Origin of the sequence: Haloactinospora alba (genome assembly GCF_006717075.1) — a bacterium.
GTDB lineage: Bacteria > Actinomycetota > Actinomycetes > Streptosporangiales > Streptosporangiaceae > Haloactinospora > Haloactinospora alba.
On sequence record NZ_VFQC01000001.1, the window covers coordinates 1575858 to 1689604 of the forward strand.

The following is a 113747-nucleotide window of genomic DNA, read 5'->3' on the forward strand; positions in this document are numbered from 1 at the left end:
TGCCCGCTGTCTGGGCGGCCCTGCTGAGGCGGCGGTACAGCCCGGCCTCCAAGGAACGCGGTCGCATCCCCGCGCGTGACTCCTCGAGCGCGGACGGGTCGGGGCACAGCCAGGGCTTGCCCACCGACTCGGCGAGGCCGTCGGCGAACGTGGCCACCTCCGGTGGCAGCGTCTCGGTGCGTGACATGGATACGTCAGTGGCCGCCAGATGGATGTCCGAGGCCCAGCGCAACAGCGCACGTAACCGCGCGGCCGTGGCCGTGTCCCGGTATCCCCGGGTCTGGGCCAACTGGACGATCCGCCACGCCTCGGCGACGGCGATCGACGCGTCGTGCTGGACGTGGTCCACCTCCGGGGTGCCGATGGCCCGCAACAGGTTCGCCAGGGACCGGAACGCCCCGGCCACCGCCCGGTTCTCCGGATGGCGACTGCGTATCGGTGCCAGCGCCATGGAGACCACCCACCCGATGGCGGCCCCGAGCGCGGCGAGACCGGCGTGCAGCGGTACCCCGGAAAGCCCACCCGGCGCGATGGTGGATATCGCGCACACCAGAACGAAGAAGAGCGGTCCCGGTTTGTCCACCCGCAGCGCCTGGCACAACCAGGTGGCGACACCGGCCACGGCACCGATGGCGGCAGCCGCCGTCCACGGGGTGAGCGAGGCGAGGGAACCGACCCCTACGCTGGCGACGAATCCCAGCCCGACCAGGGCGAGCGCGACAGCACGGTAACTGTAGGGGGTGAACTTCTCGTAGAGGACCGTCATGGACCCGAGCGCGGCGAGCGTTCCCACCTGCGGGCCGGCCAGGGCAGCGGCCAGGCCGAACGAGGTGCCCATGGCGACCGCGGCGTGAACAGCGGTGCTCCACGCCCACCCACCGCTCGCCAGACCGAAGAGAGCGGTCAGGTCAACGCGCGGACGTGGGCGGTCGGCGACCGTCGGGCGGGCACGCGCGGGAGGATCCCACTCGGGCTCCTCCCGCGCGGTACCGTCGTCCGGAGCACTGGATACCGACCCCTCATGTCGCATGTTTCCAATGTTAGGTGGGCTTGCCACCAGGGTCGGCAGTACTCTCGACCATGGCCCGGAGCCGTTTGAGCTCGCCGAGCGCCTCGTCCAGCTGGTTCTCGGCCCGCTCGGCCCGCCGGACAGCGTTGTCGCGGGCGTCGTCGGCGGCGGAGGTCCGCTCGGCCATGGACTCCCGGAGCTCGGCAAGGGAACGTTCGCTGCTCTCGCGTTGCTGTTCCAGCTCCGCGCGGTGCCGGACGCGCTCCTCCTCCGCCTGGCGGCGCAGGTGGTCCAGCTCCGCACGCGTCCGGTCGCGTTCCTCGCCGAGCTCGGCGAGCCGGGCCTGTGCTCCCTCGGCGGCGCTCTCGGCGTGCTGGGCCCGCTCGACGGCCTCCTGCCGAGCCGACACAGCCGTGTCCAGCTGTTCCCGGAGACGCTGCTGTTCGGTGGCTGCGTGTTCCCGGACCTGCTCGAGCTCACGCTGGGACCGGCGCCGTTCCTCGTCGAGCTGTGCAGCGGCACGCTGCTCAGCGGCGTCGATCCGCCGGGCGGCGTCGGCCAGACCGGCCTCGCACTCGGCGCGGGCGGCGTCCCGTTCCCGCGCGTAGCGGTCCAGCTGCTGCTGTGCGCGCGACAGGTCGGCCAGGGCCGCATCCCGACTGTTGGTGGCCTCGTCAGCCATGCGTTCGGCCGCTCCGGCGGCGGCGCGTGCCGCCGCGGTCCCCTCCTCAGCCGTTCTCCGTGCCCGTTCGGCCTCGCGGCGTCGGTCCTCGGCGTCCAGACGCGCGGTGTCCGCCTCGGCGACGCGCCGGTTCGCCTCCAACCGGGCCGCCTCCACCTGGGACTCCGCGCTGGCCGGATCCGTCATGGTGGTGAAGGCGTCCGTCGCGGCGTTCAGCGTCGCGGTGAGCTGCTCCGCCTGAACAGCGAACCGTGTCAGCAGGTCGTCGGCGCGCATCCGTGCCCTGCTGACGGGCGCAGTGTCAACCCCGGAAGTGGAGGACGGCCCCGGTACGGTCCCGGTCCCGTCGTGGTCGGGATCTCCCTGGTCCTGCTGCTGGTGGGGGTGGTGCTCCTCGCCCTGCTGCTCGAGCTTCTGCCGTTCCCGCCAGGCGCGCCAGCGTGTGTGCTCTGGCAGGTCGCAGTACTGGGGCGGCCTGCCGGGGGAGGAGCGGCGCGGGACGGGGCGGGTGCACCCGGGGAAGTTGCAGGTGTTGGCCCCGTTCCCGTCCACTGTGGAGTCGGGAGGAGCGGCCAAGGGTTCGTGACCGGTGGACCCGTGAGCACCGTCGGTGCCGGGTCCGGGTTCCGTGTGCTGTGTCGTGTTCGCGTCTGTGTCGGCCACGCGGATGAGGGTAACGCCTCCTGGCCGTTGACCGGGCGGAGCGGGAAGGCGGGCGTTTCGGCCCGGCCACCACCCCGCTCCGGCCCGGGTGGTGCCGGTGGGCGACGTTTCCGGAACCGGACCGAAACAGTGTGATCGCGCCCCGGGTCGGCGACAGGTGCCATCCGCCGGAGCGGGTCGGTTCCGCACGCCGCGGCGCGCGGAACCAACGAACCGGTGCGGAAGATCAGTACCGGTTGCCCTCGGGAGCGGGAAGCGCGTCCAGCTCGGCCAGGTCCTCCCGGTCCAGCTCGAGGTCCGCGGCCGCGGCGTTGGCCGCCAGGTACCGCGGTGTCTTGGTTCCGGGGATCGGCACCAGGTTGCTGCCCTGGGCCAGTACCCAGGCCAGGGACACCTGGGCGGGCGTGACGCCGTGACGGTCGGCCACCTTGGCTATCCCCTCCGCGATCGTCTGGTTGGCGTCGATCGCCTCGGCGTGGAAGCGCGACCTGCCGTGTCGCCAGTCCCCCTCGGGAAGGTCGTCCACCGAGCGGAAGCGTCCGGTGAGGAAACCGCGGCCGAGGGGCGAGTAGGGGAGGAAGGTGATCCCGTTCGCCGCGCAGTACGGCAGCACCTCGTCCAGGGGCTCCCTGCTCCACAGGGACAGCTCCGTCTGCACGCTGGTTACCGGGTGCACCGCGCTCGCCCGTTCGATCTCGGCCACGCTGGCTTCGGACAGTCCGATCGCCCGCGCCTTGCCCGCCCGTACCGCCTCGGCCATGGCCCCGACGCTCTCCTCGATGGGAACCTCCGGGTCCACCCGGTGGAGCTGGTAGAGGTCGACATGGTCGGTTCGCAGCCGGCGCAGACTGGCGTCGATATTCTCCCGGATGTGCTCGGGGCGTCCGTTGCGGCCCATGTTGCCCTGGTCGTCCAGGACCAACCCGACCTTGGTTGCCAGTACCGCCCGCTCCCGGCGGTCGGCCAGGGCACGGCCCACCAGCTCCTCGTTGGTGTGGGGGCCGTAGACGTCGGCGGTGTCGACCAGGGTCATCCCGGCGTCCAGGGCCTGGTGGATGACCGACACCGACGTGTCGTCGTCCCTGCCGTGCGGGTCGTAGCCGAAACTCATGCCCATGCAGCCCAGGCCGATGACGCCGATCTCGGGCCCGTTGGGGCCCAGGGTGGTGGTGCGCATACGTGTCCTCAATGATCTCTGGGGCGGAAAACCGGGCGGCTCGCGACCGCCGGTGGACACTGTGCGCCTTGGAGCGCGCTCCAAGGCAAGCCCGAGCAACGGCCCGTGCCAGCTCCGGTGTCGGTGGGGGCCCGGCGCGCCTAGATTTGGGGGTATGAGCACCACGCCCCCCACCGGACTCACGATCTCCCAGGCTGCGGAACACACGGGGTTGTCCGCGGACACGCTCCGGTACTACGAGCGCATCGGCCTCCTCGACCCGGTACCGCGCTCCACGGCGGGATACCGCGTCTACGGTCGGGAGGAACTGGAACAGATACGGTTCGTGCTGCTGGTTCGGGGCACCGGTATGCCCATCCAGAGCATGTTGGAGTACGCGCGCCTGCGGCGTTCGGGCGAACACACCGCCGCCCGGCGCCGGGACATGCTGTCCGAGCACCGGCGGCGGTTGTACGCCCAGGTGAGCGAGTTGGAGGAGACCCTCCGCTACCTGGACTGCAAGATCGAGACCTACGACGGACTGATCGAGGAGGCCCAGTGCGGCGGGGAGGCGCCCGAGTCGCCGGGATCGACGCCCGCTGCCTGACCGAGCGCCCGGTGCCGTGCGGTCAGTCGTGGGGGCCGAGTGCGCCGATCCTGGAGACCATCGTGGTCACGAACGGCTGGAACCCCTCCTGCTCGTAGAAGCGGATGTCCTCCGAGCTGGTGGCCAGGGCGGACAGCTCGATGTCGCGGATACCGCGCGAACCCACCTGCCGGCGCACCTCCTCCAGTAGTCCGGAGCCCACACCAGTGCCGGTGTGCTCCGGTGCCACCGCCAGGGTCTGCACGACGGCCACCCGGGAGTCCCGGTCCCAGGATCCCTGTTGGGCGTCCCGGACCGTCACCATCGCGTACCCCACGTCCGTGCCGTCCCGTTCGGCCAGGACCGCCAGCGTGTCAGGGTCGGCAAGCCAGCGGAGGTACTGCGCGCGGCGGCGTCGCCAGGACTCCTCGGTGTCCACCGAGGTGATGACATCCTCCAGGTGTGGCGCGGTGGCAGTGTGCCGCTCGTGTATGGCTGTCCAGAGCTCGCCGAGTTCGTCGATCTCGTGCGAACCGAGGTAACGGAAGCGCAGAACTCCCGGAAATCCGGTCTGTGGCTTGGTCACCAACGAATTTCCCATGTTTTTCTCACCCGTTCCAGCCAGCTTCAGCGCGGTTGCGGTTTCCCGTCACTCCCCACCGGGACCCAGGAATGCGCTGTGCTTCTGAGGCTACGTGTCCTGCTCCGGCAGGTGTGCGGCGACACGAAGAAAAGGAAAACTTCCCATGACAGAAGAAAAAAATTTTAAATATTTTGCTTGAGTGTGGTGGGTGCTGCGTGGAGCCCACCGGCCCGCTACCCCGCGGACGCGGCTGTCATCGGACCGGGGCGAGCGGGAACACGACCGCGCCGGAGCGGGGAGCCTGAGCGCCTCCGCTTCCGGGCGGTACCGCGACGCGCCCCGCCCGGAACACACTGCGGGCGTATGCCACCGGAGACCGGTACCCCGGGGATGCCGTGGCCACGTCTCCCGGTTCCCCGGCCGCCGGGCTCGCCGCGGCTCGGGAACGTCGCCGTTCACTGACCGGGGGTGTGGTGCTCGGGGGAAGGGACGGTCGGGCAGCCCCCTGATCCCCGTCCGGCCCCACGACGCGTACCGTCACTGGGTCCGAACGGATCGGGGCAAGATGTCTCTGCGGCGAGAACGGAAACCGTGCACTAGATCACGTTCCGCCGTCGGATTCACCGGCTCATACCGTCATCCACGACGTTGCGTCTCGTTTACATTGGACCCATGATCGATGTCCGGCGGCTGCAACTCTTACAGGCGCTCGATCAGCACCACACTGTGGCAGGTACGGCGGAGGCGTTGAACGTCACCCCCTCCGCCGTCTCCCAGCAGCTCACGGCGCTGTCCAAGGAAACCGGCGTGACCCTGGTGGAGCGCCAGGGGAGGCGATTCCACCTCACCGGTCCGGGACGCGTCCTCCTCGAGCACGCGAACGTCATCTTCGCGGAAATGGAACGGGCCCAGGCAGACCTGACCGAGTCCGCCGAGGGCACCGTGGGCTACGCGCGTATAGGGGCGTTCTCCACCGCGATATCCGACCTCGTGGCTCCCGCCGTCGCGGCGCTGCAGAAGACGGACCCGGGATGGCACTTCTCGGTCGTACAGGCCGAACCGGAAGTGAGCACGGAGATGCTCCGCAGCGGAGCCATCGATGTGGCGATCACGATGTCCTCGGCCCACCTGCCCCCGCACGGCACCGCCGAGTTCCGTGTGGACGCCATCATGGTCGAACCCTTCGACGCGGTACTGCCGTACCAGCATCCGTTGGCCGCCTCGACCGACCTGGAGCTCGCCACGGATCTGGCCGACACCGACTGGATCATGTCGGCGCCACGCACGGCCTGGTACGACTGCGTCACGGCGGCGTGTCACCGGGCCGGGTTCCAACCCCGGGTGAGCCACACTGTCGACGACTTCAGCGCCGTCTTCGCGCTGGTCCAGGCAGGACTGGGGATAGCGCTGATGCCGCGGCTCGCCTGGACCGGGCTTTCCGCTCCCCACCTCGTGGTGCGTGCGGTGCGCAACACAGCACAGCGGCACATCGTGGCACTCAGCCGGGCGGGCGCCACCCCCGAACCGCTGCTCACCGCTGTCCGGGAGGCGGCGGCCAAAGTTCCCGTCCCCTCGATCGGCCCTCTCATACCCTCGAACCAGGAGACGAGCTGACCGCGGTGTCGTCGTTGTCCAGAACCCCGCGGGCGGCGGAACGCAGATAATCCGCCACCAGACGTATGGGGCGCCACGCCCAGCTCCCCGTGCGGCTCACCAGGGAAACCCGGCGCATACCGCCCAGCGCTCCCAACGGTGCGTGGGTGACCCCGCGTCGCGTCACGGCCGCCAGCTTGGGCATCACCCCCACACCCCATCCGGCAGCGACCACCCGCTCCACCACCTCCAGGTTGTCGATGCGGTGCCTGATCCGGGGAGTGAACCCTGCCGCCGCGCACATGCGCTGGACCAGCTCATCCTCGTCGCTTCCGCGCGAGTTGGCTATCCACCACTCTCCGGAGAAGGCCCGCAGCCGTTGCGGCGTCATGGCCCTGCTGCTCGCCCGCGCGCTCGACGGGTGCGAGAGCAGCAGCGGTTCCGTACCGATCTGCTGCAGCGCCAACGTCGCGGGGAAATGCCGCGGCACCAGGCTGTACTCGTACACCAGTCCCATGTCGGCGCTGCCGCTCTGCAACAGTTCCAGCGCGTCGTCCGGTTCGTGCTCGATAAGCCGCACCTCGATCCCCGGGTGGTTGTCGCGCAGCCCCGCCAGAGCGGGAAGGACGATCGGCGATGCGACGCTCGTGAACGTCACCAGGTCGACCCGGCCCACGGCCTCTCCCGTGCCGGCCATCTCGGTCCGTGCCGTCTCCACCCGGGCGAGGATGTCGGCCGCGTGTTCGGCCAGACGGTGCCCGGCGGGTGTCAGCCGTACCCGGCGCCCGTCCGGGACGAGAAGCGCCACCCCGGCCTCACGTTCCAACACGGCGAAATGCTTGGAGACCGCCGAGGTCCCCATGCCGGTGGTTTCCGCCACCGCACCCATCGTGCCGAGCCGCTCCAACTCCACCAGCAGCCGCAGGCGCGTCAAATCCATGGAACAAAACTACACGGTTAATCCACCAATGCTCCGTGGACAGAAACGAAACGGATGGATCCAATGGTCGGGTGCCTACATTCCTCCCTTCGTCGCTGTTCGCTGCCGGTAACCGCATCCCGGCCCCCGTTCTGCTGCTGTTGGGCATGTTCTCCCTGCAGACCGGTGGGGCACTGGCCGTCACTCTCTTCGGACAGGTCGGAGCCCTCGGGGTCACATGGCTACGACTGTCATGGGCGGCTCTGATACTGCTGCTGCTCAGCGGGCCCTCCCTGTGGCGGGCCGTCCGGGAAGCCACCCCGCGCGAACGCGCGTCCGTGGTGATGCTGGGCACAGTCAGCGCGGGGATGATGGCCCTCTACTCCGAAGCGACGGCGCGCATAGACCTGGGAACAGCCACCGCGCTGGAGTTCCTCGGGCCGCTCGTCGTGGCCGTGCTGGCACTGCGGCGGCGTGCCGAGCTTGTCTGGCTCCTCGCGGCCGCAACGGGCGTCCTGCTCCTCACCCGTCCCTGGAACGGGGAGACCGACCCGGTCGGGATCCTACTGGGGCTCACCGGTGCCACATGTGTCGGTCTCTACATCGTGCTCACCCAGCGTGTCGGCGGTAGTTTCAGCGCGGTACACGGACTGGCGCTGGCGATGACCGTCGCCGCGGGCGTCACCGCCCCCCTGGGGGCACCATCGGTCCTGGCCGCACCGAGCTGGCACATCCTGGCCGCCACACTGGGCATCGCGATACTGTTCCCGGTCGTTCCGTTCCTCCTGGAAATGGTGGTGCTCCAACGGATGAACCGCACCGCCTACAGCACCTTCGTCAGTCTGGAACCCGCTGTCAGCCTGGTGATGGGAATGCTGATCATCGCGCAGACACCGCTGCCGATGGAACTGGTCGGGATGGCGGCAGTGGTGGTCGCCGGGATCGGCGCGGCCCGGGGAACCGCACGCGCCCACCCCTACCCCCGCAGGACTTCGGGGCAACGGGAGCGACGCTCCGCCGATCATGTGGAAAACGCGATATCGGTACCTCGAAAACGGGGTAGTACTACCTGCGACAGTTCCGATCCGCGGTAGCGGAACCCGTTTCCCGGATGCGGGGGAGCGGGAAGTGGACAGTGACCGGCACGGTCGGCATCCCTACAAACCAGCTCCTCCGGTTCTCCTGCGCCCCTGCCGGGACGCGGCAGGAGAGGAACCCCGGCATCTCTGGAAAGCCCGAGGTCCTCGGATGAACGATCCCACACGTGCGCCCCACCAACCGCGCCAGAGTGAACATCCTGGCGGTTCCGCCTCGCTGGCACCCTTCGAACCGACGATCGGCGTGGAGGAGGAGTTCTTCCTCGTCGACGCCGGAACCCGCCGTGCCAGCGCCCGAGCCCAGGACATCCTGGAGTCGGGGAGGGGAGACCCCGGAAACGGGGGGAAACTGTGTGCCGAGATCACCCGTTTCCAGGTGGAAGCGGTCAGCCCCGTCTGCCGTACCGGCGCTGAGCTCTACGACTGCCTGGCCCACAGCAGACGGAAGCTGGCCGGTGCCGCTGACGACCGTGGGCTGGCCGTTACCGCCACCGGAACCGCTGTGCTGGGAGAGGTAGGAGCACCCCCCATCACCGACGGAACCCGGTACCGCGCCATCGCCGAGCAGTTCGGCGCCCTGCGTGACGCGCACGCCGTGTGCGGATGCCACATTCACGTGGGGATCACTGACCGGGAAACAGCACTGGGGGTGGTGAACCAGCTGCGGGGGTGGCTGCCGTGCCTGCTGGCACTGAACGCCAACTCCCCGTTCATCGGAGGCCGGGACACGGGCCACGCGAGCTGGCGCACGGTTACGTGGGCACGGCTTCCGTCGGCGGGACCGCCGCCATGGCTGAGTTCGATGGCGGAGTACGAACAGGCTGTCAGCGAGATGCTGGCCTCGGGAGCGATACTGGACCGGGGCATGGTCTACTGGGACGTGCGGCTCTCCGCGCACGTGCCCACGGTAGAGATGCGGATCGGGGACGCGGCGGCCACAGCTGAGGAGGCGGTACTGACCGCGCTGCTGGTACGTGGTCTCGCCGCCGTGGCGTTGGACCGGATCGCGATGGGGGAACCGCCCCCGATCCCGGGGGACCGGATGCTGCGGCTGGCGATCTGGCGCGCGGCCTACGACGGGCTGGAGGGCTACACCCTGGACCCCGTGTCCGGCGAGCTCGCCACCGCCCGGAACATGGTGTGGCGACTGCTCGACGTCGCCGCGCACGGCCTGTCCGCCCCGGACCAGGACCTTGCGCAACGGCTCCTCGCCCGGGTACTGGCAGCGGGATCGGGCGCCTACCGCCAACGAGCGGCCTACGCCCGGCGAGGACGGATATCGGACGTCGTGGACGCCATAGCACGGCAGACCCGGTACGGACTGGTCGCCGTCGAGGAGCACGGGTGAGGAGTGCCCGGGTCCGCCGTCGGAACCCGTCAGCCGAAGCCGGTGGCACGGATGGTGACGTTCAGCCGGCCAGAGGCCAACCCGCAGTCGGGATCGGCGCTCCCGGGACGTGTGCGTGGCACCCCGTGGTAGGCCATACGGGAGGGGCCGCCGAATACGAACAGGTCGCCGCTGCGTAGCTCGACGTCGGTGTAGGGGCGCCCGCGCGTTTCGGTGTTGCCGAACCGGAACACGCACGTGTCACCGACACTGAGCGAGACGACCGGAGCGTCGGCGCGTTCCTCCCGGTCCTGGTGCATTCCCATTCTCGCCTCAGCGTCGTAGAAGTTCACCAGTGCCACGTCGTAGCCGGGGCTCTCCGGTTCCGGCGCGTGCCCGTAGGCAGCTGCCACCCCCGCTCGGGCGAGTTCCCCTAGTTCGGGTGGGAACGGTGGTACCGGTGTCCCGTCCGGAAGCGTGCGCGAATAGCTGTAGGGTTCCCAGAACCAGCCGAGCGAGGCCATGGCGACGCTCATCCGCCCGCCTGTCGGTGTCCGGTGTTTGCGCATACCGGCGGGGGAGCGCACCCATTCGCGGCAACGGCCGACGAGCTCACGTTGCCGGGGGAGCCCCAGCCATCCGGGGACGTGGACCGCCCCCGGCGAGACAACGACGGGTTCGGGGACGGGGTCGAACAGTGGTTCGTTCATGGAGCTGCCGAACTGGGACACGGGTCGCGGGCACCACGATGCATGCTCTGCGTTCCACTATGCCAGCAGGCCCGTCCGGACGGGGAGCAACGAGCGTCCCGGGCCTTTCACTGACCGCGGCAATCCCGTTCGTCACACGTCTCCGTGATGAGGGGCCCGCGTCGCGTGGACGTAACGCACCTCGGCGACATCACCGGGGACACGGCCCGGCGGGAGAAGTCTGCGCGTCCCGTCGGGAGTGAAACCGTGCCGCTCATAGAACCGGCGGGCGCGCCCGTTGCCCTCCAACACCCACAGCACCACCTCCGGTACGCCCGGACGGCCGGTGAGGGTACCCAGCGCCGTGGTGAGCAGCGCCGCGCCGACGCCGTGTCCCCACTGGTCGGGATGGACATAACAGGCGTACACCTCCTGTACCGCGGTGGACAGGTCGCTGTCGCGCACGGGGCCGGCGGAAACCCATCCGATCACTCTTCCACCGGACTCGGCGAGGTAGTCGAAGCCGCCGGGGCCGGGATCCGCGAGTTGCCGTCGTCGGCGTGGCGGGTCGGGCGTCATGCCGTCCAGGACGGCATCGGGGACGACGCCCCGGTAGGCGTGACGCCAACCCGCCGTGCGGACAGTGTCCACTGCCAGCGCGTCCTCGGGGGAAGCCGCCCGGATCCGGAACCAGGGCGACGGATCCGGCCCGGTGTCGTTCACGGTCCCTCCTCACGTCGGAGCAGGTGTCACTCGGTGGCGATCCCGGCCTCGTGGGCCAGGATGGCCGCTTGGACCCGGTTGGCCAGGTCGAGTCGTGCGAGTATCGCACTGACATGACTCTTCACTGTCTCCTCGGAGACGTACAGTTTCCGCGCGATCTCGGCGTTGGACCTTCCGTCACCGACCAGTGCCAGTACGTCCCGTTCCCGAGCACTGAGCACAGCGAGCCGGTCCTCGTCCGGAGAGACCCTCCGGTTCCGCACGTGCGTTATGACCCGCCGCGTGATCTCGGGGGAGAGGAAAGCCCCGCCGGCCGCGATGGCGTGCACACCCGACACCAGTTCGTGGGGGGCAGCGGTCTTCAGCAGGAAGCCGTTCGCGCCCTCGTCGAGAGCGCGGGTGACGTACTCGTCCCTGCCGAACGTGGTCAGCATCGCCACTGCGGTTGCCGGTGACGCTCCCGTGATTCCGGGGATGGCGGTGAGCCCGTCGGTGTCGGGCATCCGGATGTCGACAAGCGCCACGTCCGGCTGGTACTCGCGGGCCCTGTCGACCGCCTCCCGGCCGGAGTCGGCCTCGGCCGCCACCTCGATGGCGGGGTCGGACGACAGGATGCTGCCGATGCCCGCACGTATCAGCCTCTCGTCGTCGGCCAGCAGTACCCGGATCACTGATCCTCCTCCCCTACCGATCCCAGGCGGACGGTCTCCTTGGTGGTGAGCTGACCCTGAGTGAAGCACAACCGGTAGGCCTCCGTGCCCGTTCCCGGAAACGCGGCCCGCGTGCGGTAGTACTGGCAGGCGGCATCCGGCGGCTCACCCTGACGCGGAGGATCGAGCATCTGCGTGTCGGGGAGAGTGTCCTCCACCCTCCGTTGGTCCTCCCCGATACGGAGACGGTGGAACGTGTCGGGTTCCAGCACCGAGTCGGCGGACACATAACCGTAGTATCCCAGCCACAGCGCTGTCAGAACCGCCACAGCTCCGGCGGGGACAGCGACGCTGGTGGCCAGCGCCCGGTGGACACGGCGTCGGTGTGTGACGAACTGCCGTCGTACCCCCGATCCCGGAACGGTCGAGCGTGGACCGTCTGTGGCCCGCGGCAGCCGTGCCACCACCTCGAACCCGCCGTCGGAGCGTGGCCCCGACCGGACGGTTCCGCCCACGGACCGTAGGTATTCCCCGAGACCGGCAAGACCGCTCCCTCCCGTTGGCCCTCCGGTGTCTTGCGCGCCCTCGGGAGGAGGGTCGTTACTGACCCGGAGCGTGACACCGTCCCGCGCCTCCCGCTCGGCGTGGAGCGCGACCGCGGCTCCGGAGGCGTGCTTGTCCGCGTTCGTCAACGCCTCCCTCGCCACTCGGTAGAGCGCGTGTTGCGCGTACTCCGGAAGACCCTCGAGACAGCCGGCTCCCAGCATCCGGACACTCATTCCGGCCTCGCGGGCGCTCGCGACCAGCCCGGTGACCGACTGCCGATGTGCTCCGCCGGGCAGCGTCCCGTCCGTGTCCCGAAGGATCCCCATGATCTCCTGCAGCCGCTCCATGGCACGGACGGCGTCCTCCCGTAGCTCGCCCGCTTCCCCGCGTAGTTCTTCCTCCCCGGCAGCAGGGGAGACCTGCATCGAACCGGCACGCACGGCGATGAGGCTGAGCTCGTGCCCCAGAGTGTCGTGCGTCTCCTCGGCGAGCCGGGCGCGCTCCCGTAACCGCTCCCGCTCTGCGACCACCTCCTGCTCCCGTTCCAGTAGCTCGGCGCGCTCCCACCCAACAGAGGCGGCAGCCGCGCGTTCCCGCAGGTAACGGCCGAGCAGCCACGGAAGAACCACGAAACAGACCCCGACGGTGCCCTTGGCGAGAGCGAGCGTTACCCCACCCGCGCCGTACAGGGTGGTGAACGGTTGCAACAGCGCGGCGACGGCGGGCAGCCACGCAGCGGTCCGCGTGTTGAGCCTGCCGAGGGCGTAGGCCAGTGTCCCGAGGACGGGGGTCCATCCCGAGAACACCGACACCTGTCCGGTACCGGAAACGGACCACCACGTGTCGAGTGCCGCGGCCAACACGAATGCGGTGAGGAGTAGGCCCCGGACCGTGGTACGCACCGGACCGTCCCGGAGGTTCGTCGCCCCCTCGGCCCGGTCGTTCCGCTGTCCGTCCCGCTGTCACTCCACTCCATGACGCAGACGCTACAGAGCCCTCCGGGGGAAGAGGTATCACCCGAAATTGACTTCCGCTCCCTGGCCTTAAAGGCCGGGGATTCCTACGGCGGCCACCTGGCCGCTGCGGCGGATTCCTGCTTCGCCGCGCTGTGCCCGAGCGTGCTCGGGTCTTACCTGCGCTCCACAGGCTGATGCGGCCAGTCCGGCCGCCCGGGATATTCACCGCCGCAGTGGCAGATCCTGGTTTACCACCACCTACGAAGGGCCAACCGTGGGCGGGGCGGAACGGAGCGCGGACCGGTTTGGCCTTTCGCGTCCTTTGCCGGTGGGGTTCCTGGTCTCCCGACGGGATGTTCTCTGTGTTCGGTTCCCGTCCCCGTCCCCGTCCCGCGGCAAGTGTCTCGGGGAACGGAAGAGTTCCGCCGGTGTTACCGGCAGCCAGGTTCCTTCTTCCCTGGTCGTCACGCCGGGGATCGCGACGTTCCGGGTCCCGTCGTTCACCTCGGTTTCCGGGGATGGTCCTGGCGTTCCGGGAGTCAGGAGGACGCGGTGCTCCGCGGGAGTGCGGCCGCCGGGATAGTCCGCGCCTCCCATGCGTCCGGCTGCGTTGCCCGGTTGTGGGGGCGCGTGTGTGGGGCGAATCCGTTCGTTTCCCGCTCTGGGAGTAGGGGGAGGAACACTCCCCGCTTCGGAACCCTCCCGGTATCGCGGTTGGTCTGTGGGGAGTTTCGCCGGGGCGAATGGCGTGTCCTGCGCGTGTCTCCTGACCGGTGGGAAGGTTGGGCGAGATGATCCTACCGTCGCCGCGACAAATGAATCTACGCTGTAAAGGCAAAGGTTCTGGGGAAAATCATGCCACAGTACCGTAAACGGGACTGGCTTCCTGGGCGCCGTACACCACCGGAGATCGCGCCGCACGACGGGGAGGAGATCGTTCCCGAACGGTCCATGGACCCACGTGCCGGTTCGGAGGTAACGGGCGAGGAAGCCAGTGGACAGGTCATCGACATGGCGATCTATACCGGTGGCCGTCGCAGCGCGACACCCACCGACCTCTCCGGTGTGAGTGCTCGCGTTCCGGAGGAACCCGGTGCGTTCGTCTGGGTGAGCCTGCTGCGTCCCACGGAATCCCAGATGTCCACCGTGTCGACCGAGTTCGAGCTCCACGAGCTGGCGGTGGAGGACACGATCGTCGCCCACCAGCGTCCGAAAATCGAGCGTTATAACCAGACCCTGTTCGTCGTACTCAAACCAGCTCGCTACCGCGACGACACAGCGCGGGTCCAGTTCGGCGAGATCCACATTTTCCTCGGGCGGCGTTTCGTTTTGACGGTCCGGCACAGCGATGTTCCCCAACCACCCGCCGTGCGCCAGCGTCTGGAAAGCAAGCCCGACCTGTTGGCGACGGGCCCCGAGTCCGTGCTGTACGCACTCCTGGACACGGTGGTGGACGGTTACGCCCCGGTCGTCGCGGGTCTGCAGAACGATGTGGACGATGCCGAGAACCGGGTCTTCGAAGGCGCTCCCGAAGCATCACGGCGCATCTACGAACTCTCGCGCGAGGTGATCGAGTTCCAACGCGCCACCCGGTCCCTGCTGACGATACTCGACCACCTGACCACTGGTAGCGACACCTCCGGTGCGGCAGGGGAGCTGCGACGTCACCTGCGCGATGTGGCCGACCACGCCACCACTGTCGCCGAACGCGCCGACGGCTTCCGGCAGATGCTGGAAGGGATTCTCACCGTCAACGCCACTCTCGTGTCCCAGGCGCAGAACGAGGAGATGCGCAGGCTGAGCGAGGCCGGGTACCAGCAGAACGAACAGGTCAAGAAGATTTCCTCCTGGGCGGCCATTCTGTTCGCTCCCACCCTGGTGGGAACGATTTATGGGATGAATTTCTCCCACATGCCGGAGCTGCGGTGGCCCCTGGGATACCCGTTTTCGCTGGTGCTGATGGCGGGAGTGTGTATCGCCCTCTATCTCGTTTTCAAACGGAGTAACTGGCTATGAACATCACCCCCGAACACTCCACAGGTGATGCCATCCGTTTGTTCGTACGGTTATGATTCCAGCGTCATGCGTAACGGGTGGGAGTGGTATGCACAGTGAAGAGGCCGGCCGTACGGAGCTGCTGCGGTTGCTGATCGGGCCGTGGCTGGGGAAAGCGCTGGCGGCCGCCGTTAGGATCGGCCTTCCGGACCGCCTCGGCGAGGAGCCGGTGGAGCACGCCGACCTTGCCGCCGAGCTCTCGGTACGGCCCGACCCACTGTGGCGCCTGTTGCGTCTGCTCGCCGCGCTTGGCGTCGTACGTACACGCTGGGACGGAACCACGATCACCGGGATGGGGAAGCTGTTGCGCGCCGACCACCCGTCCTCGCTCCGCGATCTCGTGCTGTTCTATGACGACCCACTCGTCACCGAGGCGTGGGCGGTTCTCGAGGAGAGTGTGCGCACCGGGGACACCGCCTTCCGGATCGCACACGGCGACAGCGTCTACGAGCACCTGGCCCGTTGTCCGCAGCGCCAGGACACGTTCGACGCGGCCATGGCCGCGTCGAACGTGGCGACGGACGGGATCGCGGATGCCTACGATTTCTCCTCGGTCCGGTGCCTCGTTGACGTGGGCGGTGGTGACGGGACGCTGCTGGCGGCGGTTCTCTCGGCCCATCCACACCTGCACGGTGTGCTGTACGAACGTCCCGACACCGCACGTGTGGCAGAGGAGAAGCTGGCGGACCACGTGGCAGCTCAGCGGTGCACTGTCACCTCAGGGGATTTCCTGGAGGAGGTGCCCGCGGGCGGGGATGTCTACCTGCTGTGCCGTGTCCTGCACAACTGGGGGGATACGTCCTGTCGGCAGCTGCTCTCCCGGTGCCGGGAGGCGATGGGCGAGAGGAGCCGACTGCTGATCGTGGAGCGGGTTATTCCGGAAAGCGGCGATTCCAGCTTGGCACTGGCGTTCGACATGCACATGATGGTGATGACCGGTGGCCGGGAACGTACCGAGGGCGAGTACGAGACGGTTCTGCGCGCCGCGGGACTGCGCGCGGTGGAGATGCGCCAGTTGCCTCTGGCGATGCGGATGGTGGTCGCAACCCCTCTGTAGTCGAACGAGGACCGGTGCGGCGGGAGCGGTTCCGGTAACCACAGATTCCAGGAGCAATTTCACGAAAAGTCCCACACGCATGAGCCTGAGCCGCTAGTATCCGACGCGCAGAGGTGATCGTGAAGTTACGTGAGGTTGGGAAACGCTCCGTGCGCAAGAAGTAACGGGTTCCCCCGCCTGCAGGTGAGGGCTTTCATCCCCCGGGGTGGAGACCTGCCGTTACCAGCACCAGCCACCACAGAGGGAGGTGCCCCGGTGGCTCCGTTCCGCGTAGGACAGCAGACCTACTCCGGCGTGCTTCCCCAACGCCGGGTACTGGGATCCGTGCCCGCGGCGCCCCACCGCACCCGGTGGGGACCCCTCTCCGGAAACAGGGACGGGACGGGGCGTGAACGATGAAACCCGTTCCGTCACGTTCGGGCTGTCACCAGGAGGGTCTCCTGGTGGGACAGGCGTTGCAGGACCACCGGTCCAGTCCGGGGCCAGCCCCGTCCCGGACCGGTGGTCTCGTCCCGTACCGCGGTCGGCGACACCGGCTTTCCTGCGCCGCCTTCCCGGCCGGCGACACGGTTGGGGCGGGGAACGAAGCGGGGCGCCGTCGTGGACTCCTCTGCGGCGCGGCCGCGGGAACGGGCGGCCCTTCCCGTGGGCCGGGCTGCGCGACCCGGCCGAGCGGGCACCACGAGCGCCCGGGTCCCCTCTGGCCCCGGGCGCTGTGTCCGTCGCGGCGGAGCAAGGCCCGTGCCGTGCGTTTCCCAGCGCGCAGCCCGTGGCGAGCAGTGCGGTCACGGCGTTGGTGGTGCCCCGAGCGCCGTCTGCGGACCAACGGTAGGCGCGAAGTCCTCACCACCAGCGGGACGGGAGCCCCCAGCACTACTGGCGGGTGGCAGCTCGGGAAGACGGCAGGCATTTCCTGAACGGTCGTATTGGAGGGGCGGCACCGCGTGTCCGGAGGAGAATGGGAACGTTTCCCGTGTACGGGAGCCGTCGTGGTTCCCGTACACGGGGAGATCGACATCGCCACTGCTACCGCGATGCGGGACAGGATTCTCCACGCCGCTGGACGGTCCGGGTGTGCGTGTGTGCTCGTGGACCTGTCCGGTGTCACCTTCCTGGACGCTAGCGGTGTACGGGAACTGATGGTGGTGTACCGCAGCCTGACCCGTGAGGGGCGGCATATGGTGCTGGCCGAACCGTCGTCCACAGCGCAGCGGATTCTGGACGCGCTGAGGTTGCAGGAGGTGCTCGAGATCTACCCGATGGTGGATATGGCCCTCGCGCACCCGCGTCAGGGATGTCCGGACTCGGGTCGGGTCTGACCCGTTCGTGGGCTTTCGCTCCGGATTCGGGCGAACAGAGCGGTGCAGTTGACCTCAAGTAAGGTTGATGTTCTAGCTTCGGCGTATGAACACCGTGACAAGCACCCCTTCCGAAGGGGACCAGACAGCCATCCGTGAACTGGTGTCACAGGCCCAGGAGTGGCAGAACACCCCGGAACACCTGCTTTCCCTGCATACTCCCGATGTCGTGATCGTGAACCTGGCCGGACGGCGGGTACTCGGCCGTGAGGCCTACGGCGAGGCGATGTCAGCCGCCCTGGCCTCTCCGCTCCGCGAGGTTCGGACCCGGGTGGAGGTCGTTGACATCCGCCTCCTGACACGGGACACCGCCGTGGTCAGCTGCGTCAAGACGGTCCATGACGGTCGCAGTGGTACGGACGGCTCGGAGGCGCTGCCAGGGGCGGGAGCGCTCACCTACACGGTGGTGCGAACCGGGGGAGCATGGCGCATCGCCCTCGCCCAGACGACACCGATCGGCTCGCCTGCGGCTCACAGCTGACCCGTCCCCGTCCGAACGCCGCCCGTGAGCCGCCGACCACAGTCCTGCTGCGTTCGCATGTCCCGGAAGGAGCCGGGCCGCGTGGCCCTCCCCGGTCCGGCCGCTCCTGGCTCGGGGCCGCCGGGAGAGCAGGGAAAGGCCTGGCGCGGTTGGGCAGGGACACGTCACGCCGGTGACCGACGGGAGGCGCGTCCACTGCTCGTCGTTACCTTCCGGAGGGCGATATGACCCGCGTCCTGGTGGCTGCGTTCGTCACCCGGACGTGTCGGGGGGAGCGGAACTCCAGCCCTGCTGTTCCTTCAGCTGTTTCTTCATCAGCTTGCCGGCGGCGTTGCGCGGGAGCTCCTCCGCTGTGGAGCGGATGTGCTCGGGAAGTTTGAACGGGGCGATCCGGGAACGCAGGTGGGAGAGCAGCTCCTCGGGGGGCACGTGCTGCCCCTCCCAGAACCGCACCACCGCGCCCACTTCCTCCCCGAATACCTCGTGGGGAACGCCGAGCACGGCCACGTCCGCCACGGCCGGGTGCTCGTGGACGGCGGCCTCCACCTCCGCGCAGTAGATGTTCTCCCCGCCGCGGATAATGACGTCCTTAGCCCGATCTACAATGTAAAGGAAGCCTTCCTGGTCAAGATAACCAAGATCCCCAGTGCGCAACCAGGCCCCGCTGAACGCCTCAGCGGTGGCATCCGGACGCCGCCAGTAGCCCAGCATCACTCCGGGGCCGCGGATGAGGATCTCGCCCACCTCACCGGCGGGTAGCTCCGCACCACCGGGATCCACCACCACGATGTCCACGGTCGCCACCGGTGCTCCCGCGCTCTCCGGGCGCAGCACGTAGTCACTGGCGCCGTTGACCGTCGCTGTCGCCGAACACTCGGTCAGCCCGTAGCCCTGCCCCAGCAGGACGTCCGTCAGGTGGTTCCGGGCGCGGGAGACAAGGTCGGGAGCGGCCGGGGCCCCACCACTGGCGAGTGTGAGCAGGCTGGAGAGGTCGTGGTCGTCCAACCGGGGGGACGCCAGCATCTGTGAGATCATCGCCGGTACGGCGGTGATCGCGGTCACCCGTTCCCGTTCGATCAACCGAAGCGCCTCGTCCGTGTCCCACTTGTACATCAGGACCAGGGTCCCGCCGTTGGCCAGCGTGGGGAGCATGACGGTCTGCGCTCCCGTCGTGTGGAACAGCGGAAGAACACACAGGATCACCTGGGTGGGAAGCGCCGCCATGTACTCCAACAGGTCGGGAAGGTCGAGCCCCAGGCGCATCAGCGACCGGGCCCGACCGTACTGTCCGGAGACGATGTTGGAGATCATGTTCCGGTGTGAGCTCAGTGCCCCCTTGGGCACTCCGGTGGTTCCCGACGTGTAGAAGATGGCGGCTGGGTCGTCCGGTGCGAGCTCGGCGGGGGGAAGCCCTACGTCCCCGGTGACCTCCCCGACGACCTCTTCCCAGGACCGTGCTCCCCGGGGGAGCTGTGCCCCACTGCGCACGGCGATCGCGGGGACGCCGAGTTCCGGAAGGTCCGCGGACAGGCTCCGCAACCGTTCCTCGTCTGCCACGAGCAGCGCCGCTTCGCTGTCGGTCAGCCCGAAGCGTAGCTCCTCCGCGCTCCACCAGGAGTTGAGTGGAACCACGATCGCTCCGATGGAGACGGCCGCGAAGAAGGTCACCACCCACTCCGGGTAGTTGCGCATGGCGATAGCGACACGGTCGCCCTTGCTCACTCCGTACTGGTCGGTGAGGCGGTGCGCCAGGGTAGCTGCGGTCCGGAAGTAGGCGCTGTGGGAGAGGTGTTCGTCGCCGTACACCAGTGCCGGGGTCCCGCCGTGCTGCGCGCTGCTTTCCAGAACGGCGCGTAGGTCCGGCGGCGCGTGCTTCCAGACGCGCGTGGAAACACCGTTGACGTCGACCGTCTCCATCTCGAACGGGCTTCCGCCGGCCACGAGCTGGGCGGTGACCGTGGCCATCGAACGTACGGGGTGTTGGACCTGTGCCTGAGTCAATATCCCCTCCGAATCGTCGTGGGACTCCGGTTCACGCGAAAACCGAGGGGGCGGCCGCGGCCGCCCCCTCGTCACTCGAACCGGACGATCGAACGTCCGCCCCGCCCCTCGCGCATGCGGCGGAAGGCTTCGGGAACCTCGTCCAGGCCGATCTCGTCGGTCACCATCGTAGCCAGGTCGAGCTCGCCGTCGCGTACCCGCTGCCCCAGTACCGGAATGTCCCGGTCAGGGTCACACGCGCCGTACATGCAGCCCCGTAGCGTGCGCGCGGAGTGGAAGATCTCCAGAGCACTGAGCCCGACGGTGTCCTCCTTGGCACCCGCACCGACGACCGTCGTCGTCCCTCCCCGCCGCGTCGCGCTCCAGGCGGTGCGGATGGCGGTGCTCGAACCGACCACCTCGAACGCGTGGTCGACCCCACGGCCGCCGGTGAGTCCACGAAGCTCCCGGGGCGTGTTGTCGCCCGCGGCGACGAAGTGGCTGGCACCCAGCTTGCGGACGAGCTCCTCCTTGGCGGGAGACACGTCCACGGCGATGATCGGGTCGGCTCCCGCCAGGCGTAGGGCCTGGAGAGTCGCCAGACCGACCCCGCCCAGTCCGATGACGGCCGCGGACTCACCAGCGCGGACCCGTGCGGAGTTGGTGACAGCCCCCCACCCGGTGAGGGCGGCGCACCCGAGAAGGGCGTCCGTGCTGGGGGTGACCCCCTCCGGTAGCGGGATCACAGCGTGCGACGGAACGACGGTGGCCTCGGCGAAAGCCCCGGTTCCCAGGCCAGGGAACACGGGGGTGCCGTCCTCCAGGTTCGCGTAGGCGCGGGAGGCGGGGTCCAGCCCCTGCTCGCACAGGTAGGGCTCGTCGTTGGTGCAGAACCAACACTCCCGGCACGGCGGGGACCAGTTGAGGACGACGTGCTGGCCGGGCGCGATGTCGGTGCGGGTGACGTCCGGCCCCACGGACTCCACCCTGCCGGCTCCCTCATGGCCGAGAACGGCGGGCAGGGCCTGGGGAAGGGTGCCGTTGGCCAGGGAGAGGTCGGAGTGGCACACACCCGCGGCGGAGAGACGGACCCGAACCTGTCCCGGACCGGGCTCTGGAAGGAAGACGTCGCTGATGCGCAGCGGATCTGTGGTTCCGGTACAGACGGCGGCCCTGACGGTGGTGCTCATCTACAGCTCTCCCGGACATGGCGTGTGTGGGTGTGAAACTGGCGAGGAGCGTATAAGACCGACCAGTTGGTTGGCCAGAGTTCGCGTCAGCCTTCTTCCTCCGCCCGGAACCGCGCTCGGACGTTTTCCCGTGTCTCCGGGATCAGCACCACGGCGACGAGCGAAACACAACCGAGCAGGAACATGTACGCCGCGACGGACATGCTGGTTCCCGTGGAGGCCTGCAACGCCGCCGAAGCGAACGGAACGATCCCACCTCCCAGGACGGCGCCGAGAGCGTAGGCGAACGAGGCTCCGCTGTAGCGCACGCGTGCGGGGAACAGCTCCGCGTACAGGGCGGACTGCGGACCGTAGGTCATTCCCAACCCGGCGGCCAGCATCAGGACAGCCAGCAGCATGAGCGGGACCGACGCGGTGTCCAGCAGCAGGAAGAACGGGAAGGACCAGGCGAGGAGCCAAACCGAGCCGACAAGGTAGACGGGGCGCCGTCCCACCGTGTCGGACCAGTGGGCTGCCCACAGGGTGGTGACGATCCAGAACAGGGCGCCGGCCACGATCACGAGCAACATCGTGTTCCGGGCGACCCCGAGGGTGGAGGTCGCGTAGCCGAGGATGAACGCGATGAGTATGTACCCGATCCCGTTGTTGGCGATGAACACGCCCACAGCGATGAGGAGCTGCTTACGGTGCGTTCGCAACAGCTGGACGAGTGGCCGCCGGACCCGTTCCTGCTGCTCGCGGACACGGTCGAACTCGGGGCTTTCCTCCACCCGCAGCCGGATGAACAGGCCCACCGCGATCAGTACCGCGCTCACCAGGAAGGGAACACGCCACCCCCAGGCGTCGAACTGTGCCTCGCTCGTGAACGCTGAGACCGCGGAGAACACTCCGTTGGCCGCGACCAGGCCCGCGGGGGCGCCCAGCTGGGGGAAGGCGCCGAGGAAGCCCCGCCGATGCCGCGGCGCGTGCTCCACTGCCATCAGCGCCGCGCCGCCCCACTCGCCGCCGGCGCTCGCTCCCTGGAGCAACCGCAGTGTCACCAACAGCACCGGCGCGGCCACTCCGATCTGGCTGTAGGTCGGCAGCATCCCCACGCCGACGGTGGCCACCCCCATCGCGACGAGAGCCAGCACCAGCATGGTCCGGCGTCCCACACGGTCACCGAAGTGCCCCATGACGATCCCACCCAACGGGCGGGCGACGAAGCTCACGCCGATGCTGGTGACGGCGGCGAGGTTCGCGGCCGTGGGGGAGAGGTCCGTGAAGAACTGCGTCCCGAAGACGAGCTGGGCAGCGGTCGCGTATATGAAGAAGTCGTACCACTCGATCGTGGTGCCGACGAAACTGGCTGACGCTACCCGTCGCAGCTGCGACGCGCTTCCCGTGCGTGACCCGGCGTGCCCTACCATCATCGTCCTTTTTCTGAGGGGGAGTGGGACGCGTGTGGAACGCGGGAAGTCTAAGTGTGGCGAGGGACACGCACAATGCCCGTGCGTCCCGGTGCAGGTACGCGGTGTTGCGCCTTTTCCGGGCGCGCGGGCGCCCGCGCGTGCTCCCGATAGGGTCGGGACGCGTGGTCAGCAAACAGAAACGGTTGCCCCGTCAGGTACGGGAACAGCAGATGATCGATGCCGCGATTCCCGTGTTCTCCCGTAGCGGGTACCACACCGCGAGTGTGGAGGAGATCGCGGAAGCGGCGGGGATATCCAAACCGATGGTCTACATTTACCTCGGGTCCAAGGAGGGGCTGTTCACCGCCTGTATCCACCGAGAGGCCGACCGGTTGGTGGAGACCCTGCGTTCGGCGATCTGTTCCGATGATCCCCCGGAGATGGGGCTCTGGAGAGGGCTGAACGCCTTTTTCCGTTTCGTGGCCGACAACCAGGCGAGCTGGGCCGTGCTCTACCAGCAGGCACGCAGCCAGGGGGAGCCCTTCTCCACCGAGGTCAGCCAGGCGCGTTGCCGCGTCATGGACGAAATCACCGCCCTGGTCGTCAACGGCACGAAACTCCCGGACGGCGAACGCGTCATCTCCACCAAGGACGCCGAGATCCTCGCGCGCATAGCGGCAGGCGCCGCCGACGCCCTCACGGACTGGTTGCTGGAGCACCCGGAGGAGTCCCCGGACACCCTGACCGACCGCGTGATGAACCTTGCTCTGGTGGGGGTGGAGCGCTACAACTCGGGCGGCCTCAACGAGGAGTGAGCGCGGCGGACTCGGGCCGTCCGTGCCGCGGTTCCGATGCGGAGTGCACAAACACGAGCCGTCTCGTCGTGCCTTCCGCCCAGTTACGGGTACCCACCCTCGGCTATAACCTGACCGCGGACCGGATTCCGCCCCCCGAACGGCGGGCAGCCACCCCCGAACCACCAGAAAGGAGGCGGGCGCACACTCCGCTCTGCGGTGCGGGAGACGCTGCGCCCACCACAGCGATGACCACACCGATCGGCCCCACCGACTCCAGCAAGCTCCCCCGGTTCGCCGGTCCAGCGACCTTCGCCCGCCTCCCCAGAACCGACCAGGTCGACCACACCGACATCGCCGTCGTCGGCGTCCCGTTCGACACGGGGGTGTCCTACCGTCCCGGAGCGCGGTTCGGCCCTTCGGGTATCCGCGAGTCCAGCCGGCTCCTGCGCCCCTACAACCCGGGACTCGGCCTGGCGCCTTTCGACCAGCTCCAGGTGGCCGACGGGGGCGACATCGCCGTGAACCCCTACTCGATCGGTGAGGCGGTCGAGACCATCGACGCGGCGGTAACCGACTACGCGCGAACCGGGACCCGCCTGGTGACGCTCGGCGGCGACCACACGATCGCCCTACCGATGTTGCGTTCCCTCCACCGCCAGTACGGCCCGATCGCGATGCTGCACTTCGACGCGCACCTGGACACGTGGGACACGTATTTCGGTGAGCCCTACACCCACGGAACGCCCTTCCGTCGTGCCGCGGAGGAGGGGCTGCTGGACACCGAGGCCCTGGCGCACGTCGGCACCCGCGGGCCGCTGTACGGCAAGAGGGACCTCGAGGACGACCGCAGGTTCGGCTTCGGCATCGTCACCTCGGCCGACGTGATGCGTAAGGGGGTGGACGAGGTGACGGACGCGCTGCGCCAGCGGATCGGGTCGCGTCCGCTGTACGTCTCGGTCGACATCGACGTGCTCGATCCCGCCCACGCTCCGGGTACCGGTACACCCGAGGCCGGTGGTATGACCAGTCGGGAGTTGCTGGAGATCCTGCGCGGGCTGGCCTCGTGCCACCTTGTCGGGGCCGACGTCGTCGAGGTCGCCCCCGCCTACGACCATGCGCAGATCACCGCCACGGCAGCCGCCCATGTCGCCTATGACCTGGTCGGCGTGCTCGCCATGGGCAAAGCCTGATCGGCGGCGGCGCCCAGCGCCGCCCCGCCGTCAGCGGCGCGCCCAGAAGCTGGCGGCGAGGGATCCGGAGAGGTTGTGCCACACCGAGAACAACGCACCGGGCAGCGCGGCGAGCGGAGCGAAGTGCGCTGTGGCCAGCGTCGCCGCCAGACCGGAGTTCTGCATGCCGACCTCGACACTCACCGCGCGCCGCGCCGACTCGGGGAGCCTGCTGAACCGAGCGGAAGCGTATCCCAGCACCAAACCGAAACCGTTGTGCAGCACCACCGCCAGCGCCAGCAGGAGGCCAGTGTCCAGGACCGCGCCGGCGTTACTGCCGACAACGGCCGCCACCACGACGACGATGCCGCCAACCGACACGAGCGGGAGCGCTTCCAGGACCGCGTGGATGCGCCGCCCCGCAACCGCACGTACGACCAGTCCGGCCAGGACCGGCGCGAGAACCACCTGCACGATGGAGAGGAACAGGCCACCGGCGTCGACGGGCAGCGTGGATCCGGCCAGCAACAGCACCAGTGCGGGGGTGAGCAGCGGGGCGAGAAGCGTCGACACTGAGGTCATGGCCACGGAGAGGGCCACGTCGCCCCGGGAGAGGTAGACGACCACATTCGACGCTGTCCCACCGGGCGAGGATCCGACAAGCACCATCCCCACCAGAAGCATCGGTGGAAGCTGCAGCGCGACACCGATACCGTAGCCCACCAGTGGCATCACCAGGAACTGCGCGACGATGCCCACGAGCACCGCCTGCGGTCGCCTGGCCACTACCGCGAAATCCGAGGCCCGCAGGGACAGCCCCATCCCGAACATGATCATGCCGAGCAGCGGGGAGATCCACGGGGCGAGGCGGGCTGTCTGGTCCGGCGCCACGAGCCCGACCACCGCACCGAGCACGACCAGCACGGCGAACCACCGGCCCGCGAACGCCGCGAGCGAGGCGACAAACCCCATTCCTTCGCCTTTCGACGCTTCCTCCTGGCCGCCCCAGCATGGCAGGACCCGGGAAACGACCACGCCGCGCCCCTGGGAGGCCCCGGTGCCGGTCCCGACCGTTTCCCGGGGGCGCACGGCATGGCCGCGGTTCCGGTTGACCCGGATTTTGCCGTGTCCGGCGTTACTCCGGAGCGGTTCGGAGCAAGCGGTTACCCGTGATAGTCGTTATAGACGGTGGTCTCTTCCCGGAGCACGGCTGGTGGAACGTACACTTGGCTGAACATCACCCACGGAACCCGCGTCCAGGAACACGCCTTCCCAGCGCACCGGCTGCCGTCCGGGTTGCTACGCGCACGGACCGTTTCCCTCGAGGCCCAAAACGCGCTTGGCGGTCCCACGAAACCGCACCGAAACACCCACAACCCGAATCCGCGGAGGTGGAACGTGTCTGCCGAACCCCGAGAATCCCACCACCCGTCCTCAACGCAGGGCTCACGTATCGACCCCTATATCGATTCCTACGCCGCGCGAACCCAGGGGATGGTGGCATCGGAGGTCCGGGCCCTCTTCGCGGTGGCCTCCCGTCCCGAGGTGGTGTCGCTGGCGGGGGGGATGCCGAACGTCGACGCCCTTCCCCTGGAGAACATCGGGGAACTGGTGCGCCAGGTTGCCACGGAGCAGGGGTCGGAGGCACTGCAGTACGGCTCCGCGCAGGGGAACGAGGCGCTGCGTGAGCAGATCTGCGATGTCATGAGTCTCGAGGGGATCACCGCGAGCCCGGACGACGTTATGGTCACCGTGGGTTCGCAGCAGGCGCTGGACCTCATAACCCGCGTCTTCGTCGACCCTGGCGATGTCGTCCTGTGCGAGGCCCCCACCTACCTCACCGCCGTCAACACCTTCGCCGCCTTCCAGGCCGATGTCCACCATGTGGCCATGGACGAAGAAGGGGTCGTTCCGGAGGCGCTCGAGGAGTCGTTGGCGAACCTCACCGCCGCGGGGCGTCGGGTCAAGTTCTTCTACACCATCCCCAACTTCCAGAACCCCGCCGGCGTCACGCTCAGCGCGCAACGCCGTGACCGGGTGGTGGAGATATGCCAGCGCTATGGGCTGCTCGTGCTGGAGGACAACCCCTACGGCCTGCTGCGTTACGAGGGAGAGCTCACCACGGCGCTGCGCGCTCAGGCACCCGAGAGCGTCATCTACCTGGGGTCGTTCTCCAAAACCCTGTCGCCCGGTTTCCGGATCGGGTGGGTACTGGCGCCGTCGGCAGTGCGCGCCAAACTCGTCCTGGCGGCGGAGTCCGCGATGCTCAGCCACTCCACCTTCAACCAGATGGTGGTGGCCCGCTACCTGACCAACCATCCCTGGCGGGAGCAGATCAAGGACTTCGTCGAGATGTACCGCGACCGGCGAGACACGATGATCTCGGCTCTCGACACGCTCATGCCGGAAGGCACCACCTGGACCCGTCCGCAGGGCGGGTTCTTCGTCTGGCTCACCCTGCCCGAAGGGCTGGACTCCAAAGCGATGCTGCCGCGTGCCGTCAACGAGCGGGTGGCCTACGTCCCGGGTACGGGGTTCTTCGCCAACGACGACGGGCACCGCAACATGCGGCTGTCCTTCTGCTACCCCACTCCGGACCGGATCCGGGAGGGCGTCCGCCGCCTGTCCGGGGTTATCCAGAGCGAGATCTCACTGCGTGATACTTTCGGCAGCACTTCCGCGCCGACCACCGGTGACCAGGCGGGCCCCACCCCCGAACTTCCCTAGCCGTAGGCGATCCCGTGGCGCAACCAGAGCAGAAAGAGGACGAAAACGTGGCCGATCTCGACCGGGTTCTCGTGCTGGCGGGGGGCATGTCTCCCGAACACGAGGTCAGTGTCCGCTCCGGGCGGCGCGTCGCCGAGTCACTGCGGCGCCTCGACGTGGAGGCCCAGGTCGCCGACGCGGACGCGCAACTACTGGCGACGCTCGCCACGGACCCGCCCCAGGCGGTCTTTCCCGTACTGCACGGGGCTTCCGGGGAGGACGGGGCGATACGCGAGATCCTGGAACTCAACAACATCCCGTACGTGGGAGCCCCACCCCAGGCGTGCCGTGTCGCGTTCGCCAAACCCACCGCGAAGTCCCTGGTAGCCGAACACGGGATCGCCACGCCGCGAGGGGTGACTCTGCCGAAGTCGGCGTTCCACGACCTGGGAGCGCCGGCGTTGCTGGACCGCATCGTCGGCGCGCTCGGAACGCCGCTGTTCGTCAAGCCCGACCAGGGAGGTTCGGCGTTCGGAGCGACCCCGGTCGACTCGGTCGAGAGCCTGTCAGCGGCCCTGGTGAGTTGCTTCGCCTACAGCGACTCCGCACTGATCGAGGAACGTGTCCAGGGAACCGAGATCGCTGTCGGGGTCGTGGACCTCGGTGAGGGGCCCTCCGCCCTGCCGCCGGTGGAGATCGTGCCCGACGGCGGGGTCTACGACTACGCGGCCCGGTACACCCCGGGTCGCACCGAGTTCTTCAGCCCGGCACGCATCTCCACCGAAGCGTTCCAGGCGGCGACCCGTACGGCACTGACCGCCCACCGCGCCTTGGGGCTGCGTGACATCTCCCGCACCGACCTCATTGTCGACTCCGCGGGCAGTGTGCGTTTCCTGGAGGTGAACGTCGCACCGGGGATGACCGAGACCTCGACGTTCCCGCAAGCGGTGGCTGCCGCCGAGCTGGACTTCGCGGTTGTCTGTCGGGAACTGGCCCATCGGGCGAGCCAGCGTCTTCGCGGTTGACCGGTCCGCGCCGCTGCTACCGCGAGGGTTCGATCCGGGTGAGTTCGGTGATGCGGGAGGCGGCCTGCGGGTAGCTCGCCCGCAGCTGTGACCGCTCGCCGAGTTCGAACCGTTCCCAGGTGAACGGCGGGGCCGACATCGCGCCGGCAAGGCTCCACTCTCCGTCGGAGGAGGAGCCCTGCCACACGCCGGGCGGCACGATGACCTGCGGTTGCTGCCCGTTCTCCACGTCCGGCCCCAGGATCGGCTGGTGCGCGTTCCCGTCGGGTGCCAGCAGCAGCATCCGCAACGGGGCCCCGCTGTAGTAGTGGTAGATCTCGGTGGTTCGTAGCCGGTGCAGCGCGGAGAACTCCGGCGCCAGCAGCATGAAGTAGATGCACGAGGAGTGCTCGTCGATATGGGTGCGGCGGAACAGCCCGCCCTCGTCCGGTAGCGGCTCCAGACCGAGATGCCGGGCGAGGCGCTGTCCCGATGCACGGTCCCGTCCAGCGGCTGTGACGGGTGTGTGGGCAGTGTCAGGGGAGTGAGCCATCGGTTTGCTGGGCGTGGAGCCCCGGACCGTCACTCCGGGGAGGGAACGCCCTCCTCCTTCCTGGTGTGGGCACAGCCGTCCGCGCGTTGCGACAGTCGAACGAGGCGGCGGTTGCTGCCCCGGACCGCGCTCCGGTGGGGAGCCGGACCGCATACCGGCCCCGGCGCTGACCCGCCTTCCCGGTGGCCACCGCGACGCCGGTGCGCCCGCCCCCGAGGAGCGGTGCCGACGTCCGCTCCCTCCACCTCGCAGCTGGTCCCGGTGCGGCCTTTCGGGCGGATGACGAACGAGGTTACCCGGAGGCTTCCGACGCGCCGCCGCGGACGAACAGCTCCCGATGCAGGGGAGGGACTCTGCCGAGCGGTCAGAGCCGGATCTTACGGGTGCGTTCACCGTCCGTCAACGATGCTCTTTCTCCCAACGGGAAGGAATTGACGCACTGTGTAGGGCTGTCTAGCCTGCTGTCCGGTTAAGGATCCAGTTGCCGGCCAGCAAGGGCGTGCCATGCGTACGATCGACTGGGTGGACGGCGGTATCGAACTCGTCGACCAGACCCGTCTACCGCACGAGTTCCTGCGGCTGCGCGTCACCGACCCGGACGCACTGGTCGACGCCGTCCAACGCCTGGCTGTCCGGGGAGCGCCGGCACTGGGAGTGGCGGGCGCGCTGGGTGTGGCCCTGCTGGCTACCTCCACCGACTCGTCGGAGGAGGTGCGCAGCGGTGCCAGGCGGTTGCGGGACGCTCGGCCGACCGCCGTGAACCTGTCCTGGGGAGTGGACCGGGCACTGCGTCAACTGGACCGGGGAGCACAGGCGGTTCTCACCGAGGCGCTGGCGGTGCGTGACGAGGACATCGCCGCTTCGGTGGCCATGGGCGAGAACGGCGCCGCGACGTTGCGCGAGCTTCTGCCCGGTCGGTCGATACGCGCGATGACCGTGTGTAACGCTGGTGGTCTGGCAGCCGTGGAGCGGGGCACCGCCCTGAGTGTGGTGCAGACGCTGCACGAGCAGGGGCGGCTGGGCCACACCCTGGTCACCGAAACCCGGCCGCTGTTGCAGGGAGCTCGGCTGACAGCGTGGGAACTGCGGCGCATGGGGGCCGAACACAGCGTGATCGTCGATTCGGCGGGCCCGTTCCTGCTGAACCGGGACTACGCCGACGCTGTCCTCGTGGGTGCTGACCGGATCGCGGCAAACGGCGACACCGCGAACAAGGTGGGGTCGTTCTCCCTCGCACTGGCAGCCCGGCAGGCCGGAGTCCCGTTCCTCGTCGTGGCACCGGAATCCAGCATAGATCCGGAAACCCCGGGAGGGGACGACATCGCCGTCGAGGAACGCGACGCTTCCGAGGTGGTCGCGTTCGACGGGATCGCTACCGCTCCCGAGGGGACGGGCGCGCTCAATCCGGCCTTCGACGTGACGCCGGCCGAACTGATCACCGCGATCGTCACCGAGAACCGGGTCGTCCGCCCGGGCCGCGGCACCCCTCCCGTTGGTACGGTTCCGGAGCGGCCGCAGGACCGGTGAGGCCTCGCCCGCCGCAGTGTGCCGTGCCGGGCGGCTCTGCCGACGCCTTCGTGACAGAGGCAGAGTGGCCGTGTCGCCCCTGGGCCGGCCACTGCTGCCTGGAACCCCATGCCGGATCCCTGGGGAGAGGCAGCCCCGGCAACGCTTCTACGCTGCCGGGTGTCCGGTTCGTACTCCTCCCGTGTCTTTTGGGGACGCAGATTGGAGAGCCCCCGTGACCGAGCATCCGCAGGACTCCACCCTTCCCTCGCTGTCCGGTCGGGTCGCCGTGGTGACCGGTGCCGGCGGTGGGCTGGGCGGTGGGATAGCACGTCGCCTGGCTGCCGCAGGTGCCGCTGTGCTGCTGCACTACCGAACCAGTGGCGAGAACGCCCGGCTCGTGGCGTCCGACATCGAACGTGCCGGTGGCAGGGCAGCAACGGCCCAGGCGGACCTGCTCGATCCTGAGTCCTGCGCTGCCGTGGCGCGCAGAGCCGTGGACACCTTCGGGCACCTGGACATCCTGGTGAACAACGCCGGAACACAGCCGGTCCAGTCGCTGGCCGAGATGACGTCCGACGACTGGCGTTCGGTCGTCGACACCAACACCACCGCCACGTTCACGGCGACGCAGGCCGCGGCTGAGGCCATGCGGGACCACGGCGGTTCCATCGTCCACATCGCCTCGATCGAGGGAGAACAGCCCCAGTGGGCGCACGCGCACTACTGTTCCGCGAAGGCCGCGGTCCGCATGCATGCCCGGGCGGCAGCGCTGGAGTTGGGCAGCCGGGGGATCCGGGTCAACTCCGTATCACCGGGCCTGATCCACCGGGACGGAATAGACGAGGAGTGGCCGCAGGGAGTCGCCCGGTGGGAGCAGGCCGCCCCCCTGGGCAGGCTCGGAAGGCCGGAGGACGTTGGCGACGCCTGCGTGTTCCTCGCCTCCGACATGGCCAGGTGGGTCACGGGGCAGGACATAACTGTGGACGGCGGTGTGTCCGTCCGGCCGACCTGGTGAGGAGACCCGGGCGGTGGTCCGACACCCTTCGCGGCGCGGCATTGACGCTGTGTCCCGTCGTGCCAGCAGAATAGCGGCATGACATTCACCGAGGCTGAAATCGACTACCTCAACAGTCAGCGCCTGGGCCGGCTCTCCACCGTCGCCCCGGACGGGTACCCGAACAACCGGCCGGTTCTGGTGCACCACAACCCCCAGACGGGCACCATAGACGTGACGGGGTTCGACCTGTCGCAGAGCGGTAAGTGGCGCAACGTCGGTGCCGACCCGCACGTGTCGTTCGTGGTGGACGACCTCGCGTCGGTCAAACCATGGAGGCCGCGCGGAGTGGAGGTGCGGGGGGATGCTGAGCGACTGACGGGCGAGGGGGTGTCGCCCTTCGGGGACGAGGTCATACGTATCCATCCTCGCCGGATCCTCAGCTGGGGGCTGGACCCGGACAGTCCCCGCGCCATGGAGCGGCGCGACGTTTCCGCCGTCGGATGACCCGCGCTCCGAGCCTCCTGCGCCGCGCGTGCCGGCGTGTTCGCCCACGGACCTGTCCGGCGGGAAGGGGCGGCCGAACACGCGTACACCGGCCCGGGAGGGGGACTTCCCGGGCCGGTGCTGTAGAGGGAGAGCGGGACCCGGGTGACGGGCGTTCGGGAGGCCGGACGCCCGTCACCCGGGCTAGACCCCGAGGATTTTCTCTATTCCGGCAAGACCGAAATCGATAGCGAATACGCCGGTGAGGATCCACATCAACCACCCGACGTCGCGGTACTGGCCGCTGGCGGTCTTGATGAGCGTGTAGGAGATGATGCCGGCGCCGATCCCCGTGGCGATGTTGAACGTGAACGGCATCAGCGCGATGGTCAGGAAAGCGGGGATCGCGATGGAGATGTCATCCCACTCGATCTCCTTGACCCCTGTCATCATCATCGCGCCGACCAGAACCAGCGCGCACGATGCGGCGTGACCGGGGACCATGCCGAATATCGGGGAAAAGAGGATCGCGAGCAGGAACAGCCCACCCGTGACAAGGCTGGCCATTCCGGTGCGGGCGCCCTCCGTGACACCCGCTGTCGACTCGACGAAGACGAGGGTGGCCGAGGAGCTGGTAACGCCACCAGCGATGGCGCCGGCACCGTCCATGCCAAGGATCTGGTTCGTGCGCGGCATGTTGCCCGACGCGTCCGTGAGGTCGGCTTTCTTCCCGATGGCGAGGATGGTGCCCAGCGCGTCGAAGAACCCCGCCAGAATCATGGTGAACAGGATGATCCCGGCGCTGGCTACGCCGGCCGAGGCCCACGCGCCGAACAGGTCCACCTGTCCCAGCAGGCTGAAGTCCGGGGCCGTGAACACCGCGCCGGGGAGTTCGGGAACGCTGTTCCCCCACGAGGCGGCTGGAACGTCGAAGGCGTAGTTCACGGCGATGGCTACGACCGTGGCGGTGACGATCCCGTAGAAGATAGCCCCCGGGACCTTGCGCGCCAGCAGAATGGCCGAGGTGAGCAGTCCGATGATGAACACGGTCACGGGCCAGCCGCTCAGGTGACCGTCGGCCCCGAGCTGCAGCAGGGAGTCCTCGCTGGAGGTGACGAACCCGGCGTTGTCCAGGCCGATGAGGGAGACGAACAGCCCGATCCCGACACCGATGGCCAGCTTCAGGTTGTGTGGCAGCGCGTTCATGATCGCTGTCCGGATACCCGTCACCACCATCAGGATGATGATGACTCCTTGCCAGATCACCAGGCCCATCGCTTCGGGCCAGGTCATCTGGGGTACGGCCTGGTAGGCGACAACGGCCATGACACCGAGGGCCGCGGCCAGAGCGATGGGCGCGCGGCCGACGATGCCCATGAATATGGTGACGATGCCCGCCGACAGGGCGGTCATGGTGGTGAGCTGGGCGACGCTGGGACTGTCACCGTTGATGTCGGTGGCCCCGCCCAGGATGAGCGGGTTCAGCACGATGATGTAGGCCATCGCCATGAACGTGGTGAGACCGCCGCGGATCTCTCGTCCGTAGGTCGAACCGCGGTCGGTGACGAAGAAGAACCGGTCGAGCCAGGATCGACCGGCAGGCTGGGCAGCTGACTGCTGGCCCGGGTCGTCGAGTCGAGTCATGTGTCCCCTCCTGGAGGGATGCGCGGTCCAGGCGCCTGCCGCCTGGACACCGCTGGTATGGGGATGGTTACAGTGCGTTCGTTTTCATGTGCGGGTGTTCACGGGTGTGGGTGCTGTCGGTAGCGCGCGTCCGTTCCCTCTTCACGCGTCGGGACGCTGGATGACATTACCGACAAAACGGGCTTGTGACGAAAATAGCTGGGTTATGCCTGCCCGCCTCGGCGCCGAGGGCGCCGGCGGCCCGAGACGGGCAGGCCGTACTGCTGCCGGCTCATGCGGCAGCAGAGCCTCACATGTCGATTCCGACGATGTCCTCCGGACGGACCGGTGCGTGTGTGAGCTCCTTACCGGTGGCGTCCCGTACGGCCGCCACGACCGCCGGAGTGGACGACAGGGTCCCCGGTTCCCCGGCACCCCGGAGCCCGTAGGGCGAGTGCGGGTCCGGATGCTCCAACACGTCGATCCGCATCGGAGGTGTGTCCAGGATCGTCGGGATCAGGTAGTCGGTGAATGACGGGTTGCGGATGACACTGTCCGAGACCTGGATCTGTTCCATCAGAGCCAGCCCCAGACCCTGGGTCGCCCCGCCCTGGATCTGGCCCGCCAGCTGCTGCGGATGCAGCACCTTGCCGACATCCTGCACGGCGTCCAAGGCCACCACCTTCACCAGGCCGAGCTCGACGTCCACGTCCACCACGGCGCGGTGCACGCACATGCCGAACTGGGTGTGCGAGTCCCCCTGCCCGTGGGTGGGGTCCAGCATCTGGGTGGGACGGTGGTGGAACTCCCGCGTCTCGTCGATGACCGTCGCCCCGTCCCCCAACAGGTCCGCCAGGGAAACGAGGACACCGTGGGTCTGGGAGACCACCTTGCCACCGTTGAGACTCAGCAGCGCGTCGGGGTGCTCCGCCGTGACGAACCCCTGCTCGCGCACCAGCTCGAAAACGCGCTCGCGCACCGCTTCGCAGGCCATCTTGACCGCACCGCCGGTCATGTAGGACTGCCGGGAGGCCGACGAGGAGCCCGCCGAACCGACCTGGGTGTCGGAAGGATGGATCGTGACCCGTTCCACCCCCAGCTCACTGCGGGCGATCTGCCCCTTGACCGTGACCAGGCCCTGACCCACCTCTGCCGCGGCGGTATGCACCATGACCACCGGTTCGCCCCCGATGGCCTCCATGCGTACCCGTGCTGTGGAGTAGTCGTCGAACCCTTCCGAATAGCACAGGTTCTTCAGACCCACCCCGTAGCCGACGCCGCGCACCACGCCCTCACCGTGGCTGGTGTTGGCGACCCCGCCCGGAAGGGTGCGCAGGTCCTGGGGATCGGGGAGTTCCTCCCGCGCGGTGGGAAGCGGCATCTCCTTGGCCTGGCGCAGCATGTCCGCCATGGGAAGCGGCATGTCGACCTCCTGGCCGGTGATGATCCTCGACCCCTGGGACATGGCGTTCTTGACGCGCAGGTCCACCGGGTGCATCCCCAGTTCGGCGGCGAGCTTGTCCATCTGGGACTCGTATCCGAAACACGCCTGGACAGCGCCGAAACCACGCATCGCGCCACACGGCGGGTTGGTGGTGTAGGCACCGTAGGCGTCCAGGGTGACGTTGGGGACCTCGTAGGGGCCCACACCCAGTGAGGACGCGACACCGACCACCGCCGGGGTGGCCGAGGCGTAGGCACCACCGTCGAGGATGATCTCCAACGCGGCGTACAGCAGTGTGCCGTCCGCACTGGCTCCGTGCTCGAAGCGCATCTTGGCGGGGTGGCGGTGCACGTGGCCGAAGAACGACTCCTCACGGTCGTACACGATCTTCACCGGTTTCCCGGTGCGCAGCGCCAGCATGCACGCGTGGATCTGCATGGAGAGGTCCTCGCGCGCGCCGAACGCGCCCCCCACGCCAGCCAGCGTCAACCGCACCTTGTCCTCGGGAATACCGAGAGCCGGGGCGATCTGGCTCTGGTCCACGTGCAGCCACTGGGTCGCTATGTAGAGGTCGACGCCACCGTCCTCCGCGGGGACCGCCATACCCGACTCCGGGCCGAGGAACGCCTGGTCCTGCATGCCGACCTCGTACTCGGTGGTGACCACAGCGTCGGCCTGGGAACGCAGCTCCTCGACCGAGGCGCCCTCGGTGAAAGCACCGGTTCGCACCGGCTGGTACCGGACCAGGTTCGGGAGCTGGTGCTGATTGTGCTCCTCGTGCACGGGAAGGTCGCCGTCCTCGTGCACCCGCGGGCAGTCCCCGTCGAATATGGCCCGCCGCGAGTCACTGACCGGCTCCAGAACCTCGTACTCGACCGAGATCCGCTCCATGGCACGACGCGCGGTCTCCGGGTGGTCGGCGGCGACGACCGCTACCGCCTCCCCCTGGTAGCGGACCTTGTCGAACGCCAGAACCGGCTGGTCCTGGTACTCCAGGCCGTAACGCTTGGCGCCGGGAACGTCCTCGTGCGTGAGAACCGCGTACACACCGGGCAGCGCCAGCGCCTCGCTCGTGTCGATGCTGGTGATCCTGGCGTGCGGATGCGGACTGCGCAGGGTCTTCCCCCACAGCATGTCCTCCATCCACATATCGGAAGAGTAGGCGAACTCACCAGTGACCTTCTGCGTACCGTCAGGACGGGTCGGGCTCTGGCCGACCCCGTCCCGCGTGACACTGGAGAGACCGGTTGGGGTGCGGGTGGTTGCACCGGGCATCAGCGGCTCACCTCCTGAAGAAGTTTGTTACGGGCGGCGCGGCCGGCACGGGCGGCCTCGCCGGAGGAAACGGTGCGGAGCTGGCCGTGCTCCACCACGGTCTCGCCACCAACGAACAGGTGTTCCACCCGGGGAGGAGGGCCGAACGTCAGCGCCACCAGCGGATCGTCGATCGCGTCGTGTCCGAAGCCGTCGACGCGCCACAGGGCGATGTCGGCCAACTTGCCAGCTTCGAGCGAGCCGAGCTCCTCCTGACGGCCAAGAACGCGAGCCCCCCCGAGTGTGGCCATGTGCAGGGCTTGGCGGGCGCTGAGAGCCTGTGGGCCGGAACGGGCGCGAGCCATCATGATCGCCTGGTGCATCTCGCCGGAGAGCGGGGTCAGCTCACTGGACGCGGGCCCGTCCACCCCCAGTCCGACGGGAGCTCCCGCTTCCAGCAGTTCCGGTACCCGGCAGATACCGGCACCGAGACGCGCGTTCGACGTCGGGCAGTGCGCTATCCCCGTCCCCGTGGCAGCGATCCGAGCGATCGCGGCGTCCGAGAGGTGCACCCCGTGCCCGAACCACACGTCCTCACCGAGCCAGCCCAGTTCCTCCGCGTATTCGACCGGGCTCTGTCCGAACTCCTTCTGGCACTTCTCCTCCTCGTCCGTGGTCTCGGCGAGGTGAGTGTGCAGCCGGACCCCCTTGTCCCGGGCCAGTTCCGCCGCCCCTGCCATGAGTTCACGGCTCACCGAGAACGGGGAACAGGGGGCGGCTGCCACCCGGACGGCGGAGTCGAACGAAGGGTCGTGGTAGGTGTCGATGGCAGCAGCGGTACCGGAGAGGGCCTCCTCGGTCCCCTCCACCACACCGTCCGGTGGGAGCCCCCCCGAGGACTGGCCGCGGTCCATCGACCCCCGGGCCAGATCCAGCCGGACGCCGGTCCTCCGGGCCGCCTCGACCTCGGCCGCTGCGATGTCGCCGCGTCCCCTCGGATAGATGTAGTGGTGGTCGGACACCGTGCTGCACCCGGACAGCGCCAACCAGCTCGTCCCCGCCGTGGTGGTACCGGAGACGACGTCCGCGTCCAGCCGGTTCCAGATCTCGTACGATCCCACCAACCACTCGAAGAGGGTGGCGTCGGCGAACAGCCCCTGGCTTGCCCACTGGTACAGGTGGTGGTGCGTGTTCACGAGGCCTGGCGTGGCGACACAACCACTCCCGTCCACCCGCCGCGCACCGGGGATGTCGGGGGCGGGCCCCGATCCGACCCGCGCGATCCGCCCGTCGGTGATGACGACGTGTCCCCGGGAGTGCTCAGCGCCGCTGACGGTGGCGATGTAGGCGTCCTCGATGATGGCCGTGCTCACGCGGCGCCTCCGCCTGACTTCTCGGCCTCGCGTTCGGCGGCGAGCCGGACGGCGTCGATGATCTTCTCGTATCCGGTGCAGCGGCACAGGTTTCCGGCCAGTGCCTCCCGGATCTCCGTATCAGCGGGAGCCTCCTGACCGGTACGTACGGTGCGGGACAGCAGGTCGTCCGTCTGCACCAGGAGCCCGGGAGTGCAGAACCCGCACTGTACGGCACCCGCCTCCACGAACGCCTCCTGGACGGAGCCGAGCTGTTTGTCGGTTCCTTCGCCGGACTCCTCCACCAGGCCTTCCACGGTCTGCACCGTCCTGCCCTCGCACTGGCCGGCAGCGATCATGCAGGAACAGGCGGTACTCCCGTCCAGATAAACCGTGCAGGAACCGCACTCTCCCTGTTCGCAGGCGTTCTTGCTGCCGGGAAGGCCCAGCCGTTCCCGCAGCACGTACAGCAGGCTCTCCCCGGCCCACACATTGTCGGCAGTAACTTCCTCGCCGTTGACCTCGAATGTCACACGCACTGCGGTTCTCCTTTCCGGTACTCGCTGACGGACCATCCCAACGCCCGGCGTGCGATCACCGACAGGGCGTGCTTGCGGTAGTCGGCGGTGCCACGGACGTCGTCGATGGGACGGGCGGCTGAGGCGACGAGCTCACCGAAACGGCGAATGGCCTCCTCGGACAGTGCTCCGCTGTCCCAATCGAACTCGGCGGCCAGGAACTGCTCCGCCTCGGTGGCGCGCAGCGGTGTGGGGCCGGCCGAGCCGATCCCGGTCCCGACCTCGCGGGTGGCGGTGTTGAACGCGAGCGAGAAAGCGGTGACGGCGATGACCATCGCGTTACGCGGCCCGATCTTGCAGAACTGCTGTGGGCCGGACGGCTGCGGAAGCAGAACCGCCGCTATCAACTCGTCCTGCTGACGGGCCGTACGGCGCGGTCCCAGATAGAACTCCCGTGCGGGAACATGCCGAGTCCCGCGTACGGAGGCCAGCTCGATCGTCGCGTCGGTCGCGAGCAACGGCGGGTGGGAGTCACCAGCGGGGGAGGCCCCGCCCAGGTTGCCACCGACCGAACCACGGTTGCGGATTTGCGGAGAGGCGACCGAACGGGAAGCCTGCGCCAACGCGGGGGCGTGACGGCCGAGCTTCTCGATGATGGTGGTGTAGCTGACCCCAGCCCCCAAACGCAGCTGCGAGCCGTCCGGCTCCCACTCGAACAGCTCCGTTACCCGGGTGAGGTCCAACAGCGCGGGCGGGCGGTGCTGGTCGAAGTTCAGCTCCACCATGACATCGGTGCCGCCGGTGATCGGCACCGCGTCCGGGTGCGCGCTCTTGGCGGCGAGCGCCTCCTCCCATGTGGAAGGGCTCAGGAATTCCATTCTTGTCCTCGTTGGTCGCCTACGGAAAACTCCGTTGAAAGGTGTTAATTCAACGTTTGGCGTCCTGTGAAGTACACCACCGAACGTCTCTGCTGCTCTAGGCCGCGATGACATGAACTGACCTGGTACGCGGCACCACACCTTCGTGTTTTCCTACAACCCACCTGTGGACTAGCGTAGCCGCCATGCCAGCGCCTCCGGGGGGCCAGCTCTGCCGGTAATCGTGAGGAGAAGACATGCAGATCAGTGAACTGGTGGCAGTACCGCGTTTGCATCTGCGTTTCCTGTGCGGGGCAGAGCACGCTCACCGTAGTGTCAGCTGGGCCTACACCACCGACCTGCTGGAGCCCAAGCGTTACCTCAGCGGCGGTGAGCTGGTGCTGACCGGCATGATGTGGCGTCGTTGCCCCGAGGACTCGGCGACGTTCACCGACTCCCTCGTCGAGGCCGGGGCGGTTTGTCTGGCGGTCGGAACGGCACTGGGCGACGTCCCGCCCGACCTGATCGAAGCGTGCCGTCAACGTGACCTGCCCCTGATCGAGGTTCCCAGCCAGACCTCCTTCGGTGCTGTGACGGAGGAGGTGCTGCGGCTGCTCTCCCGCTACCGTTTCACCACCATCGCCGAGACCCGGGACCGGCACCGCCGCCTCATGGCCGAGGTCGCCGCGGGGGGAGACTTTCCCGACGTCTTCGCCGGCATCGGAGAGGACGCCGGGCTTGACGCCTGGGTCGTTTCCAGCGCCGGCCGTCTCGTCGCCTCGGCGGGACCGGAACTGCCCGGACAAACCCGACGGTTGCTGGCCGCCCGGATGCTGGGATGGTCGAGTTTCCCCCGTACTACCCAGCTTCCGAGCGCGGAGAACCTTCCCTCGGAGGTGACGGGTATGCCGGTCCAGACCCGCGACTCCCATCCGCTCGCCGGTTGGTTCCTCGTATGCGCCGGGGACCACGCCTCGTGGAGCGATGACACCCACGAAGCGGTGGCGGAGCTGGCCTCGGTTGCTGTGCTGGCACGGAGCCGGACCGAGGAGCGCGCGGTGAGCGACGCGCGGCACGTGGAAGAGCTCCCGCGGCTGCTGTCCGCCCAGCGTTTCGACGAGGTCGCCGCGCTGCTGCACGTCTCCGAGCGGGAGGAGAGCGTTGCCGGCTCCGCCCACGGACACGTTGCGGTGAGCGCCACGTTGCTGCCCGAACCCCGTCTCCCGGATCTGGCCCGCCGGGTTCTGGGAGAGCTGGCCGCCGCACGCCCGGATGCCGTGGTGACGGGGGCGAACGACGCGTTGGCCATCGTCACCGTGCCCACCGCCAACGACGTCGGCGCGCAGGCGGCCGAGGAGCTGCGGCAGGAACTCACCCAGGGAGCGCGGGTCCTGGAGTCCGGACTCATGGACTACCAGCTCGCCCTCGGTATCAGCTCGACCGCCCGGGGCGTGGTCGACCTCCAGGGAGCGGCGGTGGAGGCACGCCACGCGCGCCGGCTGGCTGAGCTACGCGGTGGGCGTTCCTGTGTCATAGCCGGTGCCGAGATCGACTCGCACGAGCTTCTTCTGGCCTCTGTGCCCCACGAGGTGCAGTCCTCCTACCGTGAACGTCTTCTCGGGCCGCTGCTCGCCTACGACCGTGACCACCGTTCCGACCTGGTGGCCACGCTGGAACAGTTCCTTCGCCACTCCGGCTCCTGGCAGCGTTGTGCCTCGGCCATGCACGTCCACGTCAACACGCTCCGTTACCGGATCGGGCGTGTCGAGCAGCTCACGGGAAGGGACCTCAGCAGCCTGGAGAACCGTGTGGATCTGTTCCTCGCGCTGAAGCTCCGCGGCTGAACCCCCGGGCTGTTCTCCCCGGCCCCCAGTGCGCGGCTGCGCTCGGAGGTGTCCGGTACGGCACCTTTTCCGGAGGGCAGGAACGCGGTGCGTCCCCGCTGGCGCACAACCGGCTGCGGTTGGTGTGCGGAGTCACGCCTTCTGTGCGACTTCTTTAATCTACATCGTAAAGGACGTGGGTGTAAGGGAATTCGGATCCCATCCCCGGCAACACCAGAAGAACGGGATCCGGCAGTGACGACTCACTGTTTCGTGGCGTGCTCCGGCCGCAGGTAAAGAACGATCCGCTGCTCACCCGGCGCGGCCCACGGATAGGTGTCCTCGTCGATGTACTTCTTCGCGAGTTTGTCGATGAAAGCGTTGTCGGGGTCGTCCTCGACGTGTTCCACCCGGCCGCGCAGCTCGAGGTAACGGTACGGCTGGTCCGGGTCCTGCATGGACATGGCAATGCGGGAGTCGCGCTGGATGTTGCGGTACTTCTGCCGGGTGGTGGTCTGGCTGAACTTCAGATACTCGCCGTCCCAGTCGACCCAGACGGGGTTCGCCTGGGGCTCGCCCCTGGGGCCGATCGTGGCGACGTGGGCGAAAGCGCGTTTGCCGAGGATGTCTGAGCGGTCTTCCGGAATTATCGACACGGTTCTCCTCACAACGTCGAATTCTGACAACCGTCGTTCCCGCCCCGTACGGGCCGGGGAACCGGCTTTTCATCGCGTTTAACCCGAGCGGGACCCGAAAGCTGCAGCCGGAACCCCATCCCGCAGCGGCCACACGAAAGGAGCACACCGGAGCCGTGCCCAACCGCGTCGGTGTGGTTGCGGGCACCGTTGCGCAGCATCCGGGGCTCCTCCGACACGTTGCCTCCTGGCCGGTGACCGTAAGGACCCCGCCCGGTTCCCTGTCGTGTATCTACCGGGGACGGGAGGCGGCCGCACGGAAACGCGCCGAGGGACCCGGTTTCCCGGAACCTTTCCACGTTGCGTGGTCCACTGGAGGGACGTTTCACAGCACGGTCGGCGGGTAGCCGTGTCCCGGCAGCGCAGCGGTCAACTCGGGCGTTGCTCCGGTTGGCTCTCCCGTGGGGACACAACGGTCCCGCCCGCGCTGCGAGACCCCAACGGCGGCGTTGCGGACCCGCAGGCATCCCCGGGGTTGTGGAGAGAGGAGACCTGACCATGACGCACGGTTTCGGCGAGCAGGGCGGTTCCGATCCTCGCTCGTTCGAGGAGTTCCTGGCGCGGTTCTTCGGCTCCAGCGGGCACCGTCGCCCGCCCCAACGCGTCGACCTCGCCCGGTTGATGGACAGCGCGGCCCGTGAGGTGGTGGCCGAAGCGATCAATCGCGCTTCGGAGTCCGACCGCACCGACCTGGACGCGTTCCACCTGCTGTGGGCGCTGATGCGTTACGAACCCGCGCGCGAACTGGTCACCCGCACTGGTGCCGAACCGGACAAACTGGCGGAAGCGGCCTCGGCGGAGGCGCAGCGCGCTCCCGCCGCGAGCGGTGTCGACACCCCGGTGCTCACCCCGGCAGCCAAGCGCACCCTGCTGGACGCCCACCAGATAGCCCGGGCTCTGGGGCAAACCTACATAACTCCCGAACACCTCCTGTTCGCTCTCGCCGTCAACAGTGAGTCACCGTCGGGCAGGATGCTGGGCGAGTCGGGAGTGACCCCCGACTCGCTGCGGGCGGCGGCGGGATCCACCCAGAGCGGGAGCGAGACCACCACGGAGAAGAGTTCCACCCCCACTCTTGACGAGTACGGTACTGACATAACCGCTCTGGCCGCCGGCGGCCGCCTGGATCCCGTCGTGGGCCGGGACGAGGAGGTCGAGCAGACGGTCGAGGTGCTCGCCCGGCGGAGGAAGAACAACCCCGTGCTCATCGGTGACCCCGGAGTCGGGAAAACGGCGATCGTCGAGGGGATAGCGCAACGTATCGCCGACGATGACGTGCCCGAGACGCTGAGCGGGCGCCGGCTGGTGCAACTCGACATATCCGGGGTGGTGGCGGGGACGCGCTACCGGGGCGACTTCGAGGAACGGTTGAAAAGCCTCATCGACGAGATCCGCGGCCACGCCGAACAGCTGCTGATCTTCATCGACGAGATGCACACGGTGGTCGGAGCGGGGAGCGCTGAGGGCGCCGTCAGCGCCGCGAACATGTTCAAACCGGCACTGGCCCGGGGCGAACTGCACATCATCGGCGCGACGACCGTGGACGAGTACCGCAAGAACGTCGAAAAGGACGCGGCGTTGGAACGCCGTTTCCAACCGGTACTGATCTCCGAACCCACGGTCGAGGACACTGTGGAGATCCTGCGCGGACTCAGCGACCGTTACGAGGCCCACCACCAGGTCCGGTTCAGCGACGAGAGCCTGGTCGCGGCCGCGGAACTCGCCGACCGTTACATCTCCGAGCGGTTCCTACCGGACAAGGCGATCGATCTGGTCGACCAGGCGGGAGCCCGTGTCCGGCTCCGTACGAAAACCCCCAGCATCGACGTGCGCCAGTTGGAGCAACGGTTGCGGGAGCTGGAGACCCGCAAGGAACAAGCGGTGCAGAACGAGGACTACGAGCAGGCCTCAACAGTACGGGACGAGATCAACCAGACCCGGGACTCCATCACCCAGGCGCGGTCCCAGGGATCCGCCCAGGTTCCCGAGGTCAGTGTGGAGGACGTGGCCCACGTGGTCTCGCGTATCACCTCGATCCCCGTCTCCCAGCTCACCCAGGAGGAACGGACCCGGCTCGTGGGGTTGGAGGACCGGCTGCACGAGCGTGTTATCGGTCAGGACGAAGCAGTGCGGGCAGTCGCCGAAGCGATCCGCCGTTCCCGGTCCGGACTCGCCTCGCCCGACCGCCCCATCGGCAGTTTCCTGTTCCTCGGGCCAACCGGGGTGGGAAAGACCGAGTTGGCGCGTGCGCTCGCCGAGACACTGTTCGGCTCCCAGGAGCGAATGGTGCGGTTCGACATGAGCGAGTTCCAGGAACGCCACACCACCGGCCGGCTCGTCGGCGCACCCCCCGGCTACGTCGGGTACGAGGAGGCGGGACAGCTCACTGAGGCAGTGCGGCGGCAACCGTACGCGGTCCTGTTGCTCGACGAGATCGAGAAGGCGCACCCGGACGTTTTCAACCTGTTGCTGCAGCTCCTCGACGACGGACGCCTCACCGACGGGCAGGGCCGCACGGTGGACTTCCGCAACGTGGTGGTCATCATGACCAGCAACCTGGGGTCGGAACTCATCACCAGCGGCCCCATCGGTTTCAGCACCCGCGAGGAGGGGGACGGAGCCACCCGGGACCGGGCCATGAGCCGGTTGCGCGAGGAGTTCCGCCCCGAGTTTCTCAACCGCGTGGACGAGATCGTCGTGTTCTCCAAGCTCGGTGAGGCGGAGCTCGGCCAGATCACCCGTCTGTTGTTGGACGACACCGAGAGGCGCCTCCACGCGCAGGGCATAACGGTGAGTTTCACCGACGGCGCGGTGCGGTGGCTGGCCGAGACCGGTCACCAGCCCGAGTTCGGTGCACGGCCGCTCGCCCGGACGATCGAACGGCACGTGGCCACCCCGTTGTCCTCGAAGCTGCTGAACGGGGAGATCGAAGCGGGGGACCACATCGTGACCCAGGCCGGGGAACACGGCCTCACGTTCTCCGTCGAACACCGCACGACGGAAGAGCAGTCCGAGTGAACGGTCCCGGCGCTCCACCCGCTGCGTTGCTCGTCTCCCGGGCGGAGGAGCGAGGCAGCGGGTTGTTTCCCGTCCGGCCGCTGTCCGGGGAACCCCGGTCCGGCCCGTGCGTGGTCGCGGGGCGGAGGGCGCGTCAGCCGTGACGCGCCTGGCCCTCCGGACCCGCCAGGTACTCCCGGAACCATGTGATGGCCTCCCCCGCGACCTGCTCCAACGCGCCGGGTTCCTCGAACAGGTGGGTGGCATCCGGGACCAGGTGCACGTCGTTTGTGACGTGCAGTTCCTTCTGCGCCTGGAAACTGACCCGGACGATGGGCTCGTCGGCGCTTCCGGCGATCATGAGAACCGGGGCTCTGACCCCCGCAAGCCCGTCGGGAGCCAGGTCGACCCGTCCTCCCCGGCAGACGACAGCGTGGACCCGGTCAGGGCGCCGTACCGCTGTTCCGAGCGCGGCCGCGGCTCCCGTGCTGGCACCGAACAACCCCACGGGCAGTCCGGCGGTCTCCTCCGCCGAACCGAGCCAGTCCACCACATCGCTGAGCCGTCGGGTCAACAGCGCGGTGTCGAAGCGCAGCTCGCGGGTGCGCTCGTCGGTCTGTTCCTCCTCCGGAGTCAGCAGGTCGAGGAGTAACGTCGCGAAGCCCTGGTTGGCCAGAGCCTCGGAAACGGCTCTGTTCCGCGGACTGAGCCGTGAACTGCCACTGCCGTGAGCGAACAGGATGATGCCCCTGCGCTCCGCTGGGACCGTCATGTCGCCGGCGAGTGCGGCGTCCGAGGTCTCCACAGCCACGTGTCGGGTGTCCATGGTCCTTCCTCCTGTCTGGCGTGCTCCCACCGCACCGAAGCGCGTGCGGACCGTACGTGATGGGCGGGAGCGAAGGGCTCTCCGCTGCTCCGGCGCGCTGCGGGAGATGGCTGGCCCCTCACCCGGCGTCCTGCTGCCTCCGCGACGCCCCCGGCAGCGGGCTGTCGCAGTCAGGGCAGCGGGTGTTGCCGCCCGGATGGACAGCACGGCCGGGGGCGTATCCGTTGGACCGGGATCCGTAGGGTGTCGCCCACCGGAACACCATGGCAGCCCCGGCAGTGGCAGCCATGGTGTACTTCCCTCACACTGTGGCCGGGTGTTTCCGGCGGATGCTGCGTACCGCTTCTCCTCACCCGGGCACTGCTACCAGGGGTTGTGGCTGTGAAACGCAGGGCTTGGTCCCTGTGGGAGCCGGGCGCGCCGCGCGGCAGGGTTAGGGCGTGTACTTCGCGGGGTAGCGGAGCGTGTCCCACCTCCTGTACGCCGGTGTCACCCTAGGGAGAACATGATGGTGCTGTCCCGTCGTGAGCACGAGCTGCTTCGCCAGATCGAGGAGCGTCTCCGCACCGACGATCCTGCGCTCGCAGCCCGGATCGACCGTTGTATAGCGGTCATGCCGTGCGTGACCGTGGAGCGTGCCCCGAACTCCCGTCCCGGTTCGCGGAGTCCCGTCGTATGGACGGCGGTAGCGGCGGTGGGGGCACTGCTGCTGCTCGTGGTGCTGTTCGTTCCCACGTCGGAAGGCTCCACGGCCGGAGAAACGCCACCCGAGGGGCGGAAACCCGCGATAGATCCGAACGGTGACCCCGGATATCCGGAACGCGGGAATGCGGGAATTCCGTGACCGCGGGCCCGGTGAACGAGCGCAGTGTCCGGGCGGAGGGCCGTCCTGGACCGGTGCAGCCGGGAGCGCTCCTGCTGACCGGGTGGAGCCGGGAGGCGGGGTCCAACGGCTGGAGGCCTCCCGCGAGGTCCGCGCTCGCTGTGCCGGGTTCCCCGCGCAGGTAGCGGCTGCGTCATGCTGTCATACGCCCTACTCTTGACTTATATGAGTACCCACGCCGAGCGGTACGCTGAGTTCCGCCGCCGCCAAGCCGAGTCCAGTGAGACTATCGAGAATTTCCAGGAGCTTTACGGATTCGAGTTCGACTCGTTCCAGAAACGGTCTTGCAAGGCCCTGGAGAATGGGCACGGTGTTCTGGTGGCTGCGCCTACCGGTTCGGGAAAGACCGTGGTCGGGGAGTTCGCGGTCCATCTTGCGCTGCGATACGGTGCCAAATGTTTCTACACCACACCGATCAAGGCACTTTCCAACCAGAAGTACAATGACCTGGTTCGCCGCTACGGAGCTGAGCGGGTCGGGCTGCTGACCGGTGACAACAGTGTCAACGGAGAGGCGCCGATCGTGGTCATGACCACAGAGGTCCTGCGCAACATGCTGTATGCCGGCTCGCATACTCTGAGCGGTTTGGCTTATGTGGTCATGGACGAGGTGCATTATCTCGCCGACCGGTACCGCGGGGCGGTGTGGGAAGAAGTCATAATCCACCTTCCCGAGTCGGTGCTCACCGTTGCGCTTTCGGCGACAGTGAGCAACGCCGAGGAATTCGGAGAGTGGCTGCAACAGGTGCGCGGTGACACCACGGTGATCGTGGACGAGACGCGCCCGGTTCCGTTGTGGCAGCATGTCATGGCCGGAAAGCGTATCCATGACCTTTTCGTCCCGGTGGAGGACTCCTCTGCGGAGGGATCGAGCAGTAAACGCACCCGCAAACGCGACCGCCGGAACGGAAACGAATCCGGAAAGAACGTAGAGGTTGTGGTCGGTGGCCAGAAGATGCGGGTCAATCCTCGGCTCATCAAACTGACCCAGGAGGACGAGCGCATAACGCAGCTCGAACACCGCCGTCGCCACCCACAGGCGCGTACGCGTGGAGGCCCCCGCCCCAGGACGAAGTTCCCACCGCCCAGCCGGACACAGATCATCGACGAGCTGGACCGTGAAGGACTTCTCCCCGCCATTATTTTCATTTTCAGTCGGGCCGGGTGCGACGACGCCGTTCGTCAGTGCATGTACACCGGGATGACCCTGACGACGGAGGAGGAGGCGGCGGAGATCCGCGAGTACGCGGAGCGCCAGTGCGCCGATATTCCGCCATCCGACCTGGCCGTTCTGGGATACCATGAGTGGTTGCACGCATTGGAGCGGGGGATCTCCGCCCACCACGCCGGAATGCTCCCGACTTTCAAGGAGATCGTCGAGTCCCTGTTCCAACGCGGGCTCATCCGGGCTGTGTTCGCGACGGAGACCCTGGCACTGGGAATCAACATGCCGGCGCGTACCGTCGTCATCGAGAAGTTGGACAAGTGGAACGGCGAGACCCACGCCACGCTCACTCCGGGGGAGTACACGCAACTGACCGGTCGGGCCGGGCGTCGCGGTATCGATGTCGAGGGCCACGCTGTTGTCATATGGCAGCCGGGGACGGATCCGGAAAGCGTCGCCGGCCTGGCGAGTACACGCACGTACCCGCTGAACTCCAGTTTCCAGCCTTCGTACAACATGGCGGTCAACCTGGTCGGGCAAGTGGGCCGGGAACGCAGTAGGAACATGCTGGAGTCCTCCTTCGCCCAGTTCCAGGCGGACCGCGCCGTGGTGGGGCTGACCCGGCAGCTGCACAAGCAGGAGGAAGCGCTCGAGGGGTACGCCCGAGCCGCGGAGTGCCATCTCGGCGATTTCATGGAATACGCCTCGTTGCGTCGCGAGCTCAGCGACCGGGAGTCCCAGGCCTCCAAGGGACGCAGCGCGCAGCGCCGGGACGAGGCGATGCGTAGCCTGGAACGTCTGAAACCGGGAGACGTTATCCGGGTCCCCTCCGGGCGGCACACGGGGTTCGCCGTGGTCATCGATCCCGGGACGCGGGGCAACGTGCCGGCTCCGTTGGTTCTGACGTACAACCGCCAGGTGAAACGGGTGAAGGCGGCCGACTTTCCGGTACCTGTCGAACCGGCCGGCCGGATCCGCATTCCCAAGAACTTTTCCTCGCGCTCCGCACAGTCCCGCCGTGACCTTGCCGCCACGCTGCGGAACAAGGTCGAGGAGGGAAGCGTGGAGCAGCCCCAACGCCCCGCCAAAGAGAAGGAAGGGGAGGATCCGGAGATCACACGGATCCGCCGTGCCCTGCGTGAACACCCGTGCCACCGTTGTCCGGACCGGGAGGATCACGCGCGTTGGGCTGAGCGGTACTTCCGTCTGAAAAAGGACACCGACGGACTGCAACGCCGGGTCGAGGGGCGTTCGCATGTCATCGCGCGCACCTTCGACCGGGTGTGTGGCGTCCTGCAGGACCTGGACTACCTCGACGGGGACACCGTCACCGAGGAAGGCAAACGTCTCGCCAAGGTCTACTCGGAGCTGGACCTGCTCGTCGCCGAGTGCCTGCGCCGCGGGTTGTGGGAGGAACTCGCCCCCGTCGACCTGGCAGCGTGCGTGTCGTCCCTGGTATACGAGTCACGGCGTTCCGACGACGCCTTCCCCCGGGTTCCGGAGGGCGACTCGGCGGAGACGCTGTTGGAGATGGAACGCCTCTGGGGCGAGCTGCACGAGATCGAACGCAACCACAAGGTCTCTTTCCTCCGTGAACCCGACCAGGGGTTCGTCTGGAGCACCTACCGTTGGGCCCGCGGTGACCGGTTGGACAGGATCCTCATGGAGGCCGACATGTCCGCGGGGGACTTCGTGCGTGCCACGAAACAACTGATCGACATGCTCGGCCAGATAGCCGATGCGGCTCCCGAGGACGGGAACCTGCGGCGGAACGCCCGCCGTGCCAGGGACGCGGTCCAGCGTGGGGTGGTGGCTTACTCGTCCGTGTGAACAGGGCCGGCGCTTCCCGGGGCCAGCCCCTGCTTCCCCCGGCCCGGTCCGCGCCCACCGGATCCCGGCCAGGTACGGCCGTGCCTCGGGCCTGGCCCCCGTGCCAGGTCCGGTGGGCACCCTTTCGGCCGGGGTCGAACGTGTTGTTGTTCACATAGTGGGATACAGTCCTCCTAACCAGATAGTTGGACGACCTACTAACCGTGCGGTGGTCGGTCGGGGTCGTACTGGAACGGAGGGAGCGGTATGCACGTCGAACGGACTCTGCCCACGAGCGAGGCCCGTGACCTTCTGGACCTGGTCGGAGAACTCTCCAGGAAGGAACTCGCTCCCCGGGTCGCGGCGGACGAGGCGGCAGGCGTGTTCCCGCGAGACGTGTTCTCCCTCCTCGGCGGCTCGGGGCTGCTTGGACTCCCCTATCCCAGCGCCTACGGAGGCGGAGGGCAGCCCTACGAGGTCTATCTGCAGGTGGTCGAGGAGCTTTCCCGGACATGGCTCGCCGTGGGGCTGGGAGTCAGCGTGCACACGCTCTCCTGCTTCCCACTGGCCGAGTTCGGGGAGGAAACGCACCGCGCCCGCCTGTTGCCGGGGATGCTCGGCGGGGGGACGCTCGGGGCGTACTGCCTGTCCGAGGCGCACTCGGGATCCGACGCCGCCGCCCTGTCCACGCGGGCCGAGGAGCGCGAGGACGGATACCACCTACACGGCGCCAAATCGTGGATCACCCACGGGGGAGTCGCCGACTTCTACACCGTGTTCGCCCGTACCGGCGATCCGGACTCCGCGGCGCGTGGGATCAGCTGCTTTCACGTACCAGGCGGTACCGCCGGCGTGCACGCGGACTCCCCGGAGAACAAGATGGGGATGAGCTCCTCACCGACCGCCGCCCTGCGGTTCGACGACGCCAGGGCGGAGACTGTGGTCGGTGAGGTGGGGGAGGGGTTCACGATCGCCCTGGCGGCCCTGGACTCCGGGCGACTCGGTATCGCCGCGTGCGCGGTGGGGGTGGCGCAGGCCGCTCTCGACTCCGCACTGGAGTACTCCCGGAGCCGGACACAGTTCGGTCACCCCATCGGGGACTTCCAGGGTATGGAGTTCATGCTCGCTGATATGGCGACGCAGGTGGAGGCTGCGCGGGAGCTCTACCTCGCTGCCGCGCGGCGCAAGGACCGCGGCAGCGCGTTCGGTAAGCAGGCGGCGATGGCGAAACTGCTCGCCACCGATACGGCCATGCGCGTCACCACCGACGCGGTGCAGGTACTGGGTGGGGCGGGTTACACCCGCGAGTTCCGCGTTGAGCGGCTGATGCGGGAAGCCAAGGTACTGCAGATCGTGGAAGGCACGAACCAGATCCAGCGGTTGGTCATCGGCCGTCACCTGGCCAACGCGGGCACGGGTCAGTGACACCGGAAGGAAAGAGCACCCGCCGTCCGCTCGCCGCTGGGAGCCTCCCAGCGGCGAGCGGACGGCGGGGCCGGCGCCGGAGGGGACGGATCCCAACGCCGGGCGAGGGGGATCCGTGGGCAGTGCCAGCTGGCCACCAGCCTCATCCGGAGGAACCAGCTGGCTTCGCGGGTCATCTGATGCTGAGCCCGCTCTCCTTGTCGAAGTAGTGCAGCTCGGCTGCCTCCACCGCGAGTTTGACGGGATGCCCCGGACGCACGGAGCTGCGGGGGCTCACCCGTGCGGTGAACACCGACTTGTCGCCGGCGAGGGGAAGGGCGGAGCTTTCTCCCTCACTTTCGTCACCGGCGGCGTCGGCGGCGAGGGCAGCAGCTGCCTCGTGCTGTACCGGGGGAGCGTCGATGCTGAAGATGACGTTGATCTCGGTTCCGAGCTCCTCGGTGACGTCGGCGGTGACCTCCATCGTGGCACTGGTGTTCGTCGAGAAGGCAGCGTCGTTGAAGTCGGACGGGCGGATGCCCAGGATGATCTGCTTGCCTATGTAGTCCCGCAAGCCAGGGCGGGCGGAGAACGTCTCGACAGGGACCGAAAGCCTGTGTTCGGCGAACTTCAACACCGCGGTGTCACCGTCCCGCTCGAGATCGGCGGTAACGAAGTTCATCGCTGGCGAACCGATGAACCCGGCGACGAACAGGTTGACGGGGTGGTCGAAGAGGTTCTTGGGTGTGTCGACCTGTTGCAGGCGCCCATCCCGGAGGACGGCGACCCGGTCTCCCAACGTCATCGCCTCCACCTGGTCGTGGGTGACGTAAACCGTGGTGACGCCGAGACGCTCGTGCAACTGGTTGAGCGAGGCCCGCATCTGTACACGCAGCTTGGCATCCAGGTTGGACAGTGGCTCGTCCATCAGGAACGCCTGCGGTTCCCGTACGATGGCGCGTCCCATGGCGACCCGCTGGCGTTGGCCTCCGGAGAGGGCCGCGGGCTTTCGCTTGAGGTAGCTCTCGATGCCGAGCATGGCAGCGGCTTCCTGGACCCGTCGCTGGATCTCCTGCTTGGGAACCTTGCGCAGTTTCAGACCGAACGCAAGGTTCTGCTCGACCGTCATGTGCGGATACAACGCATAGTTCTGGAAGACCATGGCGATGTCACGGTCCTTGGGAGGCCGGTCGTTGACGACCTGATCCCCGATGAAGAGCTCGCCTCCACTGATCTCCTCCAGGCCGGCGATCATCCGCAGAGCTGTGGACTTGCCACACCCCGACGGGCCGACGAGGACCATGAACTCGTTGTCCGCGATCTCAAGGTCGAGGTTGTCGACTGCTTGGACCCCACCCGGGTAGACCTTGTCGACGCCGTCGAGAACGATCTTTGCCATAGCAGCTCCTGGTCTGGACCCGTACCTGCGCCCTCCGGGACAGGCAGCTCCGGGGATGTCGATGATCTTGATCGGTATTGATTGATGTTTCGGAAAATCACACACCATGTGAGCGAAAATGTCGATACCTTGCGCAGTTTCGATCACATTGCGCTCGTGCTTGCAGTGCTCCGGAACCCCCGCAGGAGGGCGGCGCGGAGGCCGCGTTTCCGGAGCCGGAGAAACGCGGAAAGTTCGTGCCGTGTTCGTTCAGCCCTGTCACCAGCGCAGATCCAGGAACTTGGCCCATGGGGGCTCGAGTGGACTGGCATGCGTTCGACCGGTGCGTTAGTCTGGCGTTGGTTATCCAGCTCCGCTCGTTCCCTTGCGATCACGTGGCTCGGTCGAGCATTGGAAACCGCTTCGACACGTGCCGTAGGGGTTGCAGCGGATCGCGGGATCTCTGGGTAACCTACTGACCAGTCCAACACTGGACGGACCGGTCGAGCGGTTCGGTTCTTGTCTTACTGCACGTCGCGCCACGCACCAGGTGCGGTCGGAGGTTCGAGAAGGACCGGGTTTCGCGGCCGGGCGGGGGGTTGGACCCGGAAAAGGCCCGAACATCCAGTAGACAACGGTCTCCGCGCTCGCAGCCGACGAGACGGATCCGGTCCGAAGGGTGCTTCGGGCCTTTTCCGCGTCCCCCCAGTATCGGGGGAAGCGAGTCAGACGTGGTCGCTGGCGACACGCAACGTGAGACGGCTGCTGCCGTCCTGCCAGACAGAGGGACCCACCTCCCACGCCGGGAACACCTCCGACTCGTCAGCCGTGTGCTGGCTGCCGCAGGGGCCGGAGCCGCCCAGCTGCTCGCGCTTCCTCCCTACGGACTGTGGTGGTTGGGACCCCTCAGCGCCACACTGCTCGTACTCGCGGTATCCGGTACCCGACTCCGCCGTGCCGCCTGGCTCGGGGCCGTCAGCGGTGCCTCGCTCATGGTGTGGCTGGTCAACTGGCAGAGCGTGTTCGGCGTCGACGTGTGGCTCGCGCTCGCCGCCGCTGAAACGCTGTACTTCCTGCCGTTGGCGACCGGAATCGCATGGGTCGTCCCACTGCGCGGCTGGCCGGTGTGGACCGCGGCGCTGTGGGTGCTACAGGAAGCGGTGCGAGCCCGCTTCCCCTTCGGTGGCTTCCCGTGGGGAAAACTCGCCTTCGCCCAACCCGACACACCTTTCACCGGGTACGCCGCGGTGGGCTCCTCAGCGCTGGTCACGTTCGGCGTGGCACTGTGCGGAGCGCTCCTGGCAGCGGCCGTCCCGCGTGCGGTGCGCCTGCTCGGTGGAACGCTCCGGAGGGCGAACGAGCGGAGCGGAGGACGTGTCATCCCGGTCGTCGGCCTGTTGGCGACGGCTGTCGCGATCCCCGCCCTGGGGCCCGTGCTTCCGTCCGTCGCGCCTCCCGAAACGGATCACACAGCGACCGTGGGAATGGTGCAGGGGGATGTCCCGGCCCCGGGGCAGGAGAACATCCTGGGCGAACGCATGCAGGTGCTGGACAACCACATGCAGGGGGTCCACAGGATCGCCCGGCAGGTACGGTCCGGGGAGGTGGAGCAGCCGGACATGGTGATCCTTCCGGAGAACGCCAGCGACCTCGACGCTTATGACAACCCGACCGCAGCGTCCCGGATAGCGGATGCCGCCCGTGACGTCGGCGCGCCCCTCCTCGTCGGAATCACCAAGTACGAGGACGGTGGTGCCCAGCGCGAGGTCCGTAGTGTTGTCTGGAAACCGGACACGGGCGCCGGAGACTACTACACGAAGCGTTACCTGGTCCCGTTCGGTGAGTACATTCCGTTCAGGGGGGTAATGACCCGTTACGTGTCCCGGCTGGAGCAGGTAACCAGCGACGCGGTCCCCGGAGAGGAGCCGGGAAAGCTGAGCCTGAACGGAACCACGGTGGCAGCGTCCATCTGCTTCGACGTCGTCTTCGACCGACCGGTACGGGAGTCCGTGGCCGCCGGGGGTCAGATCCTCGTGGTTCCCACCAACAACGCCAACTACAACTTCACCGGACAACCCGACCAGCAGCTCGCGATCACCCAGTTGCGCGCGGTTGAGCACGGTCGCCCCGCGGTGGTTGCCTCCACCAGCGGGGTCAGCGCCGTGGTCGCCCCCGACGGGACGGTTGTGTACCGTTCGCCCGAAGCCGAGCCGGACACGCACGTCACCGACCTTCCGGCCATGGCCGGGGAAACGTTGGCCACCAGACTCGGTGCCCTTCCGGAAGCCGCACTGAGCGCACTCGGCGTGGGCGCACTCGTCGCCGCCGCCGTGAGTACCATCAGGAGGAAGCACCAGGTGACGGGCGAGGTTTCGCGGCAGGAGTAGCAGAACGGCGCCGGCTACGGTCCTTCCCGCCCAGCCGGGGCACCTGCCACAGCCACACACCAACAGGGAAGCAGTGCTCTCCCGTCCGGACCGTCCGGGCGCACGGCCGGTACCGGCGAAGGTGTTCCCACCCACAGGAACGAATAGCCGATCCGAGGCGTTTCCGGGTGTAGGAGGAACTCACGGTAGGCGTGTCGTTGGAGGACAGGAAATCCCGAGGATGGTTCCCATGCCGTTGCTAATCGTCATCGCGCTCATGGCGCTCCCGTTCGTCGAAGTGTGGCTGATGGTCGTCGTCGGCCAACAGATCGGCGCGGCCTGGACCGTCCTCGCGTTGTTCGGACTGAGCGCGACGGGTGCTGTTGTACTGCGCAGCGCTGGGATACGGGCGCACCGTGCGGTGGAGGAGGCGATGCGCACGGGAAAGTCCCTCCAGAACGGCCCGTTGGAGATGCTGATGGTCATGGTGGGCGGGATACTCCTCCTCGTCCCCGGCTTCCTCACGGGACTCCTCGGAGCCGTCGTGGCGCTTCCCGTAACGCGGCCCGCACTGCGGTGGGCGTTCACGGCCTGGGCAGAGCGCCGTATGGCCCGGATGCGGGCCACGATGAACGCGGAGTCAGCGGTGCCGGGACGGCAGGAGGCCACCGGTCCGGGCCACACCAACGGCGCTCCCGGAAGCGGACGCGTCGTACGCGGACGAGTGGTCTCCGAGGACGAGTCCAGCGCTACGGGTGACGACTCCTGACGCTGCTGATGTGTCGACCGTTCCCCGTCACCGTTCGGGACGTGTGTGCCTTCCGAACCGTCATGTTCGCTGCGTGGCCCGTCCCGCTGGCTGACGGTCCCGCGGAGCCACGGGGGCGAGGGGCGGTCCACCGCCGGCACTGGTTCGCCGGGCGTGCTTCGACGGGGTGAGCACCAGCGGAACGGGAGGGTGTGCTCCTGTCCCTCCGCGCGGGATAATCCGTGGTGTGAATAGCGAATTCCGATGGAACTACCTCATGGACATGGACGGGGTGCTGGTAAGCGAAGAGTCCCTCGTCCCCGGCGCGGACGCCTTCATCTCCGAGATGAGGGAAAACGGCATCAGCTTCATGGTGCTGACGAACAACTCCATCTACACCCCTCGTGACCTCCGGTCCCGGCTGCATCGCACGGGGCTGGACATCCCCGAGTCGGCGATCTGGACCTCCGCGCTGGCCACCGCCCGCTTCCTGCAGCAGCAGCGCCCCGGCGGATCGGCGTACGTGGTGGGGGAGTCAGGGCTGACCACGGCGTTGCACAACATCGGGTATGTGCTGACTGACCGGGATCCTGATTACGTCGTTCTGGGGGAGACCCGCACCTACAGCTTCGAGGCGATCACACGTGCCATCCGACTGGTGGAAGGAGGAGCCCGGTTCATCGCGACGAACCCCGACGAGAAGGGCCCCAGCCGTGAGGGGTCCCTCCCCGCCACTGGGGCGGTGGCAGCACTGATCGAACGGGCGACGGGGCGGGCTCCGTACTACATCGGCAAGCCGAACCCGTTGATGATGCGTTCCGCCCTGCGGGCGTTGGGTGCCCATTCCGAGAACACGTTGATGATCGGGGACCGGATGGACACGGACGTGCGTTCCGGCCTGGAGGCGGGACTACAGACCCTTCTCGTGCTCTCCGGGATATCGGGGCACGACACCGCGGACCTGTTCCCCTACCGTCCGACCCGTGTGCTGGGATCGGTGGGTGAACTCGTGGGTAGGACCCTCGACCCGTTCGGGGACAACGGGGCGGACTGTCGTGCCGAACAGTCCGGTAGCAGCGAGTGAGACGACCGCGGCCCGGTACCCTCGGGCGTCTGCTCCCGGGATGACGCAGCCGAGCCTCGGTGGTGGCGCTGGGGGCGCGGGCGTCCCGGGAACACCGGGTGCGGCGTGCTGCCGTCCGGTTCCGGGAGACCCCCGCGCCGGAACAGCACGGCGCGCTCAGTGATCCCCACGAGCGGCGCACCGGGACAGTGGACCCCGGGAGCGAGGTTCCGTGCGTTTCCGGCGGGTCCTGCTCGTGGGACACAGTCCAGTCGGGAGGTGGGGATCACAAGCCACCTCCCGACTGGACTATGGGAACACGGGCAGGATTCTCAGGCGCTCTGACGCTCCTCGTCCATGGCCTGCATGTGTTCCGCCTCTTCCCGACGGCGGGCGCGCAGCAGCTCCAGGCGTTCGTTGAGTACCTCTTCCAGGTCCTCCATGCTCCGGCGCTCGAGCAGCATGTCCCAGTGGGTGCGTGCGGGTTTCGCCTTCTTCTCCTGCGACTCGTTCCCGTCCACGATCAGAGCGTTCTCGCCGCAGAAACGGCATTCCCAGTTAGTGGGAATCTCGGCCTCGCTGGCGAACGTGACGGAGAAGCGATGACCCTGCGGGCAGTCGTAAGTGACCTCTTGGCGCGGTGCCAGGTCAGTGTTTCTGTCGTTCTCGTAGCTGGTAGCCCCGAGCCGTGTGCCGCGAAGTGCTCGCTCGGCCATCGTGTGCGTGCCTCCAGGCGCTCATTGCGGTGTTCATGGGTGTAACGCGTCGGTCCGTGTCAAGATTCCCAGACATCAACGGTTCAACCGTGCGATAATAGCCTGTCACGTGCGGCCGGCCCGTTACATCGCTATACGTTGTGTATCTTCCCCGTACGGTGGGGGATCCAGAAGCGGTACTGCTCACTGCGCCAAAGAGTTGACGGGATGTTTGCGTCCCGTTGGTGGTGGCAGCCCTGGCCTGCTCCCCTCACGTCCGTCACGGGGAACTTGTCACCATCCGGCCGCGGGAGCGGCAGCTTAACGAGGATGCCGGTTACGCGCACACCGGTAGCCTCCCCCCGCCGGCAGCGGGGTATCCCGAAGCGAACCCTGCGGCGCGGAGGTGTCACGCTGTCGGTTCCAGGATCACGACCGGGATCGTTCGGTCGGTTTTGGCCTGGTAGTCGTCGTAGGCAGGCCAGGCGTCCGCCAACCGCGGCCACAGCCGTTCCCGTTCTGGCGGGGTGGCGGTCCGTGCGTGCGCGGTGAACCGCTGCTCTCGTACCTGGACGGTCACCGTGGGATGGGCGACCAGATTCCTGTACCACTGCGGGTGTTCGGGGGCGCCACCGTAGGAAGCCACCACGACATAGGAGTCCCCGTCGCGCTGGTAGATCAGTGGGGTGCTCCGTGGTTGCCCGGAGCGGCGGCCAGTCGTGGTGAGAACCAGCGCGGTGGTCCCCTGCCAGTCGTGTCCCTCAGCACCGTCGGTCTCGAGGTACCGCTGGACATGTTCTGCACCGAACAACATCGCTTGCTCACCTTCCCATCGCAGCCATGGTGGCGAACGTTCGCAGGGCGCCGCTGATTCCCTGCCGCGCTCGGAGGGTGCTGTGGCGCCGACTGCCGAAACCGGACATGTCTGAAATCATTTCTTGCCCGAAGGCCAAGGAACGTTTTGAACGGGATGGAGTGGTTCCCACCGGGAGGTTGCGTTCTATATGTTCCTCGGTGGCGTGTTTCCCGCCGCCTTTATCCCGTGGGCTATGTTGCTTTTCGCGAGTAGGAACCCACCCAGGAGGAAGAATGCTATGAGAGAAAGGATCGCAACTCTGTAACCACCCGTTACCGTGACGGCGATGGTAACCGTCAGCGATCCAAGGAGCGTGGACCCTTTGTCGCTTATCTGGTACAAGCTGAAGTATTCTGCTTCTTTCCCTCTGGGTATGAGGTGTGAGTATATGGAACGCGCCAGCGCCTGTGTCCCCCCAAGAACTATTCCTATTCCCGCTCCCAGGGCCATGAAAAGGACCGGGTCGTTGGCTGGTATGGCATAGGCCAGGGCCACCAGGACACACCATACAACAAGAGTTCCCAGTATCGCGCGCTTGGTTCCGACGGCTCGGGCGATGAGAGCCACCAGAAGTGCTCCTCCGAAAGCTACGAACTGGATCATGAGGATGGTTCCCATGAGAACGCCCTGCCCCAGGTCCAGGTCCTGGGTGGCGAAGGGGGCCGCATAGCGAATCGACGCCTGGACCCCGTCGTTGAAAAGGATGAAGGCCAGCAGGAACAGGAGAGTCTGCGGGTATTTGCGAATATCACGCAGCGTCCGCCCCAACTGGCGGACCGAGGTTCGGACCTGGGGAGTGCGGGAGGCGGTGACGAGCTTGCTGGCGCGGTTGCGCAGCGGCCGTAGTGCGAGAATGGTGAAGCCGATCCACCATATTCCGGAGGAAGCGAACGCGACGCGTACCGCTTGTTCCTCGGTGATTCCCAGTTGTTGGTGCTGGCTCACCAGAACCAGGTGGACAGTGAGAAGGAGCGCTCCCCCCAGGTAGCTGACCGCCCATCCCGTGCTCGACACCCGGTCGCGTTCGTCCGGTGTGGCAATGTCGGGGAGAAAGGAATTGTATATTACCAGGGACGCTCCGTACGCGACGTTGGCGAACAGGAAAAGCGCGGCCGCCGCGATGTGGTTTCCGCCCGTGAAGAACAGCCCCGTGGTGGAGACGGATCCTGCCAGTGCGAGGAAGAACAACCAGCGTTTCTTGTTCGGGGAGTGGTCCGCCAGGGCCCCCATGATCGGAAGCAGGATCACCTGCAGCACGATCGCTGCTGTCGTCGTCGCGGGGTAGAGGGCGTTCGCGTGCAGCTCTGCCCCCAGTAGGGAGACGGTGTAGTCGCCGCCGGTGCACGCGGTCGTGGAGGGTGCCCCTGCCGAGGAGCATGCCAGGCCGCTCAGGTACGGACCGATCAGGACAGTGACGACAGAGGTGATAAACACCTGGTTGGCCCAGTCGTACAGGTACCACCCCCGTTGTTCCCGCCTGCGTTCCCCCAACTGTCCGTAACGAGGGGTGTCCGGGTGGGCGGAGGACGAAGAAGCCATGCGATGTTGATCCTTGCTGCTCCGGGACGCTTGCAGTGAGGGAGTTCCCTGTCCGGAGACCCGGGTGGCTCTGGTTCGGTTGGGTACTGGGGAGACGGTTCCTTCGCCTGCTTACGGTCGACGCCGGCCGGAGGAGAGGAGCGTTCGGTTGCCATACCCGGTTCCCGTCGGACCCCCGGAGCCGGATCCCGTGCTACTGCTGTTCGGTGCTGCCCGGAGCGGGAGAGGGGCCGGAGGTGCCCCGCGTATCGGGAGAGCCCGGTTCCGGACCGTTGCCCTTCCCAGGGAACTCTCCTCCTTCCCACGCTCCGTACTGGGACAGCACCCGACGCAGGGCGTAGACATCGTCACTGACGATGCCGTCGACACCGGCGTCGAGAAGTCGCCGCATCAGTGCGGGATCGTTGATCGTCCAGACATGGACCTGCATTCCGAGGGCATGGGCGGTGGTGAGGACATCCCTGGTAACCAGCGGGACACCATGGCTCCGCAGCGGGATCTGCACACAGGTGACTCCCCTGCGCGCCATCGGACGCAGGACCCGTGCCACTGACGCGAGCCGCAGACGCGCCACGTCCACCGGCCCGCAGGAGGTGGCCACGGGGCGTTCGAACAGGCGTCGTGCCCGGTCGAGTCGTCGCTGACTGAACGAACCGACGCACACGCGGTGCCAGGCCCGGGTGCGTCGGAGCGTGCGGAGGAGCGGATCCAGACTCCCGTCGGCCTTGAGATCGATGTTGAACCGCGCCCCCGGCCAGTTTCCGAGCAGGTCCTCCAGCAGGGGGATGGGTTCCTGTCCCCCGACCCGGGCTTCGGCCACCTCGGCATAGGGCAGCTCGCCGATGGTTCCGGTCCGGTCGGTGGCCCTGTCCAGGGTGGAGTCATGGAAAGCGAGAAGCGCGCCGTCCCGGGTCGTGTGCACGTCGGTTTCCAGGTAGCGGTAGCCGAGATCGATCGCGTGCTGGAAAGCGAGCTCCGTGTTCTCCAGCTCGGGACGGATCCGTCCCGACGCATCGGCAGGCCAGCCGCCGCGGTGGGCAAGCCCGATCGGAGCGGGGAGGTCGAGGTATTGGCTCACAGTACAAGTATGCCGACCACGAGCCGGCCACGGTGTCGCGTTGCCGGACCGTCTTTCCGTCCGTGAGTCAAAACGGTCCCACTGGCCTGCTGTTTCGCTGGACATTGCGACTCCTGTCCGGGGTGCGGACTGGATTCGCCAAAAAAATTTGGCTTCCAGCTGGCAATGAGGGCCGGTCGGAGACTCTATGCACAGTGACGGGCACGCTGTGCTCGTCCCGAGCGCAACCAACGAGTCGTTGCGAGAACACCGGTGATCCGGCGTCCCGGATCGGCATGACGGAAGGGACACGCTGATGGCCAACCATTCCCCCCGTTCGTTGCACAGGCTCCCTGTCGGACAACAGTGGGCTCGTTCCTGCCCCGCCCAGCCCCGGACCTCCCGCTCCAACCTGCAACTGTGCCGTCTGACCCAGCTCGTGGCCGAGGTGCTGGCCGGTCAGCGCCCAGCGGCCCAGATGCGCCCGCTGCTCTCCCGTCAGGCTTACCACCTGCTGTGGCGCCGTGCCGGCATCTACGCATGCACGCGTCGTCCTCGCGTGCGCAACACCCACCTGGTATCGGATTATCCGGATGTAACGGAAGTTATCGCGCTCGTCAGCGACGGGAGACGCTACAGAGCCCTCGCGCTGCGTGTGACCTTCACCGAGAGTTCCTGGGTGTGTACACACATCGAGACTGACGCGGAGCGCCGGGGAGGGTGATTCCGCGGCCCGTGGGTCTGTGGCCGTGCGAGCAACGGCCACAGACCCTGGTGGCCTGTGGAGCTTCCGTATCCGTCTTCGGGGTGGGACGTTGTGATCGGACGTGAGAAAACGTTTACATGGACTGTGTAATCGATTACATTACTGGGCCATGGCCACGATCAAGGACGTAGCCCGTGCTGCGGGAGTGTCCACCGCAACGGTGTCCCGCGTCCTCAACAACCACGGCTCGGTCACCACGGAAGCCCGCGACCGGGTGAACGAAGCCGTTCGCACGCTGGGCTACCACCCCAACTCCGCGGCCCGTACCCTGCGCTCCCACGAGGTGTCGACACTCGGTCTGGTTATCGGGGACGTCCTCAATCCCTTCTTCGCCGAGCTGGCCCGAGCCGTGGAGGACGAGGCACGCGAACACGGCTACTACGTCATCATCGGCAACGCGGACGAGAACCCCCAGTGCCAGGACGAGTACCTCGACATCCTGCTGGACCGCCGCGTGGCTGGCCTGCTCATGTGCCCCACGGCCGAGGTGTCGCCGCGTGTGGGTGAAGCGGTACGCAACGGGCATTCCCTGGTCTTCCTCGACCGGACGATTCCCGAACTCGACATTCCGACTGTGCGCAGTGAAAACGCTCAAGCCGTGCACGAGTTGGTGCGGCACCTCTGCTCCGTGGGCCATCACCGGATCGCGATCATCTCCGGTCCGGACTCGCTCGTCACCGGCCAGGAACGACTGGCAGCGTTCCGCGAGGCACTGAGGGACAACGGGTGCGAACTCCCCGCGGAGTACCTGCGGATCGGTGACTTCCAGGTGGAGAGCGGTGTCCAGGCGATGCGCTCTCTCATGGAGCTTCCGGCACCGCCGACGGCGGTGTTCGCCGCCGACAACCTGATGGCGTTGGGAGCGTTGCGCAGTATCCGCGACCAGGGACTACGTATCAGCACCGACGTCGGGATCGCTAGTTTCGACGACCTTCCCTGGTTCGAGCTGGTGGACCCTCCGATCACGGCTGTCCAGCAACGGACCGAGGAGATCGGCCGGGTGGCCGTTCGGGAACTGATCGCCTCACTGCACGGGGAACAAGCCCGTTCGTGGAAGTTCCCGTGTCGGTTCGTCCCTCGCCAATCCTGCGGAGAGCGGCACCCCTGACCACGCCGTCGGGGCTCGCCAGGAGCGTCATAAGGAGCAAGATGAACGGCCGGATGGAGCTCGCCGGTGTATCGAAGACGTTCTCCGGTGTCCGCGCGCTGGAGAACGTCGACTTCGACCTGTACTCCGGCGAAGTGCACGTGCTACTGGGAGAGAACGGTGCCGGCAAAAGCACCCTCATCAAGCTCATCTCCGGGGTGCACCGCCCCGATACCGGTGAGATCCGTCTGGACGGCGAACGGGTTCGCATGCGTGGGCCCGGTGACGCCGAACGTCTCGGGGTCGCCACGATCCACCAGGAGACCGCACTGATCCCCCGGCTTACCGTGGCGGAGAACATCTATCTGGGGCGTCCGCCGCGCCGTTTCGGGATGGTGCAGCGATCCCGGATGCGCCGCGATGCCGCGGCACTCGTCGAGAGCCTGGGGCTGTCGCTCGACGTCGATGCGGTCGTCGGTGACCTGGGGATCGCCCAGCGCCAGATGGTCGAGATCGCCAAAGCCCTGAGCGTGGACGCCCGCTTCCTCATCATGGATGAGCCCACCGCGGTGCTGAGCCGTACCGAGGCGGAACAGCTCTTCGACCTGGTCCGGGAACTGGCGGCGCAGGGAGTGGGCGTCGTCTTCATCTCCCACCTGCTGGATGAGGTGGCCGAGATCGGTGATCGCGTGACCGTACTCCGGGACGGCACCCGTGCGGGGGAGGCCTCCGCGGACGCCGGCCACGAGGAGCTGGTACGGCTCATGGTCGGCCGGTCGATCGAGCAGCAGCATCCCAAGCGCCACCATCCGCTCGGCGCACCGGTGCTCCAGGTACGCGAGCTCGGCCGTGCCGGAGCTTTCTCCCGGGTTTCCTTCGAGGCCTGTTCGGGTGAGGTCGTGGGGATCGGCGGTCTGGTCGGCGCGGGCAGGAGCGAACTCGTCCGCGCGGTTTTCGGAGCCGACCGTTATGACACTGGCGAGGTGCGTATCGACGGCGTCCGGGTACCCAGTGGCGACATCTCCGCCGCACGCAAGGCGGGACTCGCCCTGGTCCCCGAGGACCGCGCCGGCCAGGGGCTGGTATTGGGAGCCTCGGTGGAGGAGAACCTCGGGCTCGCGACGCTGTCCGACCGGTCCCGTGGCGGGTTCGTCGACCTCGCCGCCCAGCGGGAGGCTGCGGAATCCTCCATCGAGCGGCTGGGAGTGCGCGCATCGGGACTGGGCCAACCCGTCCGGACCCTGTCCGGAGGTAACCAGCAGAAGATCGTCATCGGGAAGTGGCTACTGGCCCGGCCGCGAGTACTGATCCTCGACGAACCCACCCGCGGAGTCGACGTAGGGGCGAAAGCCGAGATCTACGAGCTGCTGAACTCCCTCGCAGCTGCGGGAACCTCCGTGGTCATCGTCTCCAGCGACCTGACGGAACTGCTCGGCGTCAGTGACCGGGTCCTGGTCATGGCGGACGGAACCCTGCGCGGTGAACTCGACGGGCTCGAGGCTACTCAGGAAAGGGTCATGGCCCTGGCGGTCACGGAAGGAGAACACAGTGCCTGAGGAGAGGAAACCGGTGGGGCGGAAGAGTCAGCCTCCCGGACCCGGGAGAACCGCGGCGGTGCGCGAAGGCCGGAACTGGCTGCGGTCGCTGGCCAGGGACAACGGCGCCCTGGTCGGTCTGGTCGCCCTGGTCGCTCTGCTTTCCGTGCTGTCACCGGACTTTCTCACCCTGGACAACCTGCTGAACGTTGGCGTACAGGCGTCCGTCGTGGCGATCCTCGCCTTCGGACTGACATTCGTGATCGTCAGCGGCGGGATCGACCTGTCCGTCGGAAGCGTCGCGGGCCTGGCGGGCATCGTCACTGGCTGGGCCATCGCATCGGGCGGACTCCCCATCTGGGTGGCCGTACTGGTCGGGCTGGGGGCCGGCGCTGCCGCGGGCGCGGTCAGCGGGCTACTGGTGACGCTGGGCCGGGTTCCACCGTTCATCGCGACCCTGGCGATGCTGAGTATCGCCCGTGGCCTGGCACTGGTGATATCCGACGGCAAACCCATCACGTTCGACGGCTGGTTGGCCGAACTCGGCAGCGGAACGCTGTTCGGCGTCGTCCCCTATCCCGTGATCGTGATGCTGGCGATAGCCCTCATGACCGCGGTCGTACTGCGCCGCACCTACAGCGGACGCGCGATGTACGCGATAGGCGGAAACACGGAAGCGGCCCGACTGTCCGGGATCAAGGTCGGCCGCCAACAACTCGCGGTGTTCGCCCTGTCCGGGTTGTTCGCCGCGGTAGCCGGGGTGTTGTTGGCGTCCCGGCTGGCCTCGGCCCAGCCGGAGGCGGGCGATGGTTACGAGCTGGACGCTATCGCCGCTGTGGTCATAGGAGGAGCGAGCCTCTCCGGGGGCGTCGGGAGCGCCACGGGAACGTTCGTCGGCGCGCTCATCCTGGGAGTGCTGCGTAACGGGTTGAACCTGCTCAACGTCTCGGCCTTCTGGCAGGAGGTCATCATCGGGGTGGTCATCGCTGTCGCGGTCCTCTCCGACACACTGCGACGCAACCCCAACCTGCGCCTGCCCTCCCTGCTCCGTACACCGGGTGTACGTCGTGCAGCGGCCGTCCTCGTCGTCGCTCTCCTCATGGCCGGAGGAGCGTTCGGATACCAGCGGTACAGCGAGGACAGCACCGGAACCACGACCATCGCGGTCTCCGTGTCCACACTGAACAACCCGTTCTTCGTCGATCTCCGCGACGCGGCTCGTGCGGAGGCGCGCGAACACGACATCGAGCTGATCGTCACCGACGCGGGGAACGACTCCTCCCAGCAGGTGGACTCGGTGAACAACGCGATAGCGCAGAACGCGGACGCGATAATCGTCAACCCGGTGGACTCGGACGCGATCGTTCCCGCAGTGGAGGCCGCCAACCAGGCGGAGATCCCGTTCATCGCGGTGGACCGTTCTCCCAGCGACGGCACGGTGACGACGACGATCGCCTCGGACAACGTCGAAGGAGGGCGTGAAGGAGCACGTGAGATCGCGGACCTGGTCGGGTCAGGGGAGATCGCCGTGTTGGAGGGCCAACCGGGGACCTCGGCTGCTCGGGACCGGGGGAAGGGCTTCTCCGAGGAGATCGAGCAGTACTCCGACATTGAGGTGGTGGCGTCCCAGCCCGCTGACTTCGACCGCACCGAGGCGTTGAACGTCACCCAGAACCTCGTGCAGGCCAACCCCGGAATCGAGGGGATATTCGCCGCCAACGACGAGATGGCGCTGGGAGCGGCGAAAGCACTGGGGGACAAGGCCGGGGACGAGGTGAAGATCGTCGGGTTCGACGGTACACCTGACGGGTTGGACGCGGTCGAGAACGGCACCCAGAACGCCACCGTGGCCCAGCAGCCCAAGGAGCTCGGGCGGCAGGCGGTGCAGGAGGCCGTGACGGCGGCCGCCGAGCAGGACCTCGGTCCGGGGGAGCCGATCGCTGTTCCCGTCACCGTCGTTGACAAGGACAACCTGGCGGCCTTCCGCGAGGGGGAGTGAAGAAACCGTTCCCTGTCGGGGAGGCAGTGACCAGCGCGTGCTTTCCCGAGGTGAACGGCGGGGGAGCGGTGCTGCCGGTTCCGGGGCGGACAGGCCACTGGCGCTCCTGCCCGTTGGGTCGGTTCGTCCCCGTGCCACCGGCCGGTGGAAGGCCGTGCCGGTCCGCTGACCGGACCGGCACGGCCCCCGTCGCGGGGCATTCCGACCGGTAGCGGTGTTTGTCGTCCCGCGGCGGAACGGACCGCTGGGGTTCCGGCCGACAGGCGAGAAAACAGGTGTCCGAGACGGCCGGCCGGGTCCTGCTCGCCGGTACAGCGCAGTACCTCCCGCGCCCGGCCACTCTCACCCCTGCCGTGTGCCGTCTGGCTCGGTGCCCCGCTCCGGACCGGGGGAAGCCTCGTTGTGCTCGGGGGTCCCCTCCGAACGCGTGGAGCCCGGACCGGAACGTAGCCGTGGAGGGAGCCAGAGGGCGGCGACCAGCGCCAGAGCCACGAGCAGAGTGAGTACGAGGAAGACGTCGGAGTAGGCAGGCGCTTCCTGGCCGTACAGCGGATTGGCGGCGCCCTCGTTACCGCCCCGCCGGGCTGCCAGCAACGCTCCCATCAGAGCGGGGCCGGTGCCGGCGCCCAGGAACTGGGATCCTTGCAGGATACCCAGACCGACGCCGACCCGTGCGGGTGGCAGGGAGCCCGCGGCGGCGTTGGTGACGGTGGTGAGGACGAGGGCGATGCCCACCCCGACCCCGAGTACGCCGACGGCAGCCAGGAGGGCCGAGGCCCCTGCTCCGACACTGGACAGGAAGAGGGTGGAAGCACCGATCGCGGCCAGGCCCGCGATCGTCAGCGGCCGCGCGCCAGCGCGGTCGGCTACGCGCCCCGCCAGTGGCGAGACGAGTGCCAGGGCCACGCCGCCCGGGATCATCACCAGGCTCCCGGCTCCTGGGCTGAGACCGTTGACGTCCACGACGAGCACGGGCACGAACACCAGTGTGGCGAGGTTGGTGAACATGGCGACGAAGATGACCATGACTGCGGCCGCGTAGACCGGGCTGCCGAACAGGGACGGTGGAACGAAGGGTTGCGCGGTGCTGAGACTGCGCCACAGGAACAGCAACCCTGCCGCGGTCGCGAACAGGAGGCTGCCCCACGCCGAGGGCGCATCGAATCCGGCGGCCTGCCCCTGGGTGATTCCGAACAACACGAGGCCCGCGCTCAGGCCGAGCAGGACACCCCCGGCGATGTCGAACCGCTCCTCAGAGCCAGGAGCGTGATCCGGCAGTACCCGCAGTGACGCGGGCACCAGGACCAGGGCGCACACCAGTGTCAGCCAGAATAGCGAGGGCCAGCCGAACAGCTCTCCGAGGCCGCCACCAACGACCGGCCCGGCGGCGGTACCGACGCCGCCCGCGGCGGATATGAACCCGACACCGGTCCCTCGCTTCTCCGCGGGGAGCAGGCGCGTGACGGCGACGACGGACAGTACCGGGATGGCGCCCGCGCCGGCTCCCATCACGATCCTCCCAAGCACGACCACGAACAGGTTCGGAGCCAGCGCGCAGACCAGACTCCCGGCCGAGTAGACCAGCAGGGTCGCGCTGAACAACCGCCGTAGGCTCACGCGGTCGGCGATGCGGCCGTAGAACGGGATGCCGATGGAGAAGACCAGCAAGAAGCCCGTGACGACCCAGGCGAGCTGCGCTTCGGACGCTGCGAACTCCTCACCCATCAACGGGAGTACAAGGTTGACCATGTCGGAGGCGATGACCATCAGCAGCATCGCCGGAACGAGCACACCCAGCAACACCTGCGTCGAGACGGTTCCCTCTCGCGTTGTCGGTTCCATGAGCATCACACCTCCACGTCGATGACTGTAACTATTATTGTTACAGTTTGGGGAAAAAGAAGGAACGGGACGGGCCCGTTCCGCTCTACGGCCTGGTCAGTCCTCCGGGGCGGCTTCCCGGAGGTCCCGCGCCAGCACCCAACCGAGCATGTCGGCGATCGTGGTCTGAGCCAGTCGTTCCGTCGCCGCGTGCTCCGCCGCTGTGAACTCCGCTTCCAGGAGGCCCTGGATGTTGCGCCCCACCACACAGCTGGAACTGGGGGGATGGGCGTGCAACGAGAGCATGGGCCCCTCCTCGACGGCCCGGTAGGCGTCGCAGAGCGTGATCCCGTGCGGGCTGCGGGCCAGCCGCCACCCACCGCCGCTGCCCTCGACGGAGAACACCAACGACGCGTCCCGCAACCTGCCGAGGACGCGCCGCACCACGACCGGGTTGCTCTCCAGGCTCTCCGCGATCTCGGCTGAGGCCAGTAGCTGCTCGCCGCCGTTCCGGGCCAGTAGGGTCAACGCGTGGACCGCCACCGCACACCGACTGCTCACGGCCATCATTCACCCCCTCCGGACTGAAACAACGTTAGTTACAGTTTGTTCGGGTGTCAACGAAACCCGGGCGTCGTCCGGGATGGCCCTGATGGGGAAGTCCCTCGAGGGCGCGGTCCTCGCTCGAGTCCGGGAGACGGGAACGGGGCCGAGCGCTGCCCGTACAGTCCTCCGTCGGCCGGTCATCGAACGGGTCCGCGCACGAGACACCCTCGGACTGGGAAGTCGCGGCGGTTTCGGCCCGTTAGTGCCGTACCCGCAACTGATGCTGTTTCGGGAGCCACGGGGCCGAGGATCGGTGCAACCGCCACGGGCGGTCATTCCGTCCCCGGCGCCGTGCCGCAACGGTTAGGATCCGCTGATGGCCTCGAGCGTGCTCTGCAGGTCGGACTGGATGTCATCCGGTAGCGGAGCCGAGCCCGCCTCCTGCGAGGCCGCCGCCTGGCCTTCGTCACTGATGACGTAGCTCAGGAACGACGTGAGGCGTCGCGCCTGGTCCGCGTCTGAGTAGTCCAGGCACGCGATCTCGTAACTGACCAGCACGATCGGGTACGTCCCCGCGCTTGTGGTCCCGTAGTCCAGCTCGAGCGCGTGATCGTGCTTGTTCCCGCCCTCACGCTTGGGAGAGTCGGAAACGATGCGTGCCGCGGCCTCGGGTGAGATCCCCACGAACTCTTCACCCACGCCCACGTTGACCGTGCTCATCGACCCAACGTGGGAGTTCTCCACGTAACCGATGGTGCCCCGGCCGTTCTCGACGGCTTCCGCGACACCGCTGTTGCCCTGGGCGGCCTCTACAGGGGGGAGGGGCCACTTGTCATTGACGTCGTGGGGCCAGCTCTCTCCCGCCGCTTCCTTGAGATAGGCGGAGAAGTTCTCCGTGGTTCCGGAGTCGTCCGAACGTGAGACCGGAGCGATCCGCATGTCGGGCAGGTCCGTGTCCGGGTTGGACTCGGCTATGGCGGGATCGTTCCAGTGGGTGATCTCCTGGTTGAAGATCCGGGCGATCGTCTGCGGGGTGAGGTTGAGGGAGTCCACGCCCGGTAGGTGGAACACGACGGCGATGGGAACGACGTAAGCGGGGATGTTGACCGCGTCCGACCCCTCGCACCGCGGGGCGGCTTCGGCGTTCTCCTCGGGATCCAGGGGTGTGTCCGATCCGGCGAAACTGACTGCCCCGTCGATGAACTGGCTGCGCCCGCCTCCGGAGCCGATCGAGTCGTAGAAGACCTGAGTGTCCTCGCAGGCCGTCTGGTACCCGGCGACCCAGGTCTGCATCGCGTTCTCCTGAGCGCTGGATCCCGCTCCGGAGATGTTTCCGCTGAAGCAGCGCGCGTCCGTCGGTACCGGGACAGCACTGCTGTCCCGGACGGCATCATCGCTGCCACACCCCGCTAACAGAACCATCGTTCCGGCAAGCGCTACAGCGGAGAACGTGCGATACGCGGATGGGAGCACAGTTCCCTAAACCCTTCGTGAACGCCAATCAGTCCGGTCGCACCACCACGGTTACGGATGACGTACCGGTGACCGGACACCGAAAGAGAACCTAACAACAGGTGACGGTTTCTGCCGAATGCCCCGGCGTGTGTGAAACGCCTCACCAGCGCGTTGGGATCCTCTCAGGAGCTGGGAGCGCCCCCGAACCGTTCGGTGGTGCTCCGCAGGACCGCACGCAGCCCCAGTTCGTAACCGGTGATTCCGCAACCGGAGATGTAGCCCTGGGTGACGGGAGCGGTCACCGACGTGTGCCGGAACGACTCGCGGGCGTGGACGTTGGATATGTGAACCTCCACACACGGGGTGTCCACCGCCTCGACGGCATCCCGCAGGGCGATGCTGTAGTGCGCGAACGCCCCGGGGTTGAGGACGATACCGAGCATGCCGCGTGCCCCGTGTACGTGTTCCACGAGCACACCCTCGTGGTTGCTCTGCGCGCATGTCACCGATACACCCAGCTCCTTGCCGAGCTCGGTGACGCGTCTCTCCACGTCAGCCAGCGTGGCCGAACTGTAGTGCTCCGGATCGCGCTCACCCAGGAGGTTCAGGTTGGGCCCGTTCAGCAACAGGACCCTGTTGCGGGCAGGATCGGGTCCGGACAACGATCAACCCTTTCGACGGTGCAGACGGCCGTACTCCCGTATAAGGGGACGGGAGAAGCCTACTGCCTTCGTTTCCGCATCCCACGGTGCTGTCGGAGCGACGATCCAGGGAGCCGGTACCGGCGGATCCGGCCGGGGAAGAACCCCTTCTCTCCCTCAAGACTCCTTCCCGCGCGATGCCTCCTCCCGCCGACGGGTGCCGAGGAGACACGTGGCCAGCCGAACCATACCCCGACGTCCGGAGTCAGAGCGGCCGTTCGGCTGGCCACGTGCGGGAACCCCGTGTCTCACACGGCGGCGTAGTCGCCGCTGTCGGTTTCGAAACGAACGACGATGGACTTCGACGTCGGCGTGTTGCTGATGTCAGCCGTCGAGTCGAGCGGAACCAGAACGTTGGTCTCCGGGTAGTAGGCGGCGGCGCATCCTCGGGCCGTGGGGTAGTGGACGACACGGAAGTGGGGAGCGCGACGTTCCACTCCGTCGTCGAACTCGCTTACGAGGTCGGCGTAGGAGCCGTCCGCGAGGTCCAGTTCCCAGGCGTCGTCGGGATTGACGAACACGACACGGCGTCCGTCGTGGATACCCCGGTAGCGGTCGCTGTTCCCGTAGATCGTCGTGTTGAACTGGTCGTGGGAGCGGAGGGTCTGGAGCAGCAGTTTCCCCTCCGGCGCCTCGGGAGCCGTCGCCGCGTTGACCGTGAAGTTGGCTTTCCCGGTATGTGTGGGGAAAGCGCGTTTGTCCCGCGGCGCGTGCGGCAGTGTGAACCCGTCCGGTCGCCGCACACGCTCGTTGAAGTTGGAGAAACCGGGAATCACCTGTTCGATCCGGTCGCGGATCCGGTCGTAGTCGGCGACGAACTCCTCCCACGGTACGGAGTCGTCCCTACCCAGCACCCGCCGTGCGAGTGAGGCCACGATGTCCACCTCGGAGCGCATCTCGGGGGAGAGCGGCTCGACGGTTCCGCTCGAACCGTGCACCACGCCCATGGAGTTCTCGACAGTGACGAACTGTTCCCCGGTCTCCTGAACATCATGGTCCGAGCGGCTCAGGGCAGGAAGGATCAGCGACCGGGCTCCCGGTATCACGTGCGAGCGGTTGAGTTTCGTGGAGACGTGTGCCGTCAACCGGCACTGTCGTACAGCCTCCTCGGTAGCGCGGGTGTCCGGTGTGGCGGAAACGAAGTTTCCCCCCATAGCGAGGAAAACCCCCACTTTCCCGTCCCGCATCGCCCGAATGGTCTCCACGGTGTCGAGACCGTGGTGGCGGGGCGGGTCGAACGAGAACTCGGCACCCAACGAGTCCAGGAACGCTTTTCCCGGCCGGTCGAATATCCCCATCGTTCGGTCGCCCTGGACGTTACTGTGACCTCGTACGGGGCACACTCCCGCTCCGGTGCGACCGATGTTTCCGCGCAACAGGAGGAAGTTCACGAATTCCCTGATCGTCGGTACCGCATGGCGGTGTTGGGTTATCCCCATGGCCCAGCACACCACGATTCTCCGCGAAGCGAGTACCATCGCTACGGTCTCTTCGATGTCCTCGCGTGGAACTCCGGTGGCATGGAGGACCCGTTCCCAGAACGTTTCCTCGTCCTCCTCGAGGATGCTGCGAGCGAATTCGTCGAACCCGTGGGTGTGCGTGTCGATGAACTCGCGGTCTATGGCATCCGGGCTGTGCTCCGCGGTCTGTAGCAGAAGCCGGTTGAACGCGCTGAACAGCGCGAGGTCCCCACCTACCCTGGTCTGCAGGAACAGGTCGGTGAGCTGGGTGCCAGGGCCTATGATTCCGCGGGGCGACTGCGGGTTCTTGAACCTCTGCATCCCGGCCTCCGGGAGCGGGTTAACCGTGATGATCCTGGTTCCCGAGCGTTTCGCCTTCTCCAGTGCCGTCAGCATCCGAGGATGGTTCGTCCCGGGGTTCTGCCCGGCGACGATGAGGAGGTCAGCCTGGTATATGTCGTCCAGCAGCACGCTGCCCTTCCCGATGCCCAGGGTCTCGTCCAGAGCGGAGCTGGAGGACTCGTGGCACATGTTGGAGCAGTCGGGAAGGTTGTTGGTCCCGAACTTACGAGCGAACAGCTGGTACAGGAAAGCTGCTTCGTTGCTGGTACGTCCGGAGGTGTAGAAGGCGGCCCCGTCCGGGGAGTCGAGCGCGGAGAGTTCCTCGGCCAGTAGGTCGAACGCCTCGTCCCAACCGATCGGAACGTAGTGCTGTGCTCCCTCCTCCAGGTACATCGGATGCGTTATACGACCTTGTTGGCCAAGCCAGTAGCCGGAGCACTCAGCGAGCTCGGAGACAGAGTACCGGGAAAAGAAATCCGGGGTCAGTTTCCTACGGGTCGACTCCTCGGCGATGTGTTTGGCACCGTTCTCGCAGAATTCCACGGGATGCCGGGGGTCGGGTTCCGGCCAGGCGCATCCCGGGCAGTCGAAACCGCGTTTCTTGTTGACGTTAAGAAGGGTAAGTAGACCGCGTTTGGCCCCTGAGCTCTCCCCCGTGACACGGAGACTGTTGGCGATTGCGGGCAGCCCCACGGCGGTGTCCTCCGGGCTGCTTACACGTGGATTGTCCTGACGCGGATCGTTTCCGGGGGCTGGGGACATACTCGCTCACCTCTTCGTGGCTGGTCTCAAAGACACCTCGCGCCCCCAGTCTTTCAGGTCACGGGGGAGCGTGGCGATGGCTCTCCCGTGAGTTTCACAGCTGAGTCCCGACCTCCGCGGCTTCCAATGGAATCTACACTGTAAAGGAAAGGATAGTTAAAATAGAATAAAAGGAACAAAGAACACAACACACCAACAACAACCAGACAAAGGAACCACAACGCCATAGCATCGCCCCATGGCGACCGAGATACATACAGAGCGTCTGGTCATCCGGGAGTGGAGAGTCACGGACGCTGAGGCGGCCCTGGCGGTGTACGGCGCCGAGGACGTGGCGCGGTGGTTGGCTCCGGAGATGGAGCTCGTGACCGACGTCGCTACGATGCGCCTCGTGTTGCAGGCGTGGATCGAGGCACAGCCCAACATGGTCCCGCCCGCCGGCCGTTGGGCGCTTGTCCGCCGCGAGGACGACCAGGTGGTCGGCGGGGTCTCTCTGCGGCTGCTACCGCCCTTCGAGGAGGATTTCGAACTCAGCTGGCAGATCCGGCCCGACATGTGGGGAAGGGGCTACGCGACCGAGGCGAGCCGCCCGCTGGTCCGATGGGCGTTTGGCCAGGGAGTCGAGGAACTTTTTGCGGTGGCGCGTCCGAACAACACGAGGGCCATAGCAACGGCGCGAGGTTTGGGAATGGAATGGGTCGGAGAAACTGATAAATACTATGGCATACTCCTCCAGGTGTTTCGCGTCCGCCCTGACGACATCAGGGAAGGGGTATAAAAACAGGAGTGCCAGCGGACGGGAGAACAGGGGAGGGGTGAACGGAAAGTGGCGGAGGAAGGGCTGGGAACGACCCCGGGCGTTTACTTTTGCAAATTCAGCTGGAAATGTTTCCGGACCCTACGGGTATACTGACGCGCCCCGGGGAGTGGCCCCGGGGTGGAGGAACCCGCGGCCACGGTCGCCGAGGACGAGCGTCCGACCGTCGTATGCACGAGGAGGGAGGTCGAGAGAGCGAAGCTGAGCTATGGCTTCGCTGCTGCGTGGATCACTATACGCGTGAACGCGGCGCTGGATTCGGTAGGGATGACGTCCACGGACCCTTCCACCCTCGCGGAAGGGAAGACCCCGTGCAACGTCATTGCGGGATACCTCCATGACCATCTTCTCGTTCCCTATGGCTCAGGTGAGCGTGCTCTGACGGTTCTGCGCTCCCTTTCTCAGGGGACGGGGCAGAACGTGTCCGAACATACAGGATCCTCGCTTTGCCGTTACCCCTACGGAGCCTGTCGGAGACAGCGACGAAGCGGCGTTTCTCGTTCGTCCTGCGGCCGTTCTATGGTTTGAACGCGACCCCCGAGTGCTCCCAGATGCGCTGTCCGGGGTCCTGCGGAACCCGGGAGGGATGACGTTCCGGTGCGCGCCATGTTGCGCAGTCGACCTCTCCGGGGTCGACGACGTTCAGACCCTGGAACACCCTTCCCGCCTCCTCGGGAGTACGCACCCGGCCCCACTCGGTACCCAGCGAGTGCACCTTGTCAGTAAGCCACTGGCGGGATTCCGCCTCGTTGGAGACCAGGTGCGAGTAGATCAACGCGGACCCCGGGGTCAGGCGGTCGAATATACGGTGCACCAGACCAAAAGGATCCTGTTCGTCGGGTATGCAATGCAGCATTGATACCAGCATGACACACACCGGCCGGTCGAAGTCGAGAATCGAGGTGGAAACCGACTCTTCCAACACCGCGTCGGTGTCCGTGATGTCAGCTGTGATGACGCTCGTATTTGGATTGTCCTCGAGTATGGCCCGACCGTGAGCGAGGACGATCGGGTCTTTGTCAACATAAATGACCCGGGCGTCCGGATTCACTCGCTGAGCGACCTCATGAGTGTTTTCTGCTGTTGGTAGACCGGCGCCGAGATCCAGGAACTGGTCTATTCCTTCGTGCGATACGTACTCGACAGCGCGGCTGAGAAAAGCCCGGTTGTCATGACTGAACCGGAACATCTCCGGTATCTGTTTCAGCATCTCCTCCACGGCGCGACGATCGATCTCAAAATTGTCCTTCCCTTTGAGAAGATAGTCGTACATGCGGGCGACGCTCGGCGTCTTCATGTCGATCTCTGGAGGGAAATCGTTCCTTGTTTGGTGTTCCGTCATAACCCGACACCACCTTCGCTGCTGATCGTATGCTCCGATGCTTACCCTAACCACAGGATCGCACAGTGGGAGGGGGAGGAAGTCAAACAACTGAACATAATTTGCACCTGTGCGTCCTATTCGTCCGATTTGTGTTTCTGCGGTGCGGCGCATGATCCGAGCGGACCTGGAAAGAGGGGAGGAACGGAACGAGAGCCTGGTACGAAACAGTGGGGTAAGGGGGGAACGGACTGTGCGAGCCGTGCAGTACACCAACGTCGGCGACCCTCCCAGGGTCACCGACGTTCCGGTTCCCGAACCGGGGCCGGGACAACTGGTGTTGAGGGTTACCGCGGCCGGAGTGTGCCATTCGGACCTGGCGGTGATGAGTTGGCCGGCCGACGGCTTCCCGTACCCGCTCCCGTTGACGCTGGGACACGAGGCCGCTGGTCGTGTCGAGGCGCTGGGAGACGGTGTCCACGGTGTCTCCGAGGGTGAGTCCGTCGTGGTCTACGGTCCGTGGGGGTGCGGGTTGTGCCGGAACTGCTCACGTGGCATGGAGAACTACTGTCCCCACGCCGGGAGGTTGGGGATCAGGCCCCCGGGGCTGGGAGCTCCCGGTGCGTTGGCCGAGTACCTCCTGGTGGACGCGGAACGTCACGTGGTTCCCATCGGGGGTATGGATCCTGTGGAAACCGTTCCTCTCACGGATGCGGGGCTGACGCCGTACCACGTGGTCAAACGCTCCCTTGACCGGCTGTTCCCGGGAAGCACGGCGGTCGTTATCGGTGCTGGGGGGCTGGGACATGTGGCTATCCAGCTGCTGCGCGCCGTCTCGTCCGCGACAGTGGTCGCTTTGGACACCCGTGAGCAGAGTCGGGAACTGGCGCGGCAGAGCGGAGCCCACCACGTTTTTCCCTCGAACACCGACGCCGCGGAACACCTGCGGGACCTGACAGGGGGAGCCGGTGCGGACGCGGTGTTCGACTTCGTCGGGGCAAAGGCAACCACGGATATGGCGTCCAGGATGGCCGGGATGGATTCCGACGTGAACATAGTCGGAATTGCTGACGGCTCATTTCCCGTGTCGTTCGGTTCGGTCCCTTTCGGGACTCGTGCTGCCATAACCTACTGGGGAGGGAGGCCGGAGCTCATCGAGCTGATCGACCTGGCGGCCAGAGGGGCGGTTTCGGTGGAGGTTCAGCGTTTCTCCCTGGAGGACGGGCCCCGGGTGTACGAAAGGATGAGGTCCGGAGACATCCACGGGCGCGCTGTGATTGTCCCGGGCGCTTAGCCGGCCGTTTCTGGAGCCAGGAATTTCTCTGCTTTCCTCGTGCGTGTGAAGAGATGTCGTAAAAAATCTACACTGTAAAGGTAGTGGTTTGTTACACTAAAAAAGTGCTCAGAACAACAAAGGTGACGAGATACACAACACCTCTACGAGAAGGAGGATCGCTTCCCGGACTCGTCGAAGCCGATGACCTGGGGATGTACGTCGTCAAGTTCCTGGCGGCGGGACAGGGGCGTAAGACCCTGATCGCCGAGGTCATCGCCGGAGAACTGGCACGTCGACTGGGCCTGCCGGTTCCGAGGCTGGTGCTGGCACAGTTCGACGCCGTCATAGCCCGGGGAGAACCGGATCCGGAGGTGCAGGAACTGCTGAGGGCCTCCGACGGAACCAACCTGGGGATGGACTTCCTGCCAGGAGCTCTGGGATTCGACCCTCTCGTGTTCGACATCGATCCGGATCTGGCGGGACGCGTCGTTTGGTTTGACGCGTTCGTGAACAATGTGGATCGCACCTGGCGCAATCCGAACATGCTGGTTTGGCATGACCGGCCGTACCTGATCGACCACGGCGCGACCTTGATATTCCACCACAACTGGCAGGGAGCCGACTCCTCCGTACGGCGGCCGTACGACGTTTCCGAGCATGTCCTCCTCACCGTCGCTCCCGATCTCGCCGCGGCTGATGAGAAGTTACGGAAACGGGTCGACCGCAGGTTGTTGGAGGATGTGGTCGCTCTGGTCCCGGACGAATGGTTGGAGGGTGAACCGGGCTTCGGCTCTGCCGCGGAAGTGCGGGACGCTTACGTCAAGTACCTCCTCACCCGAGCCGAGACGTACGACTGGCTTCCGGAGGTATCACAGTGAGCCGACAAGTCTTCGAGTACGCTCTGGTCCGTGTCGTCCCCCGGCCCGAGCGTGGTGAGCTGCTCAACGCTGGAGTCATCGTGTACTGCAAGCCACTGGGTTTCCTGGGGGCCTGTTGCGCACTGGACGTCGAACGACTCCACGCGTTGGACGCCACAGCCGATGTCCACGGTGTGCAGCGGTATCTGGCTTCGGTGGAGACGATATGTCGCGGCGACCAGAGCGCTGGTGCCGTGGCCCGGGAGGATCCGGGACGCCGGTTCCGCTGGCTCACGGCACCGCGCAGCACGGTTGTCCAACCGGGGCCGGTGCATACCGGGCTTACCGCCGATCCGGAAGAGGAACTGGAGCGGTTGGTGGACCTGCTGGTGCGGTGAGACACCGGTGGCCCATCACCCGTGAGGAACCGTTCTGCGGAACGCGGTCACCCCGCGTTGCCCGCGGCCCAGCCACACGCACCGAGCACGGCAGGTCCCTCCCGGCCATGTGCCGGTGGTGGGCACGCCTGTTCCTCAACCCCCCGGGGGCGTTGGAAGTCGGGAGCGGCCGCCGCCTATGGCGGCTCGGTACACAGCGGCCCACGGGTTGGTGAGGGTCCGAGATCGTTGCTTCGTTGCCGTCCGACTCCCGGGCACGTGACGGGTTTGGGGCGGTTGCGGCGATCGGGAGCGTCGACGCTTCGGACGGTGGTTCACACCGTGTCCGTGATCCGGTGGGCCGTGCCGTGGCGTTCCCGACCATTCGGGGGCACGGGCCATACACTGCGCCCGACGGTGTCGATACGGGGGGCGTGTCGTGCTCGGGGCAGGGGACGGAAACGATGGCGCGGCGGGGTGGCCCCTGGGGGTTACCTCTTCGGCCGGTGTGGCGGTGCTCTTCCTGATCCTGCGGTTCATGGCCGTTGCCGACTGGGACTGGAACACGGCCTCCGCGGTGGTGGACACCGTCGATTTCGGCGGCGTGCTCGGGATCGTTTTCGGCACCCTCATGGGCGATGCGACTTTCACCGGGGTGTTGGTGGCCTGGATTCTGGCGATCGCTTCCGTGGATCTTGCCTGGCCACCTGCGGGGCGGAGCCGGGAGTGGAGGACCCTGTTGCTGGTCGCTCCGCTCGGCGCCGTCATGGTCGCGCTGGTATCGACCTTCCATATGTGGTGGTTGCTGCTGGTTGTGGTCCTGGTCGCCGCGGTTGTCGTTGGCGCGCGCCTTACCTGGCGCACCGGTCGTTCCCATAACGTCGTTCTGGCGGTCTTCCGTAGTTTCACCCTGTCGTCGGTGATCGCGGTTCTGGCACTCGCCGTCCTGGTGCAGACGCCGTGGATGGGGCTCGAGCGCATCGATACGAAGAGTCGCGGGGTCATCGTCGGCTACGTGTTCGACACCGAGCCGGGGTTCATCAAGGTACTGACCGAGGAGGAACGCGAGTTCACCATCCTGACCACCACGGATGTGGTTTCCCGGACTCTGGTGGAGAACTGATCCCGGTTGTGGGACTTGCCGCTGTGTCGCTCGCGCACCGGGGAGGGGCGGTCTGCTGTGGTGTCGACGGTGGTTGGGGTGCATCGCTGATGGTCGGAGGTCGGTGGCCCGCTCGTTTGATTAGTTAGCCTAGCTAATTTTATGGTGGGCGGGTGACGTTACAGCCCCACGGCCTGACCTCCGAGCTTTATTCGGTTCTGCGCGGACTGGTGTTGGTGATGCGGCAGGCCGCTGCCGACCAGCGTGTTTCCTCGCAGCACCTGGCGATTCTGGGATCGCTGGAGTCAGGGAATCGGCGGGTCACGGCCCTGGCCGAGGAGCACGGCGTTCGGACCCCGACGATGACCGCCCACATCTCCAAGCTCGAGGAGATGGGGGCGGTGAGGCGGGACAGTGATGCCGGGGACGCTCGCGTCGTGGTCGTGGAGCTGAGCGAGTACGGGCGGCAGCTGCTCTCGGAGGGCAAGTCTGCCCGGATGGCTGATCTTGAGGCGCGTCTGCAGCAGTTGAGCGCTGCGGAGCGGGAAGCCGTGGAGGCCGCCCTGCCCGCGCTGGCCAAGTTGAGCGGGCGGCGGCACTAGGGCCGTCTGGTCGGTTCCGTTGTTGGTTACGGAGGTTACGGGGTCATCATGTCCGACAGCAGTGCGTTATCCATCCCTTCGGAAACGTCCCGGGGCGTGGGCCGGGCGAGTCCGTGGCGTCAACCGGTGTCGGTGTGGGCGACCGCGTTCGCCGCGGTCGTCGCCTTCATGGGGATAGGTCTGGTTGACCCGATCCTTCCGTCCATCGCCGAAGGGTTGGACGCGGCCCCGAGCCAGGTGTCGCTCCTGTTCACCAGTTACTTTCTGGTCACCGCGGTGGCGATGTTGGTGACGGGTTTCGTCTCCAGCAGGATCGGGGGCAAGAAGGCGCTCCTGTTGGGCTTGGCACTGGTGGTGGTGTTCGCTGCCCTGTCGGGGATGTCCACCTCGGTGGGCGAGCTGGTCGCGTTCCGTGCCGGCTGGGGGCTGGGCAACGCGATGTTCATCGCTACGGCGCTTGCCGTGATCGTGGGCGCAGCCAGTGGTGGTACGGAGTCGGCGATCGTGCTGTACGAGGCGGCGCTGGGGGTCGGTATCGCTTCCGGGCCGTTGATGGGTGCGGTCCTGGGGGATTGGCACTGGCGTGGCCCGTTCTTCGGTACTGCCGTGCTGATGGCCGTCGGATTCGTGCTCATTTCCGTTCTGCTGCGGGAGCAGGCCAGGCCCATGGTTCGGACCCGGATCAGTGATCCGTTGCGCGCGCTGGCGCACGGCGGCCTTTCCACGACCGCTTTTACCGCTCTGTTCTACAATTTCGCCTTCTTTACCATACTGGCGTTCACACCATTCATGTTGGGAATGTCGCCCTATGGTATCGGTACGGTCTTTTTCTCCTGGGGTGTGCTGGTAGCGGTCTCGTCGGTGTTCGTTGCGCCACGACTGCAGGAGCGGGTCGGAATGGTTCCCACACTGCATCTGGCGTTGGGAGCGCTACTGGTCCTGCAGGTAGCGATCGTTGCCGCCGGAGCGTTCGCGCCCGGATGGGCCGTCGTGGTGTTCGTGGTAGGGACCGGGGTTCCCATCGGTCTGAACAACACAGTGTTCACGGAGGCCGCGATGGAGGTGTCCGACGCTCCCCGGTCGGTCGCATCCGCGGGCTACAACTTCGTCCGGTGGATGGGGGGAGCCATGGCACCGTTCATCGCGACGAAACTGGGCGAGGAGGTCAGTCCGCTCCTTCCCTACTGCGTGGGGGCCGTGTGCTGTGCGGCGGCGGTCGGACTTCTGGTGCTGCGTCGCCATCATCTGGGAGCGTTGGCTGCCCACTAGCCGCCAGCGGGCGCCGGTGGTCACGAAAGCCAGCACATGTCGCCGGTGTGCGGGTCGGTCCATGCCAACGGGCGTGTGTTGTGTGCGAGCAGAAGTGAGTTGCCGTGCTGCGCGGGGCGGGTGACCCCGCTCGGGAACGGGAGGGCGTCGGGGTTCTCCTGAGCGATCCAGTGCAGACCATGGTGCTGGATCTGTTTCGCGAGCACCCGGCGCTCTTCCGGTGCCAGGTAGGTCAACGTCGTCGTGTGGGTAACCACGATCGTGGTGCCGGGCGGGGCCGCGGCGACGGCCTCGGGCAACAGACTGGTGGCGTCTCCGTGCAGGACGTGGACCGGTTCGGTGGCGGCCAGGCGCAGCGCCGACTCCAACCGTGCCGCGCGTTCGTGGTGTTCCGGCCATACGAGGGAACGGAGCCAGTCGCGGTCCTCGGGGGAGCGCGGGTCCAACGGCGCGAGGTCGATCCCGATGCGGCGGGTTACGTGTGGTGGGGTGCTCTGCGGCAGGTGGCCCCGGGACCGGCATGTGATGCGGACGGGGGAGTCGGGGGCTCCCAGTGTGGTGCCGTTGACCTCGTAGGCGTAGCGGTCGGGGTGAAGGCACAACCCTGACGAGCTTCCCAGCTCGATCAGGGTCAGGGGCTGGGGGAGCGTTCCCAGGACGGGGTACACGGGAGCGCAGCGGGCTGGCTCGTTGGTTTGGGTGTGGTTGCGCTGCATGTGGGCGGCGATCCGGTGCCACTGTGCGAAGAGGGTTTCGCGGAACTCGGGGAAGCCGGCAGGGGTGCCTGTGAGGTAGCGGGTGCTGGCGAAGAGGAGGGTGGGGTGGTGTTGGCCAGCGGGCAGGGTGTTGAGTAGGGCGAGTATGGCTGGGTCGGACGCGACACCGAGTGCCAGCTGTGTGTAGAGAGGGGAGGTGGGGTGTGCTTCGTGGCAGGCGAACCGGTGGTATCGCTCCGCGATGTCGGGTTTTGACATGGGGGGTGTTTTCTCTGGGGCAGCTCGTGGGTTGCCATGACTGTTGCCCGGACGGTCTCCCTCGAAACGCCGCGAGGGAGTGGTGGAGCGTAACGTAGGTCATGTCGGGCGCTCCACGGTGTGTGGGATGGCGCGTGTGGGCGTACCTGTTGGCGATGGTGTAGCTCGTCGATAGCCGTAGTCGTCATGTGGATGGAGTGCGCGTGCGCTTGTCTCGTTTATCCCGGTCCGGACCGGGGGCGGATGGCAGTGGTTCTTCCGGTGTTCCGCGGTCGCGTCGGGCCATGGCGTTGCTCGTGTTGGTTCTGGGTGCGTTGACCGCGACGGGGCCGTTGTCGACCGACCTGTACCTTCCGGCGTTCCCACAGATCGCTCGTGACCTGAACGCTCCCGAGTCCCAGATCCAGCTGACGCTGACAGCGATCATGCTTGGCCTGGGTGTGGGTCAGTTGGTTATCGGACCGTTGAGTGACGGGCTGGGGCGGCGTCTGCCGTTGTTGCTCGGCGTCACTGTGTTCACTGTGACAACGTTCGCGTGCATGCTGGCTCCTTCGGCTCCGGTGCTTGTTGCTCTGCGGTTCGTGCAGGGGGTGGCCGGTGCTGCCGGTGCGGTGATCGCGCGGGCGGTAGTCCGTGACCTTTTCGAGGGCGATCACGCGGCGCGTTTCTTCACCCGGTTGATGCTGGTGACCGGGATGGCTCCGCTCCTGGGGCCGATCCTCGGCGGGCAACTGTTGTTGTTGGGGCCGTGGCAGCTCACCTTTGGTGTCATTGGAGGAGTGTCCACTCTGACACTGGTGGTGGTGTTTTTCTGGTTGCCGGAAAGCCTTCCCAGGAGCGAGCGCCGGGAGATGAGGCCGGCGGAGCTTGCGCGGACGGTCGGAGCGTTGTTGCGTGATGCGCGGTTTGTGGGTCCTGCTCTGACCCTGGGCCTGAGTTTCGGGATGATGTTCACTTATGTGTCGTCGTTCTCGTTCGTTTCGCAGAACCAGTTCGGCGCTACAGCACAGCAGTTCAGCCTGATATTTGCGGTCAATACGTTGGGGATCATCATCGGGACGCAGCTCAACGGTTTTCTCATCGGGCGTGTCGAGACCGCGCGGCGGCTGGCAGCGGGGTTGACCGGGGCGCTGGTGGCGGTAGTGACCATGTCGCTGCTGGCGGCAACCGGGTCGGCCGGTTTGCTGTCGCTGACCGTGGTCTTTTTCGGCATGATGTTCAGCGTCGGGTTCGTGTTCCCGAACGCGACGACCCTGGCTATCTCCAGCCAGCCCCCGGCGGTGGCGGGAACGGCGTCGGCGCTGATGGGATCGATGCAGTTCGCGTTGGGTGGTGGCCTGGCGGCGCTGGCCGGTCTGACGGCTACGGGCGAGGCCACCTTGGCGAGTATGGCCGTGGTGATGGTGTCCGTGGGGGCGGCTTCCGCTGTGGTGTTCGCCGTGCTGGGACGGAGCGCTGCTCGTTCGGTCAGTTGAGGTCGGATGATCCTGTATCCGGAGGGCGGGTGTTGTACCTCCCCGGGACGGTTTTCGGTGTTCCAGCGGAGCCGTTGAATTTTGGTGTTTTATGCCGGTCTCTGTGCTGTGTGGGAAACAGTGCGAGTAACTGTTAGTGATTTCTCCGATGTCTTACGGGTTCGACATTCGGGGAAGTTGCCGCCGAGTGTGTGATGCGGGCACAGTGGGGCACATCCAGGTGACATGTGAGGTTACGGGTGGTGGTCTGTGCCACGGCCCGGCCGGTGGAAGGATGAGTCGGCCATGCGGCAGTCGCGGCCCGATCTGTTGTCCCAGGCAGCTCAGTTCAACGGGTTGGGGGACGTGGTATACGAGCATGCCAACACCAGCCCGCGGGCTGGGATGTTCTCACGCCAGACCTCCGAGGGTGCCTGGGAGGAAATCAGCGCGAGCGGGTTCCTTGGTGAGGTGACCGCGGCGGCGAAGGGGATGATCGCTGCTGGTATCGGGGCGGGCGACCGGGTGGTGCTGGTGTGCGGTACCCGCTACGAGTGGGTGATGCTCGCGTTCGCAGCGTGGGTGGTACGGGCCGTTGTCGTTCCGGTCCATCCCCGGTGTTCGCAACAGCGGCTGCGGCGCGTCATGCGCGATTGCCGTCCTGCCGCGATCGTGCTCGAGGACGGGCGCCATGCCTCGACCGTGTCCGGGATCGGCCACGAGCTGACCGATCTGGCCAGGATCTGGCGGTTGGACGAGGCGGGGTTGGAGGCGATCACTCGTCCGGGAACCTACATCGACCCCACAGCGGTGCGGTTCCGTCGTGAGGAGGCCTCGCGGGAGGATCCCGCGCTCATCACGTACCCCGCGAGCACCACGAGGCCGATCCGGGGGGCGGTGCTGACGCAGGGGAACCTGCTGGCTGTCGGTGAGCGCCTCGCCGAGCGTATGCGGCCGGGTGTGGAGTCCCGGGACGGGCGGGAGTGCACGTTGTTGCACGCGCCCTTGGCGGACGGCTTCGCGCAGACGACGCTTGTGGCCTGTGTACTGGGCCAGGTGCGGGTGGGACTCTTGGAGGAGGGGAACTCGCTACTGAACGAGCTGCGAGTGTTCCGCCCCACGGTGTTGGTGACGCTTCCTCGGGTGTTGGAACGTGTCCACGCCCAGGAAAGGGCACGGATGCGTGAGAGCGGATGGGACAACCTCAACTCGTTCGAGGCAGCGACGGATGTGGCGATCGAGTTCGACAAGGCCGAGCGTAAGGGGGCTTGGCGGCGTGTCTCACGCGCGATGTACGACTGGATCTTTTCCCGGCTCCGGGAAGCCCTGGGTGGGCGGGTCCGGTTCGTCGTGTGTGCTGGTGGTGCGCTTCCCCTGTGGGTGGACCGGTTCTTCAACGGAGCCGGGATCCCCGTCTACCACGCGTTCGGCACGGTGGAAACCGCTCACGCGATAGCTGCCAGCGCCCCGGGTAAGCGACGTTCCGGAACCGCCGGGCAACCGCTTCGAGACGTTGAGGTGCGGGTCTCGGGAACCGGGGAACTGTACGTGCGGGGACCCGGGGTTTTCTCTGGTTACTGGAACGATGTGGAGGCGAGCCGGGCTGCGTTTCGTGACGGTTGGCTCGCCAGCGGGGTAGCCGGAACGGTCGACCCGGACGGTTACGTTTCTGTGGGGGAGTGGCTGTCCCCCCACGCTGCTGGTTCGGCTTCCGGCGATGGGAACGAGCCAGCGGAGAGGGACGAGGGCTCCGCGACAGGGACGCGGCTCCCGGAGAAAGCACCAGCTGACCCGGCCGGTGAGTACGTGGACGAGCTGGAGCAGCGGTTGCGTACGCATCCGCTGGTGAGCCAGGCGTTGGTGATCAGTGAGGGGCGGCCGTTCACGACTGCGCTCGTCACACTGGCCGGTGATCAGTTGGAGTACTGGCGCCTCGTCAACGGCAGGCCGTTGGCCATGTCTCCGCAGGAGATCGCCGCTGCCCCGGACATGGTGGCAGAGATCCAGGGTGTGGTGCAGGAGGCGAACGGTGCGGCCCCCGCCGCGGCCCAGATACGTGCCTTCCACATCCTCGCCGAGGAGTTCACGGTTCAGAGCGGATTGGTGCTGAGCTCGGGGGAACTGCGCCGTGCTGCCGTGCTGCGGGCTTTTGCCGAGGAGATCGACGGCTTGTACCGGCAGGCGCAGCACCAGCACGAGTAGGGGCGGTGCGGCGGGTTCCCTTCGAGATCGGCGAAGATGGACCTGCCTGCCCAGCGAGCGTTGTTTGATCGAGGCCAGGGCCGGGCGGTGATGTCCTGCTCGTCGGTGGGGCAGCGGGCGTAGCCAGTGATCGTCTCGCTCATGCCGGGTGGGCGTACGGTTGGCCCCCGACACGCAGCTCCACCGATGTGAGACACCGCAGGTCCATCTCACGATCCTCCCGCGTTTTCAGAGCGTCGTGACCGACAGGCGGCTACTTCCGACTGCGCTTCCGGCCCTCGGCGTTGCCGACAACCCTGCCTTGACCAGACCATGCGTGCTTCACTGAAAGCCGGGAGACCAGACCCCGGTAGCTGCCGTGGCGCGGACATAGTCCCTGAAATCCCGCGGCTCTCGACGGAGAGCGCGCTGGACTCCATCGGCCAAACGAGCCCTGCGGCCATCGAAGACCTCAGCCATAAGGTCGGCCAACGGCCTGGCGAAGGCGGCCGGCGTCGCCTGTTCCTTCAGCCGCTGGGTGAACTGCTCCAGACTGACCGGCTGGTAGCGCAACGTGCGCCCGGTGGCCTCGCCTATTTCCGCAACTGCTTCGGCGAACGTCAGCAGCCGCGGACCGGTCACCTCATAGGTCTCCCCGACGTGGCCATCCTCGGTGAGTGCTGCGCTCGCGACGTCCGCGATGTCCTCGGCATCAATGAAGGGCTCGGCCACCCGGCCTGCCGGCAGCGCCACCACACCCGTGCGGACCGCGTCAGCGAGGACGTCTTCACTGAAGTTCTGGGAAATGAAACCGGTGCGCACGACGGTCCACTCGGCGCCGGACTCGCGCACGGCCTCTTCGCAGCGCTCGGCTTCGCTCGCGCCACGATCGGCTAACAGCACCAGCCGCGTGACGCCGCAGCTTACCGCGAGTTCGGCGAAGGCACCCACTGTCTTCGCAGCCCCCGGGAACGCGGCGTCTGGGTGGTAGGCCACGTACGCCGCCCCCACACCCTGCAGGGCTGGCTCCCAGGTGGCCTGGTCGCGCCAGTCGAAAGGCGGGGTAGTGCTGCGCGAGCCGACCCGTACGGGCACTCCTCGCGCGGTGAGGCGTTCGACTACCCGCCGCCCCGTCTTGCCCGTCCCGGCCAGAACCAGTGTCTTCCTGCCATCCGTCGTCGTCATGACCCCCATTTCATACCGTCGCCGGCTAGACGCGGAATGGTTGAGAGGCTTGGGGGCGTGCTCGAGCGTCTAACCTGTCTGTGTGGATGCGTTGTCCGGTCTCCTCGCTGGCCCGCGGGCCAGGGGTGCCTTCATGTTGCGCTCGATCCTGAGCCCGCCGTGGTCGGTGCGGGTCCAGGACGAAGCCCAACTGAGCATCGTGGCGCTGACCCTGGGCACAGCCTGGGTGATTCCCGAAGCAGGAGAACCGCTGCGCCTGCGGCCCGGAGGCGTGGCGATCATGCGCGGTCCGGCCCCGTTCACCTTTGCCGACTCGCCCTCGACGCCGGTCCGGGTGGTCGTTCATCCCGGCCCCCGCCGCACAGCGAGGACCGGCGAATACCTGCGGGATGTCATCGACCTGGGCCCGCGCACCTGGGGCAACGACACCGCAGACGATGCCGCGGTGATGCTGATCGGCAAATACCAGATGACCGGCGAGATCAGCCGCAGGCTCCTTCGCGTCCTCCCGTCCGTGTTGGTCCTCCCCCGTGGGCCGCAGGGTGCCGCTGGGCTCATCGAGCTGCTCGCCGAGGAAATCGCCCGTGAGGAGCCGGGTCAGCAGGCCGTCCTGGACCGGCTACTGGACCTGCTGCTCGTGACCACCCTCCGGTCATGGTTCGCACACTCACCCGCTCAAGCGCCGACCGGGTACCGCGCCTTGTCCGATCCCGTGGTCGGCCCGGCGCTACGTGACCTCCACAGCGACCCCGCCCGTCCTTGGACCGTGGCCACGCTGGCTTCCCGTGTGGGGATCTCTCGGGCAGCACTGGCGCGCCGTTTCACCGACCTGGTCGGTCAGCCGCCCATGGCCTACCTCACGGATTGGCGCCTGGACCTGGCAGCCGACCTGCTCGATGAGCCAGAGGTCACGATTGACTCTGCGGCCCGACAGGTCGGCTACTCCAGCGCATCCGCGCTTAGCACCGCATTCAAACGGGACCGTGGGATCAGTCCCCGACAGTTCCGAGCGAGATCGGACTCGAAGAAGTGAGTGTCCGATTGCCCATCCCTCATCGAGACGGGTTCGGGAGGTCGAGACGTGTGGTCATGTCCAGGCGGGAGCGTCCGTAGGGGTTGATGTCGGACCAGGACATCAACCTGCAGTCCAGCATCGCTGGCACGAGCCATTCCCTCACTCCGCCACTGCGGATCACGGGCGTCGAAGACGGCGTTGGCCAGCCTGTTGACGGCCGCGCGAAGGTTGCGCGGGCGGTCAAGCTTTGGCGCACGTGCCGATGTTGGTGCCTGGGGCGAACAGGAACGCTACCGCGCCGTGATTCGCCCCTCGGGTCAGCTTCGGGAACTCAGGAGACCCGGTGGGTGCGGCCGCGCGTCGCGTTACTTCTCGTTTTTGTTTTTAACGAGAAGCACTAACTGGTTTCGCTCCCCAGTGTGTTTGTACGAACACAAAATGTATTTGTAGTGATGGGTTCCTCTTTGTGCAAATTCTTGCTAGTTTTTGCGCAATCCTTGCGTTTCGTGGCGAGGAGGAGAGGCAGTACCACCTGGCCCAGGAGGGGACCCCCCATGCGACGCACGTGTTTCGGAGCGGTGAGCGCCACTCTGCTCCTGCTCGCTTCCGGCTGTGGCAGCGGTGGAGAACAGCAGGAGACCGCTGACCCCCAGGAGGTCAGCGGCGAGATCACTTTTTGGGACACCTCGGATGCCACGAACGAGGCTCCGGTGTTCGAGGAACTCGTCGAGGAGTTCAACGACACCTACCCCCAGGTGACCGTGAACTACGAGAACGTACCTTTCGACGACGCCCAGGACAATTTCAAAACAGCAGCGCAATCAGGTGAGGGTGCGCCCGACGTCATGCGTGTGGATGTCGCGTGGGTACCGGAGATGGCCTCGTTGGGCTATCTGGCCCCGTTGGACGGGACACGTGCTCTCCAGGAGAGCGAGGACTTCCTGGAGACACCGCTGTCAAGCACACGACACAAGGGACAAACCTATGCTGTCCCGCAGGTCACGGACTCACTGGGGCTGTTGTACAACAAGGACCTGTTGGAGGAGGCCGGAGTCGACAGCCCTCCCGAAACCATGGAGGAGCTCCGTGAAGCCGGTCTGACGGTCGCCGAGGAGACCGACGCCGACGGTTTCTACGTCAACGCCTCGGATGGTTTCTACCTTCTCCCGCACTACTACGCGCACGGCGGGGATCTACTCGACACCCGGGAGAAACGGATCACCGTCAACAGCGACACGGGTGTGGCCGCCGTCGAGGAGGTGCTGGACCTCATCGACTCGGGCGCAGCCGCGGAGCCGGCGCTGACGGACACCTACGCCACCATGCAGACCGCCTTCAAGGAGGGTGAGGTCGCCATGATCTTCAACGGCCCCTGGGCTATGGAGGACATACGTGCGGGGTCAGCGTTTTCCGAGGACCTGGACAACATGGGGGTAGCGCCCGTTCCGGCGGGACCGGAAGGCCAGGGCGGGCCCACCGGTGGTCACGACTATGCCGTTTACGCCGGATCCGAACAGTTGGACGCCTCCTACCTGTTCACCCGGTTCATGGCCTCAGAGGAGAGCCAGGCCAGAATCGCTGCCGAACTTGGGCTGCTTCCCACGCGTTCTTCGGTGTACGAGCGTGACAGCGTCGCCGGTAATCACACCGTCTCCGCGTTCACCCCTGTCGTTGAGGACGCCCAACCCGGTGTGTGGATACCGCAGAGCGGCACGTTGTTCGAACCGTTCGAGACAGAGATCCCGGCCGCGGTATCCGGTGAGACCACCCCCGAGCAGGCCCTCGACGCCATTGCCGACAGATACTCCTCCTCCCTTCCGGAGGAATGGGAATAACAACCATGGCTACGTTGCGCTCGGAAAACAGCAGGAGCCACGTTCCCCTTCCCCCCGGAGGCCGTTACCGCAACGGAAGCGGTGGGCGGGTTCGTGATTTCCTCTCTTCCCATTTCTACGCCTGGACGATGGCGGCTCCCGTCGTCATCGTCATGGCGGTACTCATCGGATACCCGCTGGCACGAGGGTTTTACCTGTCCCTGACGAACGCCACCGAAGCCAACGTCGCTCGAGACATCGGTATGAACGACATACCGGCAAGCTATGACTTCGTCGGTGCGGACAACTACCTGGCCATCCTCACGGGAGAGGTGGGCGACTTCTGGCCTCGCCTGGCATGGACAGTTGTCTGGACCGTGGTGTGCGTCGTTGCGCACTACGGCCTGGGAATGGCTCTGGCGATTCTGCTCAACCGGCCGATTCGCGGGCGGACGGCGTACCGGGTTCTGATGGTCCTCCCCTGGGCCGTGCCCCCGTTCGTGAGCGCTTTCATATGGCGCTATCTCTACAACCATGAATACGGGGTCATCAACGCGGCGCTGGAAAACGTGGGGCTCGCTCCGGTCGCGTGGCTGAACGACCCGACGGTCGCGAAACTCTCGGTGATCGTCGTCAACGTGTGGCTCGGCGTACCGTTCATGATGCTCGCGCTTTTGGGAGGTCTGCAGTCGATCCCCCGGGAGTACTATGAGGCGGCCCGCGTGGACGGGGCCTCATCGCTGCAGCGGTTCTTCCACATCACTCTTCCCGGACTACGGCCGGTGAGCGCTCCAGTGGTGCTGTTGGGAACGATATGGACGTTCAACCAGTTTCCCGTTATCTACCTGGTCACCGGGGGTGGTCCGGGTGACAGCACCGAGCTTCTCGTCACCTACGCCTTCCGAATGGCGTTCCAGGGGATCAGGGACTATGGAGGATCGGCGGCGTACGGAATCCTGATACTCGCGCTCCTGATGGTGATGGCATTCGTTTACCAGCGTTCATTGTGGCGAGGAGGACAAGCATGGTGAGCGCTGTTACGCGTCACCTCTCGGCAGGTGCCGCTCGGCACGCTGTTCTTGTCGGAGCAAGCGCAGTTTCGGTTTTTCCGGTCGTCTGGATACTTCTGACCTCGTTGAAACCGCGGGGGGCGTGGCAGACCGCCGAGGTCGAGCTGTTCTACTCGCCGAACCTGGAAAACTACACTCAGGTTCTCACTTCCAGTTCTTTTCTGTTGTGGTTTTCCAACTCCGTCGTGGTGGCCGGCGGAACGACACTGGTCGCTGTGTTCGTCGCCGCGACGACCGGATACGCGCTGAGTCGTTTCAGGTTCCCCGGGATGCGGCCGCTTCTGTGGTCCCTTCTCATCACCCAGATGTTCCCGGTTGCCATACTGATCGTTCCGATATACAACGTTCTCGCCGGAATGGGGTTGATCAACAACCACGCGGGTCTCATCCTCACGTATCTCACCATAGCGATACCGTTCTGCGCGTGGATGTTGCGTGGCTACATGGACAGCATTCCCGTGGAGATTGATGAGGCAGGGCGCATGGACGGACTGAGCCCATGGGGAACATTCTTCAGACTGATCCTCCCGCTGTCCCGTCCGGGAGTCGCCGTCGTGGCGTTCTACGCCTTCATCACAGCGTGGGGAGAGGTCGCTTATGCGACAGCGTTCATGACATCCGAGAGTAACTACACCCTTGCGGTGGGGTTGGGGCAGTTCGTGGGGCAGCAGAAGGCCGAGTGGGGGATGCTGAGTGCCGCTTCGGTCCTCATCGCCGCCCCCGCGACTGTCGTGTTCCTCCTGGTGCAGCGTCACCTGGTGAGTGGGCTGACGGCAGGAGGGACGAAATCGTGAGGTTCACACAGGGGCGCGCTCCCCGCGGTCACCACCAACGCACATCACTGGCAGCCGGCAGGGCGCCGACCTCTGTCTCCGTGTGGGAGTTCAGTTCCGTCCGCAGCTGGTTCCATGCGGCTTTCGCCGTGTTGTCCGTTCCCGTGCAGTCTCCCCGCTGTTCGCAAGCGACGCGTTGGGACAGGGACATGACATCCGAGAGTAACTACACCCTTGCGGTGGGGTTGGGGCAGTTCGTGGGGCAGCAGAAGGCCGAGTGGGGGATGCTGAGTGCCGCTTCGGTCCTCATCGCCGCCCCCGCGACTGTCGTGTTCCTCCTGGTGCAGCGTCACCTGGTGAGTGGGCTGACGGCAGGAGGGACGAAATCGTGAGGTTCACACAGGGGCGCGCTCCCCGCGGTCACCACCAACGCACATCACTGGCAGCCGGCAGGGCGCCGACCTCTGTCTCCGTGTGGGAGTTCAGTTCCGTCCGCAGCTGGTTCCATGCGGCTTTCGCCGTGTTGTCCGTTCCCGTGCAGTCTCCCCGCTGTTCGCAAGCGACGCGTTGGGACAGGGAACCGGCGAAGCGCAGTGGGCCCTTGCCGTGCTGTGCTCCCCACGAACTGACAGCAGCCCACTGCTGCGCCTGGACACCGTCCGTGCGATAGATCTGGGGAACGGCACTGACGGTGGGGGCGGCACCGGAAGAGACGTGGTACATGTCCGAGAGATCCCAGCCGTTGCTGCACGACACCGATGAGGACCCGTAGGTGGGGCATCCGCTGGCGGCGTTGGCGGCGTACAGCTGTCGGTCGGTGCGCTGGGTGAAGCCCTTCACCCAGGCGCGGGCCCACGAGGGCGAGGACCAGTCGGGTTCGGCGTCCCACCCTCCGATCACAGTGACAGCCGCGTTGTCGGCGGCGTTGGCGGCGTCGTCGACCAGGGCCGCCCACTCGCCTCCGGCTTTCGAACCGGCGGGAGCACCGTCTTCCTTGTTGTTGACGGCCAGGGCGAGACGGGCGGTCGCTCCGTTGGTGCGGCATTCGGTGAAGCCTGCGCTCCACGCCTCGGCGATGGCCACGGCGCGCTGGGTAGGGACGCGGCCGGTTGGGCTGTCGGACCGGGTCCCGGCAGGACGCAACTGCTGGTCCTTCTCCTGGGTGCCGAGGAAGAGGAAACGTGGTCCGTCGCGTCCCTTACCGCCCGCGGCGCATCCCGCTTTCCTGGCACGCGTCGTGTCCGCCTGGGAGCTGTCGGCCTCGAACTGCACGTAGTGGCTGACCGTGAAACCGGGATAGTCCGCTGCGTGTGACGCTGTTGCGGTGGTGGTTAGTGCGAACGCGCTCACGGCTGTGACCAGTAGTTTCGGTGCATGGTGTTTGCGGGACATGCGTCCTCCCCCGGTTCGTGTACACGCTCCTTCCATTGCGCCGGAGATGCTCCTCAACAGCCCAGTAACCAGGAAACTGGGCGATTCCGTCCCATGTATGGGCGAAACGCCAACAAACGGCTTCCTGGTGAAGGAGACGCGGCCGGGCCGGGATGGCGGCAGTTCCCCGTTCCCCGGATGCCACGGGAACAGCGGTACCTGGCATGGAGTCGGAGGAGGGGAGGCGTAGAGCGGGACCGGTGCGGTGGTCGCCTCGCGGCGCGTGGCACAACGTGGTTCCATCGGCCACCTGCCGGCCCACACCGGGTGGGCGCTCAAGCACGGTATTCCACGAAGGCTAATGAGTGGAGCCCGGGGACACTTAGTACCGCACCGGCCCGCACCCCTGCCCAACAGGGACGAAGGGTTTCGTATTCCATCCCTCGTAGAGTCGGTCGGACCCGACGGGATGCGAAAGGTACAGCGCTATCCGGCGGGAGGGAACGGGCTGGTTTCCCGTAATACCTTTCGAGCTGTGATGATTCACCTGTGTGGCGTGAACTGATTGGTGAACTGTATCCGGAGGGGCAGCTGCCCGCCCCGGCGGATGAGGCGATGATCGCCGAGGTGGAACGGGAGCTGGGGCTCCCGCTGCCTTTCGAACTCGCCTCGCTGCTGGGGGAGACCGACGGAGTGCGCAACCACTATGGTGACGCCGTCGTATGGTCGGCTGAGCGGCTGGTTGAGGACAACCTCGCGATCAGGTCAGAACCCGACTATCTGCAGCTGTACGCTCCCTTCGACGAGATGATCTTCTTCGGTGACAGTGACATGGGGCCGCAATTTGCCTATGTGCACACGGATTACGGTCCGGGGATCGTGGTGTGGGACCACGAGACCGACCGGAGACAGTTGGTCGTCGCGTCGCTGCGGGATTACCTGATCCGGTGCTTCACCCAGGGGAACGCGTGGTTCACGTGACCGGTTCCGTACCCCGGTCGGAGGAGGATCCGGCTCGGGCGGTTGAGGCCCGGCGTTGCCGGCGCCAGCCACCACTCCGGGAGGTGAGCCGTGAGGTTCGTGCCCGCCAGTCGCCCACGGGGCGGATGGCGGTGCCTCGCCGTGACCTGTTCGTGGCCCGCGGGACGGGGCCACGTCGGGCTCGACCCCGCCAGCGACGGGACCGAGCCGGGGGCCGGGCCTGCAGCGCGCACCCGTACCGCGGTCTTCGTCCGTCCGGGCGCCGACACGTTACGTCCCCCGGGGCACTACTGAGCCGCGGCACGGTAAGTGGCGGTGTGACCTGGGGTTTGTGCTATTTTGCGGTGATCGTCGCGTGTTTGACGGTCAACAGGAGCTTCGACGTCGGAAAGGCCAGTCACCCATGTCCGAGCAGACCACAACCGGCGGTAGCGGCGATGCGGGGGTCCGGGTCCAGGGTTCCCCTGTTGACACGTATCCGGACTACGCTCCTGAAGCCGAGCGGGGGCGTGTGCTGCGGGTCACGGTGGCTGGGGAGGACGTACTGCATCAGCGCGGTGCGGACGTGACGCGTGAGCAGTTCGCTACGTCGGAACTCTCCCAGCTCATCGACGACATGTTCCGCACGATGTATGTCGCCGAAGGTGTCGGTTTGGCGGCCAGCCAGGTTGCCGTGGACATGCGGGTGTTCGTCTATGACTGCCCGGACGACGAGGGAGTGCGCCACGTAGGGCACGTGGTCAACCCCGTGCTGGACGAGCGTGACCCCGAGCAAAACCCTCTCGTGGTGGACAACGAGGGGTGCCTGTCGGTTCCCGGTCCCCATGCTGAGCTCCCCCGTGCCGAGACGGCGGTCGTGCGCGGTTACGACAGGGAGGGGGAACCGCTGGTGATCGAGGGCACTGGTTACTTCGCTCGCTGCTTGCAGCACGAAACGGATCACACCTACGGCCGTCTCTATGTCGACCGGCTGACGAAACGGGACCGCAAGAAGGTGCTGAAGCAGATGGAGGAAATGGCCCCCGAGGTGTTCGCGCAACGGGAGGCAAACGCCGCCAACATGCTCCAGTAGGCGTTCGGGGATTCCCCCGTCATTCCGCAGTGCCTGTGTGGGCAGGGAACTGGTCCATCCGTCGCCACGTCGGAGACTGTGTTTCGATCCCCTGCCCGAGTGAGGAATGATGGCGAAGCTGCGAGCAACCCGAAAGCGTCTCAGCCCCCAGGCCAGTGTGCTGGGGGTCGGACTGATCGTTCTTCTCGTGGGGTGCGTCGCCCTGTTCGTCGGTATGACCGACTACACCGACCACACCGAACGCGTCGAGGCGACCGTGGAAGAGCGTGATGTCGACATCGAGCGTGACTCCGACGGGGACCGGGTCGGGAAGGACATCACCGTGTACGTCGACTACACGGTGGAGCAGGAATCCTACCGGGACATGCAGCTGTACGGGTTGGGCACGGACGACTACCACGAGGGGGAGAGCCTCACCGTGGCCTACGCTCCGGACGAGCCCGAGCATGTCGTGACCCCCCGGAGCACGGAACCGGGGGCCTATGACCTCGCCTGGTACGCCGGCCTCGTCGTCGTGGTGGTGGGCGTTGTCATCACCGCGGTCGGCGGGGTCATGATGAGATTGCGCAAGTAGGAGGAGCACCGGTCCGTGGCCCGTGCTCCCCACCGCGGGTTCTCGGCGCCGCCTGCGGGGCTGGTCGGTAGTTGGCTCCGCAGGCGGCGGGGTCCAACCTCGCCTACCTTGTTGTTCCGTGCCGCCCGTTTCCCGAGGTCGACGGTCTGACCGGCCGCACTGTTGCCAGCGAGCCCGTCACGCCTTCTGTTTCCCGTCCGTTGCCGGGGGTGTTGCGTCCAGGTGGGTGGCGGCGAGTTCGGAGAGGACGGAGGAGACGCGGTTGGGAACCTCCATCGGAGTCATGTGCCCGACGTTGGGGATCTCCACCACCTCACGGCAGTCGGGCAGCATCCCGGCCATGCGGTGGGCGTGGGGGAGAGGGGTGAGCTTGTCCGCGGTGCCCGTCAGGACGATGGTGGGCATGTCCAGTGCCTGCACCCCGGTATCGAGGTTGAGTTCACTCATGACGCCGCCCCACGCTGCCCGGGAGGTTGTCGGGCAGGAGTGTACGAGCCGTGCGCAGACGTCGACCGCGGTCGGGCTGGCCTCAGGGGTCATGGTCATGTAGCGCAGAGCGGCGCGGCTCAGGGGGGTGACGGGGCCCAGCGGTAGGGGGGCGCCCAGGACAAGGCGGTGGCCGAGACCGCCGATTTTGGGCCAGCGGTGGGAGCCGGGGAGAACACGGGCCCGTTCGGTAAGGTCGGCGCTTCCGGTGCTGGCCAGGAGGACGGCGGCGGCTCGTTCCCGTAGCTGGGTGCGCTGTGCTGCTGCCATGATGGTCATGCCACCCATGCTGTGTCCGCCGATGACGGCTTTCGTTCCGGAGGGGACCGTGGCCTGCAGCACGGCGCAGAGGTCGTCGGCCAGAGCGGTGGTGCTGTATCCCGAGCGTGGGGGCAGGTCGCTGCGTCCGTGACCGCGCTGGTCGTAGAGAACGACGCGTAGGTGGGAGGAGAGCGCCTGCGTCACGGGGGCCCAGAAGGGAACGGCACATGTCCAGCCGTGGCTGAGTACGAGGGTGGGAGCGTTGTCGGGCCCGTGCACCTCGACGTGCAGGCGGGTGCCGTCGGCTGACGTGACCGACGTTTCGTGGTGGTTGGTTGTTGGCATGGCGGTTCCTCCGGAGCTACTGATGAGTTCAGTCGTGCTGCCCGAGAGTAAATCATGACAATAACCATTGGAAGATTTGTGTCACACTGATCGCCGGGTAGCACCAGGACGCGACGCGGTGTCTCCCCGCTCGCGGTTGTGCTCCCGACACGTCCCAGCCCGTTGCGTGGGATCGTCGGGAACACCGGCTATAGGCTGGGCGCGGCCGGGCGACGGCGTTCCCGGCCTGTGCCGTTGACGCGTGAGGCAGTGAGAGGTCCGTGATCCCGATGGACGACCATGTAACGTCTGTTTCCGACATACTCATGGTGGTTCCGTTGTACTTGCCTGTCGGTGAGCGTCGACAGGGACGGATCAGTTCCACCACCCTCGATCCCGGCGCGAGCACACCCAGCAAGGTCGTGGTCGACGTCGGTTCCACACCCGAGGGGCCCGACCACGGGCCTGACGTCGAGATCGCAACCCGGCTGTGGCAGCGGGACACAGCTCCCGGTCAGCGGGACGTCCGGGGACTGTGCGGCGAACGTGACCTCATGGAGCGACGTATGCGCGACCCGCTCAGCGCCCAGTCGTTCTCCCTGCCCGAGGACGCGGCATGGTCGGAGGAGACCATGACCCTCGACGACCTCCCGCACTCTGCCACCGTTCTCACGACGCGACAGTCATGGGTGGCGGTGGTCGTGCTTGCGGAGGGGTTCCTCGTGCGGGTGTTCGTTCCCGCACCGGGGCCGGGCCCCAGGGAACTGCGCCGGGTCGCCGCCGCGCAGGAACTCGAACCGGTGCGCGGCCGCGGCTGACACCCCGCGTCGCCGTGTGCGAGCACCGGGCGGCCGCATAGCCTCGTTCCCATGGTGAACGTTCTCAGCAGCAGAATCATCCTGCGCCCCACGAACCTCGAACGCAGCCGGTCCTTCTACCGTGATGTACTGGGGTTGGCCATCTACCGGGAGTTCGGCTCCGGTCCGCAGCGGGGCACCGTTTTCTTCCTCGGCGGCGGGCTGCTCGAACTGTCGGGGCACTCCGAGCAGCGTCCCGAACCCGCGGCCACCCAGCTGTGGATCCAGGTTCCCGACGCGGCAGCGGCCCAGGAGGAACTGGCGGAGCGTGGCGCCACGATCGTTCGCGAGCCGCGGCAGGAACCGTGGGGGTTGATAGAGATGCACCTGCATGATCCCGACGGTCTCCTGCTGTACGTCGTCGAGGTTCCCGAGGACCACCCCATCCGGTATCGGCCCTGAAGCCGGTTCGACGAGCGGTCCGGGCAACTGGTTTCTGCGCGCCGCGCGCGGCGGTTATCACCCGCCGTCCCGGACACACGTATGAGGCTGGGCCAGGCCCAAACCACTTCCTGCAGCGCTGCGCCTGTGTCATTGACCAGTGCAGCCGTCTGGCCGGGTTCGGGCGCTCACCTCGGTGGGGGATGGCCTGACGGCTGGTCCGCGGGCGGGGCGAGGTACCCGACAACGTCGTGGGGCACGTGGTCTCCCCGATCGGGGCCGCGGCCTCCGAGGTAGCGTTCTACGACTGGCAGGGCCGCTCGGCCAAGCGCAACCACTCCGAGATCCAAGCCGGGCCACCGGTTCCGCGCTCGGTGGCCGACGTCGACGAGATCACGCTGTGGCTGATCGAGAACGTGTGCGCCGAGGAGCGCTCCTTCGATCATGTCCGCGACCGGACGCTCAAGCACTGCCGGTCCGAGCGCATCGAGCGGGGCGGTCTGAGGAGCAGATGATGGCCCGGGTGGCCGAGTGCATCGGGACCGAGGTACCGGAGCGGATGAACACGCTGGCCGCGCAGACCGACGACGACCCTGAACAGGGGCCGGCCGGCCAGGAGGATACCGGGGTCGTCGCCCGGATCAAGGACGCGCCGGGCAGCGTCAGCCCCAACACGCTGCTGGATGAGACGGCCAAGATGGTGTCGGCCCGGGCCTGTAGCGCTCGCCGAAAACGGGCGGGTGCCGTGGTCGGCATCGCCGGTGGTCTCGACGGCGGCGGTGCCGACGGGGGTCAGTCCCGCCCCAGCTCGGTGCAGATACAGGCGTGGTTGCCGTCTGGGTCGGCCAGCACGACGAAGGCGGGGGCATGGCCGTCGTCGACGACGCGTCCCCCCGCGGCGACCGCTGCGGCGATCCGCCGGTCGGCGACGTCCGGAGGGAGCGTGACGTCGAGGTGGAAGCGCTGCCGGTCGGGTGCGGTCGAGTCGGTGGTCTGAAACCACAGCGGCGGGAGTCCTCCGGCCGGGTCGACGACATCGCCGCCCGCCTCGGCACCGCCGAGGACGGCTGCCCAGAACGACAGCACCGTGTCCGAGGCAGGCGTGTCCAGGGCCAGTTCCAGCACCTGGAGCTGCTCAGGGCGCGGGACCAGCCCCTGGTCGGATGCGAGCGCGCTGATCCGCTCGGCCAAGCGGATCTCCCGTTCGGTCACTGCTCCGACCTCGTGGCTGTGCACCGTGAACTGGACGTGCCCCGCACGCAGATCGACGTCGGGACTATGGTCGGCCGCGCCGGCGAGTCGGCCCACGGCGGCGACGAACTCGGCCCCCGCTCCGAACGAGCCGGTCTCGAACCGCGCACGCAGCGCCCCCAGCAACCACCGCCAATCGGCCAGATCGACCTGCCGGTCCCCAAGGCGAGTGGTCTGTCGCACCATGGCCCGAGGATAGGCCACGGCTCCCAGGCCAACAAGCACCCATAGTCACAACCTAGTGCACTTCACGTCCCTGGACAGCCCATTGCCTCTTTCCGGCGTGCTTGGGTCGGGCCCCTGAGTTGGGGCAGCACCAGGTCCAAACCACTGCCTGCGGGTTCGAGCGCTCACCTCGGTGAGAGTGATGGCCCGATGGCTGATCCGGGTGGTGTCCCCTCACCGAGCGAGCGCATTGACCTTAACTCTGGTTGAGGTTATAGCTTCGGCGGAAGACGGGGCGTTCGGAACAGGAACGAAGGAGGAGCAGGTATGCGGGCGGTCCAGGTGACACGGTTCGGTGGCCCGGAGGTATTGGTGACAACCGAGCAACCGGACCCGGTGGCCGGGGTGGGGCAGGTGGTGGTGGACGTGTCCGCGACTGAGGTCCTGTTCCTCGACACACAGCTCCGCAGCGGGGCGTTTCGCGAACATTTCGCTGTGCAGCCTCCGTACGTTCCTGGTACCGGGGTGGCTGGCACGGTGAGTTCGGTCGGCAGGGACGTGGATCCCGGTTGGATCGGGCGGCGGGTCGTCGCCGGTACCGCCAGAGAGGGTGAGTACGCCGGCGGGGGATGCGCGGAGCGGGCCGCAGCACCAATCAGTGAGGTGTTCGAGGTGCCGGAGGGCCTTGACCTGTCGGGGGCCTTGGCGGGTCTGCACGACGGTCTGATGGCCTTGAGTCTGGCGGAGAAGGCCGCCCTTCAGCCGGGAGAGCGGGTACTGGTGAACGCAGCGGGTGGCAGTCTCGGGGTCTGGCTGGTTCCGCTGGCGCGCGCGGCCGGCGCCCGGGTCATCGCCGCTGCCCGCGGGGAGCGGAAGCTGCGGCAGGCTCGTCAGCTGGGTGCGGATGTGGCGGTCGACTACTCCGAATCTGGCTGGACCGAGCTGGTGGGTGAGGCAACCGACGGTTCGGGGGTGGATGTGGTGTTCGACGGTGCAGGTGGTCAGATGGGTCGGTCCGCCTTCGCCGCCACCGCCGACGGCGGACGGTTCTTTTCCTACGGTGCGGCAACCGGTGGTGTGGCCGTTATCGATCCGGGCGAGGCCGAGCGCCGTCAGGTCACCGTGGTGGGTGTCGAGGACGAGATAACCCCACAGGACTGGGCGCGGCTGGCTAAACAAGCGCTGTCCGAACTGGCGGAAGGACGGATAAAGCCGGTCATCGGGCAAACCCTGCCACTGGAACGTGCCGCCGACGCGCACGCCGCGATCGCCGCCCGCAACGTTGCCGGAAAGACGGTGCTCCTCGCCTGATACCGCGCGGCCTGACCACACGCGCCAAGCTCGACCGGCCGCGCCGCGCGATCACGTTCTCGCTGGGCCGTCCGAACCGTTGCCCTGCCAAAGAACGCACAACAACAGGCCATGGAGAACGCGGAACACTCGGTCACTGGTCGCTGCAGGTCTCGGTCTCCGACTCCGGGCGGGCGCACTCGTTCATCAGGCGACGTGGGCCCGGCCCTTCCTGAGCGAGTTCGTCGTGGGGGTTGGACAGCACGCACGACTCCAAGGAGAGACAGCCGCAGCCGATACAGTCGGTGAGATCGTCGCGGAGGCGTTCCAGCTGCTCGATACGAGCGTCGAGGTCCTCGCGCCATCCCGCGGAGAGGCGGGCCCAGTCCTCTCGGGTGGGTGTGCGCTCCTCGGGGAGTTCGGCCAGCGCAGCGCGGATGCGTTCCAGCGGGATCCCGACGCGCTGCGATACTCGGATGAAGGCGATGCGGCGCAGCGTGTCGCGTCGGAAGCGGCGCTGGTTGCCCGCTGTGCGGCGGCTGCGGATGAGACCGCGCCGTTCGTAGAAATGCAACGCGGATACCGCAACGCCGCTACGTTCCGCTACCTGGCCTACGGTGAGTTCCTTGGCGTTCCAGACGGCATGTACCACGTCAGTCTCCCAACGATCCCGCTAACTAACGGCGAGACTACCCAACGCGTGGCGTGTGACGGTTCCGCAGCTGGGGAGGCGTTTCCCCTTCCTCTCGGGTGGCGAGTGCCCCGCCGGGGCCCAGGGGGCTGGATACAGTCGGACAGGGTCGGCCTCGAGGCTCGGGGGCGGTGGCGCTGGCTGCGGTGCTTCCCGCGTGCGGTCTCTCGGCTGCTGGCCCGTACCGGAAGACCGGAGCGAACGCGACGGCGGCGAGCACCGCACGGAGGAGACGTTGGACCAGCAACGGAGCAGGTGGGACGAGATCACTGGTGGCGACCACGGGGCACGCTATGCCGCGCGTTTCGCCGACCTGGCGGAGTCGGGGGCGGACGTGCACGGGGAGGCGCGCTTCTGCGCCGCACGTCTCGCTCCCGGCTCCCGGGTTCTGGACGCGGGTTGTGGCACCGGCAGGGTCGCGGCCAAGCTTGTTGACGAGGGCCACACGTGTGTCGGTGTGGACTCTGACGCCTCCATGCTCGCTGAGGCGCGCCGGGCCCGCCCGGATATCGACTGGTATGAGGCTGACCTGGTCAACGTCACCGGTCTGGACGTGGGGGCGTTCGACATGGTGATTGCGGCCGGCAATGTGGTTCCTCTCCTGGCCGAGGGTACGGAGTCCACCGTGATCACCGGGCTCGCCGAACTGCTTCGGCCCGGGGGAGTACTGGTGTCCGGTTTCGGGTTGGACACGCAGCACTTGCCGCTTTCCTTCGCCCCGACCACGTTGGACGAGTACGACACGTGGTGCTCCCGGGCAGGGCTGGTGCTGCGGCAACGGTTCGCCACCTGGGACGCGGACCCCTACGAGGGAGGCGGGTACGCGGTGAGTGTGCACACCCGGCCGTAGCCTCGGCCGGGTGTGTTCGGTCGGCGGGCTGCTCGTCGGTGCGGAAGCCGGAACGTAGAGGGACGAGACCTCCCCGGGGCAGGATTCCTCCCCTGCACACGTGTGGCGGTGGTTGCGGCACTGAGTGCATGAGCAGCAGAAACGCACACCGCAGCGAGCTGGGGGAGTTCCTCAAAGCCCGACGCGCCGAGTCGGGACCGGCAGGCGGGTCTGCCCGAGACCGGAGCGGTGCGGCGGGTTCCGGGCTTGCGTCGCGAGGAGGTGGCCCACCACGTCGCCCGTCGGAAGATGGCGTTGCACCACCCCGTCGCGGGCGATCCCAGCCTCGACTGGGACGCCCTGTCCCGCATCGCCGCCCCGGAACAGCAGCTCATCGCCCGAAGCGCCGCCCTCGGCACACCCACCCACGACGCAGCTGGCTAACTGTCCCGAGCACGCTGCTCGGTGGACGCCTGTCACCGTATGGCCGAGATGTGTGTTCTGCTTCCCGTGGTGAAGCGGCAGAGACTACCCTGAATTCAGGGTTAACTGAATTCAGGATTTTGTGTATTCTATTGGTATGCTGACGCTCGCCACAGACATTGACGCTCTGGCCCGGTTCGGTCGTGCGCTGGCGGACCCGATCCGCTGTCGTATTCTCCTGGCGCTGCGGGAGAACCCGGCACACCCGGCCGACCTGGCCCGGACATTGGATATAAGCCGCACGCGGTTGTCCAACCATCTCGCCTGCCTGCGGGACTGTGGGCTGGTGGTCGCCGTTCCGGTGGGGCGGCGGGTGCGTTACGAACTGGCTGACTCCCGGTTGGGCCACGCTATCGACGACTTGCGCACCGCCGTTCTCGCCGTGCAGAACGACAACACCTGCCCCGACGCCTCCGAGGACGGGTGCTGCTGATGGGATCCCCCCGACCCTCAGTGGCCACTGACGCGCGCAGAGCTGTGCTGATCCGGCGGGTGCGCCTGCTGGTGGCCGCGACCATCGGCTACAACGTCGTCGAGGCGGTCGTGGCGATCACCGCCGGCGCCCTGGCCTCCTCTACCGCTCTTGTCGGTTTCGGCCTGGACTCCGTGATCGAGGTGTCCTCAGCCACCGCTGTGGCCTGGCAGTTCTCCGCCCGTGACAGCGCTGTGCGCCAGGCCCGCGAGAAACGGGCACTGAGCGTGATAGCCGTGTCGTTCTTCGCGCTGGCCGCCTACGTGACTGTCGACGCCACGCGTTCTCTGCTCGGCGGGGAAGGGGCTGACCAGTCGATCACCGGAATCGTGCTGGCAGCACTGTCCCTGGCGATCATGCCGGTGCTGTCGCTGACCCAGCGACGCGCCGGGCGGGAGCTGGGGTCTGCCACCGCGGTCAGCGACTCCAAGCAGACCCTGCTGTGCACCTACCTCTCCGGTGTCCTCCTCGCCGGGCTCCTGGCCAACGCCATGTTGGGATGGGCGTGGGCCGATCCGCTGGTTGCCCTGTTCATCGCTGTCGTGGCTGTCAAGGAGGGACGTGAGGCATGGCGGGGAGAGTCCTGCTGCGCACCCGCCGGTATCGCCCTGACCACCACAGGCACTGAAGATGACGGGTGCGCGTGCGGCCCCGACTGCGGTTGCTGCCATGGCGAGTGAGGTTCCCGTACCGGAACGGCTGCACGATGCCGTTGTGGTCGGTGGCGGGTTGTGCGGCCTCGTGGCCGCCACACAGCTGCACCATGCAGGCGCCGACGTGGTGGTCCTGGAAGCCTCCGGCGAGGTCGGGGGACGCACCCGATCCCGGGAGTTGGCCGGGCGCACGGTCGACATGGGCGGCGAGCTCGTGGGCAAAGACTACGTGCACCTGCGTGGGCTCGTCGCCGCGCTCGGCCTGCGCCTGGAACCTGCCGGTCCTGTACTCTCGCGAGTGCGTCTGGCTCCACGAACACACCCGCCACTACGCCCGACCACCGCTACTGGCCTGGCTGCTGTGGCCGCACGCCTGAACCACCTGTGTACCCTCCTCCCCGCAGCAGCCCCGTGGAAAGCGCCACAAGCCCCACGCATGGACGCGGTTTCGTTGGGGCACTGGCTGGAAACAGCGCCGGTCGGCGCCAACACCGCGCGACTGTTGGGAGCGGCCGCGCAGGCGTTTTCCACCGCACACCCCCGAGAACTGTCACTTCTCGCTTTCCTGACCTGGTTGAAACCCGCTGGCGGGCGTCTCGGCGCTGTGGCGCGAAACCCGTTGGCGCATCGCCGGAGGCGCCCAGGAAGTGGCCCGGCGTCTGGCATGACGGATGGCTCCGCGCGTTTTTCGCGGCAACGCGGTCCGGGTCATCGAGCAGGACAAGACTGAGGTCGCGGTGTACACCGCCGGCGGTACGGTCTGGCGAGCGCGGCAGGTAGCGGTGTGCACGCCGCTGACTACAACCGGCCGTGTCGCCTTCGTTCCTGAGCTCCCCACGGCTCAGGGTGACCTCCTCAGCCAGGTGACCAGTCCCGCGATCACCAAACTTGTCCGCCGCACCTGCCCCCCGGGGCCCGCCGGAGAACGCTGGCAGCCGGCGATGCTGTGATGCCGTTGGTCATGTCCGATAACCACCACGCCATCGGATTCGCCTACGGTCCTCGCGGTGCTGATCCGACAGCTCGCCTGCGCGAGCACCTACTCGCCCTGCTCCGTCTCGGTGAGGCTGACCTTGAGGACTTTACCGCCCTGGCCTGGCACGAGGAGCCCCACATCAACGGCGGTTATCCCGCCTTCGCGCCGGGGCAGCTCACGCGGCACAGTCCCGCCTTACGCACCCACCACCAACGCGTGCATTTCGCCGGAGCCGACCGCAGCACCTGGCCCGGAACGATGGAGGGTGCCGTCACCGACGGCACCCGCGTGGCGACCAGGATCCGTGCGCGTCTGACCTGACGCGGTGATAACGAGGGACCCGTCGTGGAGCGGTCTCGGAATCCGTGTTGCCCGACGTTGGGCTGCCGCCAGGGAGCTTCGTCGGGGTAGCCATCCAGTAGTCCTTCCGGCGCCCAACCGTTGACCTCGGCAACCGGTTTCCAGTCGAGGTCGAACGCGTCGTGGGTGCCGAGGTTGCGTTCCTGTCCGTTGTCCGTTGGTTTCCCCTGCGGCCGCTGGCCGGGACACCCGCCCAGCGGCCGCAGGGGGTGTGAGTGTGCGGTTTCACCCACGGACTGTTCCTCACTCCGTCGAACGCACCCCGGGGATCTGGTTCTCGCGGAACGCGTCGAGGAAGAGCTGGTGGTCGTTGCGGACGACCTGGGCGTAGGAATGCGCGAAGTCGACGAGCCAGGCCACGAACTCCTCCTCGCGGCCGTCCAGGATGTTCTGCAACGCCTGCTCGGTATGGAACGGCACGAGGGTCTGGTCCGAGTCGCGGTCGGCGACGCAGTGCACCTTCGCCGTGGCACGCCCGAGATAGTCCAGGACCGGGGCGATGTCACTGGGTTCGGTGAGTTCCTCCCACTCGAGATCCGCGTTGTAGGGGCCGAGCTCGCTGACGACGAACCCGGTCCCGTCGAGCTCGGTGTAGCCCAGCAACGGGTCGGCGTGTGCCTGGAGGGCGCGTTGGGAGACAGCGGTGCGGTGGCCGTGGTGGGGGAAGTAGGAAGCCACCTGCGGGTCGGATACGACCCGGGAGGGGGCGGCGACGTTGCCCTGCTTCATCGACAGCACGATGTCGTTGTCCAGGGCTTCGCTGAAGCCTTCGATGAGGATGTTGTAGGCGGGAAGGCCGGCGCTTCCGATCCCGAACCCGCTCCGGCCCACGATGTCCTTGACGTTGTAGGCGATGTTGGAGAAGCGTTTGTCGTACGGAATGCTCTCCTGGTACTTCTCGAAGGCCGTGCGCACCGTCGCCTTCTCCTCTTTCCCCAGCTGCCGCACTCCCGGCCCGTCCCGGAACCGGCGGTCGTAACCGCGTACTTCGGTGACCCGGTCCAGCATGTGGGCCCGGCTGCGTAGTTTGCTCTGCAGCAGCGTCTGGTGGATGACCCCCTCGGTGTTGTCCAGCCGCAGCGAGTAGTCCTGGTCGCCGGTTGCCAGGGCGAACCGCCGAACCTGGTCGACGTAGGCACGGACGTAGATCGGGATCAGGCGTCCGATCTCGGCGTCGGATATGGCTTTCCGGCGCCCCAGGAGGGCGATGCTGGCGACGAAGCGTTGGAGGTCCCAGGTGAAGTGACCCACGTAGGCTTCGTCGAAGTCGTTGACGTCGAAGATCAGTCGGCCCTGGCCGTTCATGTAGGTGCCGAAGTTCTCGGCGTGCAGGTCCCCCTGGATCCACACGCGCGAGGTACGGTCGTCGGCCCACGGGTCGGCGAGTTTGGCGACGTCGGCGTAGAACAGGCATGCGCTACCCCGGTAGAACGCGAACGGGTCCGCGGCCATTTTCCGGAATTTCGTGCGGAACGCTGAGGGGTTGGCGCTCATCAGTTCGGAGAACGCGTCGACGAGGGTGGAAACGATCGCTTTCCGGCGTTCTTCGGAGTCCTCGGTCTGCAGGGTGTCCGTAAGGTCGTCCATGGGCCTATTGTGGCTGATATTTGGTGCGTGTTTCCCACAGTGAGCGGCTCCTGGGGAGTTGGATCAGGGGTCCCGAGCGGGGGTGTGCGTCAACTCGGTTTGTCCCGCGCTGTGCGAGGAACTTGGCTGTTTCCGTTCTCCCTGTGGCGCGGTTGCCGCCCGCACCTTCCTGGCCAACGTCTCGGGACACCACCGTTCAGGAAATGTGTAAAAGTGTTCCTGAGCCGTCGTATTGCTACGCGGCGTTGGCCCCACCCTGGGGTGGGGTCGTCCCGTGGCGGTACCCGCTGCCCGACACACCCGAGGGTGCGGCGGTCGTACGCGGGTTTCCAGCGGGCGTGTTCAGCGTCCCGGCGCAACTCTCCGTGGACGTGCCACCCGCCTCCTCGACCAGATGGGCGAGGTTGCGGGCGGCATTGAGGTCGCGGTCCAGGCGCAGACCGCAGGCATCACAGGAAAAGGTCCGCGTGGACGGGCGCAGTTTGGCTTTCACCACGCCGCAGGCGGAACACGTCTTGGAGGAGGGAAACCACCGGTGGGCCACCACCAGCCGGCGCTGGCTCCCGTGGGTTTTGTACTCCAGCTGGCGAGCCAGTTCACCCATCCCCGCATCGGCCACATGACGGGCGAGTTGGGGGTTGGTCACCATCCCGGCGACGTTGAGGTCCTCGATAACCAGGGTGTCGTGGTCACGCACGAGCCGGGTGGTGAGCTGGTGCAGCCCGTCGTGGCGGGCGTTGGCCACTCGGGTGGGGTGCCGGGCGATACGGGCCTGACTCTTACGCCACCGGTGCGAGGGGCGCTGTCCCGTGCGCCGGTTCGGGCCAACACGGCGGCACGCTTGACGCTGGAGTCGGCGCAGCTCCCGCTGGGCCCGCTGTAGGTGTGTGGGGTTGGCGATGGTTTCGCCGGTGGACAGCACCGCCAAGTGGTGCACTCCCAGATCAACGCCGACTGTGCCGCCCCGCCGCGCCGGGGTGTGGGGCGGTCTCGCGTGGGGTGGTCTCGGTGGAGAAGGAGACCATCCACCGGCCGCGCTGGAAATTCACCGTTGCCGAGCGGATCCGGCCGGTGTCCCGGGCCAGGTGGCGGGCGAGTGTGCGGGTGGACTCGTGGGTGCGCACCGTGCCGATGCGCGGCAGCGCCACATGGCGGCAATCCCGAGGGGACAGGCCGATGCTGCCGGTGGTGAACCGGCACGACCACCGCGAGCGTTTCGTCTTGAACCGGGGAAAACCCACCCGTTTCCCCGCACGGGTGCCGCGCCGGGAGGCGGTCCAGTCCGCCAGGGCGGTGGCGAGGTTGGCCGCCCCGCCGGCGTAGGCCTCCTTAGAGTTCTCCGCCCACTACGGCGCCACCTCACCCTTGACCTGGTTGAAGGCTTTGCGCAGCCCCGTAGGCCGACCACGACACGCTGGGAGTCAGCTCCCGCTCACCCACACCGGACTCGCGCTGCGCGCGGCGCTGCTCCAGATTCGTCTTGATCCGGGCGAGGGCCCAGTTGTAGGCGAAACGGGCCGCACCGTAGTGCGAGGCCAGAGCCTGCTGCTGGGCCGGGGTGGGATCCAACGCGAACTGATACGCCCGCACCAGCCCGCACCCACGCCTGCCACCTCCCCGCACAGCTCGTTACGACATAGCCCTTGACATCCGGATTGCCACTGAGAGTAGTGAGATTAGCACGGGTTAGCCTGTTCCCGCGCACGATAAGGAACAGTTCCCACCCCCTGTTGTGGGTAGGGGAGAGGAAACCCCACCTCTTCGCGCCAGAGGGATGGATATGCGGGAGGGAGCCGACGGTGTGCTGTGTCCGCTCACAGCAGCCGGGACACCGGACCCGGTGCGGGTGGGTGGCAAAGCGGCAGCACTGATCGAGATGTCCCGGGCGGGGTTGCCGGTTCCGCCGGGTGTCGTACTGACCACGGCCTTTTTCCGACCATGGCTCGACCGGCTACGTGCCGGGTCGGAGTGGCGCGCTTTCGTGGCGACGGTCGGTGCGCGAGACCCCGCAGGTGAGCAACTGCGGGAGTGCGCTGGGAATCTGCAGATCGCCTGCGAACGCCTGGCATTCACCGAGGCTCAACAGCGGCAGTTGTCCGAGGTGGCGGAGGACCTTCCGGGAGAGGGATCCACCTCCGGCCATGGGCTGCTCGCTGTACGCTCGTCGGCTCCCCAGGAGGACCTGTGGGAAGCGTCCTTCGCGGGGATCTACGAGAGCTTTCTGGGGGTCACACCCGGAGGGCTGGCCGAAGCAGTACGTGAGGTCTTCGTTTCCGGAATGGCCTTCGCAGCGGTTTCCTACAAACGCCAGCACAACCTCGACCCCGCCCGGGTGGAGATCGCGGTGGTCGTGCAACAGCAGGTCAACAGCGCGTCGGCGGGGGCCGCCTTCTCACTGAACCCGCGGAACAACGACTACGACCAGGCCGTGGTGCATGCCAACTGGGGGTTGGGAGAAACCGTGGTCTCGGGCGGGGCCACTCCGGACCGGTTCACTGTGGACAAGGTCGGATGGCGGGTCGTTGACAGGAGAACCGGCGCCAAGGAGACCGTGCTCTGGGCTCTGCCCGGCGGTGGGTCGGTGGCGGGCGGAGACGGGCGCGACCCCGAGCGCCAACAGTGTGTTCTGACGGACAGGCAGGCGGTGGAGGTCGCGCGCATGGCGCACCGTGTCGAGGAACTCACCACGGTGCCCGTGGATGTGGAGTGGACTTTCGACGCCGAGGGTGTGCTGTACCTGTTGCAGGCGCGCCCGGTCACCACGTATTTCCCCTTGCCTGAGGAACTCCGCACGGCTCCGGATGCCCCCCGGAGGCTGTACGCGGACAGCACGCTGTTCGAGGAAGGGCTGCAGGATCCGCTGTCGGTGCTCGGTGCTCGGTGCTCGGTGCACGGTGGCTGGAGGGCGCCATCATCGAGGCGTTCATGCAGATGACCGGCCAGCGGGTTCTGACGAGGGACGGTGGCGGGCTGGTGGTCACTGTCGGCGGTCGGTGGTACGTGAACGTGTCGAACATGCTGTGGCTGGGTACGGAGCGGCTCGCTGCTCTGCTCGGGGTTTTCGACGTTCACGCAGCGCGGGTCATGCGCAACGTCGATGCGCGGCGTTACGTGCGGGCGGCCGGAAGGCCGGGGGTAGCGCCCGTCGCGCGCATGGTGGTGGGTGCCGCCGCTCGTTTGGCCGGACCGGTTGGTAGGGCGCTGGAGGCGGTGGTGGCACCCGAGCGCGCTTGGCGACGCTACGAGGCCGCCGTGGAGCAGCAGCACCAGCGCGTGGCTGGGGTGGTGCGTTCGGCGCGGTCGTTGCCGGAGCTTGGTGACGGGACGCTGCGGCACGCTGTTCGCCTCCTTGTTCGTGAGGGGATGCCGTTGACGTGCGCGGCGGAGGGGGCGACGTTGCTGTTCCGGCTGCTGCACCTGAGGGCTTCGGGGGAGCGGAGACAGCGGCTCGACGTGGCGTTGAGCTCGATGCCGCACAACGTCACTGTCGATATGGGGCTGGCGCTGTACCGCCTCGCGCGGTCGCTCGAGGAGTCCGTGGGAAGGCAGGCCATGGCTGATGTGCCGACTCTGGCCCGACGGGTCGGGGAGCGGAACCTTCCGGAGGTGTTCCTGCGGGAGTGGGACGCGTTCATGGACAGCTACGGGTTCCGCGGTCCGAACGAGCTGGATCTCGCCTCGCCCCGGTACCGTGACGATCCCGGGATCGTCCTCGAGCAGATGCGGCAGTACGTGGAGCTCGACGAGGCGACGCAAGAGACCCCCGAGCAGGCCCACGGGCGCCGTCAGCGTCAGCGCCGTGAGGCCTACCGTGGGTTGCTTGCCGATACCCGGAATCCGCTCACGGCGTGGTTGGTGAGGAAGCTGTACCGTACCGCCGAGGCGTTCAGCGGTTGTCGGGAGATCCACAAGTACCAGTTGGTGAGGGTCGCCTACCAGGTGCGTCGTGGTGCGTTGGAGGCCGGGCGCGAACTCGTCGAGCACGGTTGGTTGGACTCGGCGGAGCAGGTTTTCGACCTGACCTACGAGGATCTGCGTTCGGTGACCGAGGCTTCCGGTCCGGACCTGCGTGCCAGGGCCCACGACAACACGTGTTACCGCCGCGGGATCCAGCGGAGGCCGGGGGCCGTGTTCCCGGTCCTGGTGGATTCGCGCGGGCGCGTACCGCGCGCGGTGGTGAGGCGGGCAGGCCCTGGTGTGCTCGTCGGTGAGGGTGTCTCGGCTGGCGTGGCACGAGGTCCGGCAAAGGTGCTGGGGCACGTGGGTGAGAAGCCCGTGCTTCCCGGCGAGGTTCTCGTTGCTCGGGCCACTGACCCGGGATGGACACCGTTGTTCGTCAACGCCGCTGGTGTCGTTCTCGAGACTGGTGGGAGCTTCCAGCACGGTGCGTTGGTCGCCCGCGAGTACGGCAGACCGTGTGTCGTGGGTGTCGAGGACGCGGACCAGCGGGTCTTGGACGGGCAGATGGTCGAGATCGACGGTGTGTCGGGGACGGTGACTGTCGTGCCTGACCTTCCGGACAGCGGCGGTTGAGTCGACGTTACCGAGGACCGCCCCGGAACGGCGGGTGCCCGCGGGTGCGGTGGGTGTCTCAGGCGTTCGCGGTGGAGAGCGGGCCGTCGTCACCGAAGACGAGCCGGGCGAAGCGTTCGCCGATGCGACGGTGCGCGGTGGCGTCCGGGTGGAGCTGGTCGGGTAACGGCAGCTCGGAGAAGTCCGTCTCACCGTAGAGGTCACGACCGTCGAGGTAGCTCAGGTTCGGATCGTCGTCTGCCCGCTGCCGCACGATGCGGGACAGCTCCTGTCGGACGGTGGTGAGCGTGAGCTTCCCGGAGCTGCGATCGCCGGGATCGCCCGTGGCCCGAAACCGCAGTTCCCCGGATCTGAGGGCGTCGGCGTCGAAAGCGCCGGGGCCGGGGGTGTCCTCGTGGATGGGGCAGTAGAGGGGAGAGACCACCAGCAGGGGTGTGGTGGGATGGCCCTCGCGGACGGTGTCGAGGAACCCGTGCACCGCGGCGGTGAAGGCACGCAGGCGCATCAGGTCGGCGCCGACCAGGTTGATACCGATCTTGAGGCTGATCAGATCGGCGGGGGTGTCCCGCATGGTGCGGGCGGTGAAGGGGTCGAGCAGGGCGCTTCCGCCCAGGCCGAGGTTGACCAGCTCCACGGTGCTGAGGGAGGCGGCGAGCGCGGGCCAGGTGGTGGTGGGGCTGGCGGCGTTGGAGCCGTGGCTGATCGAACTGCCGTGGTGCAGCCACACTGGGTGCCCCTGGTCCGGCACGGGTTCGACGGGAGCGTTGGTGCGCAGGGCGACGATCTCGGTGGTCTCGTTGTGTGGAAGCCAGATCTCGACGTCCTTGACGCGTTCGGGCAGGTCGGCGAAGCGGAGGGTGCCGACCGGTCCGGGCTCGTGGTTGGTGGTGCCGGTGGCCATGTCGACGGTCAGGGTGTTCCCGCCGGACACGACGGCTTGTTCGGTGAGGTGGCCGTCGACGAGCAGGTCGTAGACGCCCTCCGGGCGGAGCGGAATGCCCACGTAGGTGTATTTGGTGGGAAGTGCGTCGAGCTCGACGGTGGTGGCCCGGGTGCGGAAGGCCAATCGTACACCGGAGGGTTGGGATTCGGCCTTGGCCAGTTGCGGGTCGGCGCTCTGGGCACGGGCCCAGGCGGGCAGTCGGTGCGGCAGCACGCTGAGGGGCCTTGCTGATTCCGGACAGGGAGTGAGCCGGTGATTTTACGCAGCTAGGCGCTGTTTCTCATGTTCCGCATAGATCTCTGATGGAGTGTTGTATCCCAGTGCGGAATGAAGACGCCTGTGATTATACCAGTGCTCGATGTATCGTGTAATGTCCCGTCGTGCTCGTTCTCGCGTGGGATACACCATCTGGTTCACACGCTCATTCTTCAACACCCCGAAAAATGATTCCGCCATCGCGTTGTCGAAACAAATCCCGGTTCGCCCCACCGACCGTGTCATCCCGACCGAAGCAAGGTAATCACCGAACTCCCGGGACGTGTAATTACTCCCCCGATCCGAATGGAACACCGCCCCCGCACGAACCTTTCCCTTGCGTGTCGCATGAGCGACAGCCCGGATGATCAGCGGAGTCCGGTAGTTGTCATCCATCGCATAACCAACCACTTCTTTCGTGCAGCAATCAATGACGGTGGCCAGATACACCCACCCGCTCCACGTCGGGATATAGGTGATATCCCCGACGAGTTTCACACTGGGCATGGGTGCGGTGAAGTCGCGGCCCACGAGGTCGGGGATCGCACCGGTATCCGCTGGTGTGGTCAGCGAGCTGCGCCGGGGGCGGGGTTGGCAGGGATGCAGCCCCATCTCGCCCATCAACAGACGCACCAGCTCCACTCCCACCGCAACGCCCCAGTGTTGCAGCTGGGCGCGGATCCGCCGGTGGCCGTAGGTGCCGTCGGCGTGGTCTACGGCGGTGCGGATCAGTAGCCGCAACTGTTGGCGGCGCTGAGACGTGGCGGATTCGGGCCGGGACCGCCATTCGTAGTAACCCGACCGGGAGACGTTCACGCATGCACACATGAAATCAACGGGGAAAGCGTACTCCGCGTGTTCATCGAACCGCATCGTCTCGATGAACTCGTATATGTCGCTTACGGACGATCCTTCGCGAAGTACGCGGCCGCTTTTTTCAAAAAAGCGATCTCCATGTCCTTCTCGCGGTTGAGTCGTTCCAGTTCACGCAGCCGGGCCCGCTCGGTCGTATCCAGTGACGGTGCATCGTCGGGAGTTTCTTTCCTGTATTTGCGCACCCAGTTCCGTAGTGTTTCCGAGCTGATCCCGAGCTCGTTGGCAACCCGGTCGATAGAGCGTTGGCTCTCGATGACATGTTTCACCGCTTCATCACGGAACTCCGGCGAATATGCGTTTGCCTTGCCCAATGCTTCCCTCGTTTCCTTTCAGAACCATCGTATTGGCACTCTGTCCGGAAAACACGAGGCACCCCAGTGCTCCAGCTCGGAAGCGCCGCGCAGGAGATCCGCGGTTATGGGTGTGGTGAGTCGGTTTGTCTGGGTGTGCATCGTTTCGGCCTACCGGTGGTCTGGTGGACTGTTGTGGTTTCGGGAACGGTCAGGTGGTGGGTGTGGGCCAATTCCGCAGCAGGGCGTCGAGGGCTTCCAGGGTCCGTGACCAGGTTTCCTGGGGGTCGGGGGCGCTGTGGCTGAACCCTCCCCCCAGCTCCAGGGACACGTAGCCGTGGAAGACGCTGCCCAACAGGCGGACCGCGTGGGTTTGCTCCGGCTCCGCCAGGTCGTAGCCGCGTAGGATCGCCCGCGTCATCTGGGCGTGCCTGACGCCGGCGCTGGCGGCCGCCGTCTCGGGGTCGAGCCTGAGCTGGGTAGCGGCGTACCGTCCGGGGTGCTCGCGGGCGTAGTTGCGGTAGACGTTGGCGAACGCGGTCAGGGCGTCCCTGCCGGAGCGGCCCGCCAGGGCCTCGGCGGCCCGGTCGGCGAGTTCCTCCAGGGCAAGCAGAGCGATCCTGGTTCTGAGGTCGTGGGAGTTCTTCAGGTGCGAGTACAGGCTCGCGACCTTGACGCCGAACCGTCTGGCCAGCGCCGAGACGGTTACGTGGTCGAATCCCACCTCGTCGGCCAGGTCTGCGCCCTCCCGGGCGATACGTTCCACAGTCAGCCCCGCGCGTGCCATAACATCACCCCTTTGGCTAATTCTACTAGCCATATACCTAATACTTTTAGTTAATTTCCATGCGTATAGGGGGAGAGGCGAGAAGCGGGTCGGCCGCGTACGCGAAGTGGGAGGACAATCACGGGGCCCGGGCATGGCGGGCGGCTGAGTAGGTATCTGGCATGGATAAGCACGCCAG

General features: G+C 67.0%; 104 protein-coding genes (1 of these 104 only partly in view). 57 read left to right on the plus strand and 47 right to left on the minus strand.

Translation table 11 applies throughout. From position 1 onward, the window contains the following. From FHX37_RS07115 to FHX37_RS07125, 3 genes are all read right to left on the minus strand, one after another. A protein-coding gene (locus tag FHX37_RS07115; protein ID WP_141922946.1) for an FUSC family protein crosses the window boundary here: on the minus strand, positions 1 to 1030 show its 5' end (the start). Its footprint begins 1085 nt before the window's first position; the window shows 1030 of its 2115 coding nt (coding positions 1-1030); it begins with the start codon at positions 1028 to 1030; its stop codon lies off the left edge, out of view. A 10-nt stretch (positions 1031 to 1040) separates the two neighbouring features. Next, positions 1041 to 2354, minus strand: a complete 1314-nt coding sequence (locus tag FHX37_RS07120) for a coiled-coil domain-containing protein (protein ID WP_342777599.1) — start codon at positions 2352 to 2354, stop codon at positions 1041 to 1043. Between the two features lie 226 nt (positions 2355 to 2580). Further along, positions 2581 to 3531, minus strand: coding sequence for an aldo/keto reductase (locus FHX37_RS07125; RefSeq protein WP_141922949.1), 951 nt, complete (start codon positions 3529 to 3531; stop codon positions 2581 to 2583). Positions 3532 to 3685: 154 nt separating this feature from the next. Here FHX37_RS07125 and FHX37_RS07130 point away from each other — a divergent pair, with 154 nt between their 5' ends. Continuing rightward, the gene (locus FHX37_RS07130; RefSeq protein ID WP_141922951.1) at positions 3686 to 4117 is read left to right on the plus strand and encodes a MerR family transcriptional regulator; all 432 of its coding nucleotides are present in this window, start codon (positions 3686 to 3688) and stop codon (positions 4115 to 4117) included. Positions 4118 to 4139: 22 nt separating this feature from the next. Here the strand turns inward: FHX37_RS07130 and FHX37_RS07135 are convergent, their stop codons facing one another. Further along, positions 4140 to 4682: a GNAT family N-acetyltransferase gene (locus tag FHX37_RS07135; RefSeq protein WP_394344481.1), complete on the minus strand. Its 543-nt coding sequence runs from the start codon at positions 4680 to 4682 to the stop codon at positions 4140 to 4142. Positions 4683 to 5351: 669 nt separating this feature from the next. Here FHX37_RS07135 and FHX37_RS07140 point away from each other — a divergent pair. Continuing rightward, on the plus strand, positions 5352 to 6293 hold the full coding sequence (locus tag FHX37_RS07140) for a LysR family transcriptional regulator (RefSeq protein WP_141922955.1): 942 nt from the start codon (positions 5352 to 5354) through the stop codon (positions 6291 to 6293). Here the strand turns inward: FHX37_RS07140 and FHX37_RS07145 are convergent. Then, complete coding sequence (locus tag FHX37_RS07145; protein ID WP_141922957.1) at positions 6265 to 7212, minus strand: LysR substrate-binding domain-containing protein; 948 nt, start codon at positions 7210 to 7212, stop codon at positions 6265 to 6267. The two genes, FHX37_RS07140 and FHX37_RS07145, sit on opposite strands and share 29 nt — an antisense overlap. A 146-nt stretch (positions 7213 to 7358) precedes the next feature. Between FHX37_RS07145 and FHX37_RS07150 the strand changes: the two genes are divergently transcribed. After that, positions 7359 to 8285, plus strand: coding sequence for an EamA family transporter (locus FHX37_RS07150; protein WP_141925086.1), 927 nt, complete (start codon positions 7359 to 7361; stop codon positions 8283 to 8285). 154 nt (positions 8286 to 8439) lie between these two features. After that, the gene (locus tag FHX37_RS07155; protein ID WP_141922959.1) at positions 8440 to 9636 is read left to right on the plus strand and encodes a carboxylate-amine ligase; all 1197 of its coding nucleotides are present in this window, start codon (positions 8440 to 8442) and stop codon (positions 9634 to 9636) included. A gap of 29 nt (positions 9637 to 9665) precedes the next feature. On the opposite strand, the gene FHX37_RS07160 is transcribed toward FHX37_RS07155, so the two are convergent. The 4 genes from FHX37_RS07160 to FHX37_RS07175 all read right to left on the minus strand — a co-directional run bounded on the left by FHX37_RS07160 (position 9666) and on the right by FHX37_RS07175 (position 13125). Then, entirely contained in the window at positions 9666 to 10325 is a 660-nt protein-coding gene (locus FHX37_RS07160; RefSeq protein WP_141922961.1) for an alpha-ketoglutarate-dependent dioxygenase AlkB family protein, read from the minus strand. Between the two features lie 132 nt (positions 10326 to 10457). Continuing rightward, complete coding sequence (locus tag FHX37_RS07165; RefSeq protein WP_141922963.1) at positions 10458 to 11027, minus strand: GNAT family N-acetyltransferase; 570 nt, start codon at positions 11025 to 11027, stop codon at positions 10458 to 10460. Between the two features lie 26 nt (positions 11028 to 11053). Then, entirely contained in the window at positions 11054 to 11698 is a 645-nt protein-coding gene (locus FHX37_RS07170) for a response regulator (RefSeq protein WP_141922965.1), read from the minus strand. Next, a complete protein-coding gene (locus tag FHX37_RS07175) occupies positions 11695 to 13125 on the minus strand; it encodes a sensor histidine kinase (protein ID WP_141922967.1) in 1431 nt (476 codons plus the stop codon). The genes FHX37_RS07170 and FHX37_RS07175 overlap by 4 nt, the downstream gene beginning before the upstream one ends. Positions 13126 to 14034: 909 nt before the next feature. On the opposite strand from FHX37_RS07175, the gene FHX37_RS07180 reads away from it, so the two are divergent. The 4 genes from FHX37_RS07180 (at position 14035) to FHX37_RS07195 (ending at position 18130) form a co-directional block, all read left to right on the plus strand. Then, the gene (locus tag FHX37_RS07180; protein WP_141922968.1) at positions 14035 to 15195 is read left to right on the plus strand and encodes a magnesium and cobalt transport protein CorA; all 1161 of its coding nucleotides are present in this window, start codon (positions 14035 to 14037) and stop codon (positions 15193 to 15195) included. A gap of 88 nt (positions 15196 to 15283) precedes the next feature. Then, a complete protein-coding gene (locus FHX37_RS07185; protein WP_211351759.1) occupies positions 15284 to 16291 on the plus strand; it encodes a methyltransferase in 1008 nt (335 codons plus the stop codon). A gap of 989 nt (positions 16292 to 17280) precedes the next feature. Beyond that, complete coding sequence (locus FHX37_RS07190) at positions 17281 to 17610, plus strand: STAS domain-containing protein (RefSeq protein WP_246062164.1); 330 nt, start codon at positions 17281 to 17283, stop codon at positions 17608 to 17610. Between the two features lie 85 nt (positions 17611 to 17695). Beyond that, positions 17696 to 18130, plus strand: coding sequence for an SgcJ/EcaC family oxidoreductase (locus FHX37_RS07195; RefSeq protein WP_211351760.1), 435 nt, complete (start codon positions 17696 to 17698; stop codon positions 18128 to 18130). 252 nt (positions 18131 to 18382) lie between these two features. Here FHX37_RS07195 and FHX37_RS07200 read toward each other — a convergent pair whose 3' ends face one another. From FHX37_RS07200 to FHX37_RS07210, 3 genes are all read right to left on the minus strand, one after another. Further along, the gene (locus FHX37_RS07200; RefSeq protein ID WP_246062165.1) at positions 18383 to 20095 is read right to left on the minus strand and encodes a class I adenylate-forming enzyme family protein; all 1713 of its coding nucleotides are present in this window, start codon (positions 20093 to 20095) and stop codon (positions 18383 to 18385) included. A 107-nt stretch (positions 20096 to 20202) separates the two neighbouring features. Then, positions 20203 to 21300 (minus strand): Zn-dependent alcohol dehydrogenase, encoded by a 1098-nt coding sequence (locus FHX37_RS07205; protein ID WP_141922974.1) that lies wholly within the window; start codon positions 21298 to 21300, stop codon positions 20203 to 20205. Positions 21301 to 21386: 86 nt separating this feature from the next. Beyond that, on the minus strand, positions 21387 to 22712 hold the full coding sequence (locus FHX37_RS07210) for an MFS transporter (RefSeq protein ID WP_170181516.1): 1326 nt from the start codon (positions 22710 to 22712) through the stop codon (positions 21387 to 21389). 161 nt (positions 22713 to 22873) lie between these two features. On the opposite strand from FHX37_RS07210, the gene FHX37_RS07215 reads away from it, so the two are divergent. Continuing rightward, positions 22874 to 23506, plus strand: a complete 633-nt coding sequence (locus FHX37_RS07215; RefSeq protein ID WP_141922976.1) for a TetR/AcrR family transcriptional regulator — start codon at positions 22874 to 22876, stop codon at positions 23504 to 23506. A gap of 227 nt (positions 23507 to 23733) precedes the next feature. Then, positions 23734 to 24678 (plus strand): agmatinase, encoded by a 945-nt coding sequence (gene speB, locus FHX37_RS07220; protein WP_141922978.1) that lies wholly within the window; start codon positions 23734 to 23736, stop codon positions 24676 to 24678. 30 nt (positions 24679 to 24708) lie between these two features. Here speB and FHX37_RS07225 read toward each other — a convergent pair whose 3' ends face one another. Further along, entirely contained in the window at positions 24709 to 25629 is a 921-nt protein-coding gene (locus FHX37_RS07225) for a bile acid:sodium symporter (RefSeq protein ID WP_141922980.1), read from the minus strand. 522 nt (positions 25630 to 26151) lie between these two features. Here FHX37_RS07225 and FHX37_RS07230 point away from each other — a divergent pair. Next, positions 26152 to 27384 (plus strand): aminotransferase-like domain-containing protein, encoded by a 1233-nt coding sequence (locus FHX37_RS07230; protein ID WP_141925090.1) that lies wholly within the window; start codon positions 26152 to 26154, stop codon positions 27382 to 27384. A gap of 47 nt (positions 27385 to 27431) precedes the next feature. After that, entirely contained in the window at positions 27432 to 28388 is a 957-nt protein-coding gene (locus FHX37_RS07235) for a D-alanine--D-alanine ligase family protein (protein WP_141922982.1), read from the plus strand. A gap of 16 nt (positions 28389 to 28404) precedes the next feature. Here FHX37_RS07235 and FHX37_RS07240 read toward each other — a convergent pair whose 3' ends face one another. Beyond that, on the minus strand, positions 28405 to 28920 hold the full coding sequence (locus tag FHX37_RS07240) for a cupin domain-containing protein (RefSeq protein WP_141922984.1): 516 nt from the start codon (positions 28918 to 28920) through the stop codon (positions 28405 to 28407). 504 nt (positions 28921 to 29424) lie between these two features. Here FHX37_RS07240 and mtnA point away from each other — a divergent pair. The 3 genes from mtnA to FHX37_RS07255 all read left to right on the plus strand — a co-directional run bounded on the left by mtnA (position 29425) and on the right by FHX37_RS07255 (position 31930). Next, on the plus strand, positions 29425 to 30447 hold the full coding sequence (gene mtnA, locus FHX37_RS07245) for an S-methyl-5-thioribose-1-phosphate isomerase (RefSeq protein ID WP_141922986.1): 1023 nt from the start codon (positions 29425 to 29427) through the stop codon (positions 30445 to 30447). 214 nt (positions 30448 to 30661) lie between these two features. Further along, a complete protein-coding gene (locus FHX37_RS07250) occupies positions 30662 to 31444 on the plus strand; it encodes an SDR family NAD(P)-dependent oxidoreductase (protein WP_211351761.1) in 783 nt (260 codons plus the stop codon). A 78-nt stretch (positions 31445 to 31522) separates the two neighbouring features. Next, complete coding sequence (locus tag FHX37_RS07255; protein WP_141922988.1) at positions 31523 to 31930, plus strand: PPOX class F420-dependent oxidoreductase; 408 nt, start codon at positions 31523 to 31525, stop codon at positions 31928 to 31930. Positions 31931 to 32113: 183 nt separating this feature from the next. Here FHX37_RS07255 and FHX37_RS07260 read toward each other — a convergent pair whose 3' ends face one another. The 5 genes from FHX37_RS07260 to FHX37_RS07280 form a co-directional block, all read right to left on the minus strand. Continuing rightward, positions 32114 to 33553, minus strand: a complete 1440-nt coding sequence (locus FHX37_RS07260; RefSeq protein ID WP_141922990.1) for an NCS2 family permease — start codon at positions 33551 to 33553, stop codon at positions 32114 to 32116. 289 nt (positions 33554 to 33842) lie between these two features. Further along, entirely contained in the window at positions 33843 to 36251 is a 2409-nt protein-coding gene (gene pucD, locus FHX37_RS07265) for a xanthine dehydrogenase subunit D (RefSeq protein WP_141922992.1), read from the minus strand. Beyond that, positions 36251 to 37603, minus strand: a complete 1353-nt coding sequence (locus tag FHX37_RS07270) for an 8-oxoguanine deaminase (RefSeq protein ID WP_141922994.1) — start codon at positions 37601 to 37603, stop codon at positions 36251 to 36253. Before FHX37_RS07270 ends, pucD begins: the two co-directional genes overlap by 1 nt. Next, the gene (locus FHX37_RS07275) at positions 37600 to 38121 is read right to left on the minus strand and encodes a (2Fe-2S)-binding protein (protein ID WP_141922996.1); all 522 of its coding nucleotides are present in this window, start codon (positions 38119 to 38121) and stop codon (positions 37600 to 37602) included. Before FHX37_RS07275 ends, FHX37_RS07270 begins: the two co-directional genes overlap by 4 nt. Beyond that, entirely contained in the window at positions 38112 to 38978 is an 867-nt protein-coding gene (locus FHX37_RS07280; protein WP_141922998.1) for an FAD binding domain-containing protein, read from the minus strand. The genes FHX37_RS07275 and FHX37_RS07280 overlap by 10 nt, the downstream gene beginning before the upstream one ends. Positions 38979 to 39214: 236 nt before the next feature. Between FHX37_RS07280 and FHX37_RS07285 the strand changes: the two genes are divergently transcribed. Further along, on the plus strand, positions 39215 to 40801 hold the full coding sequence (locus FHX37_RS07285; RefSeq protein ID WP_141923000.1) for a PucR family transcriptional regulator: 1587 nt from the start codon (positions 39215 to 39217) through the stop codon (positions 40799 to 40801). A gap of 242 nt (positions 40802 to 41043) precedes the next feature. Here the strand turns inward: FHX37_RS07285 and FHX37_RS07290 are convergent, their stop codons facing one another. Continuing rightward, the gene (locus tag FHX37_RS07290; RefSeq protein WP_141923002.1) at positions 41044 to 41436 is read right to left on the minus strand and encodes a PPOX class F420-dependent oxidoreductase; all 393 of its coding nucleotides are present in this window, start codon (positions 41434 to 41436) and stop codon (positions 41044 to 41046) included. Positions 41437 to 41973: 537 nt separating this feature from the next. Between FHX37_RS07290 and FHX37_RS07295 the strand changes: the two genes are divergently transcribed. Next, complete coding sequence (locus tag FHX37_RS07295; RefSeq protein ID WP_141923004.1) at positions 41974 to 44493, plus strand: ATP-dependent Clp protease ATP-binding subunit; 2520 nt, start codon at positions 41974 to 41976, stop codon at positions 44491 to 44493. A gap of 133 nt (positions 44494 to 44626) precedes the next feature. On the opposite strand, the gene FHX37_RS07300 is transcribed toward FHX37_RS07295, so the two are convergent. Further along, positions 44627 to 45298: a dienelactone hydrolase family protein gene (locus FHX37_RS07300; protein WP_141923006.1), complete on the minus strand. Its 672-nt coding sequence runs from the start codon at positions 45296 to 45298 to the stop codon at positions 44627 to 44629. Between the two features lie 505 nt (positions 45299 to 45803). On the opposite strand from FHX37_RS07300, the gene FHX37_RS07305 reads away from it, so the two are divergent. The 3 genes from FHX37_RS07305 to FHX37_RS07315 all read left to right on the plus strand — a co-directional run bounded on the left by FHX37_RS07305 (position 45804) and on the right by FHX37_RS07315 (position 50579). Then, entirely contained in the window at positions 45804 to 46142 is a 339-nt protein-coding gene (locus FHX37_RS07305; protein WP_141923008.1) for a DUF3040 domain-containing protein, read from the plus strand. Between the two features lie 204 nt (positions 46143 to 46346). After that, a complete protein-coding gene (locus FHX37_RS07310; protein WP_141923010.1) occupies positions 46347 to 49175 on the plus strand; it encodes a DEAD/DEAH box helicase in 2829 nt (942 codons plus the stop codon). Positions 49176 to 49421: 246 nt separating this feature from the next. Next, positions 49422 to 50579, plus strand: coding sequence for an acyl-CoA dehydrogenase family protein (locus tag FHX37_RS07315; RefSeq protein ID WP_141923012.1), 1158 nt, complete (start codon positions 49422 to 49424; stop codon positions 50577 to 50579). Between the two features lie 172 nt (positions 50580 to 50751). Here FHX37_RS07315 and FHX37_RS07320 read toward each other — a convergent pair whose 3' ends face one another. Beyond that, positions 50752 to 51957, minus strand: a complete 1206-nt coding sequence (locus FHX37_RS07320; protein WP_141923014.1) for an ABC transporter ATP-binding protein — start codon at positions 51955 to 51957, stop codon at positions 50752 to 50754. A gap of 809 nt (positions 51958 to 52766) precedes the next feature. Between FHX37_RS07320 and lnt the strand changes: the two genes are divergently transcribed. From lnt to FHX37_RS07335, 3 genes are all read left to right on the plus strand, one after another. Beyond that, entirely contained in the window at positions 52767 to 54323 is a 1557-nt protein-coding gene (gene lnt, locus FHX37_RS07325) for an apolipoprotein N-acyltransferase (protein WP_246062166.1), read from the plus strand. 229 nt (positions 54324 to 54552) lie between these two features. After that, positions 54553 to 55071, plus strand: coding sequence for an FxsA family protein (locus FHX37_RS07330; RefSeq protein WP_141923016.1), 519 nt, complete (start codon positions 54553 to 54555; stop codon positions 55069 to 55071). 256 nt (positions 55072 to 55327) lie between these two features. Continuing rightward, positions 55328 to 56134, plus strand: a complete 807-nt coding sequence (locus FHX37_RS07335; RefSeq protein ID WP_141925093.1) for an HAD-IIA family hydrolase — start codon at positions 55328 to 55330, stop codon at positions 56132 to 56134. Positions 56135 to 56445: 311 nt separating this feature from the next. Here FHX37_RS07335 and FHX37_RS07340 read toward each other — a convergent pair whose 3' ends face one another. The 4 genes from FHX37_RS07340 to FHX37_RS07355 all read right to left on the minus strand — a co-directional run bounded on the left by FHX37_RS07340 (position 56446) and on the right by FHX37_RS07355 (position 60281). Next, positions 56446 to 56829: an RNA polymerase-binding protein RbpA gene (locus FHX37_RS07340; protein ID WP_141923018.1), complete on the minus strand. Its 384-nt coding sequence runs from the start codon at positions 56827 to 56829 to the stop codon at positions 56446 to 56448. Positions 56830 to 57217: 388 nt separating this feature from the next. Continuing rightward, on the minus strand, positions 57218 to 57622 hold the full coding sequence (locus FHX37_RS07345) for a nitroreductase family deazaflavin-dependent oxidoreductase (protein ID WP_141923020.1): 405 nt from the start codon (positions 57620 to 57622) through the stop codon (positions 57218 to 57220). A gap of 186 nt (positions 57623 to 57808) precedes the next feature. Continuing rightward, positions 57809 to 59203, minus strand: a complete 1395-nt coding sequence (locus tag FHX37_RS07350) for an MFS transporter (RefSeq protein WP_141923022.1) — start codon at positions 59201 to 59203, stop codon at positions 57809 to 57811. Between the two features lie 193 nt (positions 59204 to 59396). Continuing rightward, complete coding sequence (locus tag FHX37_RS07355; RefSeq protein ID WP_246062167.1) at positions 59397 to 60281, minus strand: glycerophosphodiester phosphodiesterase; 885 nt, start codon at positions 60279 to 60281, stop codon at positions 59397 to 59399. A gap of 295 nt (positions 60282 to 60576) precedes the next feature. Here FHX37_RS07355 and FHX37_RS07360 point away from each other — a divergent pair, with 295 nt between their 5' ends. From FHX37_RS07360 to FHX37_RS07375, 4 genes are all read left to right on the plus strand, one after another. Continuing rightward, entirely contained in the window at positions 60577 to 60984 is a 408-nt protein-coding gene (locus FHX37_RS07360) for an Rv3235 family protein (RefSeq protein ID WP_246062168.1), read from the plus strand. A 151-nt stretch (positions 60985 to 61135) separates the two neighbouring features. Further along, a complete protein-coding gene (locus tag FHX37_RS07365; RefSeq protein WP_141923026.1) occupies positions 61136 to 62134 on the plus strand; it encodes a LacI family DNA-binding transcriptional regulator in 999 nt (332 codons plus the stop codon). Positions 62135 to 62175: 41 nt separating this feature from the next. Next, complete coding sequence (locus tag FHX37_RS07370) at positions 62176 to 63669, plus strand: sugar ABC transporter ATP-binding protein (RefSeq protein ID WP_141923028.1); 1494 nt, start codon at positions 62176 to 62178, stop codon at positions 63667 to 63669. Next, complete coding sequence (locus FHX37_RS07375) at positions 63662 to 65647, plus strand: ABC transporter permease/substrate-binding protein (protein ID WP_246062169.1); 1986 nt, start codon at positions 63662 to 63664, stop codon at positions 65645 to 65647. The genes FHX37_RS07370 and FHX37_RS07375 overlap by 8 nt, the downstream gene beginning before the upstream one ends. Positions 65648 to 65989: 342 nt before the next feature. Here the strand turns inward: FHX37_RS07375 and FHX37_RS07380 are convergent, their stop codons facing one another. The 5 genes from FHX37_RS07380 to FHX37_RS07400 form a co-directional block, all read right to left on the minus strand. Then, complete coding sequence (locus tag FHX37_RS07380; protein WP_141923030.1) at positions 65990 to 67489, minus strand: MFS transporter; 1500 nt, start codon at positions 67487 to 67489, stop codon at positions 65990 to 65992. Between the two features lie 96 nt (positions 67490 to 67585). Then, positions 67586 to 68029, minus strand: coding sequence for an Rrf2 family transcriptional regulator (locus tag FHX37_RS07385; protein ID WP_211351762.1), 444 nt, complete (start codon positions 68027 to 68029; stop codon positions 67586 to 67588). Positions 68030 to 68377: 348 nt separating this feature from the next. Then, positions 68378 to 69436, minus strand: a complete 1059-nt coding sequence (gene pstS / locus FHX37_RS07390) for a phosphate ABC transporter substrate-binding protein PstS (protein WP_141923034.1) — start codon at positions 69434 to 69436, stop codon at positions 68378 to 68380. 215 nt (positions 69437 to 69651) lie between these two features. After that, on the minus strand, positions 69652 to 70131 hold the full coding sequence (aroQ, locus tag FHX37_RS07395; protein WP_141923036.1) for a type II 3-dehydroquinate dehydratase: 480 nt from the start codon (positions 70129 to 70131) through the stop codon (positions 69652 to 69654). A 287-nt stretch (positions 70132 to 70418) separates the two neighbouring features. Next, complete coding sequence (locus FHX37_RS07400) at positions 70419 to 72734, minus strand: FdhF/YdeP family oxidoreductase (protein WP_141923038.1); 2316 nt, start codon at positions 72732 to 72734, stop codon at positions 70419 to 70421. A gap of 238 nt (positions 72735 to 72972) precedes the next feature. On the opposite strand from FHX37_RS07400, the gene FHX37_RS07405 reads away from it, so the two are divergent. Then, entirely contained in the window at positions 72973 to 73512 is a 540-nt protein-coding gene (locus FHX37_RS07405) for a GNAT family N-acetyltransferase (RefSeq protein WP_141923040.1), read from the plus strand. Positions 73513 to 74068: 556 nt separating this feature from the next. Here the strand turns inward: FHX37_RS07405 and FHX37_RS07410 are convergent. Further along, a complete protein-coding gene (locus tag FHX37_RS07410; protein WP_141923043.1) occupies positions 74069 to 74893 on the minus strand; it encodes an SAM-dependent methyltransferase in 825 nt (274 codons plus the stop codon). Between the two features lie 232 nt (positions 74894 to 75125). Between FHX37_RS07410 and FHX37_RS07415 the strand changes: the two genes are divergently transcribed. From FHX37_RS07415 to FHX37_RS07440, 6 genes are all read left to right on the plus strand, one after another. Continuing rightward, positions 75126 to 76166, plus strand: a complete 1041-nt coding sequence (locus FHX37_RS07415; protein ID WP_141923045.1) for an NAD(P)-dependent alcohol dehydrogenase — start codon at positions 75126 to 75128, stop codon at positions 76164 to 76166. Positions 76167 to 76288: 122 nt separating this feature from the next. Continuing rightward, a complete protein-coding gene (locus FHX37_RS07420) occupies positions 76289 to 77026 on the plus strand; it encodes a HipA family kinase (protein ID WP_246062170.1) in 738 nt (245 codons plus the stop codon). Next, the gene (locus tag FHX37_RS07425) at positions 77023 to 77403 is read left to right on the plus strand and encodes a DUF3037 domain-containing protein (protein ID WP_141923049.1); all 381 of its coding nucleotides are present in this window, start codon (positions 77023 to 77025) and stop codon (positions 77401 to 77403) included. Before FHX37_RS07420 ends, FHX37_RS07425 begins: the two co-directional genes overlap by 4 nt. 487 nt (positions 77404 to 77890) lie before the next feature. After that, positions 77891 to 78505, plus strand: coding sequence for a hypothetical protein (locus FHX37_RS07430; protein WP_141923051.1), 615 nt, complete (start codon positions 77891 to 77893; stop codon positions 78503 to 78505). 152 nt (positions 78506 to 78657) lie between these two features. Next, positions 78658 to 79086 carry a MarR family winged helix-turn-helix transcriptional regulator gene (locus FHX37_RS07435; RefSeq protein ID WP_246062171.1) on the plus strand — a complete coding sequence of 143 codons (429 nt, stop codon included), beginning with the start codon at positions 78658 to 78660 and terminating at the stop codon, positions 79084 to 79086. Between the two features lie 126 nt (positions 79087 to 79212). Beyond that, a complete protein-coding gene (locus tag FHX37_RS07440) occupies positions 79213 to 80355 on the plus strand; it encodes an MFS transporter (protein ID WP_246062172.1) in 1143 nt (380 codons plus the stop codon). Between the two features lie 20 nt (positions 80356 to 80375). On the opposite strand, the gene FHX37_RS07445 is transcribed toward FHX37_RS07440, so the two are convergent. Continuing rightward, complete coding sequence (locus FHX37_RS07445; protein ID WP_141923056.1) at positions 80376 to 81329, minus strand: DUF2332 domain-containing protein; 954 nt, start codon at positions 81327 to 81329, stop codon at positions 80376 to 80378. A gap of 284 nt (positions 81330 to 81613) precedes the next feature. Between FHX37_RS07445 and FHX37_RS07450 the strand changes: the two genes are divergently transcribed. Together FHX37_RS07450 and FHX37_RS07455 are read left to right on the plus strand one after the other, a co-directional pair. Beyond that, entirely contained in the window at positions 81614 to 82804 is a 1191-nt protein-coding gene (locus tag FHX37_RS07450; protein WP_141923058.1) for a Bcr/CflA family efflux MFS transporter, read from the plus strand. Between the two features lie 285 nt (positions 82805 to 83089). After that, entirely contained in the window at positions 83090 to 84985 is a 1896-nt protein-coding gene (locus FHX37_RS07455) for an AMP-dependent synthetase/ligase (RefSeq protein ID WP_141923060.1), read from the plus strand. A gap of 321 nt (positions 84986 to 85306) precedes the next feature. Here the strand turns inward: FHX37_RS07455 and FHX37_RS07460 are convergent, their stop codons facing one another. Then, on the minus strand, positions 85307 to 86149 hold the full coding sequence (locus FHX37_RS07460) for an NmrA family NAD(P)-binding protein (RefSeq protein ID WP_141923062.1): 843 nt from the start codon (positions 86147 to 86149) through the stop codon (positions 85307 to 85309). Positions 86150 to 86231: 82 nt separating this feature from the next. Here FHX37_RS07460 and FHX37_RS07465 point away from each other — a divergent pair, with 82 nt between their 5' ends. The 4 genes from FHX37_RS07465 to FHX37_RS07480 all read left to right on the plus strand — a co-directional run bounded on the left by FHX37_RS07465 (position 86232) and on the right by FHX37_RS07480 (position 90842). Continuing rightward, positions 86232 to 87182 (plus strand): AraC family transcriptional regulator, encoded by a 951-nt coding sequence (locus tag FHX37_RS07465; RefSeq protein ID WP_141923064.1) that lies wholly within the window; start codon positions 86232 to 86234, stop codon positions 87180 to 87182. 536 nt (positions 87183 to 87718) lie between these two features. Next, positions 87719 to 88999 carry an extracellular solute-binding protein gene (locus FHX37_RS07470; protein WP_141923066.1) on the plus strand — a complete coding sequence of 427 codons (1281 nt, stop codon included), beginning with the start codon at positions 87719 to 87721 and terminating at the stop codon, positions 88997 to 88999. Positions 89000 to 89127: 128 nt separating this feature from the next. After that, positions 89128 to 90009 (plus strand): carbohydrate ABC transporter permease, encoded by an 882-nt coding sequence (locus tag FHX37_RS07475; protein ID WP_246062174.1) that lies wholly within the window; start codon positions 89128 to 89130, stop codon positions 90007 to 90009. A 104-nt stretch (positions 90010 to 90113) separates the two neighbouring features. Then, entirely contained in the window at positions 90114 to 90842 is a 729-nt protein-coding gene (locus tag FHX37_RS07480) for a sugar ABC transporter permease (RefSeq protein WP_246062175.1), read from the plus strand. A 28-nt stretch (positions 90843 to 90870) separates the two neighbouring features. Here FHX37_RS07480 and FHX37_RS22745 read toward each other — a convergent pair whose 3' ends face one another. Then, a complete protein-coding gene (locus FHX37_RS22745; protein WP_170181449.1) occupies positions 90871 to 91032 on the minus strand; it encodes a hypothetical protein in 162 nt (53 codons plus the stop codon). On the opposite strand from FHX37_RS22745, the gene FHX37_RS07485 reads away from it, so the two are divergent. Next, entirely contained in the window at positions 91031 to 91213 is a 183-nt protein-coding gene (locus FHX37_RS07485) for a hypothetical protein (protein WP_394344482.1), read from the plus strand. The genes FHX37_RS22745 and FHX37_RS07485 overlap by 2 nt on opposite strands. A 28-nt stretch (positions 91214 to 91241) precedes the next feature. Here the strand turns inward: FHX37_RS07485 and FHX37_RS07490 are convergent, their stop codons facing one another. Beyond that, complete coding sequence (locus tag FHX37_RS07490) at positions 91242 to 92213, minus strand: hypothetical protein (RefSeq protein ID WP_141923073.1); 972 nt, start codon at positions 92211 to 92213, stop codon at positions 91242 to 91244. Between the two features lie 528 nt (positions 92214 to 92741). Between FHX37_RS07490 and FHX37_RS07495 the strand changes: the two genes are divergently transcribed. From FHX37_RS07495 to FHX37_RS07505, 3 genes are all read left to right on the plus strand, one after another. Then, a complete protein-coding gene (locus FHX37_RS07495) occupies positions 92742 to 93173 on the plus strand; it encodes an SMI1/KNR4 family protein (RefSeq protein ID WP_141923075.1) in 432 nt (143 codons plus the stop codon). Positions 93174 to 93576: 403 nt separating this feature from the next. Further along, positions 93577 to 94245, plus strand: a complete 669-nt coding sequence (def, locus tag FHX37_RS07500; protein ID WP_141923078.1) for a peptide deformylase — start codon at positions 93577 to 93579, stop codon at positions 94243 to 94245. A 109-nt stretch (positions 94246 to 94354) separates the two neighbouring features. Further along, the gene (locus FHX37_RS07505) at positions 94355 to 94819 is read left to right on the plus strand and encodes a DUF3592 domain-containing protein (protein ID WP_170181518.1); all 465 of its coding nucleotides are present in this window, start codon (positions 94355 to 94357) and stop codon (positions 94817 to 94819) included. Between the two features lie 177 nt (positions 94820 to 94996). On the opposite strand, the gene FHX37_RS07510 is transcribed toward FHX37_RS07505, so the two are convergent. Continuing rightward, positions 94997 to 95911 (minus strand): alpha/beta fold hydrolase, encoded by a 915-nt coding sequence (locus tag FHX37_RS07510; RefSeq protein ID WP_141923082.1) that lies wholly within the window; start codon positions 95909 to 95911, stop codon positions 94997 to 94999. A gap of 305 nt (positions 95912 to 96216) precedes the next feature. On the opposite strand from FHX37_RS07510, the gene FHX37_RS07515 reads away from it, so the two are divergent. The 3 genes from FHX37_RS07515 (at position 96217) to FHX37_RS07525 (ending at position 97643) form a co-directional block, all read left to right on the plus strand. Then, positions 96217 to 96708 (plus strand): hypothetical protein, encoded by a 492-nt coding sequence (locus FHX37_RS07515; protein ID WP_246062176.1) that lies wholly within the window; start codon positions 96217 to 96219, stop codon positions 96706 to 96708. Positions 96709 to 96759: 51 nt separating this feature from the next. Then, complete coding sequence (locus tag FHX37_RS07520; protein ID WP_141923085.1) at positions 96760 to 97149, plus strand: VOC family protein; 390 nt, start codon at positions 96760 to 96762, stop codon at positions 97147 to 97149. 230 nt (positions 97150 to 97379) lie between these two features. After that, a complete protein-coding gene (locus tag FHX37_RS07525; RefSeq protein WP_170181519.1) occupies positions 97380 to 97643 on the plus strand; it encodes a hypothetical protein in 264 nt (87 codons plus the stop codon). Between the two features lie 277 nt (positions 97644 to 97920). Here the strand turns inward: FHX37_RS07525 and FHX37_RS07530 are convergent, their stop codons facing one another. Further along, positions 97921 to 98565 carry a VOC family protein gene (locus FHX37_RS07530; protein ID WP_141923089.1) on the minus strand — a complete coding sequence of 215 codons (645 nt, stop codon included), beginning with the start codon at positions 98563 to 98565 and terminating at the stop codon, positions 97921 to 97923. Between the two features lie 306 nt (positions 98566 to 98871). Between FHX37_RS07530 and FHX37_RS07535 the strand changes: the two genes are divergently transcribed. Then, positions 98872 to 99855, plus strand: a complete 984-nt coding sequence (locus FHX37_RS07535) for a zinc-binding dehydrogenase (RefSeq protein ID WP_141923091.1) — start codon at positions 98872 to 98874, stop codon at positions 99853 to 99855. A gap of 133 nt (positions 99856 to 99988) precedes the next feature. On the opposite strand, the gene soxR is transcribed toward FHX37_RS07535, so the two are convergent. Beyond that, on the minus strand, positions 99989 to 100486 hold the full coding sequence (gene soxR, locus FHX37_RS07540) for a redox-sensitive transcriptional activator SoxR (RefSeq protein ID WP_141923093.1): 498 nt from the start codon (positions 100484 to 100486) through the stop codon (positions 99989 to 99991). Between the two features lie 196 nt (positions 100487 to 100682). Here soxR and FHX37_RS07545 point away from each other — a divergent pair, with 196 nt between their 5' ends. The 7 genes from FHX37_RS07545 to FHX37_RS07570 all read left to right on the plus strand — a co-directional run bounded on the left by FHX37_RS07545 (position 100683) and on the right by FHX37_RS07570 (position 104259). Then, positions 100683 to 101375 carry a class I SAM-dependent DNA methyltransferase gene (locus tag FHX37_RS07545; RefSeq protein ID WP_211351763.1) on the plus strand — a complete coding sequence of 231 codons (693 nt, stop codon included), beginning with the start codon at positions 100683 to 100685 and terminating at the stop codon, positions 101373 to 101375. A 246-nt stretch (positions 101376 to 101621) separates the two neighbouring features. Then, positions 101622 to 101798 (plus strand): hypothetical protein, encoded by a 177-nt coding sequence (locus tag FHX37_RS23165; protein ID WP_211351764.1) that lies wholly within the window; start codon positions 101622 to 101624, stop codon positions 101796 to 101798. A 136-nt stretch (positions 101799 to 101934) separates the two neighbouring features. After that, entirely contained in the window at positions 101935 to 102270 is a 336-nt protein-coding gene (locus FHX37_RS07555; protein ID WP_141923095.1) for an ArsR/SmtB family transcription factor, read from the plus strand. Then, positions 102270 to 102989 (plus strand): cation diffusion facilitator family transporter, encoded by a 720-nt coding sequence (locus FHX37_RS07560; RefSeq protein WP_141923097.1) that lies wholly within the window; start codon positions 102270 to 102272, stop codon positions 102987 to 102989. Before FHX37_RS07555 ends, FHX37_RS07560 begins: the two co-directional genes overlap by 1 nt. Further along, on the plus strand, positions 102979 to 103692 hold the full coding sequence (locus tag FHX37_RS07565; protein ID WP_170181520.1) for a flavin monoamine oxidase family protein: 714 nt from the start codon (positions 102979 to 102981) through the stop codon (positions 103690 to 103692). Before FHX37_RS07560 ends, FHX37_RS07565 begins: the two co-directional genes overlap by 11 nt. Further along, positions 103634 to 103912, plus strand: a complete 279-nt coding sequence (locus tag FHX37_RS22750; RefSeq protein WP_170181450.1) for an FAD-dependent oxidoreductase — start codon at positions 103634 to 103636, stop codon at positions 103910 to 103912. The genes FHX37_RS07565 and FHX37_RS22750 overlap by 59 nt, the downstream gene beginning before the upstream one ends. Positions 103913 to 103923: 11 nt before the next feature. Continuing rightward, positions 103924 to 104259, plus strand: coding sequence for an FAD-dependent oxidoreductase (locus tag FHX37_RS07570; RefSeq protein ID WP_170181521.1), 336 nt, complete (start codon positions 103924 to 103926; stop codon positions 104257 to 104259). Positions 104260 to 104541: 282 nt separating this feature from the next. On the opposite strand, the gene FHX37_RS07575 is transcribed toward FHX37_RS07570, so the two are convergent. From FHX37_RS07575 to FHX37_RS23180, 4 genes are all read right to left on the minus strand, one after another. Then, positions 104542 to 105885: a DUF2252 domain-containing protein gene (locus FHX37_RS07575; protein WP_141923103.1), complete on the minus strand. Its 1344-nt coding sequence runs from the start codon at positions 105883 to 105885 to the stop codon at positions 104542 to 104544. A 235-nt stretch (positions 105886 to 106120) separates the two neighbouring features. After that, the gene (locus tag FHX37_RS23170; protein WP_211351765.1) at positions 106121 to 106813 is read right to left on the minus strand and encodes an RNA-guided endonuclease InsQ/TnpB family protein; all 693 of its coding nucleotides are present in this window, start codon (positions 106811 to 106813) and stop codon (positions 106121 to 106123) included. A gap of 16 nt (positions 106814 to 106829) precedes the next feature. Further along, positions 106830 to 107126 (minus strand): hypothetical protein, encoded by a 297-nt coding sequence (locus tag FHX37_RS23175; RefSeq protein WP_211351766.1) that lies wholly within the window; start codon positions 107124 to 107126, stop codon positions 106830 to 106832. Positions 107127 to 107244: 118 nt separating this feature from the next. Then, the gene (locus FHX37_RS23180; RefSeq protein ID WP_211351767.1) at positions 107245 to 107475 is read right to left on the minus strand and encodes a helix-turn-helix domain-containing protein; all 231 of its coding nucleotides are present in this window, start codon (positions 107473 to 107475) and stop codon (positions 107245 to 107247) included. Positions 107476 to 107665: 190 nt separating this feature from the next. Between FHX37_RS23180 and FHX37_RS07585 the strand changes: the two genes are divergently transcribed. Together FHX37_RS07585 and FHX37_RS07590 are read left to right on the plus strand one after the other, a co-directional pair. Beyond that, positions 107666 to 108820, plus strand: a complete 1155-nt coding sequence (locus tag FHX37_RS07585; RefSeq protein ID WP_170181522.1) for a PEP/pyruvate-binding domain-containing protein — start codon at positions 107666 to 107668, stop codon at positions 108818 to 108820. Next, complete coding sequence (locus FHX37_RS07590) at positions 108766 to 110418, plus strand: PEP-utilizing enzyme (RefSeq protein ID WP_141923107.1); 1653 nt, start codon at positions 108766 to 108768, stop codon at positions 110416 to 110418. The genes FHX37_RS07585 and FHX37_RS07590 overlap by 55 nt, the downstream gene beginning before the upstream one ends. 58 nt (positions 110419 to 110476) lie before the next feature. On the opposite strand, the gene FHX37_RS07595 is transcribed toward FHX37_RS07590, so the two are convergent. The 4 genes from FHX37_RS07595 to FHX37_RS07610 form a co-directional block, all read right to left on the minus strand. After that, on the minus strand, positions 110477 to 111574 hold the full coding sequence (locus FHX37_RS07595; RefSeq protein ID WP_141923110.1) for a GDSL-type esterase/lipase family protein: 1098 nt from the start codon (positions 111572 to 111574) through the stop codon (positions 110477 to 110479). A 45-nt stretch (positions 111575 to 111619) separates the two neighbouring features. Further along, positions 111620 to 112510, minus strand: a complete 891-nt coding sequence (locus tag FHX37_RS07600) for an IS3 family transposase (protein ID WP_141923112.1) — start codon at positions 112508 to 112510, stop codon at positions 111620 to 111622. Between the two features lie 5 nt (positions 112511 to 112515). Beyond that, positions 112516 to 112803, minus strand: coding sequence for a transposase (locus tag FHX37_RS07605; protein ID WP_141923114.1), 288 nt, complete (start codon positions 112801 to 112803; stop codon positions 112516 to 112518). A 190-nt stretch (positions 112804 to 112993) separates the two neighbouring features. Further along, complete coding sequence (locus FHX37_RS07610; RefSeq protein ID WP_141923116.1) at positions 112994 to 113569, minus strand: TetR/AcrR family transcriptional regulator; 576 nt, start codon at positions 113567 to 113569, stop codon at positions 112994 to 112996. Between the last annotated feature and the right edge of the window lie 178 nt (positions 113570 to 113747).

Excerpts from the sequence above, each read along its gene's own strand:
- FHX37_RS07310 (WP_141923010.1), top strand. The coding sequence starts at position 46,347 with ATGAGTACCCACGCCGAGCGGTACGCTGAGTTCCGCCGCCGCCAAGCC.
- FHX37_RS07210 (WP_170181516.1), bottom strand. The coding sequence starts at position 22,712 with ATGATGGTAGGGCACGCCGGGTCACGCACGGGAAGCGCGTCGCAGCTG.
- FHX37_RS07240 (WP_141922984.1), bottom strand. The coding sequence starts at position 28,920 with ATGGCTCACTCCCCTGACACTGCCCACACACCCGTCACAGCCGCTGGA.
- FHX37_RS07455 (WP_141923060.1), top strand. The coding sequence starts at position 83,090 with ATGCGGCAGTCGCGGCCCGATCTGTTGTCCCAGGCAGCTCAGTTCAAC.
- FHX37_RS07285 (WP_141923000.1), top strand. The coding sequence starts at position 39,215 with ATGCAGATCAGTGAACTGGTGGCAGTACCGCGTTTGCATCTGCGTTTC.
- FHX37_RS07315 (WP_141923012.1), top strand. The coding sequence starts at position 49,422 with ATGCACGTCGAACGGACTCTGCCCACGAGCGAGGCCCGTGACCTTCTG.
- FHX37_RS07305 (WP_141923008.1), top strand. The coding sequence starts at position 45,804 with ATGATGGTGCTGTCCCGTCGTGAGCACGAGCTGCTTCGCCAGATCGAG.
- FHX37_RS07530 (WP_141923089.1), bottom strand. The coding sequence starts at position 98,565 with ATGGTGCGACAGACCACTCGCCTTGGGGACCGGCAGGTCGATCTGGCC.
- FHX37_RS07400 (WP_141923038.1), bottom strand. The coding sequence starts at position 72,734 with ATGTCCCCAGCCCCCGGAAACGATCCGCGTCAGGACAATCCACGTGTA.
- FHX37_RS07570 (WP_170181521.1), top strand. The coding sequence starts at position 103,924 with ATGTCCGATAACCACCACGCCATCGGATTCGCCTACGGTCCTCGCGGT.
- FHX37_RS07520 (WP_141923085.1), top strand. The coding sequence starts at position 96,760 with ATGGTGAACGTTCTCAGCAGCAGAATCATCCTGCGCCCCACGAACCTC.
- FHX37_RS07200 (WP_246062165.1), bottom strand. The coding sequence starts at position 20,095 with ATGGCCACGGTCACCGCCCAGCTCGTGGCCGGCGGAAGCCCGTTCGAG.
- FHX37_RS07295 (WP_141923004.1), top strand. The coding sequence starts at position 41,974 with ATGACGCACGGTTTCGGCGAGCAGGGCGGTTCCGATCCTCGCTCGTTC.
- FHX37_RS07125 (WP_141922949.1), bottom strand. The coding sequence starts at position 3,531 with ATGCGCACCACCACCCTGGGCCCCAACGGGCCCGAGATCGGCGTCATC.
- FHX37_RS07510 (WP_141923082.1), bottom strand. The coding sequence starts at position 95,911 with ATGCCAACAACCAACCACCACGAAACGTCGGTCACGTCAGCCGACGGC.
- FHX37_RS07160 (WP_141922961.1), bottom strand. The coding sequence starts at position 10,325 with ATGAACGAACCACTGTTCGACCCCGTCCCCGAACCCGTCGTTGTCTCG.
- FHX37_RS07575 (WP_141923103.1), bottom strand. The coding sequence starts at position 105,885 with ATGGACGACCTTACGGACACCCTGCAGACCGAGGACTCCGAAGAACGC.
- pucD (WP_141922992.1), bottom strand. The coding sequence starts at position 36,251 with ATGCCCGGTGCAACCACCCGCACCCCAACCGGTCTCTCCAGTGTCACG.
- FHX37_RS07515 (WP_246062176.1), top strand. The coding sequence starts at position 96,217 with ATGGTGGTTCCGTTGTACTTGCCTGTCGGTGAGCGTCGACAGGGACGG.
- FHX37_RS07585 (WP_170181522.1), top strand. The coding sequence starts at position 107,666 with ATGCGGGAGGGAGCCGACGGTGTGCTGTGTCCGCTCACAGCAGCCGGG.
- FHX37_RS07370 (WP_141923028.1), top strand. The coding sequence starts at position 62,176 with ATGAACGGCCGGATGGAGCTCGCCGGTGTATCGAAGACGTTCTCCGGT.
- FHX37_RS07335 (WP_141925093.1), top strand. The coding sequence starts at position 55,328 with ATGGACATGGACGGGGTGCTGGTAAGCGAAGAGTCCCTCGTCCCCGGC.
- FHX37_RS07205 (WP_141922974.1), bottom strand. The coding sequence starts at position 21,300 with ATGAGCACCACCGTCAGGGCCGCCGTCTGTACCGGAACCACAGATCCG.
- FHX37_RS07260 (WP_141922990.1), bottom strand. The coding sequence starts at position 33,553 with ATGACTCGACTCGACGACCCGGGCCAGCAGTCAGCTGCCCAGCCTGCC.
- FHX37_RS07230 (WP_141925090.1), top strand. The coding sequence starts at position 26,152 with ATGGTGGCATCGGAGGTCCGGGCCCTCTTCGCGGTGGCCTCCCGTCCC.
- FHX37_RS07140 (WP_141922955.1), top strand. The coding sequence starts at position 5,352 with ATGATCGATGTCCGGCGGCTGCAACTCTTACAGGCGCTCGATCAGCAC.
- mtnA (WP_141922986.1), top strand. The coding sequence starts at position 29,425 with ATGCGTACGATCGACTGGGTGGACGGCGGTATCGAACTCGTCGACCAG.
- FHX37_RS07535 (WP_141923091.1), top strand. The coding sequence starts at position 98,872 with ATGCGGGCGGTCCAGGTGACACGGTTCGGTGGCCCGGAGGTATTGGTG.
- FHX37_RS07610 (WP_141923116.1), bottom strand. The coding sequence starts at position 113,569 with ATGGCACGCGCGGGGCTGACTGTGGAACGTATCGCCCGGGAGGGCGCA.
- FHX37_RS07405 (WP_141923040.1), top strand. The coding sequence starts at position 72,973 with ATGGCGACCGAGATACATACAGAGCGTCTGGTCATCCGGGAGTGGAGA.
- pstS (WP_141923034.1), bottom strand. The coding sequence starts at position 69,436 with ATGGTTCTGTTAGCGGGGTGTGGCAGCGATGATGCCGTCCGGGACAGC.
- FHX37_RS07345 (WP_141923020.1), bottom strand. The coding sequence starts at position 57,622 with ATGTTGTTCGGTGCAGAACATGTCCAGCGGTACCTCGAGACCGACGGT.
- FHX37_RS07560 (WP_141923097.1), top strand. The coding sequence starts at position 102,270 with ATGGGATCCCCCCGACCCTCAGTGGCCACTGACGCGCGCAGAGCTGTG.
- FHX37_RS07280 (WP_141922998.1), bottom strand. The coding sequence starts at position 38,978 with ATGGAATTCCTGAGCCCTTCCACATGGGAGGAGGCGCTCGCCGCCAAG.
- FHX37_RS07195 (WP_211351760.1), top strand. The coding sequence starts at position 17,696 with ATGAACACCGTGACAAGCACCCCTTCCGAAGGGGACCAGACAGCCATC.
- FHX37_RS07450 (WP_141923058.1), top strand. The coding sequence starts at position 81,614 with ATGGCGTTGCTCGTGTTGGTTCTGGGTGCGTTGACCGCGACGGGGCCG.
- FHX37_RS07365 (WP_141923026.1), top strand. The coding sequence starts at position 61,136 with ATGGCCACGATCAAGGACGTAGCCCGTGCTGCGGGAGTGTCCACCGCA.
- FHX37_RS07340 (WP_141923018.1), bottom strand. The coding sequence starts at position 56,829 with ATGGCCGAGCGAGCACTTCGCGGCACACGGCTCGGGGCTACCAGCTAC.
- speB (WP_141922978.1), top strand. The coding sequence starts at position 23,734 with ATGACCACACCGATCGGCCCCACCGACTCCAGCAAGCTCCCCCGGTTC.
- FHX37_RS07490 (WP_141923073.1), bottom strand. The coding sequence starts at position 92,213 with ATGTCCCGCAAACACCATGCACCGAAACTACTGGTCACAGCCGTGAGC.
- FHX37_RS22750 (WP_170181450.1), top strand. The coding sequence starts at position 103,634 with ATGGCTCCGCGCGTTTTTCGCGGCAACGCGGTCCGGGTCATCGAGCAG.
- FHX37_RS07155 (WP_141922959.1), top strand. The coding sequence starts at position 8,440 with ATGAACGATCCCACACGTGCGCCCCACCAACCGCGCCAGAGTGAACAT.
- FHX37_RS07330 (WP_141923016.1), top strand. The coding sequence starts at position 54,553 with ATGCCGTTGCTAATCGTCATCGCGCTCATGGCGCTCCCGTTCGTCGAA.
- FHX37_RS07470 (WP_141923066.1), top strand. The coding sequence starts at position 87,719 with ATGCGACGCACGTGTTTCGGAGCGGTGAGCGCCACTCTGCTCCTGCTC.
- FHX37_RS07555 (WP_141923095.1), top strand. The coding sequence starts at position 101,935 with ATGCTGACGCTCGCCACAGACATTGACGCTCTGGCCCGGTTCGGTCGT.
- FHX37_RS22745 (WP_170181449.1), bottom strand. The coding sequence starts at position 91,032 with ATGTCCCTGTCCCAACGCGTCGCTTGCGAACAGCGGGGAGACTGCACG.
- FHX37_RS07180 (WP_141922968.1), top strand. The coding sequence starts at position 14,035 with ATGCCACAGTACCGTAAACGGGACTGGCTTCCTGGGCGCCGTACACCA.
- FHX37_RS07485 (WP_394344482.1), top strand. The coding sequence starts at position 91,031 with ATGACATCCGAGAGTAACTACACCCTTGCGGTGGGGTTGGGGCAGTTC.
- FHX37_RS07505 (WP_170181518.1), top strand. The coding sequence starts at position 94,355 with ATGGCGAAGCTGCGAGCAACCCGAAAGCGTCTCAGCCCCCAGGCCAGT.
- FHX37_RS07130 (WP_141922951.1), top strand. The coding sequence starts at position 3,686 with ATGAGCACCACGCCCCCCACCGGACTCACGATCTCCCAGGCTGCGGAA.
- FHX37_RS07185 (WP_211351759.1), top strand. The coding sequence starts at position 15,284 with ATGCACAGTGAAGAGGCCGGCCGTACGGAGCTGCTGCGGTTGCTGATC.
- FHX37_RS07320 (WP_141923014.1), bottom strand. The coding sequence starts at position 51,957 with ATGGCAAAGATCGTTCTCGACGGCGTCGACAAGGTCTACCCGGGTGGG.
- FHX37_RS07300 (WP_141923006.1), bottom strand. The coding sequence starts at position 45,298 with ATGGACACCCGACACGTGGCTGTGGAGACCTCGGACGCCGCACTCGCC.
- FHX37_RS07225 (WP_141922980.1), bottom strand. The coding sequence starts at position 25,629 with ATGGGGTTTGTCGCCTCGCTCGCGGCGTTCGCGGGCCGGTGGTTCGCC.
- FHX37_RS07350 (WP_141923022.1), bottom strand. The coding sequence starts at position 59,203 with ATGGCTTCTTCGTCCTCCGCCCACCCGGACACCCCTCGTTACGGACAG.
- def (WP_141923078.1), top strand. The coding sequence starts at position 93,577 with ATGTCCGAGCAGACCACAACCGGCGGTAGCGGCGATGCGGGGGTCCGG.
- FHX37_RS07565 (WP_170181520.1), top strand. The coding sequence starts at position 102,979 with ATGGCGAGTGAGGTTCCCGTACCGGAACGGCTGCACGATGCCGTTGTG.
- FHX37_RS07150 (WP_141925086.1), top strand. The coding sequence starts at position 7,359 with ATGTTCTCCCTGCAGACCGGTGGGGCACTGGCCGTCACTCTCTTCGGA.
- FHX37_RS07475 (WP_246062174.1), top strand. The coding sequence starts at position 89,128 with ATGGCGGCTCCCGTCGTCATCGTCATGGCGGTACTCATCGGATACCCG.
- FHX37_RS07145 (WP_141922957.1), bottom strand. The coding sequence starts at position 7,212 with ATGGATTTGACGCGCCTGCGGCTGCTGGTGGAGTTGGAGCGGCTCGGC.
- FHX37_RS07360 (WP_246062168.1), top strand. The coding sequence starts at position 60,577 with ATGGCCAACCATTCCCCCCGTTCGTTGCACAGGCTCCCTGTCGGACAA.
- FHX37_RS07380 (WP_141923030.1), bottom strand. The coding sequence starts at position 67,489 with ATGGAACCGACAACGCGAGAGGGAACCGTCTCGACGCAGGTGTTGCTG.
- FHX37_RS07410 (WP_141923043.1), bottom strand. The coding sequence starts at position 74,893 with ATGACGGAACACCAAACAAGGAACGATTTCCCTCCAGAGATCGACATG.
- FHX37_RS07255 (WP_141922988.1), top strand. The coding sequence starts at position 31,523 with ATGACATTCACCGAGGCTGAAATCGACTACCTCAACAGTCAGCGCCTG.
- FHX37_RS07445 (WP_141923056.1), bottom strand. The coding sequence starts at position 81,329 with ATGTCAAAACCCGACATCGCGGAGCGATACCACCGGTTCGCCTGCCAC.
- FHX37_RS07460 (WP_141923062.1), bottom strand. The coding sequence starts at position 86,149 with ATGACGACGACGGATGGCAGGAAGACACTGGTTCTGGCCGGGACGGGC.